Genomic DNA, 112169 nt, shown 5'->3' with positions numbered 1-112169 from the left:
GCACCCGTGGCAACAGCCAGGCACCACCTGCTGATAGCGGCAGGAATCGGAATCACCCCGATGCTCTCGCACGCCCGGGCGGCCGCCGAACGGGACAGTGAGGCGACGCTGGTCTACGTTTACCGGCCCGGTCAGGGAGCACACGTGCAGGAAGCGAGGGAGCTGCTGGGGCCGGCACTGGCCGAATGCACGGACCGTGGGAGCTTCCAGGAGGAACTAACGCGCCGGCTCACGGACCAGAAGCTCGGAACACATCTCTATGTGTGCGGACCTGCCGCGTTCATGGACACCGTCCTGGCCCGGGCCCGGGAGCTTGGCTGGCCGCAGGGCCGGCTGCATTCGGAGCCATTTGGCGCCGCCGAACTGGACCAGGGCGAGCCGTTCACGGTGAACCTGGCCCGCAGCGGCGTCACGCTGGAGGTCCCGGCGGGCGTTTCCCTGCTGGAGGCCCTTGAAAACGCAGGAAAAGGCGTCCCCAACATGTGCCGAAAGGGCGTCTGCGGCGAATGTTACCTACCGGTCCTGCGCGGGGCACCCCTGCACCGGGACCTCTATTTGAGCGAGCAGGAAAAGTCCGCGAACACCACCATGATGTGCTGCGTGTCCCGCAGCCTGGACCAGGAATTGGAGTTGGACCTGTGAGTTCTGGCGTCATCGACGGCACTGCCGTCCTCCCCGAGCGGATTTCCCGCTTTCCCTTCCCGTTTCCCAGTGACAGCTACCGCTACAGCACCAACGTCGAGCCCGCCCTCAAGACGGTGGTGACGGAAGCGGGCGCCTGGGGCGGCCGCCTGCTGGACATCGATGAGCACTACCGTCACGAGCTCACGGAACGCGACGCGGTGCTGACCAGGGACCCCACCCGCCTGCAGGTCCTCCCCCACATGCGGCCCGCCGTGTGGGACGCCATCTCCACCCTGCTGCCGATTATGGCCGCGGAACACCCTGACGCCATGTCCTTCGACCGGGACGGAAACGCCTGCCGCTGGCAGAACACCCTGCAGGACCTTGATCTCGAGTTCACGCTGGGCGATGACGGTTCCTTGCCCGTGGAACCCCTGCGGTTCCTGGGCAGCCAGATCCAGGACGACATTGCGCTTCTTGACCAGCGCGAGGGCGCACTATGGCTCGACGCGGGACTCGTCACGTTCGCTGCCGACTGGTCCTTCGGTTTCGACGTCGGCATGAAGTTCCTCGAGGTCCACGGCCCCGTCCCCCGCGTGCACCAGGAACAGATCATCACGCGTGCGCAGCAATTCCTCCTGCGCCTGCAGCCCGGGGAAAAATACCGCAGGGCCAACTGGACCATGACCGTGGACCGCAGGCTGGACACCTCCACCGAAACCTACCCTCAGTGGGCCCGGGACCGCGCGACCGTGGCCGGCGACCCCGCCCTGCCGGACAGGCTCCACCTGCGGGTGGAAGTGCAGCACCTCATCCGGCTCCCCCACTCCGGGGCCGTCCTGTTCCTCGTCCGGACGCACCTGCTGTCCCTCTCGGACATTGCCCGGGTACCGGCATGGCGGGAACGCCTCGGCCGCGTCCTGGCCGAACTTCCGGAGGACATGGCCGAGTACAAGGGCATCAGCCGCTACCGCAGTGCGGCGTCAGCCTGGTTGCTGGGCACCTAAACGCGAGCGGACGACGGCAGGAATTCCCGCCGTCGTCCTCCTGCCCCTTTTGCGTGAAACATCAGGTGCAGACAGTCAGGCCCTGGCATGCTCGGCGAGGATTGCATCGATCTGGCCCGCGGCCTCCCGCATGCCTTCCTCCATGCCCATCTTGACCATCTCTTCCATCTGCTCTTCGGAATCGAAGGTGGACATGATGGTCATGCGGGTGCGGCCACCGATGTCCTCAAGGTCAACAGCGGCATGGGCACTGCCCATGGCATCCACGGGCGCTCCGGTTTCGTCAGCGAAGCCGTCATCAAATTCGAGCTTGCGCGGCGCTTCGATGGTTCTGAATTTCCACCAGCCTCGGGGCTTCTCGCCTTCGGGGGTGGTCATGTAATAGTCGGCCATCCCTCCGGGCTGGAAGTCGAACCGGTCAAACGTGGCCGGATAGTTGGGCGGGCCCCACCAGCGCTCAAGCTGCCGAGGGTCTTCCCAGATCTGCCAGACGCGTTCGACGGCGGCGTCGAACTCCGCCACGAGGGTCAAGCTGAGTGCCTCGAGATTCTTGGTGGAACTGATAACGGTCATTGCGGAACCCTTTCCTATCCTTCAGCGAGAATGTCTGCGATCCGCTCGGCACGCTGCCGCCAGATCGCCTCGTACTCATCGAGCAGCCGGCGGGCCTTCTGCAGGCCTTCATGATTACCCCGCACGATCTGCTCCCTTCCGCGCTTCTCCTTGGTGACCAGGGAAGCCCGTTCCAACACCGCCACATGCTTTTGGACGGCGGCGAAACTCATGGCGTAGAGGGCGGCGAGGCCGGAAACGGAATACTCGGCCACCGTGACCCGCCGGACGATATCGCGACGGGTGGCATCGGCGAACGCCTGGAACAGGCGGTCCACTTCGGCATCACTGAGCTTATCTACAACCATTTGGTTGTAGGATATGACTGTCGCGTCCGGGTGTCAATGGGTTAGCGCTGGCGAAATCCGGCCCCGTAAGCCGCGCCTGCCATCAAGTCCGCACCGTCGGCGCGGAGCCTGGAGCGCAGGGTGCCCTTCTTCGGTTCCGTGTCGTAGAGCCCTCGCTTGGCAAGTTCCGGCACCACCATTTCGGCGAAGTCGTTCAGGGAGCCCGGACTCACCAGCGGGTTGATCATGTAGCCATCCAGCCCCGACGCCGTGGCGTGGTCCTGGATCTGCGACGCAACGTCCTCGGGCGTGCCGATGAACAACAGGTCCGTTCCGCGCGTGACTTCCGAAAATTTACGCCGCACATCCCCGGCAGTGAGCGGTTGCTCCTGCGGCGCCCCCTTGACCACGTAGGAGGTGAGTCCGTTGGACACCGTGGTCAGCGGCTCGTCGTCGGCGTATTTGCTGAGGTCGATCCCGGTGTCGCCGGCATAGCTGACCAGCTGAGCCTCCAGGTGGTAGTTGCGCTGCAGATCCTCATACTTTTCCTGAGCTTCGATCGCCGTGGGAGCGGTGATGATCCGGGCGAGCGCCATGGAACGGACATCGCCGCCGGGACGGCCTGCCTCCATCGCCCGGTGGTTGATGTCCGCCAGTCCTGCGGCGATTTCCTCGGGGTCTTTTTTGGGCAGCAGGATCACTTCGGCATGCCTGGCGGCGAATTCACGGCCCCGCGGCGACCACCCGGCCTGGAACAGGGTGGGGGTCCGCTGCGGCGACGGCGAGGTCAGAGACGGGCCGTCCACGCGGAAATGCTCGCCGTCGTGATTGATCGGCCGGACAGAACCGGGGCGCGCGTACACCCGTTCGCTTTTATTGCCGACGACGGCGTCGCCTGCCCAGCTGCCTTCCAGCAGTTTGTAGAAAACATCCATGAACTCATCCGCGCGGCCGTAGCGGTCCGCGTGCTTGAGCATCTCGTCCATACCGAAGTTCCGGGCGGCACTGGAAAGGTATGACGTGACGATGTTCCAGCCGATCCGGCCCTTGCTGAGGTGGTCCAGGGTGCCGAAGCGGCGGGCAAGGGAGAACGGGTGCTCGTAGGTGGTCGAGGCCGTAATGACGAAGGACAGTCGCTCGGTCAGCGCCGCAAGCGCCGGCACATACATAAAGGGATCATTCGCCGGCGCCTCCACGGCCCAGCCCAGGGCGGCGTCGGCGGATCCCCCATAAACGTCATAGAGGCCCAGAACGTCGGCGAAGAACAACGCGTCAAGGTTGGCCTGTTCGGCGGTGACGGCAACATCCCGCCAGCGGTCCAGGGAATTGACGGCAAGGCGGTCATCCAACGGGTGCGTCCAGAGGCTCGGCGCACCGCCGCAACCGACGCTTGCCTGTTCGTAGAGGGCGAAAAGCAGCGGGGTGGCGGGGGTGCTCAAGGCGGATCACTTCACTTTCGTGGACGGGACACTTTGCATCTACGTGCATCATATACAAATAAATATGCTTGTGTTGCTCATCACCTTCTGTCAGGATGATGCAAACGCCACCCGAGGTGGCTCCGGACGATCCGTGGAAGAGGCATCCAGACATGAATATTGGAATGAGAAGGGTGCGCAAACTCCGCATCCACTGGCCCATTGGCGCACCCTCGTTGAGGCAGCTGGTGGAGGGCGATCTGGAGGTCCTGAAAGCGGACCCCGGGCTGGCGTCACTTTTTGACACACTGGAGTCCTGCCCCGAACTGGGGGACTTTGGAAACTACCGGCATGTCTTCGAATCGAGTCTCGGCTTCGAGGGGTTCACGGCATCGGCGACGGCAAATCCCACCTTGGGCCGCGCAGGCGAGCGGACCATTTCGCCCACCTTTGTCCTGACCACGTATCTGGACGCCGACCTGTCCGACGAAGCCGTCAGCCGGCTCGTGGAGCGCATGATCGAAGTTCACCCGTGGGAGGTGCCGGTCATCGAACTTTCCGAGCCGGTCCGGGTTTCCACGGCAGCGTCTGTTCGTCCGGCACTGGGGCGGGCGTCATGACAGTCCAGGCCACCGGGCTCTGGGAAGGATTCCAGTCGTTGCTGTCCGGCCGGTCGTTCACCGATCTGACGCACGCCTTCCACCCCGGCCAGCCACACTTCCCAGCGTTTCCGGACGAAGGCAGGACGGCCCTGTTCGACCTGGACAGGGGCGACGGCTTCACGGCGCACGTCTACTCCATCGTCGGCCAGTGGGGCACCCACGTGGACCCGCCGTCGCACTTTATCCGGGGAGGTCGAAGTCTGGACATCATCCCGGTGGAAGAGATGATGCTGCCCCTGGTGGTGCTGGACATCAGCACGCGGGCCGCGAGGGACGCCGATGCAACGCCCACTCTCGATGACGTCAGCGCATGGGAGGAGCGCAACGGCCGGATGCCGACGGGCGCGTTCGTGGCGCTCCGGACCGGCTGGAGCAACCGCTGGCCGGACCCGGAGGCGATGGCGAACCGGGACGCCGACGGCGTCAGCCACACTCCGGGCTGGTCCCGGGACGTGCTGACCTTCCTGGTCGCCGAGCGGGACATCACGGCGATCGGCCACGAGCAGACGGATACCGACCCGGGCATGGCGACATCGCGCCAGGACTTCAGCCTGGAAACCTACATCCTTGCCCAGGACTGCTGGCAGATAGAGTTGCTCGCCAATCTTGACGGCCTGCCCGAATCGGGGGCGGTGCTTGTGGCCACCTGGCCGAAGCCTCAAGGCGGGAGCGGATTCCCCGCTCGGGTCTTCGCGATCCACTAAGGACAATCCACTAAGCCGCGGGTAGCCAGCAACTAAGATCGGATCCATGTCGAAAATCTCCAGCATGGGCCGCGGAATGCAAGTTGTCTTCGCCGTCGGCTCCCGTCACGCTGGAGGAGCGCGGGGCGCGACCGTCGCGGACATCGCCGCAGATCTCGGCAGGGACCGTAGCCAGATCTCCCGCGGCCTTAAGGCCGCCCAGCAAGAGAATTTCCTGCTCCGGGGCGAGCACCGGGAGTATTCGCTGGACTGGAGCTTCTACACGGATGCCCAGCTACTCACTGAGCAGCGGCTCCGGACGGAAGGCATGACGGCGTTGGAGGGGCTCGTAGAGGACACCGGGGAAGGCTGCTTCCTCGGCGTCCTCAACGGGGACAGCACCGTAACGATCGGCGAGCATGTCCCACCGAACAGCAGGATGGTGGGCTCGTGGATCGGCCGGCCCTACCCCGCTTACTGCAGCGACGCAGGCCAGGCGCTGCTGTGGGACTCCAGCGACGCAGAGGTCCGGGCGGTATTTAGCCAGACCGAATTTGTGCGCCATGGCCCCAACACCCCCGCCGATATTGAGGACTTCCTTGCTCGCTTGGCCAGGGCACGGGAGCGCGGATATTCCATTGTGGATGAAGAGGCGGAGCCTAACCTGTATTCCGTGGCCGTGCCCTTACGCGACTTCCGCGGCGAGACCATCGCTGCCCTGCAGGTGGTCGGATCAAAGGCGCGGCTGGAACCGAAACGCGAACAGATTGCCGCCGCAGCCCTGAAGTGGGGCGGCCGGCTGGAAGCGGCCCTGGGGCGTCCTAGCTGACTCCGGCGCCGTCCGCACCCACCGCCGCGAGGCGCTTTGCCGCCGAGTGCAGCGCATCGGCAATTTCCCCGGTCCGGAGCTCAACAGCGTTACGGCTGCCCAGGACGGAGAGGGCTGCGCTGACCCGTCCGTCCGGATCCCGCACCGGCACGGCCAGCTCATGGACATCGTGCTCAAACTCCTCGGCCGCCCTGATGAAGCCCTGCGGCCGGTCCTGCTCCATCAGTTCGCACACTTCCGGCAAAGAGTGGGCCGCCCTGGGACCGCCCACGCCGATAAAGTCCATGCCCTGAAGAAGCTTCTCAACCTCGGCTGCCTTGTGGTCCCAGAGCAGGGCACGGCCTGATCCCGTGCACCAGACGGGTGTGACCATGCCCGGTTTCACAAAGCTTCCCAGCACGCCGTCATTGCTGGACGTCCTGAGGAGGATCACCCGTACACCGTCACGGACTGACAGCCGGGCCCGCAGCCCGAACTCCGCCACGAAGAGTTCCAGTTCGCTCTTGGCCTGGCCGATCCAGCCGACGTTAAGGCTGGCCGCAAGCTGGAAGAAGGCAGGACCGGCACGGAACGGTCCGCGTTCCACACGCTCCAGAATGGCCAGCTCGCACAGCTCCTGGGTAAGTCGGGACACGCGGCTTTGGTCCATCTCCAGTTCGGCGGCGAGCTGGGATACCCCCAGCAGTCCCCTGCCCCTCTTTTCGCGGTCAACGATCAGCCGGACAATGCGAAGGCCTTGGCCCAGCGATGACGCTTCCGACAATTCCAAGCTGAACCGCTCCCTCTGGTGGACTTCAACGCCCATTCTCACACAGCCCGGGCAGTGGTGACGGGACAGTTTTCCTCCTGCCGGAAACGCCCGCCTTCGGAGAAACCCGCCAGAGGCCCGGCGGCCGAACACTGGTTCAGCCGCCGGGCCGGCGGTTTGCCGCAGCACTGCCGTAGGCGGCTACTTGCCGAGCTGCTGCCGCCGTCCGTACTTGTAGTAGAAGAAGGCGTAGCAGGCGCCCACAAACGGAATGCCGAAGTACAGGGCTGCGACCTGGTTCGGGTCGAAAGCGATGCCGATCAGCGAGACGAGGCACAGCGCGAAGGCAAGGATCGGAACCACCGGAAACAGCGGCGCCTTGTAGGCGAGGTCGTCGATGTTTCCGCCGTTCCGCACGAAGGCCCGCCTGTGGAAGAAATGCGACGCCGTGATGGACATCCAGACCCCCACAACAGCGAACCCGGCGACGGAAACCAGCGCGAGATACACCGTTTCCGGAGCCACCACGCTGCTGATGAGCGAAGCCAGCCCGCCGACCATGCTGACGCAGAGGGCGGTGAGGGGAATCCCGCGTTTGGTCAGCTTCCGGAACGCCTTCGGCGCGTGCCCTTCCTCGGACAGGGAAAAGAGCATCCTGGCGCAGGAGAACAGGCCGCTGTTTCCGGCGGAGAGCAGCGCGGTGATGATGACGAAGTTCATGATGTCCGCGGCATAGGGGATGCCGATGGAGGAAAAGACGGTGACGAAGGGGCTCTCGTCCAGGCCCACTTCGTCAAAGGGGACGGTGGCGGCGATGACTGCGATGGCGCCCACGAAGAAGATCAGCAGGCGGAACACCGTGGTCCGCATTGCCTTGGGAATGCTTGTCTCCGGGTTGGCCGTTTCGCCCGCTGCGACGCCGATGAGTTCCGACCCGGAGAACGCGTAGAAGACCGCCAGGGCAGTCACCAGGACGCCGGAAAAGCCGTTGGGGAACAGTCCGCCCGACGTGTTGAAGTTTTCGAGCAGGAACGGGTGGGAACCTCCGGCCAGCGGGTGGAACCCGACCAGCGCTGCGCCGCCAAAGGCAATCAGGACCACGATAGCGCCCACCTTGATGATGGAGAACCAGAACTCGGATTCGCCGAAGAACCGCGAAGAGACCGCGTTCAGGGCAAACAGTATGGACGCGAAGACGACGCACCAGACCCACACGTCAATTCCCGGGAACCAGCGCTGCATGAGCAGGCCGGCCGCGGTGAACTCGGATCCCAGGGCCACCGCCCAGCACAGCCAATACAGCCAGGCCGTGGTGAAACCGGTGGCGGGACCGATGGACCTGGCGGCGTAGATGTGGAACGCGCCCGAGACCGGATAGGCGATGGCCAACTCCCCGAGGCAGGCCATGACGAGGTAAACGACGAAGGCGCCCACGAGATACGCCAGAACCGCGCCCAGCGGTCCGGCCTGGGAGATCGTGTAGCCCGAACTGAGGAAAAGGCCCGACCCGATGACGCCGCCCATGGCGATCATCACCAGGTGCCGCGGGCCCATGGATCGCTGGAGCCCCGGCGCCGGACCGCGCCCTGATTCAGAGGGTCCCGCTTCAGGCAGTAAAGAAGCCTGCGGATCCAAGCGGGTTGTGGAGGAAAGTTCCATGAATTGCTCCCGGGAGAGTAGTCGAGGTGCGAACGGGATTGATGCACCGGAAAGCCTCGGAGGGCGTTGGGGACCAGACCGGTAAACCCAACCACCGTGATGAAAGTAACACCAAAAGGCATTTTTGATCTTTAAAAACATTCCTAGATGCATATATTGCACGAATATTAAGGGCCGACGATACGTATGGCGTCATCCTTGGTCACTTTGCGTAGTCCTTTGGGCGGAATCACATGGCGGGACGGACACGGAGCGCCCTGAGGATGGAAGCACCAAGCAATTCCGAGAGAAGGACACGGCATGACCACCTATGACCTTGCACTGATTGGCTTCGGCGGAGTGAACCGCAGCCTGGCTGAGCTGATTGCCGCCCGCGGGGAAGCACTCCGCGCCGAGGTGGGCTTCGGCCTGCGCGTTGTTGCCATCACGGATCTGCGCCTCGGGTCCCTCGTGGACGCCGGCGGTATTGACCTGTCCATGGCCCTGGCGCTGGGCGGCGACGGCGAAACCTTTGCCCGGCACGGCGGCTCCGCGGAACCGGATAACGAGGGCGTGATCCGCAACTGCACAGCGGACATCATCTGCGAGGCCACCTTCACCAACCCGGAGGACGGCGAGCCCGCCGTGTCGCACGTCCGCTGGGCACTGGAGTCGGGCAAGAGCGTCTGCACCACCAACAAGGGACCCGTGGCGCTACGGGGAAGTGAACTTGCAGCCCTGGCGGAACGGCAAGGTGTCCGCTTCGAGTTTGAAGGCGCCGTCATGAGCGGCACTCCGGTGATCCGGCTTGCCAAGCAGATGTTCGGCGGGCTGCAACTCAACGGTTTCGAAGGGATCATGAACGGCACCAGCAACTACGTTCTGGGGCGCATGGAAGCCGGTCTTGACCTTGGTGAGGCGGTCCGGGAGGCCCAGGAGCTGGGTTACGCCGAGGCGAATCCTGCCGCGGACCTTGAGGGTTTTGACGTGCAACTAAAGGTGCTGATCCTCGCCAACGAGCTCCTCGGCGGGAACCTGCAGCTGGAGGACGTCCAGCGGGAGGGCATCTCCGCAGTAACGCCGGAGGATGTCCGGGCGGCCGCTTCGGCCGGCCGGCGCTGGAAACTGGTCGGATCGGCCAGACGGACTCCCGACGGCGGCATCGCGGCGGGCGTTTCACCCCGCGCCGTCGACAAGGAGCACAGCCTTGCCGGCATCTCGGGTGCCACGAACGCGGTTTCGTTCGAAACTGACCTGCTGGGCCCTGTGACGGTTTCCGGCCCCGGCGCCGGGCGCATCGAGACGGCCTACGCGCTGCTCTCCGACGTCATGGCCATCCACAAGATGGCGGAAGGACAGGCACGTGTCTGAGGCCACCATGCTGCAGGTTGTCCGCGCTCCCCGGCTCCACGAGGTGACCAGTCCCTACGACGGCAGGGTTGTGGGCGACGTCCCCATCACCGATGTCAGTGCTGTTGAAGAAATGATGGCCGCGGCACGCTCGGGCGCCGTGGCGGCGAAGTCCCTGTCCCGCCATGCCCGCGCCGCCATCCTGTCCGCGGCTGCCTCCGACATCGAGCGCAGGAGCGGGGTCTTCGCCCAGACCATCGTGGCGGAGGCCGGGAAGACCATCCGCCAGGCGCGCAAGGAGGTGCACCGGGCCATCAACACGCTCCGGCTGTCCGCAGAGGAGGCGACGCGCGGCGCCGGCGAGGTCATCCCATTCGACTCCTATGCCGGATCAGAGGACCGGACCGGCTGGTTCACACGTGAGCCGCTCGGGATCATTGCGGCCATCACTCCGTTCAACGATCCCCTCAACCTGGTGGCACACAAGGTGGGCCCGGCGATCGCGGGGGGCAACGCCGTCGTACTCAAGCCGTCAGCCCTCACGCCGCTGTCCGCACAGCTGCTGGCCGACGCCCTGTACGACGCCGGCCTGCCGCCGGAGGTCCTGACTGTGGTGCACGGCGGGAGGGATGTTGCGGCGGCCATCATCGGAACCCGGGACGTGCGGATGGTTTCCTTTACCGGTGGGTTCGCGACCGGCGAGGCAATCGCCCGCACGGCAGGGCTGAAGAAGCTCGCCATGGACCTGGGCGGCAACGCGCCGGTGATCGTCCTGGACGATGCGGACGTGGACAAGGCCGTGGACTCGTGTGTATCCGGCGCGTTCTGGGCTGCGGGCCAGAACTGTGTGGGGGTGCAGAGGATTTTGGTCCACCGCTCCGTCTACGTCGAATTCCGCCGGAAGTTCGTGGCGGCCACGAGATCACTGGTCACCGGCGACCCCGCCGAGGAACGGACCGACGTTGGCCCCATGATTACCCCCGGCGCGGTTCGGGAGGTCCAGCTCAAAATCAGCGGGGCCGTCGATGCCGGCGCAACGGTCCTGGCAGGCAACCGGGCTGAAGGAAATGTCCTGCTGCCAACCGTTCTGGAGTCCGTTCCGGAGGACTGCCGCCTCTGGCAGGAGGAAGTGTTCGGACCAGTGGTCATGCTCAAGATGTTCAGCACCTACGACGAAGCTATCGGGCTGGCGAATTCCATCGATTTCAGCCTGCATGCGGGCATCTTCACCCGCTCCCTTGCGGCGGCCATGCGTGCGGCCCGGGATCTGGACGCAGGCGGCGTGATGATCAACGACTCCTCAGACTACCGGTTCGACGGCATGCCGTTCGGCGGGTCCAAGTACGGCAGCATGGGCCGGGAAGGCGTCCGGTTCGCCCACGATGAGATGACGCAGCCCAAGGTGGTCTGCATCAGAAGTTAGCGGGGCAAGAGGCCTATTGCTGTGCTGTCCCGTGCCCGTCGGCTCCCCGCCGCCGGATGACGTTGGACAGGGTTAGCGCGGTCACGGTGTCGCCCACGCCGGGCAGGGCCGCGATCTGCTCCCAGATCTCCTGGACCCTGTCCAGCGAGCGTGCTTCCAACCTCACCAGCAGGTCAAAATCCCCGCTCAGGACATCGCAGAGGACCACTTCGGGAATGGTCCGCAATGCTGCCAAGACGTCGGCACCACGCATGCGGTCCTTGCGGTAAATCATGAGGAAAGCGGAGACCATGCTCTGGCCCACGCTGCCCGCCACAATCGTGTAGCCCTGGATGTAGCCCTGCCGCTCCAGGCGGTCAACACGCTGCCGCACGGCGTTCCGGGACAGAAGCACCCTGCCGGCCAGTTCGGCATGGGACACCCGGGCGTTCTTCGTGAGTTCTGCAAGGATCTTCTGGTCGATGTGATCCAAACCCGCCCCGTCCATCCCTACCCTCCGCCGCAAATCATCGGTTCACCCTTGTCCATTGGACTGTGTGCGCCGACGCCGTAGCCAGAAAGGCTCCGCAGAAATGATACGTCCCCGCCTGGACAATCAGGCACCCGCCGCCATCACCTGCATTCTGTTCGACATGGACGGGACGCTTCTGGACTCCGCGCCGGGGGTGATGAACAGCGCTGCCCGGGCGCTCAAGGCGGTGGATGCGCCTGTACCCCCGCACCGGGAACTGCTCAAGTACGTTGGACCGCCCATGTACGAGTCGTTCAGGCACAGCGCGGGCCTGGACGAAGCAACCGCCCGGGACGCGCTCCGACACTACCGGGCGGCCTACGCCGAAACAGGGGCCGGGCAATCCACCCTCTTTAGCGGTATCGACGGTCTCCTGGATCAGCTGGATTCGTTGCGGTGTCCGATGGCGGTGGCAACGTCCAAAGTGGAGGATCAGGCGGTCCGGCTGGCTCGCACTTTTGGGATTGACAGTCACTTCGCCGACATCTGCGGTGCGTCCGACGCCGCAGGAAGGGCCACTAAGGAGGATGTGATTGCCGAATCGCTGGCGCGGCTCAAGACGCAGGGAGTGGATATCTCCAACCCGGTCATGGTGGGCGATCGAAGCTACGACGTGGCCGGCGCGGCGGTGCACGGGATCCCGACGATCTTTGTGTCCTGGGGATACGGAGACCCTTCGGAAGCCGCAGAGGCTGCGGCTGTTGCCCAGACACCCGAGATCCTCGCGCGGCTGCTCCGCGCCAGCCTGTAGTTCAGCAGCCCCTGAAGCCCACTTACAGCAGTGCCGCTGCGGATAATCCGTCACGCGGCCTCCGGGCCTTCGAACGGGGCGAACCAGGCGAACGGACGACGACGGGCTGGAGCAGTTTTGCCGGCTCCACGGCGAGCAGGACTGCCGATCCTTTAGGCATCCTGGACCTGGACCGGGTGACGCAGGCCCGCTGCTACGGGGCGTTCGGACTCAACAAACCCTGATCCCAGCTCAAGGACCAACGCGGCACCATCGCCTACCCCATGTTCGGTGGTGCGAGCTTCCAGCCGCCCGAATGGAGCTAAAAGCACCACCGGCAACGGCAAGCGGACGACGGAGGAAGTCCCGTCGTCGTCCGCTTGCCGTCCCGCCCCGGAGCTCATCGAACCGAATTACCCCGTGTCGCGGAAAAGCTGCCCAGGCAACCCGGCTTGCTGGCACACTTGGCAGATGAAAGAGTCGCGGTCCCCTTCCCGACGGCCTGGAATCCGGGCGGCCATGTTTGTCGACTTCGACAACGTCTACACGGGCCTGCAGGCCCTCGATCCCCTGGCGGCGAAGCGCTTCGCCGAGGATCCCAAACACTGGGCGGACGCCTTGTCCGCCGGCGGCTCCGGGGAGAGTTCCCGCCGCTTCCTGATCCGGAACTGCTACCTGAATCCGGTGGTGTATTCGAAGTACCGGACGTACTGGACCCGGGCAGGTTTCCGCGTGATCGACTGCCCGTCACTGACGCAGCGCGGGAAGAGCAGCACCGACATCAACCTGGTCCTGGATGCCATGGACACGCTGTCCGGCGGCGCCGGCATCGACGAGTTCTTCATCGCCTCGGCCGATGCCGACTTCACGTCCCTCATCCAGCGTTTCCGGGCCGCCGACAAGCTGACCACGGTCATCGCTGCGGGAGCCGTGGCCTTCGCCTACCGCGAGATGGCGGACAGCGTGGTGGAGTCCCACGACTTCGTGGCCATCCTCAACGGCACCACCGGCGAGCCCATCCGGGCCGTGGCTTCTGTCCAGCCGCCGCAGGTCCAGCCGGCCGCCAAAGCCAAGCCCAAGACCCTGTCGAAGACCGCTTCAGCCGCCGTCCGGGAGGTCTGCGACTTCGTTCGTGCCGCCCCTGGTCCGGTTGTCGGGGCCATGGTGGCCCACCGCGCCCTCACGGCGGACCCCTCCCTGAAGACGGACTGGGCAGGGTACGGAAAATTCGGGACCTGGGTGGCCCAAATCGGCAACAGCGTTGAATACTCCCCTTCACGGGGCGGCTGGGTCTGGGACGCGCAGCGGTTTTCCAGTGACGACCTGCCGGCGGATGCCGACGTCGAGCCCGGCATCGAGGAACGCGTCACCCGGGTAACGGACGTGCCCGCGCTCTCCGCAGCCCAGTTCCGGCAGCTGTTCCAGGCACTGGCGGCCAGGCTTCGGGAGCAGCCGGTCAGCCGCAACGAACTGTCCCGGCTGGTCCGGGATGACTGTGTCACCGCAGGCCAGCCCGTGTCCCGCGGCGCGGTGAACTTTGTCATCCAGGGCCTGGGCTACGTCAACTATCAGCTCAACGAAAACGCAACCCCGGAAGGGCTCGCGGCGGCCTGGACGGAGGACGTGGAGGAGCTGTGCCGGGTAGCGCTGATGGAGTTCGACGACGGCGAGAAGGCGGCCCTGCGGCGCTGGGCCAGCGGCGGCTACCTGGAGGGCTGATCCCTGACGCCTGCGATTGGGCCTGAGGTCCAAATACCCTAGCCGGTATGTCCGCTGAACCATAGCGTTGGGGTTCTGGCAAAGGAGGCCGCTGATGTCCCCTTGTGACGGTGGAACCGCTGGCGTGATCATGGCGCGAAAAACCGGAAGACAGTGGCTCGTTTGCGCTGTTGTCATTTTGTTGGCGCTGGCAGGGTGTTCGTCCGGGGGCGGGACCCCGGGCCCCACTTCATCGGGCGGGACGCCAACGCCGGCGGCTGCCACGCCCACGTCGACGAGCGGGCCCGCATCAACCGGCTTGCCGGACGCGGTCTTCACGGACCAGCAGCTCGTGGCGATCATCAACGGAGTAGCTCAGCGGCGGGGCGTGCAGTTTCCCACTGCGCAGGACTCCGCTCGCCAGCGAAGCGGAGCCTCGAGCGGCAGCTTCCCCGTTGTTAGCAGCGAGACAACGCCCGGCGAGTGCGCCGTCTTCGTCCCCGAGAACCCCTTCATCCGCTGGGCAGACAAGAATGTGAACTTTGCCGAGGGCGCCATGCCGATGGGTGCGCAGTCGGGACCGGCCAGCACCATCATGATCACGCTGCGAAGCGCGGAAAGGGATGCCATCGCCAAGGCCGACTTCGGCTACACGGAGGATCAGGCGTCCCGCTGCGGCCAGTTTGACCTGGCATCGACGGAGTCCGGCCGGACCTCAACGTACGCGGTCCAGCTACTGAAGGCGCCGTCGGCCGGGCAGAAACAATACGCCTTCATGCAGACCACAAAGCCGAAGGGACCCGGCGACTTCGGCTCAGTCGAACTGCGGGTGCTGGCGGGAACAATGTCCATGACCCTGAGCCTCGCTATCGCCGAGCCCAACTCCGAGGCCGACGCCCAGCCGGCCCTCGACTCCATGGCCGGCCTGGCGAAGGAGCTCATCGACCAGGCCGTAACGAAGCCTCCGACGGTTGCCCCGCCGCCGCCGAACTCCCGTACACCCGACGACTTGGTCGCACTTCTCAACAGCGTCGCCGGGCCGAACGGCACGACGCTGACCCTGCCCGGCGCCACGGTCATCGTTTCGACGCCCGGCGTTAACCCCGCCCCTTCTCCGCAAGGATCCGTGCCGCCGTGCACTTACGACGACGCAGCATATTACGGGTCACTCCTCGGCTCCATCCTCGCCCAGGGCCAGCTCCAAGGTGCCAGCAAGATGGACTACACCGAGCTGAGCGTGATCAGCATGCCTTCGACGGCGGTTCCACCGTTTCCGTTCGACACCCGAGCCGCCACGCTCCGCGACTGCGCGACGGTTCAAGAAAACATCCTCGGAGGCGGCCAGCGCCAGTGGCCGGCCGTCTCGCCCCTGAACGTGACCGTCGCAGCGGACTCAAGCTACGCCGTCGCCTACCAACTCTCCGACGGGACGGGCGAATGGCACGTCAGGGTCGGAGCACGCAAGGGGACGTTGTCTGTGGAAGCCAGCAGCAGAACGACCTCACAAGCCGAAGTGCAGGCGACCGCCGACGCGCTGGCAGCATTCATCGGCCGGGTGTTCGCCAAGGCCGGACCGTAGGCCCCTCCGTCAAGAAGGGCGTGGCCCCACGCCGGCCTCCAGGGGCACTTCGGCGCTGGCGTTCTCCTCGGCTTCCGGCGCCTGCGGCTTGTAGACCCAGGCCACCAGCACCACGGAAATGATCATCAGCAGGAACCAGGCCCCCAGCTTGTCGAGCGAGACCATCTGCCAGCCGTCCACCTGGCTGGGGTAGAGCCAGGCCCCGGACCAGGTGGCGATGTTCTCGGCAATCCAGATGAACAGCGCCACCAGCAGGAATGCCAGGACCAGCGGCATCCGGAACTTCCTGCGGAACACCCGGAAGTGCATGGCGCACCGTCCAAAGACGACCGCGACGGCGGCCAGCAGCACCCAGCGTGCGTCCCAGAGGTAGTGGTGGGTGAAGAAGTTCACGTAGATGGCCGCAGCCATGATGGCCGTGATCCACCGCCGCGGGTACCGGGCAAAACGCAGGTCGAAGAGTCGGTAGACGCGCACCATGTACGAACCCACGGCCGCGTACATAAAGCCGCTGAAGAGCGGGACCGCCCCGATGCGCAGGACGCCCTCGGCCCCGTAGGACCAGGAGCCGACGTCCGTCTTGAACAACTCCATCACCGTCCCCACCAAGTGGAACAGGACAATGACCCTAAGCTCGCGGACCGTTTCCAGCCGTGTTGCCACCATCAGGATCTGGATGACGACGGCGGCGAGGGTCAGGAAGTCGTTCCGGGCCAAACCGGCGTCGTCCGGATACCAGAGGCGCGCTGCCAGAAGCACCGCGAGGAGCGCGGCGCCAAAGATGCACGCCCAGCCCTGCTTGAGGCCGAACACCACAAACTCGGTGAGCTTTGACCGGGCACCGCCGGCAGGCGCACTGTCCAGAAACCTGTGGGCCCGCTGATCGATCAAAAGCTCTACGGATGTGAAGCTCCGCACTGATCCCCCGTTTCGCTAGGCGGCGTCGAGCCTGCCCAGGCAGTAGTTCTTTGGCCAGTGCCGGACTCTGCGCGGCAGCCGTGGATACACCACCGCGGACCACCGCAGGGTGCGGTCGAACCAGCGGCCGTGACGTTCAGTCCACGGTAGCCCGAAACCCTGCCTCAACTGGTCCGGCAGAAGCCCCGCAGTGATGAAGCGGGCCAGCGGCATGACCACCCGCTGCCAGGTCCGGGGGTCTGCCGGATAGAGCAGGCTGCGGGCAACGCCCGACGTCACGGCATCGGCTTCCAGTCCCTGCAGGCACCCCTCCCAGTAGCTGCCGAATGCCGCGCGGTCAGCCGGCCACAGCTCCGCGGGAAGCTGCAAGGCCGTGCCGATTCTCGCGTAGTCCCGGTACATGTGGTCGGCGGCTTCGTCGTCCAGCGCGCCGTAGATCTTTTCGTAGATGGTGACGGCGGTGTCGTACAGGGTTGCCACCACCCAGAGCTGGGATTGCGCATCGAAGGCGCTGTAGCCCGCGGATCCTGCGTCAGGTTTACGGCGGACCGGGGCGTGGGCGCGGTTAACACTGCGGCGAACCGCTGCCACCTGGTCCTCGGTCCCGTACACCACGGCGTACACGTAGGTGAGGGTGGCGCGGAGCCGTTCGAGCGGACGATCGGCGAAGTTGCTGTGCTCGGCAACGCCGTGGCCCACCGCCGGGTTCGCGATCTGCAGCAGGATTGCCCGCCCTGCCCCGGCCAGCAGAACGCCTTCTGCTCCCATGTCGGCAAGTCCACGCACCATGCCCACACACTACCCGAGAGCCGACCCCCGCTGCCGTCGCATATAGCCTAGGAACAGGAGGCAACATGACCGTTCGAAGCGCAGGCATCCTGCTGTACAGGTGGAACTCGGCTGCTCAGCTGGAAGTCTGGATAGCCCACATGGGCGGACCTTTTTGGGCCCGCAAGGACGAGCACGCGTGGTCCATCCCCAAGGGTGAATACTCCGAGGACGAGGATGCGCTGACGGCAGCCCTGCGCGAGTTCGCCGAGGAAATGGGCACTGCCGCACCGCCGGCGGACTATGTCGAACTGGGCGCTTTCAAGCAGCCCTCAGGCAAGATCATCACGGCCTTCGCCGCGTGCTGGGACTTCCAGCCCGAAACCATTGTGAGCAACACCTTCCCGCTGGAATGGCCCAGGGGGTCAGGCATCATCAACCACTATCCCGAGATCGACGACGCCCGCTGGTTCAGCGGATCCGAGGCGCGCACCAAGCTGGTGAAGGGCCAGCTTCCCATCCTGGACGCCCTCGTTCAGCGGCTCAGGGACGCCACTTAGGCCCTACCCGGCGGTCCGGAACGTCCCGCCGTCGTCGTTCATCAGTTTTTCGGTTTGCCAGTCTTGGGTGCCTTGGGCGGCAGGGTGGCGACGTGGGCGAGCGCCCGGGCGACCCACGGCTCAAGCTCTTCCGCCGGGCCCTGCACCGGGAGCCCGACGTAGCCGCCCATGGGCCGTTCGGCGGGGCCGAAGGGCAGGGTCTCGCGGCTGTTCACCAGCTCGTCGCGGTCCGCATCCGCGAGCTTCAGGCCCAGGGTGGAACCGAAGAGCCCCGCGAACATGTTCCCGTTGACGAAGCCGCCCAGGTTCCCGAACATCGGCTTGATGTCAATGCCCGGCAGCCCTGCCAGCAACGATCTGAACTGCTCTTTGTCAGTTTCCGTTGCCTTTTCCATCTGCATGAGGGCGCCTTCCGGTCCGGGGCCTTCATTATCACCCGGCTACTCCTTGAAGGGGACCTTTTCCCAGGACAGGACGGCGGAGCCGGCGGCGTTGTTGGGCGCCACCGTGAACCTCACGTAGTTGGTGGCGTTGGCTGAGCCGTCCACGGTGATGCGCTGCAGATCATCCGCCGCTTCCTGGCCGTAGACCGTCAGCCACAGCGAGCCTTCGGCCAGCGGCCGGTTTTCCGCGTAGACGTGGCTGTCGCCGTTGATGAGGTACACCGGACCGTCGAAGCGGTTGGTTTCCTCGCTGACCGTCCGGACGATTTCACGGAAGCCCGACACCGATTCCGGATGCGCCGTGGCAGCGGCGAGCAGCGACGGATCGAACATATCCGCCTGGGTCATGAGCACTACTGCACGGTCGTGGCGGCGGGCCGCGTCCCGGAACGTGTCCCGCAGCTGTTCCAGGACGGCCTGCGTGCGGTGGTCCACTTCCGCCTGCTGCTCGGCCGTGACCGCGGTTTCGCCGATGCCGGTCCAGGGCAGGAGGGAGTTGTTGCTGCCCTGGACGTTGACCACGGAGAATGCCACGCGGTTCTTCGTGAAACGGACGTTTTCTGGCAGTCCGAGGTCCTCCTGAGTCTTCAGGGGCATCGTCTCCCCGAGGGTCTTGCCGGGTTCGTTGAAGAAGACTTCCCGAAGCTTGTCCAGCCGTTCCAGCGGGTTGTAGGCGCCGTTGTTTCCGCGGTGGCAGTCCACCCATTCGTTGTCACCGGGCGTGTAGACCAGCGGGTGTTCGAAGGTGTCGAATTCGGCGCGGATGTGTTCGAAGTACTCATCCGAACAGACGGAGGACCCGTTTTTTGATGTCGCCCACGTGGGCGACGAAATCCAGGCTGCTGTCGGCGTTGATGTCCTGGATGCGGGCGGGGAATTTGGCGATTTCGGCATCGCCATAGGGGATGTCGCCGATGACGCCGAAGCTGAACGCCTGCTGCCGGGCATCGTCTTCACCGGCGTTGGCGGCGGCGGACGGGCCGGCAAACCCGGTCAGGGACATGAGTGCCACGAGGGCGGTGGCAGCGCTTTTCACGAGCACGGAGGTTCTCCTTGGTGCGTCTCAACGGGATCCCGCCCGGGCGGTCCGGCCGTGAGCGAGGGTGCCTGAAAAGAGTGCCCGTGGCGGACTAACGCGCGAGAACCGCACGGTATCGGGTCCATGAACAGTGGGTGTCGGGGCAGGACGCTGCCGGCCCCTTGATGCCGCCTGAGAGAATGGCCCCATGGAGGTCGCCCTCGGACTGCTGGTTCTCGTGGCGGTGGTCTGCGCCGGGAGTGCCCTGGGCCGGAAGCTCAACGTCTCGGTGCCGCTGCTGCTGGTGCTGGCCGGTGTCGCGGGTTCGTTCCTCCCCTTCGTCCCGCAGATTGAACTGAACCCGGAACTGGTTCTCGTGGGGCTGTTGCCGCCGCTGCTGTACGCCGCCGCGCTGCGGACGTCCCTCTTTGATTTCGGCTCCAACCGCCGCGCCATCGGACTGCTCTCCGTGGGCTACGTCATCTTCGGAACGCTCGCGGTGGGCTTCGTGGTGTGGTGGCTGTTCCCTGAGATCCCGCTGGCCGCCGCGATCGCGCTCGGCGCCGTGGTGGCGCCGCCGGATGCGGTGGCCGCGACCGCCATCGCGCGGAAGGTGGGTATGCCGCGCCGGATTGTCACCATCCTCGAGGGTGAATCCCTGGTCAACGACGCCACGGCCCTGGTCTGCCTCCGTGCTGCCATCGCGGCCATCTCCGGGTCCGTGTCCGCCGCCGGGATCGCGGGCGGATTCCTGCTCGCTGCCGGTGGCGGCCTGGTGGTGGGTCTGGCCGCCGCCTACGTGCTGACCGTGCTCCGTAAACGGATCCGGAACGTCGCGATCAACACCTCGACGTCACTCGTGGCCCCGTTTGTCGCTTACCTTCCGGCCGAGGCGATCCACGCCTCCGGGGTGCTCGCCGTCGTCGTCACCGGACTCGTGATGGGGACCAAGGCGCCGTCCATGCCCAACGGCGCCGCACGGCTGAGCCAGCGCAGCAACTGGAACACGGTGCAGTTCCTGCTGGAAAACTCCGTATTCCTGCTGATCGGGCTACAGGTCCGGACCATCATCAACGGGGTCCAGGACGACTCGCTGGGAGCGGGCCGGATCTGGGCCGGCTGCGCCGTGATCCTGCTGGCGGTGCTGGTGCTCCGGCCCGTGTGGGTGTTTCCGGCAACGTACCTGCCCCGGCTCATTCCGTCCGTCCGGCGGAAGGACCCCGCGCCGCCCTGGCAGTTCGCCGCGATCGTGTCCTGGGCCGGGATGCGCGGGGTGGTGACGCTGGCCGCGGTGCTGGTACTGCCCGCGGATCTGGAGCACCGGACCGTGCTGATACTGGCAGCGATGGTGGTGGTGGGCGGAACCTTGACGCTGCAGGGTTTCACCTTGCCCGCGCTGGTCCGGCTGCTCCGCGTGCAGGGTCCGGACCAGCGCGAGGACGCCCTCAACCAGGCCTCCTTGATGCAGCTTGCCACCTCCGCCGGAGTGGCCCGCCTGCAGGAATTGCGCACGGACAAGGACCCGCCGGAGGTGGTGGCCATGCTGAAGCGGCGGACCCAGGAGCGCGGGCTGGCGGCCTGGGAGCGGCTTGGCCGGCCGACGTCGGAAGCTGCGACCCCCAGTCAGCGCTACGCCCAGCTGCGGCTTGCCATGCTGGAGGCTGAACGCGCCAAGGTGCTGGAGCTGCGGCGGGGCGGCGAGTATGCCCACGAGGTCCTCAGCGAAGTCCTGGACCGGTTGGACGTTGAGGAATCGATGCTGGACCTTTCACTGAACGAGCTGGACACTTCCGGTGAGGGCGGCGGGGAGGGCATCGCTAGGCCCGGCGGGGTGTGCGGTCACCTCGAGTCCGCCCGCTCCCCCGCCGTGCCCGCCGGCGCCTCGTGTGCGGACTGCCTCCGGGAAGGCACGACGACGGTGCACCTCAGGATGTGCCTGGCCTGCGGAAACGTGGGGTGCTGTGATTCCTCCCCGGGGACGCACGCGTCCAGGCATTTCGAGGCGACCGGGCATCCCGTCATGCGGAGCATCGAGCCGGGCGAGGACTGGCGCTGGTGCTACAAGGACGACCTGCTGGGGTGATCCGGATTGAACTAGTGGTGGCCGCGCTGCGCCCCTAGCCACGGAGTAAACACTCGGCGAACAGCGGGGAAACAGGCGTCCGGAAAGCCCAATCCGCTACTGGCGGGTAGGAATACTGGATGGCATGACTACCTTTACTCGTCGTCAAGTTCTGCGTTCAGCGGGGGTCGCTGCCGTGGCCGGAACCATGGCCACCGGCACTCCCGCTGGAGCGTTTTCAGCTTCCCAAAACGGCGCCTTTGGCCACGGGGTTGCCTCAGGAGACCCCATGCCGGACGGTGTGCTGCTGTGGACCCGCGTGACGCCCACCCCCGAATCACTACCCGGCAGTGGTGCCGGCCCGGACGTTTCCGTCCGATGGGAAGTATCCGCCGATCCCGCATTTACGAAAGTGGTGGCGCGGGGTACTGCCGCCACCGGCCCGGGCCGCGACCACACAGTCAAGGTCATTGCGACCCGGCTCGCCCCCGGAGCGAGCTACTGGTACCGGTTCATTCTCGGACAGGAGATCTCACCGGTTGGCCGCACCCGCACGGCACCGGCGGCAGGCGCCCCGGTGGACCGGCTGAAGTTCGGCGTCGTGTCCTGCGCCAACTGGCAGGCCGGCTACTTCTCCTCCTACCGCCACCTCGCAGCCCGCGGGGACCTCGACGCGGTGCTCCACCTCGGCGACTACCTCTACGAATACGGCCCGGGCGAATACCAGGCCCGCGACGTCGTGGTCCGTCCCCACGACCCCGCACATGAGATGACCCAACTTGCCCATTACCGCCGCCGTCACGCCCAGTACAAAACCGATGCCGACCTTCAAGCCCTGCATGCCGCCGCCCCGTTCATCGTGACCTGGGACGACCATGAGTCGGCCAACGACGCCTGGAAGGGCGGCGCCGAGAACCACACCGAGGGCGCCGAAGGGGCGTGGAGCGGTCGGTTTGCCGCCGCGCACCAGGCGTACGCCGAGTGGATGCCGGTGCGCTACGAACCGGGCGGCCAGATGTACCGTCGGCTGGACTTCGGCTCGCTGGCCAGCCTGTCCATGCTTGACCTCCGTTCCTACCGGGACCAGCAGGCGGCCAACGGCACGGACCCCTCGATCAGCAGCACCGCCCGGACGATCACCGGCGCCGCCCAGATGGACTGGCTGCTGGGCAACCTCAAGTCCACGGGCCCGCAATGGAAACTCGTGGGCAACCCGGTCATGATTGCCCCCGTCCGGGTGCCCTCGACCCTGAGCACTGCCGAACTGGCCGGCGTCCAGAAGCTGATGGGCGGAACGAGCATCAGCGGCGTGCCTTACAACGTGGACCAGTGGGACGGCTACGAGGCCGACCGGAACCGTGTGGTCCGCCACCTGCGGGACAACGCCGTCAAGGACGCCGTTTTCCTCACCGGCGACATCCACTCCGGCTGGGCCTGCGACATCCCCGCCGATCCGGCCAGCTACCCGGCCACCGGCGATTCCGTGGCCGCGGAACTGGTCTGCACGTCCGTCACGAGCGACAACCTCGATGACATCCTGAACGTTCCGCCCAGGACCGGGTCGGTCGCCGTCGAGAACGCCATCAAGGCGGCGAATCCGCACGTTAAATACCTCGATTTCGATTCGCACGGCTACTCCGTCCTGGACGTGACGGCCGCCGGAGTCCGGATGGACTGGTACGTCCTTGCCGAACGCACCTCAGCCAGTTCCGGATCCGCCTTGTCCACATCGTTCAACGTTCAGGCCGGCACCGGCAAGGTCACGCCGGGCCAGGGAGGACTCCAGTGAGCCGTTCACCGCAGCAGCGTACGCCCGCCGTCAACAGACGGTCGACGCCGGGACGCCGGCAGTTCCTGAAGTTCGCCGCTGCCGGAGGTGCCGCCGTCGTCCTTTCCTCCGCGCAAGGAGCGGCGTGGGCAGCACCGGCGGCGGGACGGACCCGGAGCTACGTGCTCGTGGTGGACGGCTGCCGCCCGGACGAGATCACGTCCGCCCTCACCCCGAGGCTGGCTGGCCTGCGGGCGGCCGGAACGAATTTCCCGGCGGCCCGGTCCCTCCCTGTTATGGAGACCATTCCCAACCACGTGATGATGATGACCGGGGTCCGCCCGGACCGCTCGGGCGTTCCGGCCAACGCGATTTTCGACCGGGCCGGGGGCGTGGTCCGCGACCTCGACCGGCCCACGGACCTGCACTTCCCCACCCTCCTCGACCGGTTGCAGGGGCGAGGGCTGACCACCGGCTCGGTACTGAGCAAGAAGTACCTATACGGTATCTTCGGCACCCGGGCCAGCTACCGCTGGGAACCCCAGCCGCTGCTGCCGGTCACCGGTCACGCGCCCGACGCCGCCACGATGGACGCGCTGCTCGCGATGGTGGGCGGACCGGACCCGGACTTCGTCTTCACCAACCTCGGTGACATTGACCGCGTGGGGCACTCCGATCTCACGGGCACCACGCTGAGGGCGGCGCGTGAGGCAGCCCTCGCCGACACAGACGTGCAGGTGGGGCGATTCATCGACCACCTCAAGGGCACCGGAAAGTGGGATTCCAGCGTGGTGATGGTCTTGGCGGACCACTCGATGGATTGGTCCCTCCCCAGCAATGTCATTTCCATCGACCTGATCCTGCAGTCGCGCCCGGAGCTGCAATCCAACGTCAAAATCGCCCAGAACGGCGGGGCGGACCTGCTCTACTGGACCGGCGCCGAAGCCGATCGCGCCTCAGGCCTGGCCGCCGTCGAGCAGTTGGTCGCGGCGCATGAGGGCGTCCTGGCGGTGAACAGGCCCGCGGATTTGCGCCTGGGGGCCGAGGCCGGCGACCTCGTGGCCTACTGCCGCGCAGGCTGGCGTTTCTCCGACCCGTATGTGGCTTCCAACCCCATCCCGGGCAACCACGGGCATCCCGCTACCGAGCCCATTCCGTTCTTTATCTCCGGCGGCAGCCCCCTGGTGGTTCCGGGGTCGGTGTCTTCTGAGCCAGCGAGGACTGTTGATGCCGCACCGACCATCGGCGACATTTACGGACTCACGGCACCGGATGGCGGGTACGACGGAACGTCGCGGTCCAGCGCCCTGAGGCTCTGACCTACGTAGGCGGACGACGACGGCGGCACTCCGGTGAGTGCCGCCGTCGGGCATTTTCCGGGTGGTGCGGTCAGCCGAACAGCCAGGCCGCTCCCAGGAGGAGCGGGACCGCCAGAACCGTGGTGAACACGGCCGTTGACTGCGCGATGCCCTGACCCGCGCCGTAGCGGACCGAGTAAAGCACCACATTCTGCCCGGTGGGAAGGATCGCGCAGGCCGTGACCACGAAGGTGCTGAACGCGTCGAGGTGGAAGACGAACGCGGCCAAGGCCCAGGCGAGGAGCGGTTGAACGGCGGATTTGAGGACCACGGCGATAGTGGTCGGCACACGGTCACCGAGCCCCGGCCGGACAGAGAGTCCGTGGAGCGACATGCCAAAAATGATCAGCATCAGCGGGACCGCGAGCTGGGCCACCAGTGCCAGTGGATCCAGGACCAGGCTGGGCACTTCAATCCCCGCGGCGCTGACCAGCACGCCAAGGATGGCTGCCACCGTTACCGGATTGCGGAACGGAATGGAAAGGATGCGCCAGATGGAAACGTGCTTCCCCGCCGGATCCGTAAGGTCCAGGATGGTCAGGGCAATGGGCGTCAGGATGGCCAGCTGGAACAGCATGATGGGCGTGACGTAGGTGGCGCTGCCGAGGATGTAGAGCGACAACGGAACACCCAGGTTGGTGGAATTGACGATGCCCACGGACAGCGCGCCGATGGTGGTGCGCCGGACACCCCAGCGGCCAATCGCCCCCGCAACGGTGAACACGAGCATGACGGCTACTGCTGTCGCCACGGAGATCAGGCCCGTGCTGCTCAGGACGTCGGAAATGTGCCGGGACGCGATGGCGGAGAACATCAGGCAGGGCAGCCCCACCATGAAGGTCAGGGTGGACAGCACCTTGCTCCCCTGCGGGCCCAGTGCCTTGGTCCTGCCGAGGATGTAGCCGATGAGCAGCACCACGCTGACCACAAAGAAACCCTTGAGGACTCCGTCCAAACCGTTTTCCTCAATCTTTTCTGCTGGAGGGCCGGCTGATGACGCAGGCTGACTGGGAACGGGTCAAGCCTATAGGGGCCGCCGGATCAGGCAGATTCTGCGGCGTAATCTTGAGGCATGACGGCAAGCTACAGGTATGACGTGGAGGTCCTGCACCTGCTGGTGTCTCCGGCGCACGCCTACTTCGGCCGCGCCCGCGAGGGTGCAGCCGACGTCCCCACCACCGATGCCGAGCGGGTTGAACTGGTGGCGGGCAAAGGCATTGTGGGCGACCGGTTCTTCGGGAAGGCCGCCCATATGGATGCCGCCGTCACACTCTTCGCCGTCGAGGCGCTCGAAGCCATGGCCGCAGAGCTGGGGGCCGGCCCCTTTGACCCGCTGCTGACGCGGCGCAATGTGGTCCTCAGGGGTGCAGACCTGGCACCGTTGCTGGGCGGAGAATTTGTGCTGGAATCACGCGGGGACGTTGTCCGGTTGAAGGCCGGGCGGCCCGCCCACCCCTGCGCCTGGATGGACCAGATGCTCGCCCCGGGCGCCCACAAGGCGATGCGCGGGCGGGGCGGGGTCCGCTGCCAGGTGCTCTCGGGCGGCATCCTGCACCGCGGCCCGGCGGTGCTGGTCAGCCCCGTTCCGCTCGACCCGACCGCGCAGGCACGCCCACTCTGCTCCGGCCGTCGCGGCTGCCGTAGCGCGGCAGGCACAACGGAAGCGGACGACGGCGGGAGGTCCCGTCGTCGTCCGTCTGCCGCTTGCTGTCCTTAGAGTCTGTGATGCTCCGGAGCGGCCGGCACGGCCCCGCCGGTTCCAGCTTTGCCGGCCGGTTGGCCTGCGCCAGTGCCCTGACGCCGCGGCGCAGCCAGGTTGTTGATCCTGCGGGCCCGTGCCTCGGCAACGAGAAGTCGCTTCTTCATGACGACACTCCTGCCGGTTCCCGGTAGTTGCTTTCCGGGACATCGGTGATGAACATGTGCCCGGGCGTGTGGCTGATGGCAAAGGAGGGCCTGGACGCCATAACCGCGCTCTGCGGTGTCACACCGCAGGCCCAGAAAACCGGGACTTCGCCTGGCCGGATCTCCACTGCGTCCCCGAAGTCGGGGCGGTTGATGTCGGCGATGCCCAGGTCTTCCGGGGACCCGACGTGCACCGGGCCGCCGTGGACCTTCGGCACCTCCGATGTCACCCTGATGGCGGTTTCGACCAGCCCGGGCAGCATCGGGCGCATGGACACCACCATCGGACCGTGAATCCTTCCTGCCGGAGTGCACTCAATGTTCGTGCGGTACATGGGCACGTTGCGGCCCGTTTCCGTGTGCCGCAGCGGGATTCCTTCACCGGCAAGCGCGGCCTCGAAGGTGAAGCTGCAGCCGATGAGGACGCCCACCATGTCCTCACGCCACACCGGCGTTACGTCAGTGACTTGGTCGGCAAGTTCGCCGTCCACCCACACGCGGTAGGAGGAGATGTCGGTGCGGATGTCCGATCCTGCAGCGAGGACGCTTTCGTAATGTCCCGCCGGGATGATGTCTATGACGGGGCAGGCCTTGGGATTGAGCCGGCAGAACTCAATGAATTCGTCGGCGTAGTCGGCCGCCACCGCAATCAGGTTGGCCTGGGTGTAGCCGTCGCTCCATCCGGAGGTGGGGGTGACCAGGCCGTTGCGGAACTTCAGGCGCGCGGCAGAGGGTGCCATGAGGGCGGTGGCGTTGCTCACCGGGCCACGGCCTCGGCGGGTTCGCCCGAGGACTGCAGGTATTCCTCGTCCTCGGCAACATTGGAGTCCCGACCCAGGGCCAGGCCAACCAGGGTCAGCAGGCACGCGACGCTGAGGTACATGGCGACCGGGACCCAGCTGTGGAAAGTGCTCAGCAGCAGAGTAAACATGAACGGTGCAATGGCGCCGCCAATGATGCCGGCGAAGGTGTACGCCAGCGAACTGCCGGTGGAGCGGAGCCGCGGCGAGAACTGCTCAACCACAAAAGCCGCCTGCGGGCCGTACATGAACGAGTGGCAGAGCAGGCCCAGGACCGTTCCCACGATCAGCATGACCGGGGACCGTCCTTCGAGGACGATGAAGAACAGGTACGCCCACGCGGCGGCGGCCACTGCGGCGATGCCGTAGACCAGCCGGCGGTTAATGCGGTCCGAGATGGCCCCGGCAAGCGGCATGGTGAAGAGCTGGAGGGCTGACCCGATAAGTACGGCCACGAGTACCTGGCCGCGGTCGAAGCCAAGCTCCTGGATGCCGTAGGTGAGGGTAAAAACCGTGCACAGAGCGTAGGTGACATCCGGGCCGATCCGGCTGAGCATGGCTGCGATGAGCGGCCGGCGCTGGGTGGTCAGGACTTCCCGGATCGGAGCCTTAGGCTTGTCTCCCCTGGCTTCCATGGCCTTGAAGATGGGGGTGTCCTCGAGCTTGAGCCGGATCCAGAGCCCGAAGGCCACCAGCAGGGCGGAGATCAGGAAGGCGATGCGCCAGCCGAAGCTCAGGAACTGCTCTTCGGACAGGGTCAGGGTCAGGACGGCGAGCGCACCGTTGGCCATCAGGTTGCCGGCGGGAGGGCCGATCTGGGCGGCAGATGCCCAGAATCCGCGGCGGTTGGGGTCCCCGAATTCGCTGGAGAGCAGCACTGCGCCACCCCATTCGCCACCGACGCCGACGCCCTGGGCGAAGCGGAGGAAGACCAGGATGGCGGGGGCGATGACGCCGATATTGTCGTACGTGGGCAGCAGGCCGATCAGGAACGTCGCGACGCCGATGAGCATCAGCGTGATGACCAGGATCTTCTTGCGGCCGATCTCATCCCCCAGCCGCCCGAAGATGATGCCGCCGACGGGCCGGGAAATGTAGCCCACCGCGTAGGTCGAGAAGGCCAGCAGGGTGCCCGTGACGGGGTCCGAGGCCGGGAAGAAGATGAGCGGGAAAACGATCGCGGCCGCGGCGGAGTAGACGGCGAAGTCATAGAACTCCAGTGCGGTTCCGGTCAAGCTGGCTGCGAATGCCTTGTACATGCCCTTGCGCCCTACAAAGGGTTTCGGGTCACCGTGGGCCATTACTGATGGAGTGGCCATTTGTATCCTCCATGAAAAGTGCGGATGTCATCCGTATGCGGGCGGATGCTGCTGGGCGCCTTCTTCTGTCCGGCGTGCAGCGTCGCATGCGGGGCATTAGGGCGGGTGTGCAGCTACCGTGAGGGCTGCAAGGTCGATCAAGCAATCGTTGGATCGTTGAACAATCCGAACTGTTGAACAATCTACGCGACGCAGATCACACCGTCAAGGGTTAACCGTGTTCCGGCAGGAGTTCACACCGTCAGCCTCAAGCCGCAACGCAAGCGGCCGACGGCGGGAGGTCCCGCCGTCGCCCGCTTGCTTTGGTTCCGCTGCCCTACAGTTCCGGCTGGTCCGGGACAAACGCCTCCCGGGCCAGCCGGGTGAAGTCCGCGACGAGTACCGAGGGATCGTCTTTCCAGGACGCCAGGAACACGGAAATCGGAGGGGCGTCCCGGACCGGCCGGTAGGTGATTCCCGGCCTTGGATTCTGCGCCGCCGTGGCCTCCGAGGACATTCCGACGGCCTGTCCCGTGGAGATGAGGGTCAGCCATTCGTCCACGCCCTGCACCAGCCGGACCGACGCCGGCCCGTCCATGCCCAGCCAGAGCTCTTCCGTGGTGGTTCCTGTCCGGTGGTCCACCGCAATCGTTCGTCCGGCGAAATCGGACAGGCGGAGGAAGCGCCTCCGGGCGAGCGGATCCCCCTTGGCGACGGCGCCGTAGCGCGCTTCGGTGCCGATGAGCGTCGTCACGATGCGGTTGTCAGCAAGCGGGCGCCGGACGACGGCGACGTCGACGCCGCCGTTTGCCAGGCCGCCTGTCGGGGCATTCGACTGGACCCAGAGCAGGCGCACCGCAGGGTGGAGCTCTTCCCATTTTCGCTGCAGGGCCACGGTGCGGCGGCCCAGCGCGGACCACGCATAGCTGACCCGTAGTTCGCCGCCCTGGTCCTGGGCTGCGCGTTCCAGCAGCGCCACCTCGTCAAGGACGCGCCGTGCGTGCTCGATGACCCGTTCCCCGGCGGGCGTCGGGGTGACGTTCCGGGTTGTTCGCTGCAGGATGCGCAGTCCAAGGGCCCGCTCCAGCGCCGCGACGGACCTCGAGATGGCGGCCTGGGATGTCCCGAGCGCGATGGCGGCGTCCGTAAACGTCTGGGAGTCCACCACGGCCACCAGTGCCCGGAGGTACCGCAGCTCTACATTCATACGGTCATCGTATAGAACCATCGCTGGGCACATTTTTCGGAGCACGCGTTTGCCCGGACACTTTGGGTTATGGACGCTTATTCAGTGCAGGGCGCGGAGCCGGCCCGCGAGTCGTCAGTGGTTCGCGGTGTCCTGACCATGACGGGCAGCGGGCTCAGCAACCAGGTCGGCGCGGGGATCGGCGCCCATGCCTTTCCGATGATCGGACCGGCTGGGGTGGTGGCGGTGCGGCAGCTGGTGGCCGCTGCCGTGCTTCTTCCCGTGGCCCGCCCTCCCTTCCATCGGTTCACGTGGAGGCAATGGTGGCCGGTCCTGCTGCTGGGGGCGGCTACCGCCCTGATGAACATCTGCCTGTACGTGGCCATCGAGCGGATCGGACTGGGCCTTGCCGTCACCCTGGAATTCCTGGGTCCACTGGCGGTTGCCCTCCTCGGATCGAGGACGCGGCGGGATTTGCTGTGCGGGCTGAGCGCAGGCCTGGGAGTCTTCGTCCTTGTGATGCCGGGGCCCTCCAGCGACTTCGCCGGCATAGCCGTCGCCATGACAGGGGCTGCGTGCTGGGCGGCGTACATCGTGCTGAACCGCGTCGCCGGCCAGCGGCTGCCCGGCCTGCAGGCTCCGGCTGCGGCCACCGTGGTTTCCCTCGTGTTCTACCTGCCGGTGGCCGCCTACCTCCTCATGCAAGGGATGCTCGCCGGCCCGGCGCTGCTTTTCGCCGTCATTGCCGGACTTCTTTGCTCGGTCATTCCCTACGCCGCCGACCTCATCGCACTCCGCCACGTGCCCGCCGGGTTTTTCAGCGTGTTCATGAGCATCAACCCCATCCTCGCCGCACTCTCCGGAACCGTGGTCCTGGGGCAGATCCTGGTGCTCCACGAATGGCTGGGCATGGCGGTGATCGTGGCCACCAACACTGCGGCCATCTGGCTCGCGGGCCGCAGGACTCCGCCCGTGGCTATTTAGCCCGGCACCTTGTCGTCGATGGCATCCATGACCCTGTCGGTGACGTCATCGACCGCGCCGATGCCGTCCACCCGGGTCAGGATGGTGCGTTTGGCATACGCGGCCACCACCGCCTCGGTCTGATCGTGGTAGAGGTCCAGCCGGTGGCGGATCACCGCTTCGTTGTCATCGCTGCGGCCGGTTTCCCGGGCGCGGCCCAGGAGCCGCTTTACCAGTTCCTCATCGTCGGCGGTCAGTTGCAGAACGAGGTCGAGGGTCAGCTCTCGTGCGGCCAGGACGCCGTCCAGGTAATCAATCTGCGCTACAGTCCGCGGGTAACCGTCCAGCAGGAAGCCGTTGCCGACGTCGTCCTGGCTTAGCCGGCTGCGCACCATCTCATTCGTGACGCTGTCCGGCACAAAATCGCCGCCGTCCATGTATTTCCTGGCCTCGACGCCGAGCGGCGTCCCGCCCCTGACGTGAGCCCGGAAGATGTCGCCCGTGGAGATCGCAACGACGCCAAGGCGGTCCGAAATTCGCTCCGCCTGCGTGCCTTTGCCGGAACCGGGCGGGCCGATAATCAACAATCTGGTCATTCGCGTAACCCTTCGTTGTGTCGCTGTGGGGAGTGTGTCCCCATGCTAGGACTTCAAAGGTTGCGACCAGGCTGCATTGGCGAAGCCGCCACAAATTCAGTCAGCATACTTACTATCGGGCGGGGATCGGGTTTACGATGAATTTGCGAGCAACCGGCGCACGGCCGGCGGCAACCAAACCGGAGGGAGTACCACCATGGGTCTGGGAGACAAGATCGAGAATGCTGCCGAGAAGCTGGGCGGCAAGGGCAAGGAAGCGGCCGGAGAGGCCAGCAACGATCCGGGCCTGAAAGCCGAAGGCCAGGCGGACCAGTCCAAAGCGGACCTGAAGCAGGCCGGCGAGAAGGTCAAGGACGCCTTCAAGGATTAGGCCGCCAAACAGAGGAAGGGTGCCGCCCGCATTGACGCGGGCGGCACCCTTCCTCGTTTCCGGCCTAAGAACGGGAAGCCAGGGCTTCCAGGGCCGCCCGGGCTCCGACGCGGTGGAGGTCGTTCAACGCCTGGGTGTAGGCGGCCACGAAGACGGGATTGTCGATCAGGTCCCCGAAAACCTCACGGTTGGCGATGAAGGCGAGCGGTTCCTCGCGCTGCCGGGCGGCCGCTGCCATCAGTGGTTCCTTGAGCCGGTCGACGACGTCGATGGGGTTTCCCTGCTCGTCGGTTCCTTCGTCGTACCGTGCCCAGCTGGCCACGATCGCCGCGGACCGGGCGATCCCGCCGCCTTGGGCGAGGTTGATGCGGATGACCGGAACCAGCCATTTGGGGATCCGGTCCGAGCTTTCAGCGCACAGCCGGGCCAGGGTGTCCCGGACGTGTTCGTTGGAGAACCGCTCGATCAGGGTCCGCTTGTAGGATCCGAGGTCGATGCCGGGAACGGGGTGGAGCGTTGGCGTGGCTTCCTTGTCCATGTAGTCGAGCAGGAACTGCCCGAACAGGGCGTCCTGGGCCACCTCGTGGGCGTAGCGGTAGCCGGCGAGGTAGCCGAAGTAGCACATGCCCTGGTGGCTGGCGTTGAGCAGGCGCAGCTTCATCAGTTCGTAGGGTTCCACGTCTTCCACCAGCTGGACGCCGGCATCCTCGAACGGAGGCCGGCCGAGGCTGAAGTGGTCTTCAAGGACCCATTGCTCGAACGGTTCGCACACCACCGGCCAGGCATCCTCGACGCCGAATTCTTCAGCAATCGCGGCGCGGTCGGCGTCGGTGGTCACCGGGGTGATGCGGTCCACCATGCTGTTGGGGAACGGAACATTGTTCTCCACCCAGGCCCCGAGGTCAGGGCCTTTGAGGTGCGCGAACGCGGTGAACATTGTGCGGGCCACATCCCCGTTGCCCTGGATGTTGTCGCAGGACATCACGGTGAAAGGTTCCAAGCCCCGTTCACGACGGCGGCGCAGCGCTTCGGTGACCAGGCCGAACGTTGTCCGCGGTGCGGCACCGGGCTGGAGGTCGTGGACCACGTCCGGGTTGCCGGCGTCGAACTCGCCGGTGACGTGGTGGAAGTTGTACCCGCCCTCGGTGACGGTGAGTGACACGATCCGGATTGCTTCCGAGGCCATTTTTTCGATGACGGCTTCGGGGTCCTCGGGGGCGAAGAGGTACTCGACGATCGAACCGATAACCCGTCCTTCCCGGGTTCCGTCCGGGTTCTTCACCACCAGGGTGTAGAGGCAGTCCTGGCTGTCCATCGTCTGCTTCATGCGGGCATCGCCGGGCAGGACCCCGACGCCGCAGATGGCCCAGTCATGCGCCTTGCCGGCGTTCATCAGCCGGTCCAGGTACATGGCCTGATGGGCGCGGTGGAAACCGCCCACGCCGAAGTGGACGATCCCGGCTGTCAGGCCGGAGCGGTCGTACGAGGGTACCGCCAGGGAACCGGACAGGCCGGAAAGTACGCTGGGTTCGAGTGCAGGCATTGTCTAACCTTCCGATGCAGTGAGGGAGCCGGTCAAGGAACCCAGTTCGGCTGACGCGGGCGGATTGGCGCCGGGCCGGGAACAGGTGACGGCCGCGGCCCTGTTCGCGTAGCCGGCCAAGGCGCGGAGTTCATCCGTGGTGATGTTCCGCAGGCGTGAGCGTGCGGGGGCGCCCAGCGCGTCCAGCTGCGCGAGTCCGGAGATCAGGGCCGCCATGAACGAGTCCCCCGCCCCGACGGTGTCCGCCACAGTGATGGCTTCCCCCGGCATTTCCACCCGGGCTCCGCTGCTGACGACCACCGGCCCCTCCGCCCCGCGGGTGAGGGCCACGATGGCCGGTCCGAGCTCGAGCCAGGCTGCCGCCGATTCCTCCGGCGTCCTGTCGGGGTAGAGCCAGGCCAGATCCTCATCGCTGGCCTTGACCACGTCACTGGCGGCAACAAAGAGTTCAGCCCGTGCGCGCGCCGCGGGTGCATCGGGGCTGATCCCGGGCCGGCAGTTCGGGTCGTAGCTGATGGTCGCGTGCCGCCGGGCCGCCTTCACGAGGGCAAGCGTCGCCTGGTCCCCCGGCGCCAGCACGGCAGCGATTGAACCCGTGTGTACGTGCTCCGAACCCTCCACAGCGGCCAGTGCCGGAAGTGATGCCCCGTTGATGTCCCAGCCGATGTCGAACGCGTAGGTGGCGGCGCCGTCTGGATTGAGCGTTGCGGTTGCGGTTGACGTGGGTGCGCTGCCGCCCCTGACCACTGTGACGCCGTTGGCCAGCAGGTGCCCTTCGATCATGAGCCCGTACCGGTCAGCTGCATAGTGCGTCACGAGGTTCGTTGCCAGGCCCAGGCGGGCAGCCCCCACTGCCACGTTGAGGGGGCTGCCGCCGGGGTGTGCCCGGACGTCCTGCGGCCGGCGCGGGTCGCTGATGATGTCCACAAGGGATTCGCCGATGACGGTGATCATGCTCAGCGCCCCGGGTAGACCACGGCTTTGAGCTGTCCGGGCTGCTTGCCGGCTTTAAGCGCGTCCTCGGAGTCGGCGAGGGCGAACCTGCCGGTGACCAGGATGTCCAGGTCCACTTTTCCGTCGGCGATCAGCTGGATGGCCAGCGGCCAGGTGTTGGTGTAGCGGAATACTCCGGAGAGCCAGATCTCCCGGTTCTGGATGTACGAGACGGGGAGTTCGACGTCGTCCGCCCCCAGCCCGACCAGAATCACCTTCCCGGCCGGTCCCACCGCCTTGATGCCGGAACGGACCGCCTGCGGTGCGCCGGAAGCGTCGATGAAGGCGTCGACGTCGAGCCCCTCCACACTGTCCGTCCTGGCGTTCAGCGCGTGGGTTGCGCCGTGTTCCAGGGCGAAGGCCAGCCGGTCTTCGGCGATGTCGCTGATGTAGATTTCGGTGGCGCCGAAAGCACGGGCGGCCTGGGCGGCGATGATGCCGATCGGACCGGCGCCGGCGATCAGGACCCGGCTGCCGGGCTTGATTCCGGCGCGTTCGCAGGCCCAGAGCCCCACCGAGAGCGGTTCGATCAGGGCCGCTGCTTCGTCGCTGACGCTGTCCGGGATGTCGTAGGCGAAGTCGCTCTGGATGGTCACGTATTCGGCGAAGGCACCGTCGATCGGCGGCGTGGCGTAGAACTCGATGTCCGGGCAGAGGTTGTAGCGGCCGGCTTTGCACTGCTTGCATTTGCGGCAGGGGCGCTGGGGTTCGACGGCGACCCGCCGGCCGATGCGCCCGGGGTCCACGGCGCTTCCGACGGCGGCGATCCTGCCGGAGAGTTCGTGGCCCAGGATCAGCGGGTGGTCCACCACGTAGTCGCCGATCCGGCCGTGCTCGTAGTAGTGGACGTCGCTGCCGCAGACGCCGACGGCGGCGACCTGGACCAGGACCTGGTCGGCGTCGAGTTGCGGGACGGGCAGGGTTTCCATGGCCATCTCGCCCTGGCGCTTCAGGATGGCGGCGCGCATCGTGGTTGGTAGTTGCGGGTGGGCCACGGTGGACTGCGTGGTTGATGTTGTCATCGAAGTACTCCTGTGGGAATCGAAAGGGGGTGGTGGTGTTACTTGACGGCGCCGAGCGAGAGTCCCTGGACGAGCTTGTCCTGGGCGGCAAAGCCGGCGAAGAGCACCGGCAGGGAGATCACGACGGCGGCGGCGCAGACTTTGGCGAGGAAGAGTCCCTGGCCTGAGACAAAGCCGGTCAGGAAGACCGGGGCGGTGCCTGCCACCACGCCAGTGAGGACCCGTGCCAGCAGCAGTTCGTTCCAGCTGAAGATGAAGCAGATCAGGGCGGTCGCGGCGATGCCGGGCATGGCCACGGGGGCGATGATCTTCCGGAGGGTCAGCAGCAGGTTGGCGCCGTCGATCTGGGCGGCTTCGAGCATCTCGACCGGTACTTCCGCGAGGAATGACCGCATCATCCAGACCGCGATGGGAAGGTTCATGGACGTGTACATCAGGATCAGGAACCAGATGTTGTCCAGGGCGCCGACGGTCCTGGCGAACAAGTAGAGCGGCAGGATCGCGGCCACCACGGGCATCATCTTCGTGGACAGGAAGAAGAACATCACGTCGGTCCACTTCTTCACCGGCCGGATGGACAGGGCATATGCCGCAGGGATGGCCAGGACCAGGACGAGGACCGTGGACAGGATCGAGGCGGTGGCCGAATTGATCAGCGCAGGCCACGGGCTGACGCCGGAGGTTTCCCCGAAAAATTCCCGGTAGGCGTCCAGGGTGAGATTGGCGGCGATAGACGGCGGGTTCGTTGCTGCATCGGTTTCGGAGTGGAAGGACGTCAGGATCATCCACACCACCGGGGCGGCAAAGAGCAGGGCGAGCAGCCAGGCCGCGAGCCCGGCCGCGGTGTTGTTGCGGGTGGGATCCATGCGGGTCTTGCCGCGCCGCGGCGGGCGGCCGCCATTCAACGCCGTGGCTGATCCGGACCGGGCAGAGCCCGTATTGCGGGGCGCGGCGGGGGTGAGGGTGCTCATCGTGCTGCCTCCTTCTTGAAGAGTGAAAAGACGGTGCGGAGTGCGAATGTGGCCACGATGATGGTGCCGATGACCACCACGACGCCGGCGGCGGAGGCCAGGCCGTATTCGTTGGCGAAGTAGAACGTCTGGTAGATCGCGTAGGGAAGGTTGGCAGTGCCCAGTCCGCCTGCGGTGAGGGTGAACACGGCGTCGAAGTTCTGCACGATGTAGATCGCCCCGAGCAGGCCGCCCAGCTCCAGGTACTGGCGCAGGTGCGGCAGCGTGAGGTGCCGGAAGATGGCCCATGGTGTAGCGCCGTCCATCTGCGCTGCTTCCACGGTGTCCATGGGCCGTGACTGCAGGCCGGCCAGCAGGATGAGCATCATGAACGGCGTCCACTGCCAGACCAGCGAGACGATGACGGCCATCATGGGTGCCTGGGACAGGAGGTCCAGCTGCGGCGCCGCTGCGCTGCCAAACAAGGACCAGACCCAGGTCAGGATGCCGTTGATCAGCCCGTAGGTGGGGTTGAGCAGGGCGTGCTTCCAGATCAGCGCCGCGGCTACGGGAACCACCAGGAACGGGGCGATCAGCAGGGTCCGCGCCAGTCCGCGTCCGACGAACTTCTTATCCAGCAGCAGGGCCAGGCCCAGGCCGACGAGCAGGCTTACCAGGACCACGGAGACGGTCAGGAGGATGGTTGTGAAGATTGCCTGGCGCAGGTCCGGATCCGTGAGGACCGTGACGTAGTTTTCCAACCCGGCAAAGGCGGTCTTGTCCGGGCTGAGGCTGTTCCAGTTCAGGAACGAGATGATCAGCGTCACCACAAACGGAAGCTGGGTGACGACGATCAGGAAGATCAGGGCCGGCAGCAGCGGCGCGCGCCGTGCCCAGGCCAGCGCACGCTCACGTGATTTGGCACTCTTGGAGGGGGTGGCTGCGCTGCGTCCCGATCGGGAGATACGCGCCGTTGCGGTAGTCATGGGATTCTCCTGCTGTTGGGTTGTTGCTACTTGTACTTATTGCCGACTTTTTGTGCGGCTTCCTGGCCCTTGGCCAGCGCATCAGCCACGGAACCCTGGCCGGCGATGGCGGAGCTGACGCCCTGGGACACGTTGGTGCCGAGGGCGGCGAACTCGGGAATGCCGACAAACTGGATGCCGACGGCCGGGCGTTCCTGCGCGCCGGGGTTCTTCGGGTCCGCGTTCTCGATGGCGAAGCGCTCTGCTTTGAAGAACGGCGCCGCCTTCTGGAATTCGGCGTTCTCGTAAGTGGAGATGCGCTTGCCGGAGGGCACCTTCGCCCAGCCGAGCTTGGCGGCGACAAGTTCCTCGTATTCCTTGGAGCTGGCCCAGGCGATGAACTTCCCGGCAGCATCCTGCTTCTTTGAGGCTGCCTGCATGGCCCAGGACCAGGTCCACAGCCAGCCGGAGGACTTGGTTTCCTTGATCGGGGCCTGGGCATAGCCGATCTTGCCCTTCACGGGTGATGCTTCGGCTTCCAGGGCTCCGGCGGCGGAGGTGGCGTCGTACCACATGGCCACTTTGCTTTGGCTCATGTTGTTCAGGCACTCGGTGAAGCCGGCCTGGGCCGCGCCCAGTTCACCATGCTCGCGGACCAGCTTGGTATAGAACTCGACTGCCTCGGTGAATTCCGGGGAGTTGACCTGGGCGTTCCAGTCCTTGTCGAACCAGGTGCCGCCGAACGTGTTCACCACGGTGGTCAGCGGCGCGAAGACCTGGCCCCAGCCGGGCTGGCCGCGCAGGCAGATCCCCTTCATTCCCGGAGCGGCCCCGTCCACCTTCGCCGCTATGTCCGCCACCTCATCCCAGGTGGGCTTCTCCGGCATGGTCAGGCCCTTGGCGTCCAGGATGTCTTTCCGGTACATCAGGAAGGACGATTCGCCGTAGAACGGTTCGCCGTAGAGCTTGCCGTCCTCGCCTGTGAGGGACGCCGTGTAGGCGGGCAGGATGTCGCCCTGCTCGAAGGCCGGGTCCGCGGCCACTTTGTCCAGGGGAGCGAGCCAGCCGTTGGCGGAGTAGAACGGGATCTCGTAGTTGGACAGCGACGCGACGTCGTACTGTCCGGCCTGGCTGGAGAACTCCTGGCTGATCTTGGCCCGGACGTCGTTCTCCGGCAGGATCGTGTAATTGACCTTGACGCCGGTTTCCTTGGTGAAATTCTCCGCGGTGAGCCGCTGCAGGTCCTCCATCTGAGGGTTGTTCACCATCAGGACATTGATGCTGTTCGGGTCGCCAGCGGAATTGCCTCCGCCGGCACCTGCACAGGCCGAGGCACTCAGCGCGACGCACAAAGCGCCGGCGGCCAGGGTCGCAGCACGCATTTTTGAGCGCATTCAAGGACTCCTTTGTTCTTCAGGGGTGCGCGGTCCCCGCACTCGACTGCCATGTCGATGTACCGGACCGGACGGGGCTGGTGGCCGGGAAATCCGGGGGTGCCCCGCTGTTGTTCCTCAACGATAGGGCTGTGGGACAGCGCACAACTAGCGCCGTGGTTGCCAGTTTCTGATACTAATTTTCCGCACCGGCCCCTGGGTGAGGCGATAATCTGGGGAGAGGCAGTCACGATGCGTCCATTTTTCATAAACCCAGAACGTGGAGAACCACTATGAGTGCTGCGGACCTCACCGACGGAGCAGAGGGAGCGACCGCCCGGCTGGCCGAAAGGCTGCTGGGGATGCGGGCCAACAGGGAAGTCATCCCGCCCGACCCGAACCACTCGGTCCGGTGGCACCAGCACGACTACCCCAGCCCCGTGGCACGGTGGAACTACCATCCCGAGTACGAGATCCACCTCATCCGGAAGGGCACCGGGAAGTTCATCGTCGGGGACCACATCGGCACCTTCGAGGCCGGGCAGGTCTCGCTTGTCGGGTCCGGGCTGCCGCACGACTGGGTCAGCGACCTGGAGCCCGGCGAAGTGCTGGAGAACCGTGACGCCGTCATCCAGTTCGACGCCAAATGGGTTGAGCAGACGGCGGCTCTTGTCCCCGAAATGGCCGAGGTCAAGCCGCTGCTGGACCAGTCGGCACGGGGCATAGAATTCCTGGGGCGCTCGGCGGAGACCGCCGCCGCAGCCATCGAAGCGATGGGTTCCACCACCGGCCTGGAGCGGCTCCGCCACCTCCTGGAACTCTTTGCGGTCCTTGCCCGCGCCCCGCAGGATGAACGGCGATACCTCGCCGACGAATGGTTCCGGCCCCAGCTGGACAGCCAGGCCGCCGCCGTCGTCGATATTGTCCTGGAGTACGTTTTCGGCAACCACGCCGGCACCGTCAAGATGTCCGAGGCCGCGGCGCTGGTTGGCATGCCGGAACCAACCTTCTCGAAGTACTTCAAGCGCGCCACCGGCCAGAACTTCAGCGACCTGGTCCGCAAGCTTCGGCTCGCCCATGCCCGCCGCCTGCTCGAGCACAGCGATAAGGCCGTCTCCGAGATCTGCTACGAGGTGGGTTTCTCCAACCTGTCCAACTTCAACCGGCACTTCCTCAACGACGCCGGCGAAACCCCGCGGGCCTACCGCCAGCGGCTACACGGCTGACCTTTCAAGTTTCCGCTCGAATGGCTAAGATGTTTTTCCTTCAGACGGTGAGCAGACGCCGTCTTCGTCTTCTCCAAGGAGAGACCGGCACATGGCAACCGACTATGACGCACCTCGGGTGAGCACAGAGGACGAGGCAAACGCCACGACCGACGTACTTAAGCCTGAACGCTCTGCCGCATCGACGTCGCAAATCGACGTTGATGAGTCCGACCTGGCCGACTCCTTCGAGCTGCCGGGGGCGGACCTGTCCCACGAGGAACTCCTCGTGCAGATCATTCCCGTCCAGAAGGACGAGTTCACCTGCATGTCCTGCTTCCTGGTCCACCACCGCAGCCAGTTGGCCCGCGAGAAGGACGGCAAGAAGTACTGCAAGGACTGCGAAGGCTAGGCGTCTGGCCTGGGCCGGCCCCCAACGACGGTTGACGGCCGGGTGGCCCGCTATAGTGGCAGCAGCCATGACCAGCCTTCCGTCCGCCCCCGCCACAGTCCGCCTCGATGCCTGGCTGTGGGCCATCCGCGCCTATAAGACCCGTTCAGCTGCCACGGCAGCCTGCCGCGCCGGGCACGTCCGGCTGAACGGAAACCCGGCCAAGGCGTCGCAGTCCCTGGTGCCGGGCGACACCGTCCGGGTCCGCCAGCCGGGATATGAACGGATCCTCGAAGTCCGTCGGCTGATCGCCAAGCGGGTGGGCGCCGAGGCGGCCGCGCACTGCTTCACCGACCACACCCCGCCGCGGCCCGAAGCGCCCGCGCTCGGTCTCCCGCAGCGCGACCGCGGAACCGGCCGGCCCACCAAGAGGGACCGCCGCGAAATGGAACGCCTGCGCGGGCCTGCCTAGGCGTGGGCCTGGGCGGACTGTCCTAGCCGGTGGCCCCGAAACTCAGGAGTACCTTGCCGGATTCGGCGGAGTTCCGGGCCATTTCAAAGGCTTCCAGGGCGTCCTCCAGCGGGTATTCGTGGGTGATGACCGGGTCGATGAGCAGGGTGCCGTCGGCGAGGGCCGTGATGACGTCGTCGATCTCGTCGTTGAAGCGGAAGGAGCCCTTCAGCTCCAGTTCGCGGGTGATGGCGAGTGAGATCAGGACAGGTTGCGGGCCGGCGGGCAGCAGGCCCACCATCACCACGGTGCCGCCGCGGGCGGCGCCCTGGATGGCGGAGGCCAGGCCGTGGTGATTGCCGGAGGATTCAATCACGACGTCGGCCTCGACCGCGGCGATCGCCGCCGCGTCGGAGGCGGCGAGCACGTCGTCCGCTCCCACGGCCGCCGCGATGTCCAGCGGTTTGGCGTGCATGTCCACAGCCACGATCCGCCGGGCACCGGCCCGTTTCAGCACCGCGACGGCCAGTGCTCCGATGGGGCCGCTGCCGATCACCAGGGCCGTTTTGCCGCTGACGTCCCCGGCCCGGGCCACCGCATGCCAGGCCACGGAGGCGGGCTCGATCAGCGCCGCGGTCCGCAGACTAAGGCCTGCCGGCAGTGCCCGGAGCATCCGTGCCGGCAGGTTCACGTACCGGCTGAAGGCGCCGTCGGTGTGCGGGAAACGGGCAGCGCTGCCCAGGTACGTGCACCCCGGTGAGAGGTTGGGCCGGTCCGCCGGATACCGGGCCGCGCCCGGGCCGGGCGTGGCCGGATGGACAGCAACCGGGGTCCCCGCGGCCGGTCCGGTGCCGTCCGCCGCGCCCTGCAGCACCGTGCCGACAATCTCGTGCCCCAGCACCAGCGGCGCCTTCAGGATCGATTCCCCGGCCGCACCGTGCAGCCAGTAATGCAGGTCCGAACCGCAGATACCGCCGTAAGCCACTTCGACGACGGCCTCCTCCGGAGCAGGCGTCCCAAGAGGCACGTCCTCGATCCGGAGGTCACCGGCCGCATGCGCCACCACGGCCGGGCCGCCGGCAGGAAGCTGGTGAACTCCGCCCATCAGACCACCACCGTCATTCCACCGTCAATGAAAATGGTCTGCCCGTTCACGAAGTCCGAGCCGCTGGAGGCAAGCCACACCGCCGGCCCGGCCAGGTCCTGCACGGTCCCCCACCGGTGCGCCGGAGTCCGGCCCAGGATCCAAGCGTTGAACTGCTCATCGTCCACGAGGTTCTGCGTCATCTCGGTATGGATATAGCCCGGCGCGATCCCGTTGATCTGCAGGCCCGAGGCCGCCCATTCCGCGGTCATCGCCCGGGTCAGGTTCCGCAGCCCGCCCTTCGCCGCGATGTACGGGGCGATCGTGGGCCGGGCCAGGTCGGTCTGCACCGAACAGATGTTGATGATCTTCCCCCGCCCGCGCGGGATCATGTGCCGCGCCGCCTCACGCCCCACCAGGAACGCGCTCGTCAGGTCCGTGGAGATCACCCGCTCCCAGTCCGCCACATCCAGCTCCAGCATCGGCACCCGGTGCTGGATCCCCGCGTTGTTCACCAGGATCTCCAGCGGACCCACGTTCTCCTCCACCCACGCCACACCCCGCGCCGCCCCGGCATCGGACGTGACATCGAACGCGCAGCTGTGCACCCGCCCCGGCGGATACCCGGCCGCCATCGCAGCCTCCGCCGCCTTCAACCGCTCAACATTAATGCCGTTCAACACCACCGTCGCCCCCGCATCCGCCAGCGCCCGCGCCAGCGCATTGCCGATCCCCCGGCTCGAACCGGTCACCAGGGCAACACGCCCCGTCAGATCAAAAAGTGAATTCATGGAAAGAGCAGCTCCTTCGCCGCGGTCTGCGCGGTATCGCGCTGGTAGTCGGTCGTTGGTGGCGCGAACGTACACTTGCGGCCCTTCGAGGAGGGGCGCCAAGTGTCCGTTCGCGCTTGGTGGGTGGGCGCTTGTGGCTAGAAGGGGCCTCTCTGCACCAGGTTGGCCGGAGCCTGCCCGGCGGCCAGGGCTTCGAGCTGCTGCCTCAGGAGCTTCAGGATCCGGGGCTGGAACGCCGACGCGTTGCCGCCGATGTGGGGCGTGATCAGCGCGTTCGGCGTGGACCACAGCGGGTGGTCCTGGGGCAGCGGTTCGGGATCAACGACGTCGAGCGCGCACTGCAGGCGCCCGGACAGGACTTCCTTGGTCAGGGCAGCCGTGTCCACCACGGCGCCGCGGCCCACATTGACCACCAGGGCACCGTCCGGGAGGGCGGCGAGGACTTCTTCGCCGATCAGCTGGTGGGTCTGCTGGTTCAGGGGCAGCACGGAAACCAGGATGTCGTGCGACGCGGCGAGCGCGGTCAGTTCGGAAGACCCGTGAACCTCGCCGTGCTCATCCGTGCGCGCAGAGCTTCCCACCCGCGTGACGGCGACCTCGAACGGCGCCAGGCGCAGGGCAATTTCGTGCCCGATCCCGCCGACACCCACCAGCAGAACCCGCCGGTCCGCCAGCGACTGGCGCCGTTCCGGGCGCCACAGCCCGTACTGCGAATCGCGGACGGCCTGGTCGATGCCGCGCAGCTTCGCCAGGATCAGCCCCACGGCCAGTTCGGCGGTGGCGGCGGCGTGGACGCCGGAGGCGCTGGCCACGCTGGCCGCCGGACCGGCGGCCTCGATCACGCCGTCGTATCCGGTGGACTGCGTCTGGACGTACTTGAGGTTGGGGACGCCGGCAAGGGACCCCAGCACGGCGGAGGCGTCGATGTACGGAAGGATGACGCCGTCGATCTCACTGAGCGTCCCGCCGTCGGGATCTGCCTTCAAGTCCCACACCACTCCCCTCAGCCCTTCGGGAAGGGGCGAGAGATCGTCCAGGAGCTGCTGGTCGGGGAAGCTGACGGTGCGGACTGTTTGCATCGGGAAAACCTGTTTCAATCGGTGGTGGTTGGGGCGGGGGCCGTTAGCGGCGGTCGAAGGTGAGGCCGCCGGGGACCTGGAAGGTTGGCATGAGTTCGAGCATGCCGACATTAACGTGGCGTGGTGTTTCGATCGCGTAGTCCATCGCGTTGACGATGTCGTCCGTGGTCAGCGATTCGTACCCTTCGTAATACGTCTTCCACGCCTCTTCCATGGCTTCGGGAGTGCCGCCCATGTTGCGGCCGAAGATCTCCGTTTCGACGCGTCCGGGGCAGATTTCGGTGACGCGGATGCGCTTGCCCACCGTGTCGTTGCGCAGCTGCCGGGAGACCTGGTGCACTGCCGCTTTGGTGGCGTGGTAGACCGTGTGGCCGTAGAAGTTGTACACCCCGGCGATGGAGCTGATGTTGATGACGTGGCCGCGGTCCCGCTCCACCATGCCCGGCAGCACCAGCCGGGTCAGCTGCAGCAGGCCGCGCAGGTTGACGTCCACGAGTTCGTCGATGTCGCTCTCGCTGGAGTCCAGGATGTTCCCCGGCCGGGACACCCCGGCGCAGTTCACCAGGACATCCACTTTAAGATTTCCGACGGCGGCAGCCAGCGCCGCCGTGTCGGTCAGGTCCACTACATGGGGAATCGCACCGGTCTTGTCCGCCAGTTCGGTCAGGCGCTCCTCGTTGCGGGCGAGGGCGTGGACGGTGAGTCCCCGCTTGGCCAGGCGTTCTGCGATCGCGGCGCCCATGCCGGTGGATGCGCCGGTGACGAGGGCAGTTGAATAGTCTGAGAAAGGCATGGAAGTCTCCTGTGGGTGCAGCGCAGTTGATGCCCCGCAATTGGTGCAGTGCACTGCCGGCGGGGGCAGTGCACTGCTGTTCGGATGGGTGGGGTTTAGGCGTCGCGGAGGGGCAGGTGCGCCCGGTCCTTGACCGTGCTGACGGCGGCGAGGGTGCCCAGTGCCGTGATCACGGCGTAGAAAGCGGGCATGTAGATGTTGCCGGTGGAGGAAATGAGCCAGGTCATCAGCAGCGGGGCGGTGCCGCCAAAGAGTGCCGAGGAGATGTTGTAGCCCAGGCCGTAGGCGGAGTACCGGACGCGGGTGGGGAACAGTTCAACGATGAGGATGTGGATCACTGCGGTGTGGCCGGCGAAGACGACGGCCATGATGCAGGCGCCCAGGATGGCCAGCGCCATTTCTCCGGTGGCGATCAGGGCGTAGGAGGGGATGCCGAGGACTGCCATGGCGATCGCGGAGCCGGCGATGACCTTCTTGCGTCCCACGCGGTCGGAGAGGGCGCCCATGAACGGGATGGCGATGCAGATGACCACCAGGCTGCAGGCGGTGACGAGGAGTGCTTCGCCGATGGTGAAGTTGAGCTGCTTGCCCTTCAGGAAGGTGGGCATGTAGGAGAAGAGGACGTAGTAGCCGGAGCCGTTCATCAGCGGGATGAACAGGGCCAGGAGCATGGCGCGGCGGTGTTCGGCGGAGGCGAAGGCTTCCTTCAGCGGGTTCTGGGACAGCCCGCCTTCTTCCTTGAGCTTCTCAAAGTTCGGGGTGTCGCTGATGGCCTTGCGGATGTACCAGCCGATGATGCCCATGGGGATGGCAACCAGGAACGGGATGCGCCAGGCGAAGGCACCGAAGCCGCCGCCGTCGATGGCTGCCTGGGTCAGCCAGGGTGACATGGAGTAGGCCACGAGCGTGCCGGTGAGCAGGGCTGCGAACGAGGCGATCTGGGCGTAGGAGGTGATGATGCCGCGCTTGCCTTCCGGTGCGTGCTCGGCGAGGAAGGTCATGGCGCCGGCGGCTTCACCGCCAACGGAGAAACCCTGCAGCATGCGGAGCAGCACCAGGAGGATCGGGGCGGCAATGCCGATGGCCGAGTAAGCCGGCAGCAGGCCGATGCCCGCCGTGGCAACGCTGATCAGCAGAATGACAAAGACCAGGAGCTTCTGGCGCCCGATGCGGTCCCCCAGGAACCCGCAGACCACGGCGCCGAGGGGGCGCACGAAGAATGACACGGCGTAGCCGGCGAAGACAAACAGCAGGGCGTTGTCCGGGTTGCCTGGCGCCAGGAAGACGAGGGCAAGCGTTCCCGCCATGAAGGCGAAGATGCCGTTGTCGTAGAGCTCCACGAAAATGCCGACGCAGCCGGCCGTAACAACTTTGCGGGTCTGCTTGCTGCTGAGCCGCTCTTGCGGCTGGGCCGCGTGCGTAGAAGTTGACATGGCTTTCCTTACTAAGGGGGATGGTAACAAGGCTTTGGATCTGACGCGAGGGGTGTTAGCTTCCGGCCGCCGGGGCGAACTGTTGCCAGCTCGGCCGGCTGCCGATGCCGAGGAGGGCAAAGACTGTGCTGACGGTGGAACGGAGGTTTTCCAGCTCCCGTAGGGCCGCCCTGTGCTTCGCCGTGGCGTCGGGGACGGTGGTCCTGCGGAAAGTTATGGTGTGACCCGGCCTGGCCTGGGCCAGCACATCCAGCGAGCGGGTGGTGACCACTGCGAGGACCGGATAGCCTGCGGTAACGCCGCGGCCCCGGTGCAGCACCAGGAGTTCATCCCGGGACGGCACCTCGATCGCTCCGACCGGGACGCCGCGGGAAAGCACTTCGGCGCCCGACTGGCGTTCGGGGAGGTCCCCGCCGAGGCGCAGTCCGATGTGGTTGCTCCGGGCGCTGACGGTGTATTCGGTGCTGTAGAGCAGGTCCGCGGTGTCGCCGAATTCGTCCACGTCGGGCCCGTCCGTGACCTCCACCACCGCATGGCTGCTGAATTCGGGCCGGGTCAGTCCCAGCCGGAACAGCGGGAGGTCGAAGTACGGCTGCCGGATCGGCGGGACGCTTCGCGAGGTCTTGAGTTCGGTGCCGTCGGTCAGTCGAAGACCGAAACCGATGACGGTGTCCGGGGCGCAGCTTCCCAGGAGGACGGGTGCCTCCACCGAGCCGTGGACGGCAAGGTAGGCGCGGAGTCCGCCGGTGATCTGGCGCAGCGCCACGGTTTCCCCTGCCCGCACGGAGATCGGTTCCCATTGCTGGCATTCGCGCCCGTCCACCGTGAGCCGCAGGGGTGCTCCCGTGACGGCGACCAGGATGTCGGTGGTGGCCCGCATCCGGAAATCCAGCGCGGTGATCTCCAGCAGGGGCGCGCTGTCCGCATTACCGGTGAGGATGTTGGCCGCGCGTGCGGAGAACTGGTCCAGAGCACCGTTGACGGGCAGCCCGAACCGGGGTCCGCGGAAACGGCCCAGGTCGGTGACCACGGAGTTGCCGGACTGCTGGATGACCAGGGAGCCGCTCATTGTGCCGCCTCCAGTTTCCGGCCGGCGTAGGTGGTGAATTCTTCGGGCCGGATCGGGTGGAACCTCAGCAGATCGCCGGGAAGGTAGGGAACCAGCGGTTCGCTGGTGACGTCCAGGACTGCCAGCGGCGTCTGGCCGATGACGCACCATCCGCCGGGGGCCATGGCCGGGGCGATGACTGCCTGCCGGCCCGCGACGGCCACGGCACCTGCCGGGACGGACAGGCGGGGGTCCTTCAGCCGCGGCACGGGGAGCGGAAAATCGGGGCCGTCCATCATGGGTGAGCCGGCAGGGGCGCCAAGGCAGCGGATCACGTAGGACTTTGCAGTGTGCAGTGCGATGATCTCCTCGACGGGCAGCTGCTCGTGCTCTGCCACGCGTTCCAGGTCCGGACCATATTCACCGCCGTACACCACGGGGACGCTGAACTCCCGCGGAGCCCGGGCCGGGGCACCGATGAAGTCGAGCTGGCGCATTCCCAGCAGGACAAAGGCACGGACCTGGCGCGCGGAGGTGACCCCGGGATCGAATTCCACGAGCAGGGAGTCGTAGGTGGGCACGGCGCCGTGGACGCCGTCGGCCCCTGCAGCTTCCAGCCATCCGGCGAGGGCATGGACGGTGCTCCAGTTGGCCTCGCGGTCCGGTGACGAGGCGACGACGCGCAGTGCGGCGTCCCCGGACTCGAAGACTTCCACCGGGGTCGGCGTTGCGGTGGCGGGCATGTCAGGCTGCCTTCACTTTGGCGGCCAGGACCTGCGCGACGGGGGCGATGGTCACGCCGGCGCGTTCCAGTTCGGCGCGGACTGTGCGGGCCAGCTGGACGGCGCCGGGAGTGTCACCGTGCAGGAGGACGGTGTCGGCGACGATCCGCAGGTCGGTCCCGGACACCGTTTCGATGAGCCCTTCGCAGACCATCCGGATGGTGCGGTCCACTATGGCCGACGGATCGTGGATGACGGCGCCGGGGCGGCTTCGCGGCACCAGCGTGCCGTCTGCCTCGTAGGCGCGGTCGGCGATGCCGACGATGGCGACCGGGAGCTGCCGCAGCGCAGCGGCGTCGGCAAGTTCGCCGTCCTGGGCCAGGACGATCAGATTCGGGTTGATGCGGGCGGCGGCGTCGGCCACGGCTTCCGCATAGTCGGCGCGGGTGGCCACCAGGTTGCCGAGGCGTCCGTGCGGTGCGATGTGGGCGACGCCGGAGCCGTGGTACGCGGCGAAGGCGCTCAGTGCGCCGAACTGGTAGAGGATGTCGTTGCGGACTTCGTCGGCGGTGAGGTCCATGGCCCGGCGGCCGAAGCCCCGGAGGTCGGGGAAGCTGGGGTGCGCCCCGATGCTGACGCCGCGCCGCACGCATTCGGCGACCGTGGCGTTCATGATGTCGGGGTCTCCGGCGTGGAATCCGCAGGCGATGTTGGCGCTCGAGACCACCTCGAGCAAGGCCGCGTCGTCGCCCATCGAGTAGGCGCCGAAGCCTTCTCCGAGATCTGCCACGAGATCAACTGTGGGTCCCATGTGAGCCCTCCTGGGATGTTGGCTGCACAGCTGCGCAGCGGGGCGCAGAGTTCAGCTTCCGGTAGTGAAGTGAATTCCGGGAACGTGCCCGGTACGGGGCTTGCGGTCCGGCAGCCCGGACTGCCGGGCTTCTGTCAAAAAGTCTGGCATTGCGAATTGGCTCACACAAAGACGTAATCCATGTCACGGGATAGGCGCTGGTTATGACGGGTGCGCCGTAGGGTGCTGCCATCATTCGTGCCACCTCGTTCCAATCATCAGGCTCCGCCTTGTCACCGCGTTTTCGCGAATACATTCAAGGTAGGGACCGTATATTTCAGAAATGTAAAAGGGAACGGCTTCCCCGGTAAATCCCATTAGCATGCGAAATGCATCTGACGTCATCGTGAAATTGCATATCAACCCTGCGGGTAGAATGTACGATTAATGAATTGGCATCCGGTTATGACCTTCCCGGGGTCTGGACGCCGCGAAGAGAGAAGGCGCCATGGATACGCGGAAGCTTGCGTACTTTGTCCAGATTGTGGATTCGGGCAGCATCACCAAGGCCGCAGCGGCGCTGCACGTGGCGCAGCCTGCCCTGAGCCAGCAGGTGTCGGCACTGGAAACCGACCTCAAGCAGCGGCTCCTGATCCGCAGCAAGCAGGGCGTCAAGCCCACCGCCGCGGGGCACACCCTGTACCGGCATGCCCAGTCCATCCTGCGGCTGGTGGAGCAGGCACGCCAGGACGTTGCCGCGTCCGGAGCCGCGCCGTCCGGCCGCGTCTCCATCGCGATCGCGCCGTACAGCATGGCCTCCAGCCTGACGCCGCGGATCATCGGCGAAGTGGGCCGCCGGTACCCGGAAATAATCCTGCACGTCACGGAAATTTACGGCGGCGTCCTGAGCGAGGCCATCAAGAACGGCCGGCTGGACATGGCGCTCATTTACGAGCCGGGCCCCATCCGCGGCGTTCAGTTCACCACGCTGATCGTGGAGGACCTGCATTTTGTGGTGAACGCCAACAGATCCGATGTGGCAGCCGGAAAAGGTGAAATTTCGCTGGAGGACGTGGCGCGTTTCGGGCTATTCCTTCCCGAGAAGATCCACACCCTGCGGCAGGTTGTCGAAACGGGATTCACCAGCAAAGGGCTCACGCTCCAGTTGGTGGGCGAGGTGGAGTCCGTGCCGTCCCTGGCCCGGCTCCTCCGCGCAGACCTGGGCGCCACCATCATGCCCAAGTCGGCCGCGGACGCCCTGTTCCATGAGGAGGACTTCCATGTCCTGCGGATTGTGGATCCGGCGCTGCAATGCAAAATCGCGCTGTGCACCCCTGATCACGACCCCCTCTCGGAAGCCGCCTCTGCGGTCCTGCTGGTCCTGAAGGAAATGCTCCAGGAAATGCTGAGCAACAAATACGCGCGGTAATCCGTCCATAGCATCCGCTTATTAGGCCACTCATCATTAGTCTTAGTATCAGGGCGCTCCCGAATCTAGAATTAAAGGGAAGCCGAGGAATTGCGGCAGTTACTTTTGTAATGAATTTATTGGGAGGCCGCCGTGAAAAAGATCAGCACTATACGAAGAATGTCCGACACACGCCCGGGACTCGCGGCCAGAACAGGTTTCCACTGCCCGGCCAACGGCTTTTGGCGCCCCGAGGACCGCTCCACGGATGCCGTCTTCATCTTCGAAGGCAGCATCATGCCGGCAGGAAGTGCCGGATCTACGGTCTGGTATTTGGAGGGCACGGCCGCTGCCCAGCCCCGCCACCCGGCCCGGTAGGTTCCGGCGGCCACGGAGACTCCGCCACAAGGGACAGCGCGAACTGGCAGCTAATGCTTGTTCGCGCCGTCGTCCCGCACGCCAATGCCGCCGCACGGGAGATTTTCCCGTACGACGGCGGTGCTGCCGCGGCTGGCGCGATCGGTCAGGCCTCTTCGACGAGCAGTCCCTTGGACTTCAGGACGTCGGTGAGGTTGCACAGCTCGATGGTGGTTCCGCCGGCCTGGTAGAGGCTGATGAGTTCGCGCTCGGCGTCGTCGCGCTCCTGCGAGAGGCGGATGACTTCCTCGATCTCGTCCTTCCGGACCACCACCACGCCGTCCGCGTCACCGCGGAGCACGTCGCCGGGGTAGATGATCTCGTCGCCGAAGACCACGGGGTGGTTGATGGGGCCGATGGTTTCCTTCACGGTGCCCTTGATGGAGATGCTGCCGGAGAAGACGGGCAGCCCCAGTTCGATGAGGTCCTGGGTGTCGCGGACGCCCGAGTCGGTCACCAGGCCGGCGAGGCCCTTTGCCTTCATGGCGTTGCCGAGGACGTCGCCGAAGGTTCCGGCTTCCTCGTACTCCCCTGCCGCGGCCAGGATGACGTCCCCGGCTTCGGCGTAGTGGATGGCCACCTGCAGCATGAGGTTGTCCCGCGGGGCGCAGCGCACGGTGACGGCCGGGCCGCAGAAGGACATGGCGCGGTCGATCGGCTTGATCCTGGAGCTGAGGGCGCCCTTGCGGCCCTGTGCCTCGTGGATCGTGGCGGACGAGAACTTCGCGAGGCGGCTGACCGCGTCGGCTTCGGGTCGTTCGATGGTGGTTTTGACGTGGATCACGGCGTTTTCCTTCGGTGGGTTTGGATCAGTTGAGGGCCCGGACGGCCTTGTCGATGGCCGCGATGGACTCGTCGATGACGTCGAGGCTGGTGGCGTAGGAGATGCGGAAGTAGGGTCCCAGCCCGTAGGCCGATCCCTGGATGACGGCGACGGAAGCCGCCTCGAGGAGGTAGAGGGTGAAGTCCTCGTCGGTGGCGATGACCTGCCCCTCGGTGGTGGTCTTCCCGATGACTCCCGCACAGTTGACGTAGGCGTAGAAGGCGCCTTCCGGCGTCGTGCATGACAGCCCGTCGACGGCGTTGAGCGCCGCGACTGCCGCATCGCGCCGGCCGCGGTAGGTCTCGAGGCTTTCCTGCACGAAGCGCTGGCTGCCCGTGAGGGCGGCGGCAGCGGCGGCCTGGCTGACGGAGGACGGGCAGGAGGAGATCTGCGACTGAAGCTTGTTGATCGCGGCGATCAGCGGGGCCGGTCCTGCTGCGTAGCCCAGGCGCCAGCCGGTCATGGCGTAGGCCTTGGACACGCCGTTGACCGCCAGGATGCGGTCCTTCAGTTCCGGGGCCACCTCCACCAGGTTGGAGAGCTTGCCTGTGCCGAAGTAGATCTGGTCGTAAATCTCGTCCGTCAGGATCTGGACGTGCGGGAAGCCGGCCAGGACGTCGGCCAGCGCGCGCAGTTCCGCCGGGGAGTAGACGGCGCCGGTGGGGTTCGACGGCGTGTTCAGGATGACCCATTTGGTGCGCTCGGTGAGGGCCCCGGCCAGTGCCCCGGGTGTGAGCTTGAATCCCGTCTCCTCGCCGCAGGCAACGATCACCGGCGTGCCCTCGTTGGCGAGCACCATGTCCGGGTAGGAGACCCAGTACGGGGCGGGCACCACGACTTCGTCGCCGGCGTCCAGGGTGGCCATGAAGGCGGTGAAGATCACCTGTTTGGCGCCGCCGCCGATGGTGATCTCGGCGGGGGTGTAGTGGATGCCGGTGCGCAGCTCGAGGGTCTGGAGGATCGCCTGCTGCAGGGCGGGGGTTCCGGTGACGGACGTGTACTTGGTTTCCCCGCGGGTGATCGCTTCAATGGCGGCCGCTTTAATGTGTTCCGGGGTGTCGAAGTCCGGCTCCCCGACTGTCAGGTCCAGGATCCGGCGCCCTTCCGCCTTCAGCTCTCGCACGCGGGCCGCGGCGGCCACGCTGGCGGATGACTTGATGCGGGACACCCGTGATGCAGGTTCAAATTTAGGCATGGTCTCTTCCTACGGATTCAGGAGGGAGCGGTACTCGCTTCCTTCGACCCTAGGGAATCCTGGCGCGTCTGGATAAGACCTAAAGTGCGTGGACGGATAAGCGTCCCTTATGGCCCGCGCCCACATTTTTTGGTTATGGCTCCACGCAGGATTGGTATTTCCGCGGGCGGATTCTTGTGTCTAGCGTTTTAGGTACACCGGCCCGCCTGGCGGGATTTCCGACCTGAGGAGTGCCTTTTGGCCGTTCTGCACCCCGTTGATTTACCCGCGGCCGACGGCGGCTTCTACCGTTACCGGGGACGGCGTAAGGCTGACCGGGCTGCTGTCCAGGCGGAACGCCTCCGTCAGCTCCTCCGCGAGGACCGGCAGCGGATTTCGTTCAATGCCAGCAGCATGCGCGCCCTCTCGATCCGACTGAACCAGCACGTCGCACAGGCGCTGTGCGACGGGTTGAAGATCACCGCCCTCGCCAAGGCCGCGGGGCTGTCCCGCTGGGCTGTTCGGACCATCGGCCTGTCCAGTGACGAGCTGGCGCCGTCAGGGTTGCCGCCCGCGCAGCAGCTTGCGGCGATTGGTTCGTTGAAGTCAGAGCTGGCCACACTCGAGGCCTCGAAGGCGGACCTGGAGGGGCGCCGCTTGAAGCTCCTCGCCGCGGCGCGCAGGCTGGGCGTCATGGACGATTACGAGCTCGCGGCGCTCAGCGGGCTCCAGAGTGAGGCGATCCGGAAGATGACTTGGGGACTGCAGCCCGAGCCGGGAGTCGTCCCGGCTTAGCGGGCTGAAGACGGCGGCGGGCGGACGACGGCGGGACCTCCCGCCGTCGTCCGTTTTGCGTTGAGTACGGGCCACCTGAACCATTGGTATGACTCCCGGGAGCCATGCGCCCAACACGGCCAGCGCACTAATCCAGGTTGTTCTCCGCCGTTTCCGGCCCGCACCGATTTAATACTACGAACTTCGGTTACCCCGCCGCGGGCCGTTCCCTCACCCAAAACCGGAAATATGCAAGGATTGAAGGTAATAGGGAACGGCCGACGGCGGCCGCCTCCCGCTTCGGATGGACCGGCAGGAGGGCCCCGGGAATGCAGAGCACGGCGCTGTCCACGCGTTCACTGGATCTTCTGTTGCTGCTGCGGGGCAGCGAGCCCGAGGGGCTGGGCCGCGCCGACCAGGTCTCGTACCAGATTGAAACCGCAATCCTGATGGGCATCCTGACCGAAGGTGACCGGCTACCCACGGAATCCGTCCTTGCCGGAGAGCTGGGCATCTCGCCGATCACCCTTCGCCAGTCCCTTGCCGCCCTCCGGACCAAGGGCCTCATCGAAACCAGCCGCGGCCGCAGCGGCGGAAGCGTCATCCGCCGGCAGATCGAACTCACGGACACGCAGCTGCAGCACAAGCTCCGGGATACCAGCACTGAAGCCCTCCGAGACCTCGGGGATCTGGCGGCCGGCATCTCATCCATGTCCGCCCGGCTGGCCGCCGGCCGCGCAGACCCTCAAAATGTTGAGCATCTGGAAGAACTGGTGACGCGCCACCGGGACACCGCCGATGAACGGGCACGGCGGCGCATGGACGCCCGGTTCCATGTGGCCATCAGCATCGCTTCCCAATCCAGCAGGCTGACCTCGGCGACGCTGCAGCTTGAAGCCGAGCTGATGACCCTTTGGTGGGGAGACCCCGGCCAACCAGGCAACGAGGGTGACCTCGTTGAACAGCATGCGTCGATCGTCGAGGCGATCCGAAAGCGGGACGCCGACGCAGCGGCCACAGCGGCCGAGCATCACAGCCGGAGCGGAACGGAATATTTGATCGAGCAGCATCTCAGGCTGACGATGCAGGCTGAAGGAAGTGTGTGACGTGGAAACCGTAAGCGAGGCCCTCCAACGGACGGTCGACACCGTCTCCTCCAGCATCAGCGCAGTCTTCGCGGACCTCGAAGAAGTCGCCGGCGCGGTCACCGCAGCGGCACAAGCTGCGTCCGGGGTGCCCCGCCGGAGCGACTACCTGTTCCTGCGGCAGGACTTGGCGAACTTCATCAAGCTGCACTCGGACCTCATCATCGGCGCCGGGATCGCCTACGCCCCCGGCAGCCTCCCGGAGGCACCGCATTGGCTGGAATGGTGGCGGGCACAGCCCAAGGGCGAGCCCCGCTTCGTCACCCACGACCTCAACCCGGACTCGCTGAACTACTACGACTACACCGGACGGGAATGGTTCACGCTTCCTTCCGCCGCCGGCCACCCGCTGGCAGTGGGTCCCTACGTCGACTTCGGCGGCATCAACGTCAGCATCATCACCCTCTGCGTCCCCGCCGCCACCCCCCAAGGGACCCACATCCTTGGGTGCGACCTCACTCTGGCGAACCTCGAAGGAGTCTTCCTCCGGGCGCTTCAGCTCCGTGACCCGGCGGTGGTCCTGCTCGGACCCAACGGCCGGGTCATCGCCTCCAACAACGCACGCATCGCAACCGGCACGCTGCTTCTGGAAGAAGACCTGAAGCGGGCCGATCTTTCCCTCGACGTCTCCCCCGCCGGCAGCCCCGCGCGCCTGCCCTGGAAGCTGATCAGCCTCAAGAAATAGGCGCCAGAAGGCCACCGGAACCCGCGTCAGCTTGACGCGGGTTTTTTGGTTCCCAAAAAGCTATTGCATTAATCATACAATGATGTATCTTTAGTGGTGTGGGTCACGTTCTTCAATCAACAAGACGCGTACCCAAGCAGATTTTCGATATACGCACCCGCCCCGGTTAAGCGGGGTCGGCGACCCTTCTGTCCCACGACAGATACGGCCCACTGCGGACGAATCAGGAGCACTGATGAACGCGACACAACCCATGTCATCCACCCAATCGTCAGGAGTGACAAATGTCAGCCATAGATAATGCAATCGGGCATCAAGGGGGCGCGTCAGCCGTAAATAAGCGACGCTTCCTGGTCAGGATGGTCACCGTCTTGATCGGCGGCATGGTCCTGGACGGCTATGTCCTCGGCATCATCGGACCGGTCTCGGGACGGATGGCCGAGGATCTGCAGCTCACCGCCTTTTGGCAGGGACTGATCGCCGCTGCCGCACTGGTTGGCATTCTGATTGGCGCACCGATCGGTGGCTGGGCGGCCGACAAGTGGGGCCGCAAGCCGATTTTCATGTTCGACATCGGACTATTCGCTGTCGCGTCGGGAATGCAGTTCTTCGTCGACTCACCGATACTGCTCATTGTGGTGCGGCTGCTGATGGGCATCGCGATCGGTACCGAGTACGCGGTCGGTTGGCCCCTGATGGCCGAGTTCTCGCCCACCCACCTGCGCGGGCGGCTAATGGCCGCGATGGGGATCGCCTGGTACGCCGGCTTTATGATCGCCTTCGTCATCGGCCATCTGCTGAATGAGTACACCGACCTGAGCTGGCACTTCATCCTGGGGACGAGCACCTTCATCGCGGTGGTCCTGTTCCTCGCCCGGCTCGGCATGCCGGAGTCACCGCGCTGGCTGTGGAGCGTGGGCCGCAAGGACGAGGCCCGCGCCCTCGCCGCCAAGTACATGCCCGACGACGCGCTCGACGACGTCCAGCACGAAGACGTCCGCAAGGGCAGCTTCGGGATGCTGTTCTCCAAGCAGTACTGGCGCTCCACACTGTTCATCTCCGCGTTCTGGTTCTGTGCCGTGACACCGTACTTCGCCATCGCCACCTTTGCCGACAGCGTGTTGCAGCAGTACGGCCTCGCAGGCGGACTCGCTGGCGGAGTCGGCCTCTCCGCCGTCGCCCTGGCCGGGGTCGTGGTCACGTTCCTGTTGATCGAAAAGGTCGGCCGCCGCACGCTGACCGTCCCGCCGCAGTGGCTGTGCGCCGCCGTCCTCGCGATTATCGGACTGTGGGCCGGCGCGCCGGCGCTCGTTGTGCTCATCCTCTTCCTGGTCTTCTCGTTCTTCAACGCGGGGTACAACACGTTGACCAACGTCTACCCGGGCGAGGTCCTCCCGACCGAGATCCGCGGAATCGGAACAGGCTTCGCGGCCGCCGTCAGCAGGGTCGGAGCAGGCATCGGCATCTTCCTCCTCCCGATGTCGATGGAGAGCCTCGGCGCCGGCCCCACCATGCTGATCGCCGCCGGAGTCGCCTTCGTCGGCGCAGCGCTCTCCCAGTGGCTGGCTCCGGAAACGAAGGGGAAGACCCTCACCGAGGCGGCTGCAGGCTACGCGCACTAAGAGCCGCGCGCAAGGCCCAACCGTTCCGCCAAGCAACCTCACGCCCAAAAGGCTATTGCATTAATCATACAATGATGTATCTTTTAGATGTGACCTACATCAACTTCCGGCCACGGCCATCGACGCCCCTGGCCAGCGAAGTAAGCAACACACAAACGTAACCTCACACTCACACTCACACCCCACTCGGCCGTGACGCCGCGAACGGGGTGACGGATCCGCCATAAAGAAGGAAGATCATGAAAGACGTAGTTATTGTCGGTGGCGGCCTCGCCGGACTATCGGCGGCCTGGAGGCTGCGGCACTGGGATTCCGTGGTGCTGGAATCAGCCGGGCGTGTGGGCGGGCGGATCCGCTCGGAGCGGCGGGGCGCGTACTGGTTGAACTGGGGCGGCCACGTCTTCGCCGGGGCCGGTTCCTCCACGGACGCCTTGCTCAATGAAGTCGGCGTGACGGCCGTCCAGATCCCCGGTTCGCTGCAGGCCCTGTCCATGAACGGGAAGTTCATCCGTGAAGGGCACATCGCCACCTATCCGTTCCGCATCCCGATGTCCCTGACCTCGCGGATCGACACCCTGAAGGCTGGAATGAAGGTCGTTGCCGGCGTCGCCAAGTACACCGGTGTGGTGCGGAAGCGTTCGGGTGAATCCGGTGCGATGCGGCAGCAGCGCATCTATGACTTCGAGAACGACAGCTCATTCCAGGACTTCATCGGAAACCTGTCCGAGGACGCGGCGGCCCTGTTCAAGACCACCGTCACCCGCTCGGCCGGGGACATGGACCAGATCTCCGCCGGCGCCGGCATCGGGTACTTCAGCCTGGTCCTGGGCATCGGGCAGGGCCTGAGCCAGGGCATCGTGGGCGGCCCTTCCACCCTGACCGAGTCCATCGCGGCCGCCCTCGGGGACCGGGTCCAGCTCGGCGCCACCGTGCAGGAAGTGATCCACCGGAAGAACTCCGTGCTGGTCCGCTACAGCCAGGGCGGTGTGGACCGTGAAGTCGAGGCCCGCGCCGTGGTCCTGGCGACCACCGCTGATGTCTCGCACAAGATCGGCGTGGACCTCCCGGAAGACCTGCGCGGCGCCCTGTCCCAGATCAAATACGGCCCGCACGTCAGCACCGCGTTCCTGACCAACGAGACAACGGCCAAGCCCTGGGATGACATCTACGCCATCGCCGCCCCGAAGCGTTCGTTCGCGATCGCCCTGAACCAGGCGAGCATCGTCCGTGGTTCCGAATCCGTGCGGAAGCCCGGCGGGTCCTTCATGACCTTCTCCCCGGCCGCCCTGGGCAAGGCGCTGCTGGAGAAGAGCGATGAGGAAGTGATCGCCACCCACCTGGCCGACCTGGACCAGGTCCTCGGCCACGGCTTCGCCGACAGCGTCGTCGAAGCCAAAACGGACCGCTGGAAGGTCGCGTCCCCGTACTGCTTCCCCGGCCGGGCCAAGCTCCAGTCCACGCTCATGCGCGGCACGGACCGGGTGTTCCTGGCCGGAGACTTCCTCGGCACCCTCTACACCGAAAGCTCCATCACCACCGGCTTCTCCGCAGCCCAGGAAGCCGCCAGCCTGCTCGCCACCGATAAGCAGCGGGCCGCTGCCCCCACCCTGCGCCTGGCCGCAGGCACCTGATCCGGCCCCTGCGCCCGCCCTCGAACCAACACCACCAAGGAGAACAACCCACCATGACAACGCAACTCAAAGGCGTCCTCACCGCTCTGTCCACCCCGTTCAACCAGGACGAAACCATCGACGTCGATACCCTGCGGCGGATCGTTGACCGCTCCATCGACGCCGGCGTGGACGGCGTCGTCGCGGCCGGATCGACCGGCGAGGTCGGCGCTTTGTCCTCGGAGGAGCGCCTGCTCCTGATCAACACGGTCATCGAGCAGGCGGCCGGCCGGGTCCCGGTCATCGCCAACACCGGCGCCACCTCCACCGCCGAAGCCATCCGCCTCTCCCAGGCCGCCGAGAAGGCGGGCGCGGACGTGCTCATGCTGATCACGCCCTACTACGAGCCGCTCTCCCTGGAAGAGACCGTCACCTACATCAAGGACGTCGCCCGCTCGGTGAGCATCCCGGTGATGCTCTACAACATCCCGGCCGTCACCGGGGTCAACCTGGACCCGGCCACCGTCCGCTCCCTGGCCGAGGACGTGGAGAACATCCTGTACATCAAGGACTCGTCCGCGAACTGGGAACAGGCACTGCAGCTGATCCACCACCACAGCGACGTCATCGGCACCTTCATCGGCTGGGACGCCTACCTGTACAGCGCCCTGGCCGAAGGCGCCGCCGGCGTGATGGCGGGCACCGCGAACGTCGTCCCCAACGAAATCGTCGCCGTCAGCCGCCGCATCGCCGAGGGCGACCTCGCCGGCGCCCTGAAACTGTGGAAGCAGCTCTACCCCGTCATCGACGCGCTCCTCTCCGTCCCGTTCATCCAGTCCGTCAAAGCCGGCCTGACCCTGCAGGGCCTGCCCGCCGGCTCACCCCGCCGCCCCACGGCCGACCTCAACGACGCGGACCTCGCCCGGGTCAAGAACGCCCTTACCGCCCTGAACCAGAAGTAAGAGACAGGACTCCAGGAAAACCATGACCGCCACAGACACAGCATTGTTCACCGTCCGCAGGGCGGCAGCCGCGCCCGCGGCGTCGCTGCCGCCGTTCGGCCAGTTCATCGGCGGGGCGTTCATCCCCTCCACCTCGGACGCAACGGTCGAGGTGGTGAACCCGGCCACCGAAGAGGTCCTGATGCAGGTCCCGGGCGGGTCCGTGGAGGACGTCGACGCCGCGGTCGCGGCTGCCCTCGCGGCCAAGGCCGGCTGGGCAGCAAAGACTCCCCAGGACCGTTCCGCGGTTCTGCTCCGCATCGCGGACGTCATCGAGGCCAACCGCGAACTCCTCGAAACCCTGGAAGCGGCGAACACCGGCAAACCCGGTGCCGTGGCCGAAGACGACATCTCCAGCGCGATCGACACCTTCCGGTTCTCCGCCGGCGCCGCCCGCACCTTCAACACCCCCGGCGCGGGCGACTACGCGGAAAACCACACCTCCGTGATCCTCCGCGAACCCGTCGGAGTCGTCGGCGTCATCACCCCGTGGAACTACCCGCTGCTGATGGCCGCCTGGAAAATCGCACCGATCCTCGGCGCCGGAAACACCCTGGTCCTCAAACCCTCCGAGCAGACACCCCTGAGCACGCTCAAACTCGCCGAACTCATCGCCGCCGAAATCCCCGCCGGTGTCCTCAACATCGTCACCGGCTCCGGCCGCGTGACAGGACACCGGATCTCCGAACACCCCGACGTGGACCTCGTCGCCATCACCGGCAGCGTCGGCAGCGGCCAGCAAGTCGCCGCCAGCGCAGCGAACACCGTCAAACGCGTCCACCTGGAACTCGGCGGCAAAGCACCCGTGGTCGTCTTCGACGACGCCGACCTCGAAGCCGCCGCCAAAGGCGTCCGCTCCGCCGGATTCTGGAACGGCGGGCAGGAATGCGGCTCCGCCTGCCGGGTCCTCGTCCACGAATCAGTCGCCGCGAAGTTCACCGAACTGCTCGTCCGGGAGGTCAGCGAAATCACCGTCGGCACCCCCGGCGCGGGCGACGCCGAAATCGGCTCCATGATCTCCAAAGCCCATTACGACAGGGTCCTCGCCGCCCTCCAGGACGTCCGCAACGACGGCCTGACCATCGCCGTCGGCGGCAACGCCATCGAGGGCCCCGGCTACTTCATCGAACCCACCGTGGTGACCAACGTGCCCGCCAGCGCCGCGATCACCAGCACCGAAATCTTCGGCCCGGTGGTATCGGTGGAAACCTTCAGCACCGACGAGGAAGCCATCACCCGCGCCAACGAAACCGTGTACGGCCTCGCGGCCTCGGTCTGGTCCACCAACGCCGCCCGCGCCCTCTCCGTCCCCCGACGGCTCGACTTCGGCACCGTCTGGGTCAACTCCCATTTGGTCATCGCCAACGAAATGCCCTGGGGCGGCTTCAAGGGCTCCGGCTACGGCCGGGACCTCTCCGCCTACGCCCTCGAAGACTTCTCCCGCACCAAACACATCATGTACAACCACGGCTAAAGGCCGGGAACGGGCGACGGCGGGACCTCCCGCCGTCGCCCGTTTGCGTTAACCGTTGTCTCGCAGGCGGGTAGTCGGTAATCTACGGCCAACCGGACTTTCGGCCGCATCAGGCGGCGCCCGGAACGGCGCTGCCGTCAGGGGCTTCGCCCCGTACCTACAAGACGCCCAGTCACCGCACTGGCCGACAATGCGGAACGCAGGACGCCACGCTTCCATTCAAGGGAGAACCTGATGTTAGGCACCAGAAGCTGCCTCGCCGCTGCTCTTGCCGCAACCCTCGTGGCCATGGCCACCCCCGCGCAAGCAGCCCCCGCCACGCTGGTGAGCGCGGGCCCGGGAGTCCTCGTCGCCGACGGCGCGGCGGTGGATGTTCCCGTCACCTTCGTGTGCGACACCGACCCCGCCCTGGTCATGGCAATACCCGTCGTCCAGATCACCCAAAGGGTCAGCGACGGTCGTATCGCAGGCGGCGGCGGGAACGATCAGCTCAGCTGCACCAAACAGACCCAGACAGTCACCATCCGGGTGGTCCCAACCATGATGGCGTTCAACGAGGGTGCCGCCGCAGCGTCGGTTTACCTGCAAACCTGCAGCGCGCAATTCCAGTGCTCCGCGGTGATCATCCACACTGAAATAACGCTCGACAATCCGTGAGCGCGAACGGACATGTGTGGCCCTACCCGCTCAGGAACCGCAGCAATAACGGGACCGTGGCGTGCATCGTCCGCAGGTCACCGCTGCTGGCGGCCTGCTCGCCGAGGTAGTCGCCGTGGCCGCCGGGGACGACCAGCAGCCTGGCACCCGGGATCATGCCGGCCATCCGCGCGGCGTACTCGGCGGTGACGATGTCCCGGTCGCCGCTCACCACCAGCGCGGGCGCGGTGATGGTGCCCAGTTCGTGGTCCGACCATCCGGGGAAGTCCAGGATGCGCCGGCGGTCCAGTTCGAAAAGCCGTTCCAGATGGCCGGGTTCCGGGTTGAGGAGCCGGTCGGCGTCCTTGTAGGTGTCGGGCATGTCGTCCAGGGTGGCCTTCGCCATGCCGTCCCAGAACTCGGCAGGGACGGCATCGCGGCTTACGAAGGTGGAGGCGACGATCAGGCGCCGGACAGCGGCGGGACGCGCGAGTGCCAGGGCGACGGCGGTGTGCCCGCCGGCGCTGAATCCCAGCACGTCCGCGGTTTCAACGGAGAGCTGTTCCAGAACGGCGAGGATGTCGCCGGCGGAGTTTTCGGCAGTGAGCGGGCGGTCGGTGGGACGGGTGCGGCCGTGGCCCTCCTCCTCGACGGCAATCACCTGGCGGTGGTCGGCCAGCACCGGGATGAGTTCGCCGAAGTTGGTGCCGATCGTGGAGCCGCCGCCCGGGATGAGGAGAAGCGGCGGCCGGCCGGCCACCGCCTCCCCGTGCACCTCGTAGTACATGCGAAGGCCGTTGTTGTCCGCGTAGCCGTGGGTGGAAGTCACACGGCATCCTAACGCCGGAGGCTTCCCTCCAAAAGGGGTGCCGATCGCGTGTGCAGGCCCGGGCCGAGCTCCACGGGTTCCGCACCGGGAAGTTCGAGCCTCGCCGTTGCGCCTGTGGGCACCACAACCTCGGCTTCGAGGGCGCCGTCATCGAGGATCCGCCACGAGATCGCCGCTGGTCCATAGGGGCTCTCGTGACGGGCGGACGCATGCGTCAGCCCCCCGCCGGGCAACGGCTTGAAGAGGATCCGCCTGTACCCCGGTTCGAGCGGCGCGATTCCCGCGACCACCCGGTGCATCCAGTCGGCCACTGCCCCGAGGGCGTAGTGGTTGAACGACGTCATTTCGCCGGGGTGGACCGTTCCGTCCGGCAGCATGGAGTCCCAGCGTTCCCAGATGGTGGTTCCGCCCTGGTCCAGCTGGTAGAGCCACGAGGGACATTCCCGCTCGAGGAGCAGCCCGTAGGCAGCGTCGTTCTCTCCTGCGAGCGTGAGCGCCTCCGAGACAACCGGAGTTCCGGCAAATCCGGTGCCCACGCGGTGTCCGTTATTCCGTACGAGTTCGCCCAGGCGGCGGCCGGCCGCGGCCCGGGCCGTGTCATCCTGAATGAGGCCGAAGACCAAAGCGAGCGCGTAAGCCGTCTGGGCATCGGAGGCCATGATGCCGTCGTCGTGGACGTAGGCCTTGGAAAATGCCAGGGCAACGTCGCGGGCCAATGCGGCGTAGTAGCGTTCGTCGTCGGGCTTGCCCAGGACCCCGGCGGCCTTGGCCAGGTGCTCGGCTGAGCGGGCAAAATATGCGGTGGCCACGAGGTAGGGGTCGGTCATGGCGCGGGTGGCGTCTTCCGGCGGAGCCGTCGGGTCCAGCCAGTCCCCCAACTGCTGGCCGTTTTCCCACAGCCTTCCGGGGCCCGCGAGACGCTCGACGAGGTCCACCCAGTCCTTGGCACTCTTGTACTGGGTGGCCAGCACGCCCGCGTCACCGAAACGCTCGTACAGCGTCCACGGGGTCAGCACAGCGACATCGCCCCATACTGCCCCCGGCCGCAGCGGAGTCCAGTAGTCCCCGCCGGGGATGAAGGGGACATACCAGGGGACGGTTCCGTCATCAAGCTGCTCCGCTGCCAGGTCCTTGAGCCAGGACGACAACATGCCCGAGCAGTCGTAGAGGAAGCTTCCTGTCGGGGCGAAGACCTGGATATCCCCTGTCCAGCCAAGCCGTTCATCACGCTGGGGGCAGTCGGTGGGGATGTCCACGAAGTTCCCGCGCATGCTCCACAGGACGTTCTCATGGAGGCGGTTGATGTCGGGGTTTGAGCATTCGAACCACCCGGTCCGTTCCATGTCCGTGTGATACACGCGTGCCACGATGCGGTCCAGCGGGTCGCCTCCGGTCCAGCCGTCCACTTCGGCATAGCGGAAGCCGTGGATCGTGAAACGGGGCTCCCACGTTTCGGTGCCTGCCCCTGCAAGGGTGAAGCGGTCGGTGGCGGTGGCCCCGCGCAGTGGCCGGGTATAGATTTCGCCGTCCTGGAGGACTTCCGCATGGCGCAGCGTCACAGTGTGCCCCGCTGCGCCTTCCACGGTGATCCGGAGGCGGCCCACAAGGTTTTGGCCGAAATCCAGTATGAGTTTGCCGGAGGGCGCTTCGGTGACGGAAACGGGCCGCACTTCCTGGGTGCAGCGGACGGGCGGACCTTCGGGGGCAACCAGGGTTTGCGGGTCCCGCGCTACAGCCCGGACCTGCGACCACCCGGAATCGTCAAAGCCCGGCCTGCTCCATCCGTCGGGAAGCTCGCGGGCGTCGTACTCCTCGCCTTCGTAAAGCCCGGTGAAGCGGATCGGACCGTAGGCAGCCCGCCACTCGGTGTCCGTACCTATCACGGTGACCGAACCGTCGTCGTGCGTCACGTGAACTTGGGCCAGCAGCGCGGCCTTGTCGCCGTAAAGGTTGCGGTGCCCGCCGTGGAAGCCGATGCGCCCGCGGTACCAGCCGTCGGCCAGCCACGCACCGATCGCGTTGTCTCCTTCAGCGAGCTGTTCAGTCACGTCATAGGTGTAGTAGCGGAGGCGCTGACCATAGACGGTCCACCCCGGCGACAGTGCTTCGTTGCCGACGCGTTGCCCGTTGATTTCCACTTCATACAGACCGTGGGCGGTGACGTAGAGCCGGGCCGATGCCACGGGCCGCGCCAGACGGAACCCACGGCGAAGGAGCGGCGGGCGGCGGTCGGAATCCGGGTCTTCGTCCCAGTCCGGCGCGACTGCGACGGCGGTCCAGTCGGCAGGCCGCAGAAGGCCCGGTTCGACGACGGCTGCCTCGCTCCAGGCGCTCGGCTCGCCGTTTGGGTCGCCCCAGACGCGGACGCGGACCTCCGCCTTGACGCCGGAGGACAGGGGCGCGGCCGGCCAGTCGAGGAGAACGGAGTCTGTCGACGCCGTCTGCTCGCCGGTCCATACGGTCCCGCCGGTTTGAATGGACAACTGGTAGGCGGCCTGTTGCCAGCCGGCAGGGGCGCTGGCTTTCCAGGAGAGACGGGGCGTTGCCGTGCCGATGCCAAGGGCTCCGGGCAGGTGTTCAAAAGTGATGGGCTGGATGAATACTTCGGCCTGCACGGGGGCAGTCATGGAGCTCCTAGGGGAAAAGTCGTGACGCACATTCAGCCCTTGACCGCGCCGGCGGTCATGCCGGCAACGATCTGGCGGTTGAAGAACATGTACATGATCAGGGGCGGGATGGTGATAAGCAGGATGTTCATGAACAGCAGGTTGTAGCTTGTGGCGAACTGGCTCTGGAAGTTGAACAGGGTCAGCTGCACGGTGGCATTCGCATCTCCGGGAAGGAAGTACAGCGGGTGCTGGAAGTCGTTGAAGACGGCCACCGACTGCACCACGATCACCGTGACCATGACCGAGCGCAGCAGCGGGAAGATCACACGGAAGAACAGGCGGACCGGACCGCACCCGTCAATCACGGCGGCTTCGTCCAGTTCCTTGGGGATGCCGGCGATGAAGGCACGGAACAGCATCACGCAGAAGGACAGACCGAACGCCACCTCGATCAGGATCAGGCCCGGGAGGGTCTTGAACAGGCCGAGGGACTGCAGCACCCAGATGGTGGGCACGACGGCGGGCGGGATGATGAGGCCGGACAGGATCAGGAAGTTCACTACCCCGCTCCAGCGCGACTTGCGTCGCTGCAGGACCCAGGCCACCATCGCGGCCAGCACCACCAGCACCGCAACACTGACAACGGTCAGGATGGTGCTGTTGATGAACGCCGTAACGAGCATGAAGTTGCGTTTGGACACAACCTCCTGGAAGTTTTCCCAGAAATGGATCTGCGTGGGCCAGGTGAACTCGAGTTTTGACGCTTCTCGCCGGTCCTTCAGCGCCGTGAGCACCATGAAGAGGAGCGGGACAACGAAAACGATGAGCGAGACACCAATGGCGAGGATCCCCGCGGCATAGCGTTTGATGGCGGTCACTGTTCGACCTCCTTGCGGTTCAGGAACATGGAGAGGGGCACGACGATCGCCGTGACGATAAGGAAGAGCACCACGTTGCCGGCCGTGGAGAGGCCGTAGAACCCGGCCTGGTACTGCTTGTAGATGACGGACGCGATGACGTCGGACGTGAAGCCCGGACCACCCTTCGTCATGGCCCAGATGAGGTCAAACGAGCGCAGGCCCCCGATCAGGGACAGGATGATCACCGTTGCCGTGGCGGGACGGGCCAGGGGCAGTGTGATGTTCCAGAAGCTCTTGAAGGAGCTCGCCCCGTCCACCTTGGCTGCTTCGAAGTACTCGGCGGGAATCGAAACGATGCCGGCGATGTAAATGACAGTGGCCAGGCCAACGCCTTTCCAGACGTCCACCAGCGCCACGGACATCAGGGCCCAGGCCGGATCGGTGAGCCATTTGGGCCCGTCGATACCGAAGAGGGCCAGGGCATCGTTGATCAGGCCATTGTTCGGGTCCATGAGCACCGTGAAGACCATGCCGACGCCAATGCTGGACAGCAGCACCGGGAAAAACAGAACCGAGCGCAGGAAGCCGCGGGCGATAATCTGCGACGTCAGCAGGACCCCGAGGAGCATGCCCAGCACCACTTTGAGTCCCGAAGTCACCACGCCGTAGATGAAGGTGTTGACGAGTCCCTTGATGAGGGCGGGTTCCTTGAAGAACTGAACGAAGTTGTCCAGGCCGATGAAGGTGAAATCGAACAGCGACCAGCGGGTGAAGCTGAAGAAGAACGACGCCACGGTGGGGACGAGGAACAGGACGGTGTAGATCACCGCTGCCGGGAGGTAGAACCAGTACGGATAAGCCGATCGGCCCCGACGACGCCGGGGGGCGTCGGTGATTTGGCGCGGACGGACGCTGGGCGTCGTCATGGTCGTATGTGTAGTCATGGTGGTGAGTCTCCGATCGCCGTCCGGGCCGGGTGGCGGCCCGGACGGCAGGGGGTCCTGGGATCAGTTCCAGCCGGGCAGGTTCAACTGCTTGGCCTGCTTGGTGACGTCCTCGTCATAGAGGGCAGCGCCGTCCTTCGCGGAACGGATACCGGAACCGACCTCAACGGTGATCTGCTCAAGCGAGGGGCCCTTGACGGGAGAAAGGAACTCGAGGGCAGGGCTGTTCTTCGCCGGGTCCTCGAAGTACGGAAGCATGTCCTTGACCGCAGCGGGTACTTCAGCCGGAAGTTCGCAGTCGTCCACGAGATACGGTCCGCTAACGCCAACCGCCTTCGTCACCGCGTCGCAGCCCGCCTTGCTGGCAATGAAGGCCAGCAGTTTCTTGGCTTCCTCGGGATGCTTGCTGGTCTTCGGCGTGTAGGCACCGCCGGGCAGCCACACGGTCAGGGCGTTCTTGGAGGCGTCGTCGCCGGGAAGCGGAAACAATCCGATGTCATTGATCTTTTCCGGGAAGGTGAGCTGGATCGCCGTCAGGGAGCTGCTGAGGATCGGGTACTGCGCCCCTTCGCCGTCCACGAGCTTCTGCAGCGCCTCCTCATACGTGGTCGAGGCGAAGTCCTCGTTGAACAGGCCCGCCTTCGCTGCCTCCTCCTGGTGCTGGAAGCCCTTGAAGGCTGCCGGATCAGTGGAGTACTTGGTCTTGTTGGCTGTGTAGTCAGCGGCGAAGTTCGGCGAAGCCTTGGCTACGTTGGCGAAATCGCCGAGGACAAACAGCTGGGACGACCAGGTGGCCTGGTAGCTCTGCAGGATCGGAGCGACACCGGAGTCCTTGATTTTCCGGCTGTTCTCCATGAACTGGTCCCAGGTCTTCGGAACGGACAGTCCGAGCTTCTCGTAGACCTTCTTGTTGTACAGCACGGCACCCGCAAAGCCGGTTCCGACCGGAACGCCATAGATGTCGCTGCCCGCCGTTACGGTCGGTTTGAACGTCTCGGACACCTTGGCAATGTACGGCTCGTTGGTGATGGGGGTGAGGTTCTGCTGCGGGCTGATCTGCTGGAACAGCGAGCCGGTGTTGTAGGAGAACACGTCCGCCATGTCGCCGGTGGAAAGGCGGGTCTTTATCAGGTTGTCCCCGTCTCCGCCCTGCGGCCGGGTCTCCAGATCCACTTTGATGCCGGGGTTGGCCGCCTGGAAGTCCTCAACGATCTGTTCTGCGGCTGAGACGGTGCTCTCGCCGTTGTCCACCAGCCACGTGATGGTGGTCTGGTTGGCGTTCCCGCTGCTGCCGGAGCAGCCAGTGAGTGCCAGTCCCAGGGCCATAGCCCCGGCGGCCGCTGGCGCCAAGCGCCGAGTAAAGCTCTTCATTCGTATCTCCTGGGTTCGAGGCGGCTTCACTGCCGCCTTGTGGAACGTTTCAAACCTTCTGGCCTTCGCTCCAGCCGGATATCGACTGTGTAGAGCGATCTACATTTGATATTAGCCAGATCACATTTGAGACGCAAGGGCTGTGGCGGATCATTCAAAAAGTGGATGCCCCCCTTGCCTGCCGGACTGCCTCGACTATAGTGTAGATCGCTCTACGTTTGTCCCGGGTCATCGTTTAGTAGCCCGGAGCGAGCTCCCAGGAGGAGAACCCAGGATGACCGAACCGCTGACGCTGCATTCCTTCCGCCCACTCTCCGCAGCGGATGTCAGGGCAGCCGCACGCGCTGGTTCCGCCGACGCGCTTCCGGATGCTCCCTCGCCCAACGCGGGCCCCGGAACCGCATGGTTTTACGTCCGCGGCCAGTACGAGCTGGGCCTCCTCGACCGGCTCGTCCATGACGGCTTCGCTGCCAACAAGCACGTCCACTACGCGCGGAATTACGGCCTGATCCACCACCAGGCGCTCTTCCGTACACCGTTATGCGGTGCCGAGGGCACCATGATCCTGCGGAGCAACGACGCGCTCGCCTGCGTGGTCGACGGAGAGCTTGCCTCCACAGCGAGGACCGCCGACGGTGACTACTCCGTTCGTTTGCCTGCCGGCTCACGACGGCTGCTGGTGAAGGTGCAGGCCCGCGAAGGACAGCCTGCAACCTTCGCCGCGCTGGACGGCCATCTGCTGCCCCCGGCAGCTCGGTGGGAAGCGCAAACCGGGCACAGGAACGGCGCCGACGAGGCACAACACTGGAGTCCCGCCGTCGAACGCCCGGGAGGTGCGGGTGTTCCGCCGCACCTCGAAAACGCGCCCGTGGCGGAAGTGCGGCCGCACCCGGCCGGTTCCGGCGGGGACTGGAACCTCTTTTCCCTGAGCGCGCCGGTGCTCGGACGCCCTGTTGTCAGCTGCGAGGGTGTGCCAGGGATTTCCACCGGCGAATCGGTCGAGGAGGCCCTGTCACCGGACGCGGACGGCGAATCCCGGCGCGACGTGGTTCAGCTGGCGGACGGGCGCTGGACGACGGTCCATGAACTCGGCTTCCGCCACGTCGTTGTCCGTGGCGCAACGGTCCACGACGTCACGGTCGAGGCATCAGCCCACCCCGTCCCGCGCCGCGGCGCGTTTGTCTGTTCAGACGAAAAGATCAATCGCATCTGGGATGTCAGCGCCTACACCCTCCGGCTCTGCATGAACGGACTGATGCTGGACGGCATCAAGCGCGACCGGATGCCATGGATGGGTGATCAGGCCCTCAACACGCTCTCCAACGCATATGCCTTTGCCGACGCCGGGATAGTCCGGGACGGACTGGTGGCTCTGGGCCAGCCGCGGCACGGATTCATCAACGGCATCTCCGACTACTCCCTGTGGTGGCTGATCAATACAGCTTCGTACGTACGGTTCTTCGGCGACGCCGAGTATGTGGCGAGGGAGAAGCATCAAATCCACCGTTTCACCGAGTACCTGGCGGGGCATTGTGGCAAGGACGGGATTTTCCGTCCGGGCGACGAGCCTGACTCGTTCGCCGACGCGTCCGACGGCGGCGTGTTCATCGACTGGGGCGTCTCGATTGAGCCTGGACGGACCTTCACTCCCCTCCAGGTGCTGTGGTTCTGGGCACTCCGGAGTGCCGCCGACGTCCTTGCCCAAGCCGGACACGACGGCAGCCGCCGCTGGGCCGCCCTCGCCGAGACGCTGCGCGAGACCCTCATGGAGCACGCATGGGACGAAGATGCCCAGGGGTGGCGCGAATATTTCGACGGGGATTCGATCTCCTCCCCGTATGCCAACATGCTTGCCGTCCTGAGCGGACTCTCACAGGGCAGGCCCGGAGCGGGAGTTCGTGCCTCGCTTCTGGGCACCCACCGGGCCGGGACACCCTTCATGACCAGCTTTGCGCTGCGCGCACTGGCGATGACCGGGGAAGCCGAGACCGCCGTCGCCCGCGTTCGGGAACTCTGGGGAGGAATGCTCGACGCCGGTGCCCGCAGCTTTTGGGAAGAGTTCGCCTCACCGGGCGAGGGCAGCTACGAAATGTATGGGCGGCCCTTCGGCAAGAGCCTCTGCCATGCCTGGAGTTCAGGGCCTGCCGCGCTGCTTCCGCAAATTGTGCTGGGAGCCGAACCCACGGAAGACGGCTGGGCTGAGTTCCGCGTCCGGCCCGCACTGGGATCCCTTGCGTGGGCGGCGGCCGTGATCCCGGTCCCCCAGGGTGAAATCACCATCCACGCTGATCCGGCCGTGACGCATGTGGACGTGCCGGCGGGAACTACCCTCGCCATGGCGGGCCACCGTGCCGCCGGCCCGTGCCTGGTGACGCATTCCGTGACGACGGGCGGGTGGACCATCCACCCGTCCGGTTCCGTGGCGTAGGCGGGCCCGCTGTCAGGACTCCCTGGCAGGTGGATACGTGGTTTTCCGGGGCCGCAACTCGGGCGCGTACGTCTCATGCTCAGCGACGTCCCGTCCGGCCAGCCGCTCCAGGAGCATTTCCACGGCCCGCGCCCCCATGTCTTCACCCGGCTGACTGACGGATGTGAGCGACACCAGGGGGTGCCCTGCGAGCGGAACGTCGTCGTACCCGGCAACCGAGATGGGCAGGCCCCGTTCCATCACTGCGCGAAGGGCGCCGAGGGCCAGCTCGTCATGGCCGGCCACGATCGCCGTCGGGGCCGGTCCCTCGTCCAGCATGTCCCTGGCCGCCTCATAGGACGGATCCAATCCTTCACCGCAGCGGATCACGCGGATGTTGCCGGCCAGGCCGGCGTCCACCATGCACTTCTCGTAGGTGGTGAGCCTGATGTCATGGGGCGACCGGGCCGCGCTGGAGAGGGCGTTGATCGTCAGGTGCGCGATGCGCTGGTGGCCAAGGTCGAACAAATGCTGCATCAGGGCCGCCGTCCCTGCCGAGTCGTCACCCGCGACCGTGTCGTAGTAGGGCGACTCATCGTGACGGCCGAACATCACGATGGGAGTCTGCACGGCCGCGCGTTCAAGCCACTCCTGGCTGACCAGCGGCGAGACGGCGATGAGCCCGTCAACCCGCTGGTCCAGCAGCGCCTCGATGGCACGGTACCCCTGCCTCATTCCCTCTTCGGCGGGAGCAATGATCAACTGGTAGTTGGTGCCGGCGAGCGCCCGGGAGGCACCCCTCAGGACCCTGGTAAAAAACTGGTTCCCGAAGTCCGGAATCTCGATGCCCAGCGTGTAGCTCGACCCGCGCATGGCCCGGGCGGCGACGCTGGGCCGATAGTTGAGTTCCTCGATGGCCTTGTCCACGCGGAGCTTCATTGCGGGACTCACGCCGTAGGCGTTGCGCAGAACTTTGGAGACGGCAGCCCTGGAGACTCCGGCCGCCCGGGCGACGTCCTCGATGGTTGTCTTGCGGGCCTCATTCTCGGCCATGATGCCTCCAGTGGGATCTCACAGGTCCGCGATTCCTGCGGAAACGCTACAAGTCTATGCCCGTCTGTGGATCGGTCTATGACACGCCGGACGGCGCCACGGAGCCCGGCTGGTTTTCCGCACCCCGACGCACCGCGCCTGGGTAGCGCGAACCAACCGGCTGCCGAACAATGGTGGAAGGGGGCCACTTCGCGAAGGAGCCAGAAAATGCCCAACGACAACTCGGACATGGTCAGCGTCCGTTACATGGTTGACGACGTCGAGGCGGCGGTCGACTTCTACACCAAGCACCTCGGATTCACCCTCAGGATGAGCGCCGCACCGGCGTTCGCCGACGTCGCCCGGGGCCAGCTGAGGCTCCTGCTGAGCGGGCCGGCCAGTTCGGCAGGCCGGCCGATGCCGGACGGAGCCGTGCCGGCACCTGGCGGATGGAACCGGATCCACCTCATCGTGGGCGACATCGCGGCCGAAGTGGACCGGCTGCGCGCCGCGGGCGTCACGTTCCGAAACGACATCGTCAAAGGCCCGGGCGGTCAGCAGATCCTGCTGGTGGATCCGGCCGGCAACGTGGTGGAGCTGTTCCAGCCCGCCGGCGGGTAGGGCGGACCTAGGTCATTGCTTCTGCCTCCGCCATCCTGATCATGCGCAGTTCGTCCGCCACAGCACGGGCCGGCCAGTAGTCCTTTGCCAGGCTTCTGGGCAGGTCCCGGTCAGCCTCCGGAAACATTCTGTCGAGCAGCCCGGCCGCTTCAAGCAGGGCGATAAGGGCCTCGGTCCTCGCATCCGTCGGTTTCGAGTCTGCGGGCTCCACTTCGGGCGCCTCGGTCTCGGGCGGCGTTGCAACTGACGGCTTAAGTCCGAGGGCGGCCTGGACCTTCTGCCGGATGGCCGCCTCAGGCGCGTGGTCTTTCTCCGGATACCGCACAGTCGTGAACACGCCCAAGTGCTTTTCACCAACGTGATCGACGATGCCACGGGAGGCCATCCCCTCGTACACGCGCTGCACTTCAGCGCGGCCCTCCAGCATGGACACCCAGCGCTTGGGAGTGTGTGGCCGGGACTTGTGACGGATGAGCTCCAACTGGTGTTCGAAGTCCGTTTGCAGCGCGGCGCCGGTAGCGCCGACGTGCTTCCCCTGCAGCCCGACCGCGCCGACGACTTCCAGTTCGGCCAGTATTGCGCCCGCCAACGTGGTCCTGAGAATGTAGGCCGGCACTTCGGGATCGCCGTCCGCGTCGTTCGTCGCCAAAAGAAGGAAAGCCTCGGGAAGGCTCAACTCCATGTCCTTCGTGTCCTCAACCTGAGGTGTTTCAGCATCCATACGCTCATCGTGGCCCTGTTAGGCGCTGACCACAATGAGGTTTTACAAGCCGGAAACCAAAAAACCTTTTCGCAAACAGAATTGCATAGTAGATTTGATGCAATCAGCCTTGCAGAGTGATGTGCATTACAGAAGAGGTCCGGACTTGAACACCAATGCGGTCGATTTTGATGCCGGCGCCGCCGGCGCCCCGGGCTCCGGAAGTGTTTCCCCGGCATGGCTCGGCGACGCCCTTCCGGACGTGCCGCTGTCCAAAGCCCAGAGCCGGGTAGTGGATGTCATCACCCGCAATCCGCAACTCTCCTCGTACGCCGACATTGCCGAGATTGCCCAGCGGGCAGACGTCAACAACTCCACGGTGGTCCGCACAGCCCAGCACTTGGGATACCGCGGCTGGCCCGATCTCCAGCGGGAACTACGCTCGCGGTACCTCGTGATGATCTCCACCGAGGACACCCTGACGGAACACGGCGAACACCGCAGCCCGCTCCATGACGCGCTCAACCATGACATCGAGAACTTGCGCCTGACCCTGGACTCCAACACAGGAGACGACGCCGAGGCCGCCATTGCGGCCATGGCCGCTGCCAAGTCCATCACCGTCGTCGGGCTTGGATCCTTCGCCGGGCCCGCCAGTGTGATGGCTCACCTGGGTTCCACCATGGGCTACCCCATCGCCCTGGAGAACCGTGGCGGCGTCCACCTGGCTTCCAGCACCAACACCCTTGGTGCAGGCGATGTCCTGGTAGTCATCAACATGTGGCGCTCCATTCGGCAGATCATCGTCACCGCCGAAGCCGCCAAACAAGCAGGCGCCACGGTCATTGCCATCAGCGACATGCGCCGCGGCCGCCTTGCCGCCGCTGCTGACCACCTACTCATTGTGGCCTCCGAAGGCATCTCCTTCTTCCAGTCGGTGACCGCGGCAAATTCGGTGGTCTACGGGCTGCTCGCGGGCATGGAGGCGGCACATCCCGAACGAAGCCGCGCCGCCATCCGCCGCACCCAGCAGCTGTGGAAAGACCTGGACATCTACCTCGACTGACCGCATGCCCTTGGCACCAAACATTCCACGCACGCACGACACACCTCCACACGCATATTCCAGGAGCAGTTCATGAACACCAGCACAGACCGCCGCATAGCCGTCATTGGCCTTGGAGCCATGGGTGGAGCAATGGCCGCCACGCTGCACAAAACCGGCTGGGCCGTCACCGGATTCGACCCTTCCGAGGCAGCCCGGGCCGCCGCCTCGGCCGCCGGCATCGCCACCACCGCGAGCCTGGAGGACGTCGCCGGAACCCCCTACGCCGTCCTCTCCCTGCCGGCAGCCAGCATCGTGGAAGCCACCGTTCCCCAACTCCTGGCAAAGCCGGGAACGGTCGCAATCATCGACACCACCACCTCCGAGCCCGCCACCAGCAAACAGATGGCCGACCTTGCCGAAAAACAGGGCGCGGCCTTCGTGGATGCCCCGGTTTCCGGCGGTCGCGACGGCGCCGCAGCCGGATCCCTGAGTGCCTTCGTCGGAGCAACGGATGCCGCCCTCCAAGCTGCCGAGCCCGTCCTGCTCGCCCTCACCGGCGGCAAGTTCAGCCACATCGGCGGCCCCGGCAGCGGCAACGTGGTCAAGCTCCTCAACAACGTCCTGGCCGCGGCCAACCTGGTCTCGGTCGGCGAGGCCCTCGGCGTCGCCAAGGCCTACGGCATCGATCCCGCCACGGCGGCGGCCAGCATCAGCGAAGCCTCCGGCGGCAGCAAAGTCTCCGCCAACATGTACCCCAACTGGGTGCTGACCGGCACGCACGATTCAGGGTTTTCCCTCGGCCTGATGGCCAGGGATGCCGCCCTTGCAGTGGACGTCGCCAGGCAGATCGGCGAAAACCCGTCCTTGCTGGGAGCCGTCGCCAGCCAGTGGCAGGACGCCCTGGACGCCCTCGGACCGCGCGCGGACTTCACCGAAATCGCCAGGACCGTCGCCCCCGCCATCACCCCCGCCGGCGCACCCGGCACGGCCGCCGTCGCCTGAACCCCTCCAGCCCTCAGCCCCAAAGGAACACCACATTGAGCATCACCACAGCACCCACCACCTCCTCGGCAGCCACTGCCCGCGCCGTCCTTGACGCCGCCTTCCCGAACGGCTTCGGCGCCTTCCTTGACGGCAAAGTCGTCACCGGAAGCGGCGAGAGCATCAGGCTCACCGCCGCTGCCACCGGTGAACCTTTTGCCACCTACGCGGACCCCGGCACCGAGGGCGCCAACGCCATCCTGGAAAGCTCGACGGCGGGCGCAACGGTTTGGGGAGCCCTGAACGGTTTCGAGCGGGCAGCCATCCTCCGCAACGTCAGCACCGCCGTCGAACGGCACGCCGAAGAGCTGGCCATCCTCGAGTCCGCCACCACCGGCAAGCCCATCCGCGACGCCCGGGTGGAAGCCGCCAAGGTGGCCGAAATGTTCGGCTACTACGCCGGCTGGGCGGACAAGCTGACCGGTCAGACCATCCCCGTCCCCGGCAACTGGCACACCTACACCGAGCGCGTGCCTTGGGGCGTGGTTGTGGCCATCACGCCGTGGAACGCTCCCCTGTTCACCGCCGGCTGGAACTCCGCAGCACCGCTCGCGGCCGGCAACGCCGTGATCATCAAGCCCAGCGAGTTCACCCCGGCCTCGTCGGTCCGGCTAGCCCAGATCGCCCACGAAGCCGGACTTCCGGCAGGCGTCTTCAACGTCGCCGCCGGGCTGGGACAGACCGTCGGCGCCACCCTCACCACCGACCGGCGCGTGGGCAAAGTCAGCTTCATCGGTTCCGTCCCCACCGGCCGCCGCGTGGCCGTCGCTGCCGCGCAGGCCGGGATCCCCGCTCTGCTGGAACTCGGCGGCAAGAGCGCCAACATCGTGTTCGCCGACGCCGACCTGGACCGCGCCGCGGACGGCGCCATCTCCGCCATCTTCTCCGGTGCCGGCCAGTCCTGCGTCGCCGGGTCCCGGCTCCTGGTGGAGCGCAGCGTGCACGCCCGGTTTGTCGAGCTGGTGGCCGCGAAGGCCGCGCGGCTGCGCGTCGGCGATCCCCTGAGCCCGGACACCGAGGTGGGTCCCATCATCACCGCCCAGCAGTTCGCCACAGTCACCTCGCTCATCGAGGCCGGAATGCACGACGGCGGCCGCCGGGTTACCGGGGCCACGCTTCCGGAGGCGCTGGCCGGGTCCGACCTGGCCGGCGGCCACTGGGTCATGCCCACCCTTCTGGACGGCGTCACCCCCGCGAACCGGCTCGAAACCACCGAAGTCTTCGGTCCCGTCGTGGGCGCGGACGCGTTCGATACCGAAGCCGAAGCCATCGCCCGGGCCAACAACACCAACTTCGGCCTGGCCGGTGCCGTCTGGACCTCGGACGTGTCCCGCGCCCACCACGTTGCCCGCGAGGTGAAGGCCGGCACGTTCTGGATCAACTCCTACAAGACCATCCACGTGGCAGTCCCGTTCGGCGGATTCGGCGATTCCGGCCACGGCCGCTCCTCCGGCCCCGGCGTGCTGGACGAATACACCCAGACCAAGGCCATCTGGGTTCCCACCCGCGCAGCGGGCTCTCCCTTCCCGTCGCTGTCCTACTAGGAGACTCATGGAAACCACAAACTCCACCGCCTCGGCGACGCTCCGCACGGCAGTTGCGGACGCCGTCGAACGCTGGAAACCCCAAGTCCAGGCGCTGGCGCAGGAAATCCACGCCCACAAGGAAATCTCCTTCGAGGAGGTCCGCTCGGCTGAAGCGATCGCAAAGCTGTTGGAGGAGGGCGGCTTCGAGGTGGAACGCGGCACCGGCGGGCTGCCCACGGCATTCACCGCGAGCGCCGGCAGCGGCGGGCTGACCGTGGCGCTGTGCGTGGAATATGATGCCCTCCCGGACATTGGGCACGCGTGCGGGCACAACCTGATCGCAGGCGCCTCGGTGGCTGCAGCCCTTGCCCTGCGTCCCTACGCGGACGAGCTGGGCATCACGCTGAAGGCCATCGGCACGCCGGCCGAGGAGCACGGCGGCGGCAAGGTGCTCATGCTGGAACAGGGAGCGTTCGACGGCGTGGGGCTGGCTTTGATGGTCCATCCCGTCCAGGACGGGCTCACCTACAACCCGGCAGGCACCAGCGCCCAGGCCGTGGGACGGTACAAGGCAACTTTCACGGGAAAGGCCGCGCACGCTGCGGCAGCCCCGCATCAGGGCATCAATGCAGCGGATGCCGCCGTGCTTAGCCAGGTGGCCATCGGTCTGCTCCGCCAGCAGATCCCGGCGGACCACCGCATCGCCTGCTTCGTGGCCGAGGCCGGACACGTCACCAACATCATTCCGGAACGGGCGGTGGTGCAGTTCGAGTGCCGGGCGTTCACGCTGCCGGAATACGAGGCGCTGCTGGAGCGGGTCCGCCGCTGCTTCGAAGGGGCGGCGCTGGCCACCGGAACCACGCTCGCCATCGAGGCCACCGAACCGCTCTATGAGCCGCTGCTCCAGGACGACGCCCTCGCCGCGCACTGGACCGATGCCATGCACGCGTTCGGCAAGGACACCTCCCGCTCGTCCGGCCTCAGCGGAGGCTCCACGGACATGGGCAACATTTCCCAGGTCATCCCGTCCCTGCATCCGTGGCTCAGCATTCCGGGCGCCGATGTCCCCATCCACTCCCACGCGTTCGCCGCACTGGCGAACACTCCGGAGGCGTACGGGGTGATGTTCGAGGCCGCCACCGCGCTGGCCTGGACCGTCGCCGCGGCAGCCTCAACACCCGCAGAACGGGAACGCTTCACCAAAGCGGCATACCGCCGTCGTACTTTCACCCAGGAAGGCACATCATGAGCAGCACTACTAGAACGGCGCGGACGGACAAGGCCGGCACCAAGCTGACCCTCCCGATTGCCGCCCTGGCCTTCGTCATTGCGCTGGCGGTCCAGTTCATCGGGCAGGCCAAGATCGACGTCGGGATCGGCTCGATCATCATCTTCCCCATGGTGTGGGGCCTCATTCTGGGCCTGCTGGTGTCGGTCCAGAAGTTCAAGCCGCTTGGCCTGGACCTGCAGCGCGTTGCGGCCGCCCTGGTGGGCGTCGCCGTGCTGCTGCTGGTGGCCCGGCTGGCCTTCAACATCGGGCCCAGCCTGCCCACCCTGCTTAAGGCGGGTCCGGCGTTGCTCCTCCAGGAGGTGGGCCACCTGCTGGGCACCATCGTGCTGGCGCTCCCCCTGGCCGTCCTGCTCCGGATGGGCAAAGCGACCGTGGGCGCCACGTTCTCGCTGGACCGCGAGCCGTCCTTCGCCATGGTTTCCGAGAAATACGGCCCGGACTCGGACCAGTACCGCGGTGTGCTGGCCATGTACGTCTTCGGGACGCTGTTCGGCGCGGTGTTCATCACGCTCCTGACTTCCTTGGTGGCCAACTGGAAGATCTTCGATCCCCTGGCCCTGGCCATGGGCGCCGGCGTGGGATCCGGTTCCATGATGGCGGCCTCCGCGGCCAGCATCGTGGCCGCCTACCCGGCTGACCAGGAAGCCATCCTGGGCATGGCGGCCGTGTCCAACCTGATCACCACCGTCCTGGGCGTCTACGTAGGCATCTACATCGCGCTGCCGCTGGCCGACAAGTTCTACAAAGCCCTTACCCGCAAACAGACGGCGCGCGAAGCCGCTGCCGTGACGGCCGGAGCGCCTGCCGAACGTTCGGCTGCCGACATTGACCGGGAAGCTGCCCAGGCGGAGGAGAACCGGCTGTTCCGCGAGCGCGTTGCAGAGTCGTCGGCGGCCATCAGGTTGCCCCTCTGGCTCTCGTTGTCAGTCCTGACGGTCCTGGGGATCGGCACGGCGTCGGTGGCGGCGAAGGGGTTCAGCCTGTCCATTGTGGCCGGGTACGGCATCATGCTGGCCCTGGTCCTGCTCAGCATCGGGCTGGCGAAGGTCACCCGCAAGATTTCGGCCATCGTGTACATCACCACCATCGGCGCGTACGTTTCGAGCCCATGGTTCTTCGCCGCGGGGCCCCTGACGGCCGCCATCAAGACCGTGGACTTCCTGTCCATCGCCACCGTGATGCTGACGCTCGCCGGCCTGTCGCTGGGCAAGGACATTCCGCTGCTGAAGAACATCGGCTGGAAGATCATCCCCGTGGGGCTCGTGGCCATCACGGCGTCCTTCCTCCTCTCCACGGTAATCGCAGAGTTCGCCCTGGGACTCTGGCACTGACAAGGAGCTTGCTCCAAAGTGAACGGACGACGGCGGGACATTCCGCCGTCGTCCGTTTGCGTTCGGTCAGCTTTCAGGCAGGCGGCCGGCCAGCCCCTGGAGCGACGGTTCGCGGCCCAACTCCACATGCGCATAGGCCAGCGCCGCCGCCAGCTCCGCCTTCCCGTCGTATATGGCCTTGCACAGGCTAAGGTGCTCGGCGCACTGAACCTGGGGGTCACGGTGCCCGGTCAGGGTAAAGAGCCACTGCATCCTGCCCAGCAGGGGCTTCATGGAGTACTCCAGCAGCGAGTTGCCGCCCAGTGCGACGATCTCTGCGTGCAGGGCCGTGTTGATCAACGGTATCTGCGCGTGGTCATGGCGCAGCGTTGCGTCCTCCGCCTGGTCCATGATCTGCTGCAGCCCGGCCGACGACTGCCCCCTCGCGGCGGCCTGGGCGGCGAGGCGCGCAGCCAGGACCTCCAGGCTGAGCCGCACGTCAAAGAGCTCGTTGACGTCGCGCAGGGTGATCTGCTTGACGGTGGCGCCACGGCGTGGCGAGGCGTCAATGAAGCCTTCGGCCTCCAGCTGCTGCAGGGCTTCGCGCACGGGCACCCGGGATACAGCCAGCGTCTGGGACAGCTCGCGTTCCCGGAGCCGGGATCCCGGCGCGAAGTCACCTGAGATGATCAGCTCCCGGATCCGCGCCCGGGCAGTGTCAGCCGAGGATGCGGGTTCCGCCTGGACTGTCATTCATGCCTCCGTTGTGCTGCGGCGCCTGAAGTCCGCGGTCTCTCAGTTATTCAGCGCCACGCGGGTGCCAACGCCCTGTTTGAGCGCAGCGTCGTAGAGGAGCCGCCCGATGGCAAGGTCCTGCAGACCGATTCCCACCGAGTTGAACAAGGTTACGTCCTCATCGCCAAGGCGTCCTGCTCTTGTGCCCGCGGCCACGTCGCCAAGCTCGGCTTCCACGTCCTCGAAGCTCATGACACCTTCGGTCACAGGGATGATCAGGCCGCCGGACTTTGCCCGGGCAGTGGCCAGGTTGTCCACAAAAACCCTCGCCCGCACCATACCGGCGGAATCAATCTCCCGGTGGTCCGCCCGGGGACGGGATCCGACGGCGTTCACATGCTGCCCGGGCTTGAACCACTCGCCCTTGACCAGCGGCTCAACGGCCGGCGTGAGCGTGCACAGCACATCGGCAGCCTCCACGACTTCTTGGACGCTGGACGCAAGCGTGACGGTGAGGCCGTAGTGGGAAACCTCGCTGCAGAAGGCGGCAACCGTGTCCGCTGACCGGGACCACACCACCACGTTCTCAATCGGAAGCACGGCCAGCATCGCTTCCACATGGGCCACGGCCAGGGCGCCTGCGCCGACGAGTCCCAAGGTGGTGCTGCCCGGCCTCGCAAGGAGCTTGGTGGCCACGGCGCTGGCAGCGGCCGTGCGGACCCGGGTGGGGACTTTGCCGTCCAGGATGGCCAGGGTCTCGCCGGTCAGCTGGGAGACAAGCATGATGGTGGAGCGCTGGGTGGGCAGGCCGGACTCATGGTTGGCCGGGATGTCCGCCAGCAGCTTCACCGAAGCCAGCTCCTCGGCGCCGGACAGCGCCGCCATCGGCAGGAACCGCGCGTCCGAGGACGGCAGGAGAAGGGAATCCGGTGCCGGCTGAACAGCAGTTCCCCGGCTGAGACCGGCGAATACGCGTTCGACGGCGGCGATGGTCCCGGGCATGTCGGCCAGGGCCTGGAGCTCGGAGGCTTTGAGAATCAGTGTCATGATGGCTTTTCCCGGTGCGGATTAGAGGTTGTTCCGGACGAGGACTCCCTGCGCCACCACAGCCCGGATTTCTTCCAGGGCCGTGCCGCTGGTCAAGGGATCAGAGTCCACGATGACGGCGTCAGCGAAGGAACCGCGCACCAGCCTTCCCGCGTTCTCACTCCAACCGAGCAGGGCGGCGGCATTTACCGTCGCGGCCCGCAAGGCGTCCAGCGGCGAAAGCCCAGCCTCGGTCAACAGGCGCACCTCCGTGCCGATCGGTGTCACGTCGGATCCGAAGGAGTCCGTGCCTGCGACGACGGTGACTCCGGCTTCGTGGGCGGCTTTTACGGCCGCCTTGATGATGGGTGTGTACTCCTTGCCCCGGGCGGCAAGGATGGGGTTTGCGGAGCCTGCCATGCTGGTGATGGCATCCAAGGTGGGAGTGAAGTAGGTCCCCTGGCCGGCCATCCGGGAGATGGTCTCTTCGCTGACGAAGACACCGTGCTCGATGCTGCGCACACCGGCCCGGACCGCGCCGTCGATCCCTTCCGCGCTGTAGGCATGGCACAGCACGCCTGCTTTGCCTGCGGCCTTGACCACCGCGGACAGCTGCTCGAAGTTGTAGACCAGTTCGCGGGGGTCCTGCTCCGGCAGGCCCGCCCGGGGGTTGGCCCTTGTCTTGATCACCTGGGCGCCGCGTTTCAGGTTGACCCGGGTGAGGTAGGCGAGGTCGGTTGGTTCGGTCACTCCCCCTGACAGGGCTGCGAGCGGTGCCAGGTCCGGGTCAGCGAGGAGGGAGTCCCCCAGCTCGGGTGAGATGAACAGGCCCGCGGGGCTCATCCGGGGCGAGGCGCCGGCGGCCCAGGCGGGCAGGGCAGCGAGGGCGACGTCCTGGTAGAAGCTGCTTGAGCCACTCCTGACACTGGTGGCTCCGCCCTGCAGGATGGCACGTGCATCCGACAGCGCGTTCGCGTGGACATGCACGTCGATGAGGCCGGGAAGGACCCAGCGTCCGGAAGCGTTGAAGGTGCGGGCTTGGCCGGCAAGGGCGGCTACGGCACGGCGGGTTTCGTCGCGGGTGCCAACCGCTGTGACTTTGCCACCTTCCAGCACAAGGACACCGTCTGCCACTGCATCGCCGGTCTTGGGGTCCACGATGGTGCCCCCCTCGATGATCAAGGGCTGGGGTGAAGCGGGGTGCCCGGGGTAGCCGAAGCTCGCTGCGTTGCCGGCGGCCTTAGCCGCGGGGGCGGTTCCCAGCTGGGCTGCCAGGCCCGCCAGCGAGATTCCGGCGAGGGCTGCGGCCCCGGCGAGGATGCCGCGGCGCGGAACTGCGGCGGGAGGAAGGGCAGCCGGGGTGTGGTCGTGCAGGCACATAGTTTCTCCAGGGGGAAGGGGCCGCTCCGCAGCAGTGCGGGCGCCGGAGTCAGGGGGTCAAAATCGCGGTCGAGGAGGGGCGGATCAGCATCCCCCACAGGATGCCGGAGAGCCCCGTACGCACTAACACTACTCGTTTTGGTATACCAAGCCAAGAGGGTGCTGTGACTGGGAGTGCCGGGAACAGCCCTCAACCCACGTGGGCCCGAGCGGTAATTTCCGCGTGCGGATACGTGGGCGGGAACAGTTCGCTGCGCTCCCGGCGCAGGAGGTCCCTCTCCGAGTAGGCCGCCGTCATCCGGTCGAAGAGCCGCTGCCCGTCAGCCCGCAGCGCGCCGAGGTCCATCCCGGGCAGACCGCCGTCCACCACCACGGGGCGCCCCGCTACGAACGTGTCAGTCACTTGGCGTGCCGTGCCGTTGAGCACCAGCGTGCGCAGCGGATCTTCGACCACGCCGTCGCCGAAATGCCCCAGCGAAACTACCGTGATGTCGGCCTGCATGCCGGGTGCCAGCTTCCCCAGGTCGGCCCGCCCCAGTGCCCTGGCGCCGCCGAGAGTGGCGGCATCGAAGTAGTCCGCCAGGCTCCCGGCGTCCGGCCGCTCCTCGACGAGCCGGGTCAGGTGCATGCCGACGTCCATGCCGCGCACCAGGTCCGGCGGGAACGAGTCACTGCCCAGGCACAGGTTGACGCCTGCCGCACGGAAACGGTCAAACGAAACAAGCTGCTTCTGGTAGCGGAAGGAGGTCAGCGGGCAGTGAACAATGCTGACGCCATGACGGGAAAGCAGGTCAAGGGGGCCTCCGGGAGCGGACGCGGCGGGGTCCTTGGCGTCGATCACCACTCCGTGCGGGATGAGGAGGCGGGTGCCGAACAGGCCTGTGGTTTCGAGCAGTTCCAGCACGCCGCTCCCCGCGGAGCGCTGCAGAAGCTCATCCTCGAGGGGGGACTGGAGGCTATGGAGCCGGACAATCACGTCCCGCTCCCGGGCGATCCGCGCCGTCTCGCGCATGAGGTCTTCTGACAGCGTTTCAATGCGGCAGGGCAGCAGGACGCCGGTGACAAGCGGATCGGCGAGGCCAGCGGTGTGGTCCAGGAAGCGTTCCGCGTCGCGAAGCCCGGCCAAACCGCGGGCTTCGTCAAAGTGGACTTCGCGTCCGCCGGCCGCCGCGCTGACATGGACCCCCGATCGGTAGGAGGGCCCAAGGTAGCCGCGCAGTCCAATCCGCCGGCTGGTCTCGGCCATTTCCACGAGCTCCTCGAGCCCTTCAGCCCAGGCGCTGTGGATCTCTGAAGCGATGGGCATGTAGGTGGTGATGCCGTGCAGTGCCAGCTGCGCGAGGGCGAATTCGCGGACCGTGGCGCGCTCCGCCGGAGTGAACACGTCCCGGCGGCGGTTGGCGAAGTAGTCGCTTGACCACAGGTGGCCGGCGGCTACATCGGAGGAAGGCCACGAGTCCAGGATGAGGTGGTCGATGTCGGCGAGGGCGTCCAGGTCAATCAGGCCGGGCATGGCCAGGCTCTGGCCATAGTCGCGTTCCTCATCGACGGGACCGTCGTAGTTGCGTCCGACGAAAACGATGGAATCTCCGTCGAAGACCACTTCGCCGTCCGCGATGAGTGTGTGCTGGGTTCCGTCGAACCCAAGAACATAGCGGGCGGAAATTTTCGTGTACATCGTGCTCCTTGGTGGACTGCCGAAAATGTGACTTGCCTCTCAATGAGTCCGAGTATACAGTCATTTGGTATACCAAAGGCTCGGTTCAGCGAAATGCGAGAAGTCTTTGTCCTGACCCCATCCCCCTCGAAAGGCCTGCGCCATGCGCAATGAAGCGAAGACCACAGGCGGCTCCGTATCCGTCCTAGTGGACGCGGTACCGTCACGTACTTTCCGTGCCCGGCCAGCCCTGTGGTTCGCGATGATCGCGGTCTCCACTGCTGTCTGTGCCGTCGCCATCATGATCGGGACCCACAAATTCCATCTCGGCCCGGCCGCCATCGTTCTGATGCCGATCCTGTGGACTGTGCTTATCGGCGGATTCCTCGGAGTCCAGAGATGGAAACCCATCGGAGGGCGCGCCCGTGCAGTCTCCACACATCTAATGGACGTGTCCATCGTCTTCTTCCTGGCAGGCCTCGGCACGCAGATCGGCCCGTCACTGACGAAGTTCACCAACATCGGCCCAGCGATCCTGCTGCAGGAAGTGGGCCATGTGGTGGGCACGGTGATCCTTGCCCTTCCAGTCGCCGTGGCGCTGGGCCTGGGCCGCACCGCGATCGGCGCCACGTGGTCGATCGACCGTGAGTCCTACCTCGCTTTCGCCATCCAGCGCTTCGGCGTCCGCTCCCCCGAGTACCGGGGCGTGTTTGCTGTCTGGGTACTGGGCAGCGTCTTCGGCGCCGTGTTCATTTCGCTCTTGGCAGGTCTCCTCGGCGGCCTGGGATTCTTTGATCCCCGAGCCCTCGCACTGGGGCTGGGACTCGGATCCGCTTCCATGATGCTCGGCGGCGTGGGCGCACTGTCCATCCTGTACCCGGAGATGGCCGGCGAGATCATGGCCCTCGCCGCCCTCTCCAATCTGGTCACCAACATCGTCGGTTTCTACGCCGGCGTCTTTATCGCACTGCCCATGTGCCAAAAGCTCTACAAGATGTGGTCCCGCATCTTCGGACGGGACGACCTCGGCCGCCGCGTCCGCCGCGGCGCCCTGGTGGGCGCTGCTGCCACGACCCAAACGGGCGGCTCGAGCTCACTGCGCCCGGGCAGTGCGGCGATGGACGCGGAGGATGCATCCGGCACTGAAACAGTGGACGTCAACGGGATCGAAGCGGACCCCGCTGTTGTCAGGACGCCGAGGACGTGGCTCATCGCGTTCGCCGCCACCGGAGTTGCCGGCGTCCTGCTGAACGCCCTCGGCACCGGTTCAGCGCGGCCGCTGGATGTTGTCGGCGTGCTCATCCTGCTTGCGCTGACCGCCGTCGCCCTGGTCCTTGCGAAGCTCGTGCCGGCAGTTCCTTCCAGCATCTGGGTTCTGGCCCTGGCCACCATTGCCTCGGCAACGTTCCTGCCCTTCGGTCCCTTTATCGCTTCCACCACGCAGCACATCAATGTCCTCTTCGCGGGTTTGCCCATGATTGCACTCATAGGCATGTCGCTGGGCCGTGATGTGAAGGCGCTGCGCTCATTGAGCTGGAAGATTGTCATCGTCGCCCTGCTGACATTCACTGCGAGCTTCCTTGCCGCGGCAGTCATCGCACAGGTTGCTTTCCACTTCTAGTACATGCTGCTGTGGGAGGGCGCCGGACCCCGCGGACCGGAGCCCTCCCCGCCGTCGTCAACTTCCCAGTCGAAAGGAATGAACCATGCTCATCACCAATGTCCGCCCCTGGGGCGGGGACACCGTAGACCTCGAGGTTCGCGAGGGGAGGATTGCCGCCGTACACACGGCAGGGACCGCCGTCGAGGGTGCCGACGCCGTTGGCGGGACGGTCGACGGACGCGGGCGAATCGCACTGCCCGCGTTTACCGACGTACACGTCCACCTCGATTCGACGCGGATCGGGCTGCCCTTCCGGGAGCACACCGGCTCCCCGGGTGTGTGGAACATGATGTGCAATGACCGTGAAAACTGGCGCGACACCCCCATTCCCTACAAAGATGTCGTGGCGGGAACGCTGGAGCGAATGATTGCCCGGGGCACCACGCGCGTCCGCTCCTATGCGCAGATCGACGTGGACTGCAAGCTTGAGCGGTTCGAGGCGGTGCTGGCTGCGAAGGAGCGCTTCGCCCACGCTGCCGACGTGGAGGTAATGGCTTTTCCCCAGGCCGGGCTGCTGCTCGAGCACGGCACTGTTCCGCTCCTCGAAGAGGCCCTGCGTGCGGGCGCGACAACCATCGGCGGCATTGACCCGTGCCAGCTCGACCGTGACCCCGTGCGCCACCTGGATATCGTGTTCGGCCTGGCGGAGAAGTACGGAGTGGACATCGACATTCACCTGCACGAGCCGGGCCACCTGGGCGTCTTCAGCGCGGAACTCGTCTTCGAACGCATTCGCGCACTGGGTATGGAAGGACGCGTCTCGCTGTCCCATGCCTACGATCTGGCCAACGTCCACCCCGATGTGACGGCCCGGCTGGTGGAGCAGATGGGCGAGTTGGACGTCGCGTGGGCGACGGTCGCCCCGGCCACCGGCGGCACGCAGTTCGACCTGGCCCGCCTGACCGAGGCCGGAATACGCATCGGTTTGGGCGAGGACGGCCAGCGGGACTACTGGAGCCCGTACGGCAACTGCGACATGCTCGACCGCGCCTGGCAGCTGGCCTTCACACACCGGCTCCGCAAGGACCGGCTGATCGAGCACTGTGCTGCGATCGCCACCATTGGAGGCGCGTCCATCATGGACCGCAGCGTCGAGCGGCTCACCAGTCCGGACCATCGGCCTGGGATGGCTCCGGGGGATCGGGCCGATATCGTCTTGGTCGACGGCGAGACGGTCACCAGCACGGTTATGGACCGCGGCACCGACCGCACCGTCATCCACGACGGCAGGCTCGTCGCCGACGGCCTGGTTGTTATTCCGAACTCGGCGGCGTAGTCAGCCGAGTTGCCGGGCTGGCTGGCCTGCTGTCGCCGGCCCCTTTCGGAGACCCCGGTCAGCGTCCCCGCGAGGACAGTGGCGTGGTGAACCGGGCGACGGCGGGGGCGTTACCCTCCGTCGTCCGGTTTCGTGGTTTTTTTGATCAGCAGAATTGTTCTGGGACGAAACAAAGATCCAACTCGACGAAATCATTTCCCAACAAACGCAATTATGCTAATCCACTAATTTATATACTTTGCTGATCAAGCAGCCAGCGGAAGTTCGAAAAGGTGCTCAGCCAGAAGAATTATATGGCGCGGAACATCCGATTCCTGAACATACTTTGTGTGGCCAAGAAATACCGCTGTGCCGTAAACACAGTCGTGGATATCGACGCCGGCCTCACGGATGAGCACCTCGGCCCTGGGGTTCTGGGGCATGCGGCTTCCCTCGTCATTCAGGAAGACATGCCAGTCTGCGCCCGTGATGGATCCGATGTTTCCCGCAATCAGTTTCTGCAGTGCGGCCATGTCCGTATTCACGGCTTCGATGCGCACCGGCTGGGTGAGGCGGGCCGGGACGATCAGTGCGTTGCAGGGAGTGTTCATGGTCTTGTCCTTGGAACTGAACGGGTTGAAAGGCACCAATGCGGCGAGTGGCGCGGGCAGCCGACGGGGGCTAGGAGTCTCCCGTTCGGCCGCCCGCAGGATGTTAGCGCTGGTTCTTCCGCGGCTTGATGAACTGGATTTCACTAGTTTCATTTTTGGCTTTTTTATCAGCACGCTTTTCGAGAATAGATTTTCCCGATTTTTTGGCGTCAGCGCTTCTGGGCGATTTTCCCGACATTGGAATCACACCTTTCAATGTGTTGTGCTTACCCAGTACCATACACACTTATATTTTTTATGCCAGTTTCCAAAAAATACCGCTGGCTGCATGGCGCGGCGGCGTTTTACTGCGGTGCTTTTACGGTGACGGTTTTGCCGTGATGAGCCGTGATGAATTGCCGGATCCACTGGATGGTTTCGGGACGGTCCAGGTGAAGGCCGTGGCCGGCGCCGGGAACCCTGACCAGCGTGGAGCGGCGGATGTGCCCGTGCATCCGGACGGCATTCTGCAGCGGAGTCAACGGATCTGCGGTGCCGTGGAGGATGAGCGTTGGTGACTGGACGGACGCCAGCCGGCTCCAGGCATCGTGTTCCCGGCTGGCGCGGAAGTGGCGGGATTTCGCCCAGGCGGACGCCCGCGAATTGAAGAAGACGCGGACGGCGTCGGGGTGGTCCGCCGCCCATGCGGGATCGAAGAACAACGCCGCCAGCCGGCCGGCATCGCCGCTGACCAGCGCGTCCATGGCTTCCCGGGAGGGCTCCGCCCCGGCCAGCTTCCCGCCGCTCGTCGCGGCCAGGACCAGCGCGCGGACACGTTGTGGATGATCAATGGCGAGCCACTGGGCGATCCTGCCACCCATCGAGTGACCGTACACATGGGCGCGTTCGGCGCCGGCGGCAGCCAGGACGGCGGCGGCATCGGCGGCCAGGAACCTGGTGGTGTACCGGTCGGCGTCGCCGTCGCTGCTTCTGCCGATTCCCCGGTGGTCGAAGCGGATGACCCGGAAATGTTCGGCCAGCGCCTCCGCGGTTGGCCCCCAGCCGTCCATGGCCGTTGCCTGCCCGGCGATCAGCAGCAGCGGCTCCCCGTGGCCCTGCTCGGTCCACGCCAGCGCGGCGCCATCCGGGGCCAAGGCAATGTTCACGGTGACACTGTATCTTTCCGGACGGGCAGGGCGCTGTGGCGGTTTTCATAGTGGCTCGGACCGCCGGTAAATTTGGGGCGATGATCCACATTGACCAGGACGACCCCGCACGGGAGGACGTCAGCCAACTCCTAAGCGAGCACCTGGCAGACATGTTCGCCACCTCGCCGGCCGAAAGCGTGCACGCACTCGACCATTCAGCGCTGTCCGCTCCGTCCATCACGTTCTGGACGGCCCGCGAGGACGGCGAGCTCCTGGGCTGCGGCGCGCTCAAGGTCCTCGATTCCCCGCCCGGCTCAGCCGAGCACGAATCAGCGAAGCACGGCCCGGCCAGATACGGCGAAATCAAGTCCATGCGCACCACAGCAAGCGCGCGGGGGCGGGGCGTCGCCACCCTGATGCTCCGGCACATCCTGGACGCCGCCAGGTCCCGGGACTTCGAGCGCATCTATCTTGAGACCGGAACCGAGGACTATTTCGCGCCCGCGCGGCGCCTGTACGTCCGCAACGGATTCACTGAGTGCCCTCCCTTTGCCGGCTACTCCCTGGATCCCAACAGCGTTTTTATGGAACTCCGCCTCTAACCGAACGCCAGCCCAAGCTGACGCAGTTGACAAGCTGACGTTGTTTAGGCGGCTGCCCGCACCCCGTGGCTACAGCTGTGCAGCCGATCCGGCCGACTCCTGCGACCGGCGCGCGAGGGTGCCGTGGATGCCCGTGTGGTCGAGGGCGCCGTCACCCTGGGTCACCATCTCGCCGAACAGCCCCGTTACCGTACTGGTCAGCGGCAGTTCCAGGCCTCCTGATGACGCCGCGTCCCGAATGAAGCCCAGGTCTTTGAGCTGGTTCCGGGCGCTGCCGCCGCCGTCGAAATCGTTACTGATCCACCGGTAGCCCTTTTGCCGGAGCACAGCGGAATCGGCTAGCCCGCCCTGAAGCAGCTCCAGCATCACTGAAAGGTCAATGCCTCCCTTGCCGGCAAGCAGCATGGCCTCGGAGACCGCGGTCACGGTGGCGGCGACGACGATTTGATTGCAGGCCTTGGCGAGCGCCCCCGATCCGCTCGGTCCCATGTACCGGACCGTGGTGCCCATGGCGGCGAAGACGGGCTCCACGGAGTGGGCCGTTGCCTGGTCGCCACCCACCATGATGCTGAGGGCTCCGTTCTCCGCGCCGACGGTGCCACCACTGACCGGCGCATCAAGGACCGTGACCCCGTGATCACGAAGCAGGCGTTCTGCAAAGGCCGCGACGGCGATGGGCGACACGGTGCCATGAACTACGAGGATGGGGCGGGCAATGCCCTTGGCCGACCAGCCTGCCAGCAATCCATCCGGTCCAGGCAACAGCGATTCGACCTGCTCCAGGTCTGGCAGAACGGTAAGAACGACGTCGGCCGCGGCGTCCGCGGGCGACGTGGCACCGCGCGCACCCAGCCCAACCAAGGGTTCGACTTTCGCGGAGGTCCGGTTCCAGACGGTGAGGCCGCCGCCTTGGTCGAGCAGTCGGCGGGCCATGGGGCCGCCCATGGGGCCGAGGCCCAGGAGGGCAAGCGAGGGTCGCGGGGTTTCCGTCATGTTCAAGTCCTTTGGGTTGGGGGGCGGCGGCCGCTGGCGCGGCTGTGCGCGGGGGCCCGGGGAACTGCAGTAGAGCCGGAGTGGAATCAAAGTGGAACCGGTTCACTTTTTGTACCATGGGAGTCGATCCGCGTAAATCGCCGTCCGGGAAACTTACGTGCGTACCCTCGGCCGGGCCACGCTGGACCGTTCGATAAGTTCGGCGTCGACACGGACCACCGTCGGCTTTCCGGAACTTTTCCCGCTCGCCCTGGAGAGAGCCAGCTGCACGGAGTGCCTGGCCAGCAGGTCGATGGGCTGCCGGACAATCGTCAGCGGCGGGGTCATGAGCTCGGTCCACGGTGAATCCTCGAACACGATGACCGAGAGCTCATCGGGAATCGAGACCCCGGCGTGTGCCAGGCGCCGGAGTACGGCCGTTACCTGGGCGGTATTGGCCACCACCAGCGCGGTAGGCGGATCGGCCAGGTTGAGCAGCGCCGTCATGGCATCTCCACCGGCGGCACCGCGGAAGGCAGCGGAGCGGATGAGCAGGTCGTCCTGCTCCAAGCCGGCGGACTCCAGGGCTTCGCGGTAGCCCGCGATCCGGTCGCGCCCGGTAGTTGATGTCGCCGGGCCGGAGATGATTGCAATGCGGCGGTGTCCGTGCGCAGCCAGCAGGGCCGTGGCGGACCTTGCCGACTCAATGTTGTTGATGGTCACGACGTCCACCGCCGGCAGCGCCGGGATGGAGCGGTCGACGAAGACCACGTCGGTCCCCATGTCCTGGAGCTTCTTCCAGATTTCCAGGTTGTTCCCCGTAGGAGTGGCGATGATGCCGCTGACCCGTCGCTCAATGAGCGTGGAGAGACGCTCCGATTCCAGCTGGTCGTCCTCCTGCGTGGTCATGAGCAGCACCTGGATCCCGCGGGAGTGCGCTTCCTGGACAACCTGGTCCGCCAGGCGGGCGAAGAAGGGATTGGAGACGTCGGCAAGGAGCAGTCCCAGCGTGGTGGGAGGCCCGTGCTTCAGCTCCCTGGCCGCCGTACGGGGGTGGTAGCCAAGGGTTGCCATCACCTCGTTGACACGGTTCCTGGTTGCCTCCGCCACGGGACCGGAGCCCGGATTAAGGACGCGGGAGACGACGGCGACGGACACCCCCGCAGCCGCGGCAACATCGCGTATGGTCGGCTGCTTCTGCACGTGTACTCCTCCATCGGCTACTGCGGCTCCCCGGAACCTCCGGCGGGAACTTTTTCAGACTAGGGTATTGACCTCGTCGAGCAGGTATGACATAAAAGTGGAACCGGTTCCATTATGTTTACTTCGGAGCCGATTGTCTACCGCAGCACCGCCCGGGATTGAGGCAGCACACCCCAGCCACCCGCCTGAGCGTCACTTCACCGCAACGCTGCGGCGGACCCGATGCTTTCCGCCGGCCATCCACACGGGATGGAGCCGCACCCATTGAAAGGTAGTTATGAACCTGCACAAACTTCTGACCGAACGCGAGGCCGAAGGCGCCCCCATCCGCGTGGGGCTGATCGGTGCCGGACGTTTCGGCACGATGTACCTGGCACAGGCCCGCAACATCCCCGGCATCCACGTGGTGGCCATCGCCGACATCAATGCGGAACGCGCCAAGGGCGCACTGAAGCTTGTGGACTGGCCCGAGGAAGCCTTCGTTGAAGACATCGGGACGGCCATCGCCACGAGGGCCACCACCGTGGTGACCGACGCATCCGTCCTCTTCGACGCGGACCTGGACGTCATCGTCGAGGCCACCGGTAACCCGATTGTCGGCATCAACCACGCGCTCCGCGCCATCGAAACCGGCAAGCACATCATCATGGTCACGGTCGAGGCCGATGCCCTCGCCGGCCCGGCGCTGGCCAAGCGGGCCAGGGAGGCCGGCGTCGTCTATTCACTGGCGTACGGCGACCAGCCCGCGCTGATCTGGGAACTCGTCGACTGGGCCCGGACCTCCGGCTTCGACGTCGTCTGCGCCGGCAAGGGCGCCAAGTACCTCTCGCACTACCACCAGATGAACCCGGACAACGTCTGGGAAAACTGGGAGTTCTCGAAGGAGCTGACGGACTCCGGCCAGCTCAACCCCTACATGCACACGTCTTTCCGTGACGGCACCAAGGCCGCCATCGAGATGGCAGCCGTAGCCAATGCGGCGGGCCTGCGTCCGTCCGACGAAGGGCTGACGTTCACACCCGGCGACGTCGAACAGATCGCCACGATCTGCCGTCCGGCGGCCGACGGCGGCGTCCTCAGCAATGCCGGCAGCGTCGACGTGATGTCCAGCGTGACGCGTGAAGGCGACTGGATCCCCCACAACACCCAGGAAGGCGTCTTCGTCGTGGTGAAGGCCACCAACAAGTACGTCTCCGGCTGCTTCCAGGAATACCCCTGGCACCCGGACCCCACCGGCCAGTACGCCGCCCTCTACCGCCCCTACCACTACGTGGGACTGGAGCTCAACGTCTCCATCGCCAACGCGGTGCTCCGCGGTGTGGCCACCGGCGCCCCGGAAGGCTTCCACGCCGACGTCGTCGCCTGCGCCAAGAAGGACCTGCACGCCGGGGAAATCCTCGACGGCGAAGGCGGCTTCACGGTCTGGGGCAAGCTGATCTCGGCCGAAAAGTCCGTCCGGGACCGCGCCCTTCCCGTCGCCATGGCCCACCACGTCAAACTCGTCAACGACGTCCCCGAAGGCGGCATCGTCGGCTGGGACGACGTCGAGATCGACAACTCCCTGGAAGAGGCGCTGAAGCTGCGGCGCGAGACGGAGGCCCTCGCACTCGAAGTGGTGCCGGCGACATGATCGACCGCCGCACTTTCCTGGGAGCCGCCGCGGCGAGCATGGTGCTCGCCGGCTGCGGGGCCACCCCGGGAATCGACCCCAACCGTGCCGCGTCGGCCGGGGGCACCTTGAAGTTTGGCAGCTGGCAGTGGCTCGAACCGGGCCGCGGCGAGGCCATGTGGAAGGCCATCCAGGCCTACCAGAAGGTGAATCCGTCCGCCGTCCTGGCCCAGAGCACCACGCCGTTCCTTTCCTTCGCCGACAAGCTGAACACCGAGCTCGGCGGCAAGGGCGGGCCGGACGTCTTTGTCGTCCAGGACGTCAATTTCTATCCGCTGGCCGACGCCGGCATCCTGGCTCCGCTGAGTTCCGTCATCTCCTCGCACAAGGGCACCCCGTTCAACCACACCAATAAATCCGGCCTGGTCAACGGCGTGCAGTACGGGATCACGTGGGAACGGCTGAACTGGAACTTCTTCTGGAACCGCAAGATCATGGACAAGGCGGGGGTGACCCCGCCGACGAACGTCACTGAACTGATCTCGGCCGCGAGCCAGATCCGTTCCGCAACAGGCCTGGACGGCTTCGGTGTCCGCCACCAGATGACGGAATTCGACTCCTGGTTCATGGACTTCGACGTGTGGACCTACGGACACGGCGGATCCTGGTCGGACGGCTCACGCCCCACCATCGACTCGGCGGAGAACATCGCCGGCGTTAAGGCTTTCGGCGAGATCTACCGCTCGGGTGCCATGCCCATTGGCGATGACGCCTCAACGATGCGCACCAAGTTCCGCGAAGGCCGCCTGGGCATGATGATCGACGTCTCCTCCACGGTGGCCGGCATCCTGCGGTCCTCCAAAGCCCTGACGTCGGCCGACATCGGCTTTGCCGAACGGATTCCGCTGCCCAAGCCTTCGGCCCACCAGGAAATCGTGCTGGCAGTCAACGGGTACGGCAAGAACAAGAACCTCGCCGTCGACTTCGTCGGCTGGGTCGGTTCCGATGAAGGCCAGGCGGCGCTCCGTGCGGCAATGGGCCCGTCAACACTGGCCACCGACGTGCCGCTGGCTCCCGACTACGCCGCAGCCAATCCGTGGGCCAAGGCGTTCATCGACCTCGCCTCCGAATCGCGCAGCCCCCTCATCCGGGGCTACGAGGCACAGACCAAGGCCATCATGCGCGAGGTCATGACGCAGGTGGAACGCTACCTCGTGGACGGCGGCGACGCTGCCAAGGCACTCGCCACCGCACAGACACAAGTAACTCAGCTGCTTGGCTGAGAAGACCTAGGCAAAGGATCCGGGCAATGTCGCTCCGAACTTCGATCTCCCCGCCCGCCGTGGCGCAGCCTCCCATCCAGGATGCCCCTTCCCGGCATCACATGTGGCAGAGGATCTCCCCGTACATCTACATCGGCCCCGCCGTCGTGTATCTGATCATTTTCATGATCGTTCCGGTGGTGCAGGGCATCCAGCTCAGCTTCACCAAAACCCCGCTCGTCAAGCCCGACGGCGGAACCGGCGTCGGGCTGGAGAACTACTCCCGCCTGCTCAGCAGCCCGCAGTTCTACAACTCGCTCGGCGCCACCATCCTGTACACGGCAGCGACCGTGATCTTCGCCGTCGCCATCGGCGCCGGATCAGCACTGCTCCTGAACCAGGCCTTCAAGGGACGCACCATTGTCCGGGCCATCATCACCTTCCCCTGGGCCGTCCCCACCGTGGCCACCGCCCTGATCTTCAGCTGGATCTTCAACCGGTCCGACGGCGTCCTGAACGAAGTGGTCGGAGTCCTCGGAGTCGGTCAGCAGGGCTGGCTGGTCGATCCGAAATTCGGGATGGCCGCCGTCGTCCTGACTTCGGTCTGGAAAGTCATGCCCCTGGTCATGCTTGTGGTCCTCGCCTCGCTGCAGTCCATCCCGAGCGAACTCTACGAAGCGACCCGCATGGACGGCGCCGGTGCGCTGGAGACGTTCAAGGCCGTCACCTGGCCGCACATCGCCCCCACCGTCAGGGTGGTCACGCTGCTCATGACGATCTGGTCCATCCGCCGTTTCGAGATCATTTACCTCCTGACCGGCGGCGGCCCCGTGGACACCACTAACACCCTCGTCGTCAACGTCTACCGTCAGGCCTTCAGCAACCAGGAACTGGGCCGCGCGGCAGCCATCGGCGCCCTCGGCCTGGTGCTGTCCCTGCTGGTCACGGTTGTCTACTTCATGATGGAACGGCGCAACGCCGCCAAGGAGGCCTAGCACAATGACCACCCAAGAAGCACCTCCAATCACCCAATCCGCCCCGCACAAGCGCCGGCTGAAGGCACCGGGCAACCGCAGCTTCAGCAAGCCCGCCCGGTACGTCATGCTGGCCGCCCTGGTCCTTTTCTCAGGCTTCCCGCTCTACTGGATGCTGAACACCGCACTCAGCGAGGACTCAGAACTGTACGGCCAGGCCCAGGGCTGGTGGCCGCACTGGGAACGGCTCGCTGACTTCGGCGATCTCATCGGCAGCGTCCCCATCTTCAAGTGGCTCACCAACTCCGTGGTCATCGCGGGCGGGACCACGCTGCTGTCCCTTATCTTCGCAGTGCTGGCCGGCTATGCACTGTCCAGGTTCAAGTTCTACGGCAAGGGCGCCGCGGGTTTCCTGCTGTTCGCCACCCAGATGCTGCCCGAGGCACTCCTTGTGGTCCCCATCTACGCGCTCTTCGCATCGCTGGGCCTCCTCAACGGCATGGGCGGCCTGATCCTCGCCAACGTGGCATTCACGATGCCCGTAAGCGTCTGGATCATCAAGGGAGCCATTGATGCGATTCCGTACGAAATCGAGGAAGCCGCTGCGGTCGACGGATGCCCCCGAGTCACCATCCTGTCGCTGGTTCTCACCCCGCTGATTCTTCCCAGCATCGCCGCTGCCGCCGTCATCAATTTTTTCGACGGGTGGAACGAGTTCCTCCTTGCCAAGACGTTCATCGCCGAACGGGACCTCTGGCCGGCGTCCGTTGGCCTGGCCTCGTTCATCGGCCAGTACCTGACCTCGCTGAACTCCGTCATGGCTGCAGCCCTGCTGTTCACCCTGCCGGCGTTGATCTTCTTCCTCCTTGTCCAGCGTCGAATCGTCTCGGGCCTCACGGCCGGCTCAGTCAAAGGTTGATCATGGCAAAGCTCTCACTACGCAATGTCAGCAAGCGCTTCGGGGACACCCAGGTCATCCACGACTTCAGCGCCGAGGTCGACAACGGGGAGTTCCTCGTCCTGCTCGGCGCGTCGGGGTCCGGAAAGTCGACCCTGCTCCGCATCATCGCCGGGCTCACCGACGCCAGCGCGGGCGACGTCATCTTCGACAACCTCCGCGTGAACCGGCAAAGCCCGCGCGAACGCGACATCGCTTTCGTTTTCCAGTCCTACGCGCTCTATCCGCACCTGACGGTCCGCGAAAACATTGCCTTCCCGCTGGCCCTGGACAAGTTCAAGGGCTGGCACCACATCCCGGGCGTAAGCACCATCGCGCGCCGCGTCTTCGGCTCGTCCAAGGACATCGTCAAGCAGGTGGCCAGTGTCTCGTCAATGCTGGAACTGGACGAGTACGCGAACCGCAAGCCCGGTGGCCTCTCCGGCGGCCAGCGCCAGCGCGTAGCCCTGGCACGGGCACTGATCCGCAACCCGTCGATGTTCCTGCTGGACGAACCGCTGTCCAACCTCGACGCCAAGCTCCGGGCGGAACTCCGCGGCGAAATCGTCCGGCTGCACCGCCTGACCGGGAAGACCTTCGTCTACGTCACGCACGACCAGGTGGAGGCCATGACCATGGCCACCCAGATCGTCATTCTCCACAACGGCATCGTGCAGCAGCACGCCACCCCGCAGGAGATCTACGCCCGCCCTGCCAACACATACGTTGCCCGCTTCATCGGCAGCCCGCCCATGAACCTCATGACGGCGGACGTGACCGACGGGCAGCCGGCACTCGGCGGGCTGCGGTTCCCGGCTCCCGAACAACTCCGGCTCGGCAACGGCACTGTGACTCTGGGCCTGCGCCCGGAACACCTGACGGTCTCCGCCGACGTTGACGTGCCGGGCCTGGCGGGAACGGTCCGGCGAATCGAGGACCTCGGCGCGGACACCCTGATCGGCGTCCAGCCGGACCCGGCGCTGGGGCTGAACATGTGGGAACTCAACCAGGATGACCTCCTCTGGATCCGCCAGACGGGCCAGACCCGCCTGATGGCCGGAGATCCCTGCACGGTCTCCCCCGAGGCACGAATGGCCAGCTACTTCGACAGCGACACTGGATTGAACCTCGTATCAGCCGGCAAAGACTCCGACGCCGGAATGCTGCCGACGCGTGGCTAACCACCCGCACCTCCCGGCCGGTCCTACGCTGGCAGTTCAGACCATGCTTGATCCCCTTTCACACACAAGGAAAAGTCACCGATGACCATCATTGTCACCGCAGAATTCACTCCCGTTGAGGGCGCCTACGACCAGGTGGTCGCCGCCCTCGCCCCCGCCATCGCCGAGGTGCACGAAGAACCCGGCTGCCTGCTCTACGCCATCCACGAATCCCCCACCGGCCAGATCATGATGATAGAAAAATGGGAAACCGTGGAACTGCTCGATGCCCACGGCGCCGGCGACGCCGTCAAACGGCTCAACGCCTCGCTTGAGGGGCTTCTGGCCAAGCCGGTGGACGTCACCCGGCTGGTGCCGATCCCCGCCGGAACTGCGCAGCAGGGCGCGCTCTAAGTAGTAGGCGCTCTACGTAGTACCAGGCGGCTGGCGGCGGACGACGGCGGGGCTTCCCGCCGTCGTCCGCTTCCGTTTTTAGGCCGAGGACCTCAGTCCGTTTCGGGTCCCGAACAGAACGGACAGTTTTCGTCGCATTCAACGTCCGGGCGCATCAGGACAGTGCCTTCGCCCCGGCGCCAGCCAGGTCCTTGAGCTTCTGGGCCTGCGGGAAGGCGTCAAGGAGCCTGCGGGTGTCAGCCAGTTGCTCCTCCCAGATGGCGCGGACAATGTCGATCCTGTCGTCAGGTTCCTGAAGGGCGGACAGGTAGGCCTGGATTCCGGCGCCGCCGTCGCCCGCTGCCTCGTGCAGTTCGATCATGCGGACGGCGATCTTGGTCTGCACCCCGTAGACCGGAATCTGCGGCCCCCGCGGCGCGGTCATGCCGATCAGGTACAGCTTTTCCAGGCCGGCGGGAATGATGCCGCCGGCGTACCGCAGCGGTACTCCGCGCCGGCGCGTGAGGAGGGATTCGTCCACGAAGGGCAGGCTGGCGTGGAAGCCGGTGGCCCACAGGATGGTGTCGTAGTCGCGGCTCGTCCCGTCCGTGAAATGAACGGTCCTGCCGTCGAACCGCTCGATGCCCGGGACCACACGGATGCGGCCGTGATGGACCCAGTAGAGCAGCAGGTCGTTAACCACCGTGCTGCCCTCCGCCAGGGTGCGGTGCTTGGGTTCCGGCATGCCGGGGTAGTTGTTCCACTCGCCGATGGAGACACGGGCCAGCAGCCTGCTGATCAGGTCCTGTTCGTCCGGCGAGAACTGGGCCAGGAACCCGACCTCCTGGCGCGGCTTGCCGAAGTAGGTCTTGGGCTGGAAGTAGGTCCCTTCGCGGATCACGATGTCGGCTTCCAACCGGTGCTGGGCGACGTCGACGGCGAGGTCGCAGCCGGAGTTTCCGGCGCCGACCACCAGGACGTTCCGGCCTTCCACATCGCCGACGTTGCGGTAGGAGCCCGAGTGGATCTGCCTGCCGGTGAAGGTGCCCGGAAACTGGGGGATCTTTTGGTCCCAGAGGTGACCATTGGCGACGAGGACACCGTCGTAGTCGATGCGTTCCCCGGTGTCCAGGGTGACGGTCCAGCCGGCCGACCCGGTGGCCCCTGCCGTGTCGACGGGAACGACGGACACCACCGCTGTGTTGAACCGGATCACGTCGTAGTGCCCGTTGGCCCGCGCATAAGACTCCAGGTAGCTGCGGACCTGGTCACGCCGGGGGAAGTGGGGGTAGTCGGCGGGCATGGGAAAGTCCTCGAAGTGGGTCATGTCCCGCGAGGTGATGAGGTGGAGGGCGTCGTAGTCGGTGTGCCAGTGCCCGCCCACCCTGTCCGTCTTCTCGTAGCAGTCAACCTCGTGGCCCGCTTTGCGGAGCTGCTCAAGGGCGGAAATGCCGGCCGCGCCGGCGCCGATAACGCAGTAGCGTGTCATGATTCTGGTTCCTTACGTGGATAGGTGGAGCGGCTAGCGGATGATGTCGCCGCCGGAGAGTGTGATGGTTTCGCCGGTCATAAATCCCGCGGTGCCGGATCCGCTGAGGATCCAGGCCCACTCGGCGATCTCGGACGGCTGTGCGACGCGCCCCAGCGGGATGGTTGCCGCGGCGGCTTCCATCCGGCCGGTTGCCGCATTGCCCGGAGTGTCCACCCAGCCGGGGGCGATGGCGTTGACGCGGATCCCCCGCGGGGCCAGTTCCAGGGCGGTGGCTTTGGTGAGCATGATGACGGCCGCTTTGGACGCGCCATAGATGAGCTGGCCGGGTGAGACCGTGAAGCCGTCCACCGAGGCGAAGTTCACGACGGCGGAACCGTCGCCCAGGTAGGGCAGGGCGGCTGCCGTGACGTTGATGACGCCGAGGACATTGATGTCGAAGACGCGGCGGAACAGCTCGGCCGTCGCTGTTTCCAAGGTGGAGGGCGGGTAGATCCCGGCGACGTTGGCCACAGCGTGTATCTGGCCGCCAATGCCGGGCAGGTATTCGGCAAGGGCAGCGTCCACGGCGTCGCGGTCCCTGACATCCGCCGTGATCGGAATGAGCTTGCCGTCGGTATCGGCTGTGTCCACGGCAGCCACGTCCAGGGCGAGGACCGTCCAGCCGCGGTCAAGGAAGGCCTGTGCCGTGCTGCGGCCCATGCCGGATCCTGCACCGGTGACCAGCGCAACGCCTGACGCTGCCTTCTGCGGCTGCATGTTCTGCGGCTGGGTCACTTGATCGTCACCCCGCCGTCAATCAGGAAGTCGGCGCCGGTGGCGAACGAGGAGGCGTCCGATGCCAGGTAGACGACAAGCGGTGAGATTTCTTCAGGCCGTGCGCGCCGGCCCAGGGGCGTGCCGGACGAAGTGCCGCCCGCCGGCTCGTCGTCGTTCATGGGTGTCTCCACTCCCCCGGGGCTGATGGAGTTCACGCGGATGTTGTGCGGTGCGTATTCCAGGGCGGCCGCCCGGGTCAGGGCGAGGACGGCTGCTTTCGAGGCGGAGTAGGCTCCATAGGCTTCTGCTCCGCGGTGCGCAGCCGTGGAGGCGACGTTGATGATGGTTCCGCCGCCGCGGCGGGCCAGTGCCGGGAAGGCGGCTTTCATGCCGAGCAGGACGGAGGTGGTATTGACCCGCTGGAGCAGTTCCCACTCGCTGATCGTCAGCTCGTTCAGCGGGGTGACCCGGATGATCCCGGCGTTGTTGACCAAGGTGTCCAGTCCGCCGTCGTGCTTTTCAATATCAGCTATTGCAGTGGCCCACGCTGCCTCGTCCGTGACGTCGAGGTGGAGGTAGCGGACGGACAGGTTCTTGTTGCTCAGCTCGGTGGCGGTCTTTTCGCCGTCCTCGTCTCGGACGTCGGCAATCACGACGCGCATTCCTGCGGCGGCCAGCGCTTCGGCATGTGCCGCGCCTTGGCCCCGGGCTCCTCCGGTGACGAGGGCGACGCGTTCAGTCAGTTCAGGCATGTCAGGTATTCCTCCAGGTTGGGTGTTGTGTGGTTACGGGCCGGGGCTCCGGTGCGGGGCCGGGCTTTAGAGCATCCCGGGTTCGCCGACGTCGGCCGCGCTGGCGTCCATGCCGTATTTCTTGAGCAGCTCCGCGATTGTTCCGTCCTTGCGGAGGTCTTCGATGTTGTCGTTGATGGCTTTGGTGAGTTCGGTGTTGTCAAGCTTGGTTGGCCAGTTCAGCTGTCCGGGGTGCGCCGTGACGGGAATCCGGGCATCCGGCTGGAGCGGCACGATCTGGGCGTCCTTGATCGGGTTGGCCTCGAACCGTGCGGTTGTGGCGCCTACGCTGTCGATGACTGCGTCGATGCGGCCGGCGGCCAGGTCGTTGAAGACGGCTTCCGGATCCTGGTAGACGGAGAACTTGTCGCCGAAGACCTGGGTGAACTCGTCGTTCCAGAGGTTTCCTGCCACGGACCCGATCTTCTTGCCGTCGAGTTCCGCAACGGTCTTGTAGCCGGCCACCGAGACGAGTGCCCCCTGATCCAGGTAGACGGGGTTGCTGAGCGCCACAACCTTGGCGCGGGCCTTCGTCCGCCACCAGTCGCTCGCTGCGAGGTCCGCCCGTCCGGCCTGAACGGACGGGATGGCAGCACCGGCGCCGCCCGAGGCCTGGAGGGTTACGGTCAGGCACTCCCGCTTGGCGATCTCGTTGAGAAGCTCGCCTTCAACTCCGGCGATCTGGTTTCCCTCGATCTTCAGGTGCGGCGCGAAATCATAGGCGGCGACGGTCAGCGTGCCGGCAGTGACCGTCTTGAAGTCGTGCTTCGGGGTGCAGGAGGGATCCACGGAGGCGCCCGCCGCGGTGCTGCATCCGGACAGGACGAGTGCCAGGCCGGCGACGGCGGCGCTGACAGGGGCGCCGCGGCGGATCCATGCGCTGTTGGTTTTCATGGTGGGGTCCTTTGCTTGGTGTTGGGGTGTGGGTTTGCTTTTAGAGGTGCCGGCTGAGGCGCTGCTCAGCGAGGCGGACGAAAGCCAGGGCAAGGAGGGTGATCGATCCGTAGAGCACCGACGTCAGTGCGAACACGCTGAGGTATTCGAACGTGATGGAACCGAGCGCGTAGGCCTTGGACATCAGTTCCGGGACAGCGATCACGAAGGCGAGGGAGCTCGTCTGGAAGATGGTGACGGCGAGGCTCGCCAGCGGCGGGGTGGAGATGCGGACGGCCTGGGGAAGGATGATGTACCGGAACCCGGACCAGCCGCGCAGGCCGGAGGTGAGGGCCGCTTCGCGCTGGCCGGCGGGGACCGCGGCGAGGCCGGAGCGGAAGAGTTCGCTGGCGTAGGCTCCGGTGGTCCAGGACAGGGAGATGACGCCGGTGGCGAAGGCGGACAGTGTCACTCCGCCTTCCGGAAGCCCGAAGTACAGCAGGTAGAGGAGCACAAGGGCCGGGGCGCCGCGGCCAACCTCCACCACAATGAGGGCCGCTGCACGGAGCATCTTGACCGGGCCTTCAAGCATGAGGGCCAGCACCAGGCCGAGCGGCATTCCGAAGAGCAGGCAGAGCCCGGTCAGGGTGAGGCTGACACCAAGGCCCGGGGTCAGGGCGGGAAGCCAGCTGATCCATTGGTCGACGAAGGTCATCAGGCCACCTCAAGCTTCCGGCGGAGCACCCGGTCCACCCGGCGGGCCACCACTGCCAGCGGGACGCTCATGGCGATGTAAAGGAGTCCGGCGATGCTGAAGGCCAGCAGCCCCTGGTGTGTTGCCCGGGAGGCTAGGCCGGCCTGGTAGGTGATCTCGTGGACGCCGATGGTGGAGGCGAGGGCCGAGTCCTTCAGGAGCGAAATGGCGTAGGCAGCGACGGCCGGGAGGGTTACTTTGAAGGCCTGCGGGGTGATGACGTACCGCGCTTTCGGCAGGAACTTCAGGCCCAGGGCGGTCGCTGCCTCCCACTGTCCCCGGGGAATGCTGAGCAGGCCCGAGCGGTACGTCTCTGCCATGTACGCGGAGGCGATCACGGAAAACCCGACGATGGACGCCGACACAGAGTCGAGCCGCAGGGCGTACTGCGGCAGGCCGAAGTAGATCAGGAACAGCCAGGTGATGGGCGGGATGGCCCGGACAATGTCGATGTAGCCCGTTGCCAGCGCCCGGAGGGGAGACCAGGCCGAGCGGCGGGCAGCGACGAGCGGGAGCCCCAGCAGCGCACCGATCAGCAGGGAGGCGCCGGTGATGACCACCGTCATGCCGGCTCCGGAGGCTATCTGGGCGAACATGTCCGTCACCGGTCCAGCACCGCCCGCAGGAACTTCTTGGTGCGCTCGTGGGTCGGCGCGGTCATGACCTGTTCGCTGGGACCGAGTTCAAGGACTCGCCCGTCCGCCATCACCATGACGCGGTCGGACACGTCGCGGGCGAAGTGCATTTCGTGGGTCACCACGATCATGGTCATTCCCTCGTCCGCGAGGTCCCGCATGACGGCGAGCACCTCGAGGCCGAGCTCGGGATCGAGGGCCGACGTCGGCTCGTCGAAGAGCATCACCTTCGGAGACAGGGCCAGCGCCCGGGCGATCGCGATGCGCTGCTGCTGGCCGCCGGAGAGCCGTGCGGGGTGCTGTTCGCTTTTGGCGGCCAGCCCCACCCGGTTGAGCAGGGAATCTGCGACGGCGTTCGCTTCGTCCCGGCTCCGGCCAAGCACCTTCATCTGGGGAAGGGTGATGTTTTCCCGCACCGTCAGGTGGGGGAAAAGGTTGAAGTTCTGGAAAACCATGCCCGTCACCCGCCGCAGGCGGTCAAGGCAGGCGCGATCGGGACGCCGTGCGCCGGCGTCAACCGTACTGTCACCGATGGTGATGGTCCCGGCTGTGGGCACCTCCAGGTAGTTCAGGCACCTCAGGAAGGTGCTCTTGCCTGCCCCCGAGGGGCCGATGATCGAGACCACCTCCCCTTCCGTCATCTCGAGATTCACATCATGGAGAACTGCGTGCTTGCCGTAGGACTTGTGCAGGCCGAGGACTTTCACCCCGCCCAAAGTCGGCGGTGACACAGTGCGCTCTGTTGCGAGCTCCATGGCATTGCCCCTTTCGAATTGATCCATAGGTAGAAGCTTTGGAATAGTTAGATGTAAGCAGGACCACCTTTGGATCACAAGACTTTTCATGAAGAATGCATGAAGTTTTTCAAGACGGAAATACACCACTTGTTTGTGTAATGTGCCTGAAACATAGGTGTTAGCTATACAACATGCGCACTGGCCTATAAGCTGAGCCCTTGAGACGGAGAAAGGGCAGGACCCATGACGATCCTTCAGGTCAACTACTTCCTGGCCGCAGCGGCGGCAGGGTCGCTCACGCAGGCAGCGGAGGAACTGGGAATTTCACAGCCCACCCTCTCGGAACAGATCCGCAAGCTTGAGCAGAGTGTCGGCGTCGCACTGTTTACCAGGGCCAAGCAGGGGCTGACGCTGACCGAGGCGGGCCAGCGGTTCCTGCCGCATGCCCGAAAGGTTGCCCGCGACTACACGGCAGCCATGGACTCCGTCGCCGGCATCCGGGACCGGCAGGAAGGAACTGTGGCGTTCGGGATGTTTAACAGCGGGCAGTACGTGCTCTCCGGCCTCATCCCTGCATTCCGCTCCCTCTACCCGAACATCCATGTCCGCGTCATCGGATCCAACTCCGCCCAGGTGGCCGACCTTGTCCGCGCGGGCCGCCTCGAAGCCGGCGTCGTGGCCTTGCCGATTGATGCCCGCGGGCTCACCATGGGCGACGTCCTCTGGTCCTGCGAAGCTGCCTACTTCCACACCAAGCCAGCATTGACCGAACCGGTGACCATCGAAGGGCTCCTGCAGCGCCCGCTGGTCCTTCCGGATTCAGGATGGGCCGAGAACGACCCCACCAGGCGCCAGCTGAGCGAGCGCGCCCAGACGATCGGCATGCCCTTCATTCCGGACATCGAAGTTGAGACCGGGGCGGCAGCACTGGCCATCGCAGCCAGCGGCACGGCGGCTGCCGTGGCCTCTGTCCCGGTGGCCGAGGCCCTCGGGTACACCAACCGCCTCAATTACGTGAGCCTGGACCCGCCGCTGATCGAAACGTTCGCCATCATCAGCCGCGATCCCGCAAGCCTGTCACCGGCCACCCAGTCCATGATCAAACTCGCCGAGGAGCACATGCGGATGCTCCACCGGCAGTACCAGCCGACCTGACCCGCCTGCTCTGTAACACGGGCGAAACGGCACGGATCGGCAGCGGAAACGTGCGGATCGTAGGCTAGCTCCAACGTCCTGTTATGGGAAACATTTTTGGCTCGGATCTGGGACGACCATTGAGCGGAAATGGGGGATGATCCGTGAAATCACGTTCCGGAAATGTCCAACAGTCGGCCGAATCACGCTCCCAGGATGCCGATCCTCCTGATGACTACACGTTCGTCGGCCCCTATGACACCCAGTGCGACCGGATTCACTGCTTCTGCCACCAGCCGGAATAGCCGGACCCCGTTCCGGGCCGTTCGACCCTACGGCTGCATCGCCCGGCGTTGACAGACTGGGATGAGGCCGAACCTGTGGATCGTCCACGGCGAAGCTCTCCCCACTCGCGGGCCGACAGCGCAAGGAAGCCAACCATGGCCAGGATCTACATTCCCTACGGGACCACCGAGGGCCAGACAGCCAAGATCGCCCAGTACATCTCGGACGTGGTTCAGGCACACGGCCACCACGCGGAAACGGCGGACATCAAACAGTCCGGGGACGCCATTCCGGACGGGTACGACGCCGTTATCGTCGGGGCCTCGGTCCATTTGGGCAAGCACGAAGACTACGTCCGGGACTTCGTGCGGGCGAACAGCGACGTGCTGAAGCGCCTCCCGTCCGCGCTCTTCTCGGTCAGCCTCGCCGCCCACGGTGACACCGAGAACGCCGAGAGCTACGTGGAGAACTTCGAGGCCGAGACGGGGTGGCGGCCGGCCCAGGTGGGTCTGTTCGGCGGGGCACTACTCTACACGCAGTACGGGTTCATCAAACGCCACGTGATGAAGAAGATCGCCAGCGACAAGGGCACGCTGGACACCGACACGTCGCGCGATTACGTGTACACCGAATGGGACGGTGTGAAGCGGTTCGCGGAGGACTTCCTCAGCAGCTTGTAAGGTCCCTGCCTCACGCCGGCCTCATGCAAGGACCGCGCGGCAGGCCGCCGCCAGGGCGTCCTGGTGCTCGTCCAGCCAGGCGAGCCGGTGGTCTTCCAAACGGATTTTGGCGTGGTCGTTCTCGGACAGGGTTTCCCCGCCGAGGACACGGCTGCGCCGGCCCAGGCCCCGCTTCAGCCGCTTGGCCTCCAGCAGCAGCGGCAGCGCCTCCACCTCCGCCGCCGTGGGCCGCGCCTCCCTGCCGTAGGCCTCGAGCAGTTCGGTGACCCGGCCCAGGTCGAGCGCCACCTTGTGGTCGTCCTCCCCGAGACGGGTGTACACCTTGCCGACGTCGTGAACGGCCACCGCGAGATCGAGGACCCGCACGTCCGGGTGGGCGCTGTCGAAGTCCAGGACCCCCACCACCTCGTCGCCGGCGAAGACCAGGCTGCCGCGCCTGGCCCCGCCGTGCACCACCACCCGGGGAAGGTCCGGCAGCAGGCCTGTCAGTTGGTTGAGAACGTGCACAGTCCGGGCACGCAGCGCCGGCTCCACGTCCTGTTCACCGGCCCGGCTCCGCAGCTCGCTGAGCACAGCCGGCTCGGCAGCCACCGCAGGAAGGTCGGCGACGACGGCGTGGTACCGGGCGAGCGTCCTGCCCAGCGCCCGCACGTGCTCGGCTGAGCCGTCGTCGAAGGGCGTCCCCTCGACGCCGCGGGTAGCGATCCACCACCGGCCGAAGAGCTCGATGTAGTCGGCGCCCGTGCGGGCGGGCACCACCTCCGGGGCCGGGAACCCCCTGTCCCGGAGCAGCCGCATCAGGCGCAACTGCCCCGTGAGCTCGTCCCGCGTCTTGGCACGGTAGGAGCGGCGCAGGTAGTGGACGCCGTCCGCAGCGGCGACGCGGAGGTGCTCGTTCTTGCCTCCCGGAAGGGGGCTGACCGAGATCCACCCGCCCAGGGGCCACAATCCCTCGAGCTCGGCCACAGGCAGCGCCTGTCCGGCACGGTCCAGCACGCTGCCTTCCGCCGGCGTCATGCTCCCGCCCGTCCCTCTGCCACCCGTTCGAACTCATTGACGTAGAGGCGGTACTGGGTGTCGTCGCGGTCGCGCCAGTCCGCATCCCCGGTCTTGATCTCGCGGTTGAGGCTGTGGAAGATGTAGCGAGCCCAGTGGAAGCGCAGGTTGACCAGCCGGTCGCCGTGCGTCGCCTCCCGGTAGGCGGCGAGGAACGCAGCGCATGGCTCGTCGGCCCGGCTGATGTCACCGGTGGCCGAGTACACGCCCTGGCGCATCCTGTGCAGGAACTCCGCCACGTCGCGCGCGGGGTCGGCCGGTGCGCTGCGGTCCAGGTCGATGACGGTGACGACGTCGTCGGTCAGGAAAACGTGGATCGGCCGGAACTGTCCGTGGCTCTGGGACTGGATGCCGTCCACGGTGTCCCGGGCCAGGCCGTCCAGGCGTTCGAGCATGCCCAGGGCCGCGTCGACATAACCGGGGCTGGCCACGGCCACTTTGGCCAGGCGCTTGGCCAGGCTCGTCAGCTCCCCTGTCACGAGGAGGGAATGCGCAGTCCCGATCCGCAGGTCCAGGCCGTGCAGGCGGGCCAACCACGACGCCGCACGGGCGGCGGCCGCTGCCAGCTCGGCGCTGTCCGCGCCGAACAGCGTGGACATCGGCTCACCCGGCGCTCCCCTGCACAGCAGGATCTTCTCGTCTCCGTACCAGGCCAGCGGCTCGACGGCCTGGTACGCCGAGCCGTGCCCCAGCCCGGCATTACGCAGGGCCTGCAGCTTCGCGTGCACGGCGGGACCGTCCTCGAAGGGGAAGAGCTTGGCGAACACGGGACCGCCGTCGTCGAGTTCTATCTGCACCGTGGCGGCCCCGGTGCCGTCCAGTTGGATCACGTTCGTTGCCCATGACCCGCCACCGGCCGCGGAGCCGAGGTGCGGGCGGACATACCGGTCCAGGAATTCCGGGCTTCGTACCTGTTCGGCACGCAGGACCTGCTGCTCCTTCACCTGATGGCTTTGGGCATGGATCTGCGTGCGGCTGAGCGTGGGGTTCATGCGTCCTCCGTAATGGTGAAAGGGTTGTCCATGAGCAGACGGATGCAGGAGGCCTCGCGGTCCATGATCCGCGCGAATTTGGCGGCGTCCTGGGTTTGCCGGGGAATCAGCGCCTGCTTGGTCAGCAGGTTCTCGCACTTCTTGACCACCACCATCAGCCGCTGGGCCTGGAAAATGTCGGGCATGGCCGCCAGGTCCGACTCCGCGAGCGGGGCATGGCTGCGGTAGTGGTGGAGGAAGGTCCGGCAGCGGTCCGGGTCCAGGCCGAACCCGGCGCGGCGGATCGGGCCGTTGAAGCAGAACGACCTCAAGGCATACGCCAGGTCCAGGCCCAGCAGCTCCTGTGCGGACCGGTCGAAGTCCAGCACTGCGCTGAGCCGGCCCTCGTCCATGAGAACGGCCGACTGGCCGTACGAACCGTGGATCACCATGGAGGTCAGGTCCCTCTGGCGCCCCCCGAGCCCCACGTTCAGCTGCTCCATCCGGTCAGCCAGGTACCGGGCGTCCTCGCGCAGTGCGGCACCGGCATCGGCGTCCAGCAGCGACGCCATGACCTCGACAGCGGCGTACAGCTTCTCCTGCCCCACCTGTCCGAGAGTGGCCAGGCCGGAGGAGCGTTCCCTGTATCCCGGCATCGACAACTCCGACACGATCGCGTGATAGCGCCCGAGTCCCCGCGCCACCTCCACCAGCTGGGCGGCGTCGCCGGGATCGTAGGCGCGGCCGGGCATCAGCCGCGTGACCATGTGCAGGATGCCCTCCACCTGTACCGAGATGGAGCCGTCGCGTGTCCGCTCCACGGGCGGGGCCGGGTAGCCGTGTCCGCGGAGGTGGTCGATGAGGGCGCATTCGAACTCCGCCCCCGCCACGGTCTTCAGGTTGTGCGAGCGGCGGAGCACCACATCGCCGGCGTCCGTGCGGACGAACCAGCTCAGGTTCGAACTGCCGTGGTCGGTACGGCGCCACGCGCGCCAGCGGCCGAGGCCGTAGGCGTCCTCCAGGGCCGGGAACAGCGCCGACTCGTCGACCGCAGTCACGGGCAGCCGGCCGCCCTGGCGGGGCACCGAACTGCGCAGCACCAGCAGCCGGTCCGCCTGGACGGCGGCCGGGTCCCCGCCGTCGGAAATACCTCCGTCGGATATGCCGCCGTCCATGGCGGGCAGGACGCCGTCGGTGGATCCGGTGGTGAGGAACGCGAGGTCGCTCGCTGCCGCCCGGACACTGGGCTCGGTCATGGGTGGGCTCCCTTCAAATCGGTGGCGGGATAGTTGGCGTCGACGTCGAATGACGACGCCGCGTGGCGCCCGTAGTCGGCGGCGTCGCCGTGCAGCGCGGGCCCGGTGCCGGTGCTCCCCTGGCGTGTGATCCCCTGGAGGAGGCACATCTCCGCGTAGAGGCCGCCCGCGGCGATGAGCCGGCTGTGGGTACCGCGTTCCACCACGCGTCCGTCCTCGATGACCACAATCTCGTCCGCCGCCATGGCCGCCGCCATCCGGTGCGTGATGATCACGGTGGTCCGGCCGGAGCTGACGTGCCGGAGTGCGCGGAGCACGGCGTGTTCGGAATGGGCGTCCAGGCCTGTGGTCGGCTCGTCAAGCACCAGGACCGGGCAGCCCTGCAGGACGGCGCGAGCCAGTGCCAGCCGCTGCCGCTGCCCGCCGGACAGGGTCGCCCCGCGCTCGGCCAGCACGGTGTTGTAGCCGTGGGGCAGTGCCCGCACGAAGTCGTGCGCCTGGGCCGTGCGGGCGGCGTGCTCCACCTCCTCCGCGGAGGCGTCCGGACGCGCGTACGCGATGTTCTCCCGCACGGAGGCACGGAACAGCAGGGCCTCCTGCGTGACCAGTCCGATCTGGGTGTGGAGGCTCTCGCCGGTCAGGTCGCGCAGGTCCTCGTCGTCCAGCAGGACCCTGCCGCTTGTGGGGTCCTGCAGCCGGCACAGCAACGCGGCAATCGTCGACTTCCCCGCCCCGGTGGGCCCCACGATCGCGAGGGTGCTGCCCACCGGTACGTTCAGGTCGACGTCGCGCAGGACGGGGCGGTCGGTGCTGTAGGAGAATCCGACGGCGTCAAGGCTCAGTCGCCGCCGTGGCGGGCCGGCTGTGCGGGCACCGGGCTTGTCCTGCACCTCCGGGCGGCGGCCGAGGGTGTCTGCAATGCGGGCGGCGCGGACGCCGGCCCGGGTCAGCTGGGCCGGCAGCTTGGAGAGCGCCCGTGTGGGGCCGAAGAAGTCACGCAGGTAGGCCGTGAAGATCACCAGGTCGCCCGGTGTGAGGGCGCCCGAGAGCACGCGCTGGGCCCCCAGCCAGACCAGGGCCGTGGTGGCAACGGCCACCACCGCGTCCACCGCGGCACCGAAGGCGGCGCTGGTGCGCGCGGAGCGGAGCACAGCCGCAACGGAGGCATCGGAACGGCTCCGGAAGCGGCGGGACTCGTGTTCCTCCCGGCCGGTTGCCTTCACCAGCTTGACCGCCACCAGCGATTCCTGCGCCATCGCCGCCAGGTCCCCTTCGATCTCCCGCGAGTTCTCCTCCACGGCCCGGATGCGGGCGCGGAAGCTGGAGACGGTGAGCAGGAGCATGGGCAGCACCAGCAGCAGCGCCAGGCTGAGTTGCCAGTCCAGGATGAGCAGCACGCCGGCCATGCCGGCCAGTGTGAGCACGTTGGTGGCGGCGTCCACGAACGTGACGGTGAGCAGCGCGCGCACCTTGTCAACGTCCCCGGTGAGGCGTGTGGTGAGCTCACCGGTGGGGGTCCGCTCGTGGTAGCTCAGGGGCAGCCGTTGCAGATGGTCGTACAGCCTGGTGCGGATAGCCGCGGAGACGCGTTCGCCGACGACGGTGAGTGTGTAGCTCCGTGCGGCGCTGATCAGTGAGTCCAGGAGGGTGATGACGACGAGCGCCCCGACGATGAGGACGAGGACGCGCTGCACGTCCTGTCCGCCCGGGGCGCCGGCCGGCAGCAGCACTTCGTCGAAGAGGTACTTCAGCGGCCACGGCTTGAGCAGGGCGACGCCGGCACTGGCTGCGGCCAGCAACCCTGCCAGTACGCAACCCGGCCATTGGGGCCGCAGGAAAGGACCGAAAGTCCGGAGGATGACGCCGGCGCGCATCACCGGCACGGACCCGCCGCGCTGGCGCCGCCGGCGCTCTGCCCTGTCGGGGCGCTCCGCGCGGTCGGGGCGCTCCGCCTTGTCGGGGCGCTCCGCGCGGTCGGGATGGGTGGCCCCGGTGCCGGACACCCTCACCGGTAGCCTCCCGCTGCGGCGGCTTCCACAGCCGCTTCCCAGGCGTCGAGCCAGTCCGGCAAGAACGAGGTGTCCGCCACCGGCCGGACCACCAGGCGGTAGAACAGCACCTCGGCAAAGGTGCGGGCCACGTAGGCGGGTGCGGAACGGACGGCCCCGGCGTCGCCACTGCTGTCCGAGTAGGCGTCCAGGAACGCCCCCACCCAGGGCAGGGCGGCTGCCAGGTCCCCGTGCCGGGCGGCACCCATGGTCAGGGTCTGCCCGATGAAGTGTCCGAGGTCCCGCGCGGCGGGGGCCCACGCCGCCCGGTCGAAGTCGATGACCACGAAGCGGTCCGGGTCCAGGTGGATGTTCTTGGGCTGGAAGTCCCCGTGGGTCACCACCCGTGTGCCGCCGGCGCCGGCCAGGCCCTCCAGGGTCCCGGCCGTGAGCTCGTCCAGGCGGGCGGCCTGCTGCGGCAGGAGCCCGGCGAGCGCCGTACCGTATTCCGCGAGCTTGAGCCGCTCGAAGTCCTCCGCCAGATCTGGCACCTGCACGCCCCGGATGCCGTGCAGGCGTGCGAGCCAGTGCCCGGCCCGCCCGGCCTGGGGCGCGGCGGGCCCCGGGTCGCCGTCCAGGAACGAGTGCAGGGTGGTGGCGGGTGCTTCCTCCTGGGCGAGGAGCTGACGGGCGGGGTCGAAGCCGTACGGTGCGGGAACCCCGAGCTCGGTGGCGTCGAGGCCCGCCTGGTGCAGGCTGCTCAGCAACCGCCAGGCCTCCTCCCCGCCGCCCGCACGGTAGCTCTTTCCGATCACGGCCAGCGGAGCCGAGGGGCCGGTCCCGGAGTCGACGGTGACTGTCCATCGGACCACCGGCCGGCTCCGGGACGCGTGAACCACCGACCGTGTGAGCACCTGGACCCGGCCCGGGGCCAGTGCATCCAGTGGTGGCGGCGACACAAGCAAAGACTCGGCTACGGCGAGCCGCTCGGCCCGGCGGGCATCGGAGGCCGTGGCCGCGACGGCGGCCGCACGGGTGATCATCGCGGGCCTCCCGCTGTTTTGTGGGCAGCCAGGTTGCGGGCCAGGTTGCGGGAAGCCAAGCCGTGGGTTGTCAGCCCGCGGGCGGCCGGGTCGTGGGCAACCGGATCGTGGGCAACCGGGTCGTGGGCAACCAGGCTGTGGGCGCCCGCGTTGTGCGCGGCCGAAGTGTGGGCAGCCAGGCCGTGGAGCCGTTCCCGCCCCGCCTCAATCGCCCGCTGCGCCGTGTCGTCGTCGACCTCTCCCACGCCGATGAGCAGGTGGAAGGACCGCGCCTCGGCGCGCACGCGGACGAGCACGCCGTGTCCGGGTTCCGGCCCGGAGGGGTCCCGCCAGGCGGTGTCCTCGTCGC

The 112169-nt window shown here is 66.2% G+C and carries 107 protein-coding genes and 1 pseudogene (2 of these 108 cut by a window edge); 48 read left to right on the top strand and 60 right to left on the bottom strand.

Annotated elements, in window-relative coordinates; translation table 11 throughout:
* Nucleotides 1-642, top strand: partial view of a PDR/VanB family oxidoreductase gene (locus BS38_RS0105325; RefSeq protein WP_028269852.1) — the 3' portion only. 336 nt of this gene lie to the left of the window's left edge; 642 of the gene's 978 nt are visible here — the last part of the coding sequence; its start codon lies off the left edge, out of view; it ends in the stop codon at nt 640-642.
* Complete coding sequence (locus BS38_RS0105320) at nt 639-1631, top strand: heme-dependent oxidative N-demethylase family protein (RefSeq protein WP_197024901.1); 993 nt, start codon at nt 639-641, stop codon at nt 1629-1631. The genes BS38_RS0105325 and BS38_RS0105320 overlap by 4 nt, the downstream gene beginning before the upstream one ends.
* A gap of 75 nt (nt 1632-1706) precedes the next feature.
* On the opposite strand, the gene BS38_RS0105315 is transcribed toward BS38_RS0105320, so the two are convergent.
* Genes BS38_RS0105315 through BS38_RS0105305 form a run of 3 tightly spaced genes read right to left on the bottom strand, consistent with a single transcriptional unit; the run spans nt 1707 to nt 3969 of the window.
* Entirely contained in the window at nt 1707-2204 is a 498-nt protein-coding gene (locus BS38_RS0105315; protein ID WP_028269850.1) for an SRPBCC family protein, read from the bottom strand.
* A 14-nt stretch (nt 2205-2218) separates the two neighbouring features.
* Nucleotides 2219-2551, bottom strand: coding sequence for an ArsR/SmtB family transcription factor (locus tag BS38_RS0105310; RefSeq protein WP_028269849.1), 333 nt, complete (start codon nt 2549-2551; stop codon nt 2219-2221).
* Nucleotides 2552-2592: 41 nt separating this feature from the next.
* A complete protein-coding gene (locus tag BS38_RS0105305) occupies nt 2593-3969 on the bottom strand; it encodes an NtaA/DmoA family FMN-dependent monooxygenase (RefSeq protein ID WP_028269848.1) in 1377 nt (458 codons plus the stop codon).
* Nucleotides 3970-4121: 152 nt separating this feature from the next.
* Between BS38_RS0105305 and BS38_RS0105300 the strand changes: the two genes are divergently transcribed.
* The 3 genes from BS38_RS0105300 to BS38_RS27035 are packed head-to-tail and all read left to right on the top strand — an operon-like array spanning nt 4122 to nt 6122.
* The gene (locus BS38_RS0105300) at nt 4122-4568 is read left to right on the top strand and encodes a hypothetical protein (protein ID WP_028269847.1); all 447 of its coding nucleotides are present in this window, start codon (nt 4122-4124) and stop codon (nt 4566-4568) included.
* Nucleotides 4565-5314: a cyclase family protein gene (locus BS38_RS0105295; protein ID WP_028269846.1), complete on the top strand. Its 750-nt coding sequence runs from the start codon at nt 4565-4567 to the stop codon at nt 5312-5314. The genes BS38_RS0105300 and BS38_RS0105295 overlap by 4 nt, the downstream gene beginning before the upstream one ends.
* A 46-nt stretch (nt 5315-5360) precedes the next feature.
* Nucleotides 5361-6122, top strand: coding sequence for an IclR family transcriptional regulator (locus tag BS38_RS27035; protein WP_028269845.1), 762 nt, complete (start codon nt 5361-5363; stop codon nt 6120-6122).
* Here the strand turns inward: BS38_RS27035 and BS38_RS0105285 are convergent.
* Both BS38_RS0105285 and BS38_RS0105280 read right to left on the bottom strand, forming a co-directional pair.
* Nucleotides 6115-6891 (bottom strand): IclR family transcriptional regulator, encoded by a 777-nt coding sequence (locus tag BS38_RS0105285; protein ID WP_028269844.1) that lies wholly within the window; start codon nt 6889-6891, stop codon nt 6115-6117. The genes BS38_RS27035 and BS38_RS0105285 overlap by 8 nt on opposite strands.
* Before the next feature lie 180 nt (nt 6892-7071).
* Complete coding sequence (locus tag BS38_RS0105280; protein ID WP_028269843.1) at nt 7072-8529, bottom strand: amino acid permease; 1458 nt, start codon at nt 8527-8529, stop codon at nt 7072-7074.
* Between the two features lie 300 nt (nt 8530-8829).
* Between BS38_RS0105280 and BS38_RS0105275 the strand changes: the two genes are divergently transcribed.
* Nucleotides 8830-9879: a homoserine dehydrogenase gene (locus BS38_RS0105275; RefSeq protein WP_028269842.1), complete on the top strand. Its 1050-nt coding sequence runs from the start codon at nt 8830-8832 to the stop codon at nt 9877-9879.
* 7 nt (nt 9880-9886) lie between these two features.
* Nucleotides 9887-11281, top strand: a complete 1395-nt coding sequence (locus BS38_RS0105270; protein WP_028269841.1) for an aldehyde dehydrogenase family protein — start codon at nt 9887-9889, stop codon at nt 11279-11281.
* 13 nt (nt 11282-11294) lie between these two features.
* Here BS38_RS0105270 and BS38_RS0105265 read toward each other — a convergent pair whose 3' ends face one another.
* Complete coding sequence (locus BS38_RS0105265) at nt 11295-11753, bottom strand: Lrp/AsnC family transcriptional regulator (RefSeq protein ID WP_442853334.1); 459 nt, start codon at nt 11751-11753, stop codon at nt 11295-11297.
* 100 nt (nt 11754-11853) lie between these two features.
* Between BS38_RS0105265 and BS38_RS0105260 the strand changes: the two genes are divergently transcribed.
* From BS38_RS0105260 to BS38_RS0105250, 3 genes are all read left to right on the top strand, one after another.
* Nucleotides 11854-12543, top strand: a complete 690-nt coding sequence (locus tag BS38_RS0105260; RefSeq protein ID WP_051628740.1) for an HAD hydrolase-like protein — start codon at nt 11854-11856, stop codon at nt 12541-12543.
* Between the two features lie 498 nt (nt 12544-13041).
* Nucleotides 13042-14241 carry an NYN domain-containing protein gene (locus tag BS38_RS0105255; RefSeq protein ID WP_231511097.1) on the top strand — a complete coding sequence of 400 codons (1200 nt, stop codon included), beginning with the start codon at nt 13042-13044 and terminating at the stop codon, nt 14239-14241.
* Nucleotides 14242-14608: 367 nt separating this feature from the next.
* Nucleotides 14609-15799 carry a hypothetical protein gene (locus BS38_RS0105250; RefSeq protein WP_231511095.1) on the top strand — a complete coding sequence of 397 codons (1191 nt, stop codon included), beginning with the start codon at nt 14609-14611 and terminating at the stop codon, nt 15797-15799.
* Between the two features lie 9 nt (nt 15800-15808).
* On the opposite strand, the gene BS38_RS0105245 is transcribed toward BS38_RS0105250, so the two are convergent.
* Both BS38_RS0105245 and BS38_RS0105240 read right to left on the bottom strand, forming a co-directional pair.
* Entirely contained in the window at nt 15809-16717 is a 909-nt protein-coding gene (locus tag BS38_RS0105245) for a DUF817 domain-containing protein (protein WP_028269836.1), read from the bottom strand.
* Nucleotides 16718-16732: 15 nt separating this feature from the next.
* Complete coding sequence (locus BS38_RS0105240; protein WP_028269835.1) at nt 16733-17506, bottom strand: oxygenase MpaB family protein; 774 nt, start codon at nt 17504-17506, stop codon at nt 16733-16735.
* A 65-nt stretch (nt 17507-17571) separates the two neighbouring features.
* On the opposite strand from BS38_RS0105240, the gene BS38_RS0105235 reads away from it, so the two are divergent.
* Nucleotides 17572-18045, top strand: coding sequence for an NUDIX domain-containing protein (locus BS38_RS0105235; protein WP_028269834.1), 474 nt, complete (start codon nt 17572-17574; stop codon nt 18043-18045).
* 41 nt (nt 18046-18086) lie between these two features.
* Here BS38_RS0105235 and BS38_RS0105230 read toward each other — a convergent pair whose 3' ends face one another.
* The 3 genes from BS38_RS0105230 to BS38_RS27570 all read right to left on the bottom strand — a co-directional run bounded on the left by BS38_RS0105230 (nt 18087) and on the right by BS38_RS27570 (nt 19530).
* Nucleotides 18087-18446: a TfoX/Sxy family protein gene (locus BS38_RS0105230; protein WP_028269833.1), complete on the bottom strand. Its 360-nt coding sequence runs from the start codon at nt 18444-18446 to the stop codon at nt 18087-18089.
* A gap of 39 nt (nt 18447-18485) precedes the next feature.
* Entirely contained in the window at nt 18486-19190 is a 705-nt protein-coding gene (locus BS38_RS24470) for a hypothetical protein (RefSeq protein WP_231511092.1), read from the bottom strand.
* 76 nt (nt 19191-19266) lie between these two features.
* On the bottom strand, nt 19267-19530 hold the full coding sequence (locus BS38_RS27570; protein WP_231511090.1) for a hypothetical protein: 264 nt from the start codon (nt 19528-19530) through the stop codon (nt 19267-19269).
* A gap of 184 nt (nt 19531-19714) precedes the next feature.
* Here BS38_RS27570 and BS38_RS0105220 point away from each other — a divergent pair, with 184 nt between their 5' ends.
* The 3 genes from BS38_RS0105220 to BS38_RS0105210 all read left to right on the top strand — a co-directional run bounded on the left by BS38_RS0105220 (nt 19715) and on the right by BS38_RS0105210 (nt 24655).
* Entirely contained in the window at nt 19715-21589 is a 1875-nt protein-coding gene (locus BS38_RS0105220; RefSeq protein WP_028269832.1) for a Na+/H+ antiporter, read from the top strand.
* A gap of 124 nt (nt 21590-21713) precedes the next feature.
* Nucleotides 21714-23357, top strand: coding sequence for an alkaline phosphatase D family protein (locus tag BS38_RS0105215; RefSeq protein ID WP_028269831.1), 1644 nt, complete (start codon nt 21714-21716; stop codon nt 23355-23357).
* Nucleotides 23354-24655 carry an alkaline phosphatase family protein gene (locus BS38_RS0105210; protein ID WP_028269830.1) on the top strand — a complete coding sequence of 434 codons (1302 nt, stop codon included), beginning with the start codon at nt 23354-23356 and terminating at the stop codon, nt 24653-24655. Before BS38_RS0105215 ends, BS38_RS0105210 begins: the two co-directional genes overlap by 4 nt.
* 70 nt (nt 24656-24725) lie before the next feature.
* Here BS38_RS0105210 and BS38_RS0105205 read toward each other — a convergent pair whose 3' ends face one another.
* The gene (locus BS38_RS0105205; protein WP_028269829.1) at nt 24726-25649 is read right to left on the bottom strand and encodes an AEC family transporter; all 924 of its coding nucleotides are present in this window, start codon (nt 25647-25649) and stop codon (nt 24726-24728) included.
* Between the two features lie 117 nt (nt 25650-25766).
* Between BS38_RS0105205 and BS38_RS24465 the strand changes: the two are divergent.
* Nucleotides 25767-26338: pseudogene (locus tag BS38_RS24465) on the top strand (MOSC domain-containing protein).
* 218 nt (nt 26339-26556) lie between these two features.
* Here the strand turns inward: BS38_RS24465 and BS38_RS0105195 are convergent.
* The 3 genes from BS38_RS0105195 to BS38_RS0105185 all read right to left on the bottom strand — a co-directional run bounded on the left by BS38_RS0105195 (nt 26557) and on the right by BS38_RS0105185 (nt 29904).
* The gene (locus tag BS38_RS0105195; RefSeq protein ID WP_028269828.1) at nt 26557-27360 is read right to left on the bottom strand and encodes a putative hydro-lyase; all 804 of its coding nucleotides are present in this window, start codon (nt 27358-27360) and stop codon (nt 26557-26559) included.
* Nucleotides 27357-28718, bottom strand: coding sequence for an MFS transporter (locus BS38_RS0105190; RefSeq protein WP_028269827.1), 1362 nt, complete (start codon nt 28716-28718; stop codon nt 27357-27359). The genes BS38_RS0105195 and BS38_RS0105190 overlap by 4 nt, the downstream gene beginning before the upstream one ends.
* Before the next feature lie 316 nt (nt 28719-29034).
* Nucleotides 29035-29904 (bottom strand): LysR family transcriptional regulator, encoded by an 870-nt coding sequence (locus BS38_RS0105185; protein ID WP_028269826.1) that lies wholly within the window; start codon nt 29902-29904, stop codon nt 29035-29037.
* 69 nt (nt 29905-29973) lie between these two features.
* Between BS38_RS0105185 and BS38_RS24460 the strand changes: the two genes are divergently transcribed.
* Nucleotides 29974-30867 (top strand): EamA family transporter, encoded by an 894-nt coding sequence (locus BS38_RS24460; RefSeq protein ID WP_051628739.1) that lies wholly within the window; start codon nt 29974-29976, stop codon nt 30865-30867.
* Here BS38_RS24460 and BS38_RS0105175 read toward each other — a convergent pair.
* Entirely contained in the window at nt 30864-31442 is a 579-nt protein-coding gene (locus tag BS38_RS0105175) for an adenylate kinase (RefSeq protein ID WP_028269825.1), read from the bottom strand. The genes BS38_RS24460 and BS38_RS0105175 overlap by 4 nt on opposite strands.
* 196 nt (nt 31443-31638) lie before the next feature.
* On the opposite strand from BS38_RS0105175, the gene BS38_RS24455 reads away from it, so the two are divergent.
* The gene (locus tag BS38_RS24455; protein WP_043437703.1) at nt 31639-31812 is read left to right on the top strand and encodes a CsbD family protein; all 174 of its coding nucleotides are present in this window, start codon (nt 31639-31641) and stop codon (nt 31810-31812) included.
* A 64-nt stretch (nt 31813-31876) separates the two neighbouring features.
* On the opposite strand, the gene BS38_RS0105165 is transcribed toward BS38_RS24455, so the two are convergent.
* The 6 genes from BS38_RS0105165 to BS38_RS0105140 are packed head-to-tail and all read right to left on the bottom strand — an operon-like array spanning nt 31877 to nt 38679.
* Nucleotides 31877-33355, bottom strand: a complete 1479-nt coding sequence (locus tag BS38_RS0105165; RefSeq protein WP_028269824.1) for a mannitol dehydrogenase family protein — start codon at nt 33353-33355, stop codon at nt 31877-31879.
* A 3-nt stretch (nt 33356-33358) separates the two neighbouring features.
* Nucleotides 33359-34309 carry a carbohydrate kinase family protein gene (locus tag BS38_RS0105160; protein ID WP_028269823.1) on the bottom strand — a complete coding sequence of 317 codons (951 nt, stop codon included), beginning with the start codon at nt 34307-34309 and terminating at the stop codon, nt 33359-33361.
* Between the two features lie 2 nt (nt 34310-34311).
* Nucleotides 34312-35370 (bottom strand): NAD(P)-dependent alcohol dehydrogenase, encoded by a 1059-nt coding sequence (locus BS38_RS0105155; RefSeq protein ID WP_043437700.1) that lies wholly within the window; start codon nt 35368-35370, stop codon nt 34312-34314.
* Nucleotides 35371-35408: 38 nt separating this feature from the next.
* Nucleotides 35409-36341: a carbohydrate ABC transporter permease gene (locus tag BS38_RS0105150; protein ID WP_028269821.1), complete on the bottom strand. Its 933-nt coding sequence runs from the start codon at nt 36339-36341 to the stop codon at nt 35409-35411.
* Nucleotides 36338-37306: a carbohydrate ABC transporter permease gene (locus BS38_RS0105145; RefSeq protein ID WP_028269820.1), complete on the bottom strand. Its 969-nt coding sequence runs from the start codon at nt 37304-37306 to the stop codon at nt 36338-36340. The genes BS38_RS0105150 and BS38_RS0105145 overlap by 4 nt, the downstream gene beginning before the upstream one ends.
* Before the next feature lie 26 nt (nt 37307-37332).
* Complete coding sequence (locus BS38_RS0105140) at nt 37333-38679, bottom strand: ABC transporter substrate-binding protein (RefSeq protein WP_028269819.1); 1347 nt, start codon at nt 38677-38679, stop codon at nt 37333-37335.
* 272 nt (nt 38680-38951) lie between these two features.
* Here BS38_RS0105140 and BS38_RS0105135 point away from each other — a divergent pair, with 272 nt between their 5' ends.
* From BS38_RS0105135 to BS38_RS0105125, 3 genes are all read left to right on the top strand, one after another.
* Nucleotides 38952-39884: an AraC family transcriptional regulator gene (locus tag BS38_RS0105135; RefSeq protein WP_081818816.1), complete on the top strand. Its 933-nt coding sequence runs from the start codon at nt 38952-38954 to the stop codon at nt 39882-39884.
* 91 nt (nt 39885-39975) lie between these two features.
* Nucleotides 39976-40275: a DUF4193 domain-containing protein gene (locus tag BS38_RS0105130; protein WP_028269817.1), complete on the top strand. Its 300-nt coding sequence runs from the start codon at nt 39976-39978 to the stop codon at nt 40273-40275.
* Between the two features lie 67 nt (nt 40276-40342).
* A complete protein-coding gene (locus BS38_RS0105125) occupies nt 40343-40726 on the top strand; it encodes an RNA-binding S4 domain-containing protein (protein ID WP_028269816.1) in 384 nt (127 codons plus the stop codon).
* Between the two features lie 22 nt (nt 40727-40748).
* On the opposite strand, the gene BS38_RS0105120 is transcribed toward BS38_RS0105125, so the two are convergent.
* The 8 genes from BS38_RS0105120 to BS38_RS0105085 form a co-directional block, all read right to left on the bottom strand.
* Entirely contained in the window at nt 40749-41810 is a 1062-nt protein-coding gene (locus tag BS38_RS0105120; protein WP_028269815.1) for an L-idonate 5-dehydrogenase, read from the bottom strand.
* A complete protein-coding gene (locus BS38_RS0105115; protein ID WP_028269814.1) occupies nt 41810-42580 on the bottom strand; it encodes an SDR family oxidoreductase in 771 nt (256 codons plus the stop codon). The genes BS38_RS0105120 and BS38_RS0105115 overlap by 1 nt, the downstream gene beginning before the upstream one ends.
* Nucleotides 42581-42717: 137 nt before the next feature.
* Nucleotides 42718-43659 carry a 2-hydroxyacid dehydrogenase gene (locus BS38_RS0105110; RefSeq protein WP_028269813.1) on the bottom strand — a complete coding sequence of 314 codons (942 nt, stop codon included), beginning with the start codon at nt 43657-43659 and terminating at the stop codon, nt 42718-42720.
* Nucleotides 43660-43702: 43 nt separating this feature from the next.
* Complete coding sequence (locus BS38_RS0105105) at nt 43703-44452, bottom strand: SDR family oxidoreductase (RefSeq protein WP_028269812.1); 750 nt, start codon at nt 44450-44452, stop codon at nt 43703-43705.
* Nucleotides 44453-44547: 95 nt separating this feature from the next.
* Nucleotides 44548-45885, bottom strand: a complete 1338-nt coding sequence (locus tag BS38_RS0105100) for an MFS transporter (RefSeq protein ID WP_028269811.1) — start codon at nt 45883-45885, stop codon at nt 44548-44550.
* A gap of 55 nt (nt 45886-45940) precedes the next feature.
* Nucleotides 45941-46954, bottom strand: coding sequence for a biotin-dependent carboxyltransferase family protein (locus BS38_RS0105095; protein ID WP_028269810.1), 1014 nt, complete (start codon nt 46952-46954; stop codon nt 45941-45943).
* Nucleotides 46951-47676, bottom strand: a complete 726-nt coding sequence (locus BS38_RS0105090; protein ID WP_028269809.1) for a 5-oxoprolinase subunit B family protein — start codon at nt 47674-47676, stop codon at nt 46951-46953. Before BS38_RS0105090 ends, BS38_RS0105095 begins: the two co-directional genes overlap by 4 nt.
* 1 nt (nt 47677) lies before the next feature.
* Nucleotides 47678-48466: a LamB/YcsF family protein gene (locus BS38_RS0105085; RefSeq protein WP_028269808.1), complete on the bottom strand. Its 789-nt coding sequence runs from the start codon at nt 48464-48466 to the stop codon at nt 47678-47680.
* Nucleotides 48467-48953: 487 nt separating this feature from the next.
* On the opposite strand from BS38_RS0105085, the gene nac reads away from it, so the two are divergent.
* Both nac and BS38_RS0105075 read left to right on the top strand, forming a co-directional pair.
* Nucleotides 48954-49874: a nitrogen assimilation transcriptional regulator NAC gene (gene nac, locus BS38_RS0105080; RefSeq protein ID WP_028269807.1), complete on the top strand. Its 921-nt coding sequence runs from the start codon at nt 48954-48956 to the stop codon at nt 49872-49874.
* A 159-nt stretch (nt 49875-50033) separates the two neighbouring features.
* Nucleotides 50034-50231: a hypothetical protein gene (locus BS38_RS0105075; protein ID WP_197024900.1), complete on the top strand. Its 198-nt coding sequence runs from the start codon at nt 50034-50036 to the stop codon at nt 50229-50231.
* Nucleotides 50232-50376: 145 nt separating this feature from the next.
* Here BS38_RS0105075 and BS38_RS0105070 read toward each other — a convergent pair whose 3' ends face one another.
* A complete protein-coding gene (locus BS38_RS0105070; RefSeq protein ID WP_028269805.1) occupies nt 50377-51054 on the bottom strand; it encodes a 4-carboxy-4-hydroxy-2-oxoadipate aldolase/oxaloacetate decarboxylase in 678 nt (225 codons plus the stop codon).
* A gap of 25 nt (nt 51055-51079) precedes the next feature.
* Nucleotides 51080-52288: an aspartate transaminase gene (locus tag BS38_RS0105065; RefSeq protein ID WP_028269804.1), complete on the bottom strand. Its 1209-nt coding sequence runs from the start codon at nt 52286-52288 to the stop codon at nt 51080-51082.
* A gap of 237 nt (nt 52289-52525) precedes the next feature.
* Here BS38_RS0105065 and BS38_RS0105060 point away from each other — a divergent pair, with 237 nt between their 5' ends.
* The 8 genes from BS38_RS0105060 to BS38_RS0105025 all read left to right on the top strand — a co-directional run bounded on the left by BS38_RS0105060 (nt 52526) and on the right by BS38_RS0105025 (nt 61235).
* The gene (locus tag BS38_RS0105060) at nt 52526-53062 is read left to right on the top strand and encodes a hypothetical protein (RefSeq protein ID WP_028269803.1); all 537 of its coding nucleotides are present in this window, start codon (nt 52526-52528) and stop codon (nt 53060-53062) included.
* Nucleotides 53063-53370: 308 nt separating this feature from the next.
* The gene (locus BS38_RS0105055) at nt 53371-54147 is read left to right on the top strand and encodes a FadR/GntR family transcriptional regulator (RefSeq protein WP_051628738.1); all 777 of its coding nucleotides are present in this window, start codon (nt 53371-53373) and stop codon (nt 54145-54147) included.
* A gap of 1 nt (nt 54148) precedes the next feature.
* Nucleotides 54149-54871, top strand: coding sequence for a PDC sensor domain-containing protein (locus BS38_RS26410; RefSeq protein ID WP_028269801.1), 723 nt, complete (start codon nt 54149-54151; stop codon nt 54869-54871).
* 359 nt (nt 54872-55230) lie between these two features.
* Entirely contained in the window at nt 55231-56493 is a 1263-nt protein-coding gene (locus tag BS38_RS0105045; protein WP_231511088.1) for an MFS transporter, read from the top strand.
* Nucleotides 56494-56732: 239 nt separating this feature from the next.
* Nucleotides 56733-58124 (top strand): protoporphyrinogen/coproporphyrinogen oxidase, encoded by a 1392-nt coding sequence (locus BS38_RS0105040; RefSeq protein WP_028269799.1) that lies wholly within the window; start codon nt 56733-56735, stop codon nt 58122-58124.
* A 53-nt stretch (nt 58125-58177) separates the two neighbouring features.
* Nucleotides 58178-59065: a 4-hydroxy-tetrahydrodipicolinate synthase gene (gene dapA / locus BS38_RS0105035; RefSeq protein WP_028269798.1), complete on the top strand. Its 888-nt coding sequence runs from the start codon at nt 58178-58180 to the stop codon at nt 59063-59065.
* A 22-nt stretch (nt 59066-59087) separates the two neighbouring features.
* Nucleotides 59088-60578, top strand: a complete 1491-nt coding sequence (locus BS38_RS0105030; RefSeq protein WP_028269797.1) for an aldehyde dehydrogenase family protein — start codon at nt 59088-59090, stop codon at nt 60576-60578.
* Between the two features lie 234 nt (nt 60579-60812).
* Entirely contained in the window at nt 60813-61235 is a 423-nt protein-coding gene (locus BS38_RS0105025; protein ID WP_028269796.1) for a hypothetical protein, read from the top strand.
* A 22-nt stretch (nt 61236-61257) separates the two neighbouring features.
* On the opposite strand, the gene BS38_RS0105020 is transcribed toward BS38_RS0105025, so the two are convergent.
* The 5 genes from BS38_RS0105020 to BS38_RS0105000 all read right to left on the bottom strand — a co-directional run bounded on the left by BS38_RS0105020 (nt 61258) and on the right by BS38_RS0105000 (nt 67827).
* Nucleotides 61258-62043 (bottom strand): alpha/beta fold hydrolase, encoded by a 786-nt coding sequence (locus BS38_RS0105020; protein ID WP_231511084.1) that lies wholly within the window; start codon nt 62041-62043, stop codon nt 61258-61260.
* Between the two features lie 8 nt (nt 62044-62051).
* Complete coding sequence (locus BS38_RS24445) at nt 62052-64670, bottom strand: glycoside hydrolase family 78 protein (protein WP_051628737.1); 2619 nt, start codon at nt 64668-64670, stop codon at nt 62052-62054.
* A gap of 32 nt (nt 64671-64702) precedes the next feature.
* The gene (locus BS38_RS0105010; protein ID WP_028269794.1) at nt 64703-65530 is read right to left on the bottom strand and encodes a carbohydrate ABC transporter permease; all 828 of its coding nucleotides are present in this window, start codon (nt 65528-65530) and stop codon (nt 64703-64705) included.
* Complete coding sequence (locus BS38_RS0105005; protein ID WP_156037070.1) at nt 65527-66438, bottom strand: carbohydrate ABC transporter permease; 912 nt, start codon at nt 66436-66438, stop codon at nt 65527-65529. Before BS38_RS0105005 ends, BS38_RS0105010 begins: the two co-directional genes overlap by 4 nt.
* An 81-nt stretch (nt 66439-66519) precedes the next feature.
* Nucleotides 66520-67827 (bottom strand): ABC transporter substrate-binding protein, encoded by a 1308-nt coding sequence (locus BS38_RS0105000; protein ID WP_051628736.1) that lies wholly within the window; start codon nt 67825-67827, stop codon nt 66520-66522.
* A 274-nt stretch (nt 67828-68101) separates the two neighbouring features.
* On the opposite strand from BS38_RS0105000, the gene BS38_RS0104995 reads away from it, so the two are divergent.
* Nucleotides 68102-70255 carry an alpha-L-rhamnosidase-related protein gene (locus tag BS38_RS0104995; protein ID WP_028269791.1) on the top strand — a complete coding sequence of 718 codons (2154 nt, stop codon included), beginning with the start codon at nt 68102-68104 and terminating at the stop codon, nt 70253-70255.
* Nucleotides 70256-70267: 12 nt separating this feature from the next.
* On the opposite strand, the gene BS38_RS0104990 is transcribed toward BS38_RS0104995, so the two are convergent.
* On the bottom strand, nt 70268-71287 hold the full coding sequence (locus BS38_RS0104990) for a LacI family DNA-binding transcriptional regulator (RefSeq protein WP_028269790.1): 1020 nt from the start codon (nt 71285-71287) through the stop codon (nt 70268-70270).
* A gap of 207 nt (nt 71288-71494) precedes the next feature.
* On the opposite strand from BS38_RS0104990, the gene BS38_RS0104985 reads away from it, so the two are divergent.
* Nucleotides 71495-71887: a VOC family protein gene (locus BS38_RS0104985; RefSeq protein ID WP_028269789.1), complete on the top strand. Its 393-nt coding sequence runs from the start codon at nt 71495-71497 to the stop codon at nt 71885-71887.
* Nucleotides 71888-71894: 7 nt separating this feature from the next.
* On the opposite strand, the gene BS38_RS0104980 is transcribed toward BS38_RS0104985, so the two are convergent.
* On the bottom strand, nt 71895-72608 hold the full coding sequence (locus tag BS38_RS0104980) for a GOLPH3/VPS74 family protein (RefSeq protein ID WP_028269788.1): 714 nt from the start codon (nt 72606-72608) through the stop codon (nt 71895-71897).
* Between the two features lie 145 nt (nt 72609-72753).
* Between BS38_RS0104980 and BS38_RS0104975 the strand changes: the two genes are divergently transcribed.
* The 5 genes from BS38_RS0104975 (at nt 72754) to BS38_RS0104955 (ending at nt 78824) form a co-directional block, all read left to right on the top strand.
* Nucleotides 72754-73653 (top strand): MurR/RpiR family transcriptional regulator, encoded by a 900-nt coding sequence (locus BS38_RS0104975; protein WP_028269787.1) that lies wholly within the window; start codon nt 72754-72756, stop codon nt 73651-73653.
* Nucleotides 73654-73725: 72 nt separating this feature from the next.
* On the top strand, nt 73726-74637 hold the full coding sequence (locus BS38_RS0104970; protein WP_028269786.1) for an NAD(P)-dependent oxidoreductase: 912 nt from the start codon (nt 73726-73728) through the stop codon (nt 74635-74637).
* 35 nt (nt 74638-74672) lie between these two features.
* Nucleotides 74673-76220 carry an aldehyde dehydrogenase family protein gene (locus BS38_RS0104965; protein WP_028269785.1) on the top strand — a complete coding sequence of 516 codons (1548 nt, stop codon included), beginning with the start codon at nt 74673-74675 and terminating at the stop codon, nt 76218-76220.
* Between the two features lie 7 nt (nt 76221-76227).
* A complete protein-coding gene (locus BS38_RS0104960; RefSeq protein WP_028269784.1) occupies nt 76228-77451 on the top strand; it encodes an amidohydrolase in 1224 nt (407 codons plus the stop codon).
* Nucleotides 77448-78824, top strand: a complete 1377-nt coding sequence (locus BS38_RS0104955; protein ID WP_028269783.1) for a DUF3100 domain-containing protein — start codon at nt 77448-77450, stop codon at nt 78822-78824. The genes BS38_RS0104960 and BS38_RS0104955 overlap by 4 nt, the downstream gene beginning before the upstream one ends.
* Before the next feature lie 66 nt (nt 78825-78890).
* Here the strand turns inward: BS38_RS0104955 and BS38_RS0104950 are convergent, their stop codons facing one another.
* The 4 genes from BS38_RS0104950 to BS38_RS0104935 form a co-directional block, all read right to left on the bottom strand.
* The gene (locus tag BS38_RS0104950; protein ID WP_028269782.1) at nt 78891-79556 is read right to left on the bottom strand and encodes a GntR family transcriptional regulator; all 666 of its coding nucleotides are present in this window, start codon (nt 79554-79556) and stop codon (nt 78891-78893) included.
* Nucleotides 79557-79598: 42 nt separating this feature from the next.
* Nucleotides 79599-80585 carry an ornithine cyclodeaminase family protein gene (locus BS38_RS0104945; RefSeq protein WP_028269781.1) on the bottom strand — a complete coding sequence of 329 codons (987 nt, stop codon included), beginning with the start codon at nt 80583-80585 and terminating at the stop codon, nt 79599-79601.
* A 21-nt stretch (nt 80586-80606) separates the two neighbouring features.
* Complete coding sequence (locus BS38_RS0104940; RefSeq protein ID WP_028269780.1) at nt 80607-81944, bottom strand: amidohydrolase family protein; 1338 nt, start codon at nt 81942-81944, stop codon at nt 80607-80609.
* A 190-nt stretch (nt 81945-82134) separates the two neighbouring features.
* The gene (locus tag BS38_RS0104935; protein WP_028269779.1) at nt 82135-83622 is read right to left on the bottom strand and encodes an amidohydrolase family protein; all 1488 of its coding nucleotides are present in this window, start codon (nt 83620-83622) and stop codon (nt 82135-82137) included.
* Nucleotides 83623-83764: 142 nt separating this feature from the next.
* Here BS38_RS0104935 and BS38_RS0104930 point away from each other — a divergent pair, with 142 nt between their 5' ends.
* Both BS38_RS0104930 and BS38_RS0104925 read left to right on the top strand, forming a co-directional pair.
* Nucleotides 83765-85222: a DUF3100 domain-containing protein gene (locus BS38_RS0104930; RefSeq protein WP_231511082.1), complete on the top strand. Its 1458-nt coding sequence runs from the start codon at nt 83765-83767 to the stop codon at nt 85220-85222.
* Nucleotides 85223-85307: 85 nt separating this feature from the next.
* Nucleotides 85308-86540, top strand: coding sequence for an amidohydrolase family protein (locus BS38_RS0104925; RefSeq protein WP_028269777.1), 1233 nt, complete (start codon nt 85308-85310; stop codon nt 86538-86540).
* Between the two features lie 245 nt (nt 86541-86785).
* Here the strand turns inward: BS38_RS0104925 and BS38_RS0104920 are convergent, their stop codons facing one another.
* Nucleotides 86786-87130, bottom strand: a complete 345-nt coding sequence (locus tag BS38_RS0104920; protein WP_028269776.1) for a DUF3846 domain-containing protein — start codon at nt 87128-87130, stop codon at nt 86786-86788.
* Between the two features lie 344 nt (nt 87131-87474).
* The gene (locus tag BS38_RS24440) at nt 87475-88275 is read right to left on the bottom strand and encodes an alpha/beta fold hydrolase (RefSeq protein WP_043437695.1); all 801 of its coding nucleotides are present in this window, start codon (nt 88273-88275) and stop codon (nt 87475-87477) included.
* A gap of 80 nt (nt 88276-88355) precedes the next feature.
* Between BS38_RS24440 and BS38_RS0104910 the strand changes: the two genes are divergently transcribed.
* The gene (locus BS38_RS0104910; protein ID WP_028269775.1) at nt 88356-88859 is read left to right on the top strand and encodes a GNAT family N-acetyltransferase; all 504 of its coding nucleotides are present in this window, start codon (nt 88356-88358) and stop codon (nt 88857-88859) included.
* Between the two features lie 69 nt (nt 88860-88928).
* On the opposite strand, the gene BS38_RS0104905 is transcribed toward BS38_RS0104910, so the two are convergent.
* Together BS38_RS0104905 and BS38_RS0104900 are read right to left on the bottom strand one after the other, a co-directional pair.
* A complete protein-coding gene (locus BS38_RS0104905) occupies nt 88929-89852 on the bottom strand; it encodes an NAD(P)-dependent oxidoreductase (RefSeq protein WP_043437692.1) in 924 nt (307 codons plus the stop codon).
* A gap of 153 nt (nt 89853-90005) precedes the next feature.
* Nucleotides 90006-91034 (bottom strand): substrate-binding domain-containing protein, encoded by a 1029-nt coding sequence (locus BS38_RS0104900; protein WP_028269773.1) that lies wholly within the window; start codon nt 91032-91034, stop codon nt 90006-90008.
* Nucleotides 91035-91311: 277 nt separating this feature from the next.
* On the opposite strand from BS38_RS0104900, the gene BS38_RS0104895 reads away from it, so the two are divergent.
* The 6 genes from BS38_RS0104895 (at nt 91312) to BS38_RS0104870 (ending at nt 97390) form a co-directional block, all read left to right on the top strand.
* Complete coding sequence (locus BS38_RS0104895; protein ID WP_028269772.1) at nt 91312-92664, top strand: NAD(P)H-dependent oxidoreductase; 1353 nt, start codon at nt 91312-91314, stop codon at nt 92662-92664.
* Nucleotides 92661-93926 (top strand): ABC transporter substrate-binding protein, encoded by a 1266-nt coding sequence (locus BS38_RS0104890; RefSeq protein ID WP_028269771.1) that lies wholly within the window; start codon nt 92661-92663, stop codon nt 93924-93926. Before BS38_RS0104895 ends, BS38_RS0104890 begins: the two co-directional genes overlap by 4 nt.
* A gap of 26 nt (nt 93927-93952) precedes the next feature.
* Nucleotides 93953-94900: a carbohydrate ABC transporter permease gene (locus tag BS38_RS24435; RefSeq protein ID WP_197024899.1), complete on the top strand. Its 948-nt coding sequence runs from the start codon at nt 93953-93955 to the stop codon at nt 94898-94900.
* 4 nt (nt 94901-94904) lie between these two features.
* Nucleotides 94905-95798 carry a carbohydrate ABC transporter permease gene (locus tag BS38_RS0104880; protein ID WP_081818815.1) on the top strand — a complete coding sequence of 298 codons (894 nt, stop codon included), beginning with the start codon at nt 94905-94907 and terminating at the stop codon, nt 95796-95798.
* 2 nt (nt 95799-95800) lie between these two features.
* Nucleotides 95801-96997: an ABC transporter ATP-binding protein gene (locus BS38_RS24430; RefSeq protein WP_051628735.1), complete on the top strand. Its 1197-nt coding sequence runs from the start codon at nt 95801-95803 to the stop codon at nt 96995-96997.
* Between the two features lie 81 nt (nt 96998-97078).
* A complete protein-coding gene (locus BS38_RS0104870) occupies nt 97079-97390 on the top strand; it encodes a putative quinol monooxygenase (protein ID WP_028269769.1) in 312 nt (103 codons plus the stop codon).
* 154 nt (nt 97391-97544) lie between these two features.
* On the opposite strand, the gene BS38_RS24425 is transcribed toward BS38_RS0104870, so the two are convergent.
* From BS38_RS24425 to BS38_RS0104835, 7 genes are all read right to left on the bottom strand, one after another.
* Nucleotides 97545-98858 carry a flavin-containing monooxygenase gene (locus BS38_RS24425; protein ID WP_051628734.1) on the bottom strand — a complete coding sequence of 438 codons (1314 nt, stop codon included), beginning with the start codon at nt 98856-98858 and terminating at the stop codon, nt 97545-97547.
* 33 nt (nt 98859-98891) lie between these two features.
* Nucleotides 98892-99635: an SDR family NAD(P)-dependent oxidoreductase gene (locus BS38_RS0104860; RefSeq protein WP_197024898.1), complete on the bottom strand. Its 744-nt coding sequence runs from the start codon at nt 99633-99635 to the stop codon at nt 98892-98894.
* On the bottom strand, nt 99632-100369 hold the full coding sequence (locus BS38_RS0104855) for an SDR family NAD(P)-dependent oxidoreductase (RefSeq protein ID WP_028269767.1): 738 nt from the start codon (nt 100367-100369) through the stop codon (nt 99632-99634). The genes BS38_RS0104860 and BS38_RS0104855 overlap by 4 nt, the downstream gene beginning before the upstream one ends.
* A 66-nt stretch (nt 100370-100435) precedes the next feature.
* A complete protein-coding gene (locus BS38_RS0104850) occupies nt 100436-101302 on the bottom strand; it encodes an ABC transporter substrate-binding protein (protein ID WP_051628733.1) in 867 nt (288 codons plus the stop codon).
* A gap of 40 nt (nt 101303-101342) precedes the next feature.
* Complete coding sequence (locus tag BS38_RS0104845) at nt 101343-101996, bottom strand: amino acid ABC transporter permease (protein ID WP_043437689.1); 654 nt, start codon at nt 101994-101996, stop codon at nt 101343-101345.
* A complete protein-coding gene (locus tag BS38_RS0104840) occupies nt 101996-102631 on the bottom strand; it encodes an amino acid ABC transporter permease (protein WP_043437767.1) in 636 nt (211 codons plus the stop codon). The genes BS38_RS0104845 and BS38_RS0104840 overlap by 1 nt, the downstream gene beginning before the upstream one ends.
* A 5-nt stretch (nt 102632-102636) precedes the next feature.
* Nucleotides 102637-103425, bottom strand: a complete 789-nt coding sequence (locus BS38_RS0104835; protein ID WP_051628732.1) for an amino acid ABC transporter ATP-binding protein — start codon at nt 103423-103425, stop codon at nt 102637-102639.
* Nucleotides 103426-103650: 225 nt separating this feature from the next.
* Between BS38_RS0104835 and BS38_RS0104830 the strand changes: the two genes are divergently transcribed.
* Complete coding sequence (locus tag BS38_RS0104830) at nt 103651-104562, top strand: LysR family transcriptional regulator (RefSeq protein ID WP_028269762.1); 912 nt, start codon at nt 103651-103653, stop codon at nt 104560-104562.
* Nucleotides 104563-104981: 419 nt separating this feature from the next.
* A complete protein-coding gene (locus BS38_RS0104825) occupies nt 104982-105506 on the top strand; it encodes a flavodoxin domain-containing protein (protein WP_028269761.1) in 525 nt (174 codons plus the stop codon).
* A gap of 21 nt (nt 105507-105527) precedes the next feature.
* On the opposite strand, the gene BS38_RS0104820 is transcribed toward BS38_RS0104825, so the two are convergent.
* The 6 genes in view from BS38_RS0104820 to BS38_RS26405 are tightly spaced (at most 2 nt apart) and all read right to left on the bottom strand, a layout consistent with a single transcriptional unit that may run on beyond the window.
* Nucleotides 105528-106523, bottom strand: a complete 996-nt coding sequence (locus BS38_RS0104820) for a phosphotransferase enzyme family protein (protein ID WP_028269760.1) — start codon at nt 106521-106523, stop codon at nt 105528-105530.
* A complete protein-coding gene (locus tag BS38_RS0104815; protein ID WP_028269759.1) occupies nt 106520-107554 on the bottom strand; it encodes a phosphotransferase in 1035 nt (344 codons plus the stop codon). Before BS38_RS0104815 ends, BS38_RS0104820 begins: the two co-directional genes overlap by 4 nt.
* Nucleotides 107551-108789 (bottom strand): phosphotransferase, encoded by a 1239-nt coding sequence (locus tag BS38_RS0104810; RefSeq protein WP_028269758.1) that lies wholly within the window; start codon nt 108787-108789, stop codon nt 107551-107553. The genes BS38_RS0104815 and BS38_RS0104810 overlap by 4 nt, the downstream gene beginning before the upstream one ends.
* Nucleotides 108786-110792, bottom strand: coding sequence for an ABC transporter ATP-binding protein (locus BS38_RS24420; protein WP_051628731.1), 2007 nt, complete (start codon nt 110790-110792; stop codon nt 108786-108788). Before BS38_RS24420 ends, BS38_RS0104810 begins: the two co-directional genes overlap by 4 nt.
* 2 nt (nt 110793-110794) lie before the next feature.
* Entirely contained in the window at nt 110795-111820 is a 1026-nt protein-coding gene (locus BS38_RS0104800) for a phosphotransferase (protein WP_028269757.1), read from the bottom strand.
* A protein-coding gene (locus BS38_RS26405; protein ID WP_081818814.1) for a glycogen/starch synthase crosses the window boundary here: on the bottom strand, nt 111817-112169 show its end. The gene runs 3391 nt beyond the window's last position; 353 of the gene's 3744 nt are visible here — the last part of the coding sequence; its start codon lies off the right edge, out of view; its stop codon occupies nt 111817-111819. Before BS38_RS26405 ends, BS38_RS0104800 begins: the two co-directional genes overlap by 4 nt.

The organism is Arthrobacter sp. UNC362MFTsu5.1, from assembly GCF_000685965.1.
GTDB lineage: Bacteria > Actinomycetota > Actinomycetes > Actinomycetales > Micrococcaceae > Arthrobacter.
This window is presented reverse-complemented; position numbering and strand designations above follow the sequence as displayed.

Coding starts and splice junctions, on each gene's coding strand:
- BS38_RS0104830 (WP_028269762.1), top strand. CDS start 103,651: ATGACGATCCTTCAGGTCAACTACTTCCTGGCCGCAGCGGCGGCAGGG.
- BS38_RS0105135 (WP_081818816.1), top strand. CDS start 38,952: ATGAGTGCTGCGGACCTCACCGACGGAGCAGAGGGAGCGACCGCCCGG.
- BS38_RS0104925 (WP_028269777.1), top strand. CDS start 85,308: ATGCTCATCACCAATGTCCGCCCCTGGGGCGGGGACACCGTAGACCTC.
- BS38_RS24435 (WP_197024899.1), top strand. CDS start 93,953: ATGTCGCTCCGAACTTCGATCTCCCCGCCCGCCGTGGCGCAGCCTCCC.
- BS38_RS0104955 (WP_028269783.1), top strand. CDS start 77,448: ATGAGCAGCACTACTAGAACGGCGCGGACGGACAAGGCCGGCACCAAG.
- BS38_RS0105025 (WP_028269796.1), top strand. CDS start 60,813: ATGTTAGGCACCAGAAGCTGCCTCGCCGCTGCTCTTGCCGCAACCCTC.
- BS38_RS0104985 (WP_028269789.1), top strand. CDS start 71,495: ATGCCCAACGACAACTCGGACATGGTCAGCGTCCGTTACATGGTTGAC.
- BS38_RS0105255 (WP_231511097.1), top strand. CDS start 13,042: ATGTTTGTCGACTTCGACAACGTCTACACGGGCCTGCAGGCCCTCGAT.
- BS38_RS0105150 (WP_028269821.1), bottom strand. CDS start 36,341: ATGAGCACCCTCACCCCCGCCGCGCCCCGCAATACGGGCTCTGCCCGG.
- BS38_RS0104920 (WP_028269776.1), bottom strand. CDS start 87,130: ATGAACACTCCCTGCAACGCACTGATCGTCCCGGCCCGCCTCACCCAG.
- BS38_RS0105085 (WP_028269808.1), bottom strand. CDS start 48,466: ATGGGACCCACAGTTGATCTCGTGGCAGATCTCGGAGAAGGCTTCGGC.
- BS38_RS0105310 (WP_028269849.1), bottom strand. CDS start 2,551: ATGGTTGTAGATAAGCTCAGTGATGCCGAAGTGGACCGCCTGTTCCAG.
- BS38_RS0105235 (WP_028269834.1), top strand. CDS start 17,572: ATGACCGTTCGAAGCGCAGGCATCCTGCTGTACAGGTGGAACTCGGCT.
- BS38_RS0105155 (WP_043437700.1), bottom strand. CDS start 35,370: ATGACAACATCAACCACGCAGTCCACCGTGGCCCACCCGCAACTACCA.
- BS38_RS0104940 (WP_028269780.1), bottom strand. CDS start 81,944: ATGTGCCTGCACGACCACACCCCGGCTGCCCTTCCTCCCGCCGCAGTT.
- BS38_RS0104980 (WP_028269788.1), bottom strand. CDS start 72,608: ATGGATGCTGAAACACCTCAGGTTGAGGACACGAAGGACATGGAGTTG.
- BS38_RS0104945 (WP_028269781.1), bottom strand. CDS start 80,585: ATGACACTGATTCTCAAAGCCTCCGAGCTCCAGGCCCTGGCCGACATG.
- BS38_RS0105095 (WP_028269810.1), bottom strand. CDS start 46,954: ATGAGCGGCTCCCTGGTCATCCAGCAGTCCGGCAACTCCGTGGTCACC.
- BS38_RS0104850 (WP_051628733.1), bottom strand. CDS start 101,302: ATGAAAACCAACAGCGCATGGATCCGCCGCGGCGCCCCTGTCAGCGCC.
- BS38_RS0104815 (WP_028269759.1), bottom strand. CDS start 107,554: ATGAACCCCACGCTCAGCCGCACGCAGATCCATGCCCAAAGCCATCAG.
- BS38_RS24445 (WP_051628737.1), bottom strand. CDS start 64,670: ATGACTGCCCCCGTGCAGGCCGAAGTATTCATCCAGCCCATCACTTTT.
- BS38_RS0104840 (WP_043437767.1), bottom strand. CDS start 102,631: ATGTTCGCCCAGATAGCCTCCGGAGCCGGCATGACGGTGGTCATCACC.
- BS38_RS0105090 (WP_028269809.1), bottom strand. CDS start 47,676: ATGCCCGCCACCGCAACGCCGACCCCGGTGGAAGTCTTCGAGTCCGGG.
- BS38_RS0105030 (WP_028269797.1), top strand. CDS start 59,088: ATGACCGCCACAGACACAGCATTGTTCACCGTCCGCAGGGCGGCAGCC.
- BS38_RS0105100 (WP_028269811.1), bottom strand. CDS start 45,885: ATGTCAACTTCTACGCACGCGGCCCAGCCGCAAGAGCGGCTCAGCAGC.
- BS38_RS0105045 (WP_231511088.1), top strand. CDS start 55,231: ATGGTCACCGTCTTGATCGGCGGCATGGTCCTGGACGGCTATGTCCTC.
- BS38_RS0104970 (WP_028269786.1), top strand. CDS start 73,726: ATGAACACCAGCACAGACCGCCGCATAGCCGTCATTGGCCTTGGAGCC.
- BS38_RS24430 (WP_051628735.1), top strand. CDS start 95,801: ATGGCAAAGCTCTCACTACGCAATGTCAGCAAGCGCTTCGGGGACACC.
- BS38_RS0105280 (WP_028269843.1), bottom strand. CDS start 8,529: ATGGAACTTTCCTCCACAACCCGCTTGGATCCGCAGGCTTCTTTACTG.
- BS38_RS0105005 (WP_156037070.1), bottom strand. CDS start 66,438: ATGACGACGCCCAGCGTCCGTCCGCGCCAAATCACCGACGCCCCCCGG.
- BS38_RS0105125 (WP_028269816.1), top strand. CDS start 40,343: ATGACCAGCCTTCCGTCCGCCCCCGCCACAGTCCGCCTCGATGCCTGG.
- BS38_RS0105145 (WP_028269820.1), bottom strand. CDS start 37,306: ATGACTACCGCAACGGCGCGTATCTCCCGATCGGGACGCAGCGCAGCC.
- BS38_RS0104995 (WP_028269791.1), top strand. CDS start 68,102: ATGACCGAACCGCTGACGCTGCATTCCTTCCGCCCACTCTCCGCAGCG.
- BS38_RS0105315 (WP_028269850.1), bottom strand. CDS start 2,204: ATGACCGTTATCAGTTCCACCAAGAATCTCGAGGCACTCAGCTTGACC.
- BS38_RS24455 (WP_043437703.1), top strand. CDS start 31,639: ATGGGTCTGGGAGACAAGATCGAGAATGCTGCCGAGAAGCTGGGCGGC.
- BS38_RS0104905 (WP_043437692.1), bottom strand. CDS start 89,852: ATGACGGAAACCCCGCGACCCTCGCTTGCCCTCCTGGGCCTCGGCCCC.
- BS38_RS0105260 (WP_051628740.1), top strand. CDS start 11,854: ATGATACGTCCCCGCCTGGACAATCAGGCACCCGCCGCCATCACCTGC.
- BS38_RS0104855 (WP_028269767.1), bottom strand. CDS start 100,369: ATGCCTGAACTGACTGAACGCGTCGCCCTCGTCACCGGAGGAGCCCGG.
- BS38_RS0105300 (WP_028269847.1), top strand. CDS start 4,122: ATGAATATTGGAATGAGAAGGGTGCGCAAACTCCGCATCCACTGGCCC.
- BS38_RS0105160 (WP_028269823.1), bottom strand. CDS start 34,309: ATGATCACCGTCATCGGCGAATCCCTTGTGGACATCATCAGCGACCCG.
- BS38_RS0105040 (WP_028269799.1), top strand. CDS start 56,733: ATGAAAGACGTAGTTATTGTCGGTGGCGGCCTCGCCGGACTATCGGCG.
- BS38_RS27035 (WP_028269845.1), top strand. CDS start 5,361: ATGTCGAAAATCTCCAGCATGGGCCGCGGAATGCAAGTTGTCTTCGCC.
- BS38_RS0105105 (WP_028269812.1), bottom strand. CDS start 44,452: ATGCCTTTCTCAGACTATTCAACTGCCCTCGTCACCGGCGCATCCACC.
- BS38_RS0105110 (WP_028269813.1), bottom strand. CDS start 43,659: ATGCAAACAGTCCGCACCGTCAGCTTCCCCGACCAGCAGCTCCTGGAC.
- BS38_RS0104890 (WP_028269771.1), top strand. CDS start 92,661: ATGATCGACCGCCGCACTTTCCTGGGAGCCGCCGCGGCGAGCATGGTG.
- BS38_RS0105000 (WP_051628736.1), bottom strand. CDS start 67,827: ATGAAGAGCTTTACTCGGCGCTTGGCGCCAGCGGCCGCCGGGGCTATG.
- BS38_RS0105115 (WP_028269814.1), bottom strand. CDS start 42,580: ATGAATTCACTTTTTGATCTGACGGGGCGTGTTGCCCTGGTGACCGGT.
- BS38_RS0105240 (WP_028269835.1), bottom strand. CDS start 17,506: ATGGTGCGTGGACTTGCCGACATGGGAGCAGAAGGCGTTCTGCTGGCC.
- BS38_RS0105055 (WP_051628738.1), top strand. CDS start 53,371: ATGCAGAGCACGGCGCTGTCCACGCGTTCACTGGATCTTCTGTTGCTG.
- BS38_RS0104990 (WP_028269790.1), bottom strand. CDS start 71,287: ATGGCCGAGAATGAGGCCCGCAAGACAACCATCGAGGACGTCGCCCGG.
- BS38_RS0104880 (WP_081818815.1), top strand. CDS start 94,905: ATGACCACCCAAGAAGCACCTCCAATCACCCAATCCGCCCCGCACAAG.
- BS38_RS0105185 (WP_028269826.1), bottom strand. CDS start 29,904: ATGAATGTAGAGCTGCGGTACCTCCGGGCACTGGTGGCCGTGGTGGAC.
- BS38_RS0105120 (WP_028269815.1), bottom strand. CDS start 41,810: ATGGGCGGAGTTCACCAGCTTCCTGCCGGCGGCCCGGCCGTGGTGGCG.
- BS38_RS0105130 (WP_028269817.1), top strand. CDS start 39,976: ATGGCAACCGACTATGACGCACCTCGGGTGAGCACAGAGGACGAGGCA.
- BS38_RS0104845 (WP_043437689.1), bottom strand. CDS start 101,996: ATGACCTTCGTCGACCAATGGATCAGCTGGCTTCCCGCCCTGACCCCG.
- BS38_RS0105140 (WP_028269819.1), bottom strand. CDS start 38,679: ATGCGCTCAAAAATGCGTGCTGCGACCCTGGCCGCCGGCGCTTTGTGC.
- dapA (WP_028269798.1), top strand. CDS start 58,178: ATGACAACGCAACTCAAAGGCGTCCTCACCGCTCTGTCCACCCCGTTC.
- BS38_RS0104835 (WP_051628732.1), bottom strand. CDS start 103,425: ATGGAGCTCGCAACAGAGCGCACTGTGTCACCGCCGACTTTGGGCGGG.
- BS38_RS0104820 (WP_028269760.1), bottom strand. CDS start 106,523: ATGACGCCGGCGGAAGGCAGCGTGCTGGACCGTGCCGGACAGGCGCTG.
- BS38_RS0104825 (WP_028269761.1), top strand. CDS start 104,982: ATGGCCAGGATCTACATTCCCTACGGGACCACCGAGGGCCAGACAGCC.
- BS38_RS0105065 (WP_028269804.1), bottom strand. CDS start 52,288: ATGCCTAAATTTGAACCTGCATCACGGGTGTCCCGCATCAAGTCATCC.
- BS38_RS0105215 (WP_028269831.1), top strand. CDS start 21,714: ATGACTACCTTTACTCGTCGTCAAGTTCTGCGTTCAGCGGGGGTCGCT.
- BS38_RS0104960 (WP_028269784.1), top strand. CDS start 76,228: ATGGAAACCACAAACTCCACCGCCTCGGCGACGCTCCGCACGGCAGTT.
- BS38_RS0104810 (WP_028269758.1), bottom strand. CDS start 108,789: ATGACCGAGCCCAGTGTCCGGGCGGCAGCGAGCGACCTCGCGTTCCTC.
- BS38_RS24425 (WP_051628734.1), bottom strand. CDS start 98,858: ATGACACGCTACTGCGTTATCGGCGCCGGCGCGGCCGGCATTTCCGCC.
- BS38_RS0105165 (WP_028269824.1), bottom strand. CDS start 33,355: ATGCCTGCACTCGAACCCAGCGTACTTTCCGGCCTGTCCGGTTCCCTG.
- BS38_RS0105230 (WP_028269833.1), bottom strand. CDS start 18,446: ATGCAGATGGAAAAGGCAACGGAAACTGACAAAGAGCAGTTCAGATCG.
- BS38_RS0104870 (WP_028269769.1), top strand. CDS start 97,079: ATGACCATCATTGTCACCGCAGAATTCACTCCCGTTGAGGGCGCCTAC.
- BS38_RS0104910 (WP_028269775.1), top strand. CDS start 88,356: ATGATCCACATTGACCAGGACGACCCCGCACGGGAGGACGTCAGCCAA.
- nac (WP_028269807.1), top strand. CDS start 48,954: ATGGATACGCGGAAGCTTGCGTACTTTGTCCAGATTGTGGATTCGGGC.
- BS38_RS0104950 (WP_028269782.1), bottom strand. CDS start 79,556: ATGACAGTCCAGGCGGAACCCGCATCCTCGGCTGACACTGCCCGGGCG.
- BS38_RS0104800 (WP_028269757.1), bottom strand. CDS start 111,820: ATGATCACCCGTGCGGCCGCCGTCGCGGCCACGGCCTCCGATGCCCGC.
- BS38_RS0105270 (WP_028269841.1), top strand. CDS start 9,887: ATGCTGCAGGTTGTCCGCGCTCCCCGGCTCCACGAGGTGACCAGTCCC.
- BS38_RS0105190 (WP_028269827.1), bottom strand. CDS start 28,718: ATGGCCACTCCATCAGTAATGGCCCACGGTGACCCGAAACCCTTTGTA.
- BS38_RS0105275 (WP_028269842.1), top strand. CDS start 8,830: ATGACCACCTATGACCTTGCACTGATTGGCTTCGGCGGAGTGAACCGC.
- BS38_RS24460 (WP_051628739.1), top strand. CDS start 29,974: ATGGACGCTTATTCAGTGCAGGGCGCGGAGCCGGCCCGCGAGTCGTCA.
- BS38_RS0104935 (WP_028269779.1), bottom strand. CDS start 83,622: ATGTACACGAAAATTTCCGCCCGCTATGTTCTTGGGTTCGACGGAACC.
- BS38_RS0105175 (WP_028269825.1), bottom strand. CDS start 31,442: ATGACCAGATTGTTGATTATCGGCCCGCCCGGTTCCGGCAAAGGCACG.
- BS38_RS0105220 (WP_028269832.1), top strand. CDS start 19,715: ATGGAGGTCGCCCTCGGACTGCTGGTTCTCGTGGCGGTGGTCTGCGCC.
- BS38_RS0104895 (WP_028269772.1), top strand. CDS start 91,312: ATGAACCTGCACAAACTTCTGACCGAACGCGAGGCCGAAGGCGCCCCC.
- BS38_RS0104930 (WP_231511082.1), top strand. CDS start 83,765: ATGCGCAATGAAGCGAAGACCACAGGCGGCTCCGTATCCGTCCTAGTG.
- BS38_RS0105075 (WP_197024900.1), top strand. CDS start 50,034: ATGTCCGACACACGCCCGGGACTCGCGGCCAGAACAGGTTTCCACTGC.
- BS38_RS0105295 (WP_028269846.1), top strand. CDS start 4,565: ATGACAGTCCAGGCCACCGGGCTCTGGGAAGGATTCCAGTCGTTGCTG.